Annotated in this window: 94 protein-coding genes, 1 tRNA gene and 1 pseudogene (2 of these 96 only partly in view); 57 read left to right on the top strand and 39 right to left on the bottom strand. The window is 58.1% G+C overall.

The genetic code is table 11. The features are described from left to right. On the bottom strand, positions 1–750 hold the 5' portion of the coding sequence (uvrA, locus tag C1N56_RS17415; protein WP_021507843.1) for an excinuclease ABC subunit UvrA. 2079 nt of this gene lie to the left of the window's left edge; only the first 750 of its 2829 coding nucleotides appear in the window; it begins with the start codon at positions 748–750; its stop codon lies beyond the left edge, outside the window. A gap of 221 nt (positions 751–971) precedes the next feature. Here uvrA and ssb1 point away from each other — a divergent pair, with 221 nt between their 5' ends. After that, on the top strand, positions 972–1514 hold the full coding sequence (gene ssb1 / locus C1N56_RS17410; RefSeq protein ID WP_021507842.1) for a single-stranded DNA-binding protein SSB1: 543 nt from the start codon (positions 972–974) through the stop codon (positions 1512–1514). 106 nt (positions 1515–1620) lie between these two features. Here the strand turns inward: ssb1 and C1N56_RS17405 are convergent, their stop codons facing one another. Continuing rightward, complete coding sequence (locus C1N56_RS17405) at positions 1621–2148, bottom strand: isochorismatase family protein (protein ID WP_394516918.1); 528 nt, start codon at positions 2146–2148, stop codon at positions 1621–1623. A gap of 126 nt (positions 2149–2274) precedes the next feature. Between C1N56_RS17405 and C1N56_RS17400 the strand changes: the two genes are divergently transcribed. Then, complete coding sequence (locus C1N56_RS17400) at positions 2275–3105, top strand: AraC family transcriptional regulator (RefSeq protein WP_058757554.1); 831 nt, start codon at positions 2275–2277, stop codon at positions 3103–3105. Positions 3106–3177: 72 nt separating this feature from the next. Next, positions 3178–4131 (top strand): DMT family transporter, encoded by a 954-nt coding sequence (locus tag C1N56_RS17395; RefSeq protein ID WP_104093916.1) that lies wholly within the window; start codon positions 3178–3180, stop codon positions 4129–4131. Between the two features lie 909 nt (positions 4132–5040). Here the strand turns inward: C1N56_RS17395 and C1N56_RS17390 are convergent. Next, positions 5041–5436 (bottom strand): transposase, encoded by a 396-nt coding sequence (locus C1N56_RS17390; protein ID WP_031279757.1) that lies wholly within the window; start codon positions 5434–5436, stop codon positions 5041–5043. A gap of 527 nt (positions 5437–5963) precedes the next feature. On the opposite strand from C1N56_RS17390, the gene C1N56_RS17385 reads away from it, so the two are divergent. Together C1N56_RS17385 and C1N56_RS17380 are read left to right on the top strand one after the other, a co-directional pair. Then, positions 5964–7220 carry an oligosaccharide flippase family protein gene (locus C1N56_RS17385; protein WP_021507835.1) on the top strand — a complete coding sequence of 419 codons (1257 nt, stop codon included), beginning with the start codon at positions 5964–5966 and terminating at the stop codon, positions 7218–7220. An 8-nt stretch (positions 7221–7228) separates the two neighbouring features. Then, entirely contained in the window at positions 7229–8179 is a 951-nt protein-coding gene (locus C1N56_RS17380; RefSeq protein ID WP_031279756.1) for an ATP-grasp fold amidoligase family protein, read from the top strand. A gap of 54 nt (positions 8180–8233) precedes the next feature. Here the strand turns inward: C1N56_RS17380 and C1N56_RS17375 are convergent, their stop codons facing one another. Together C1N56_RS17375 and soxS are read right to left on the bottom strand one after the other, a co-directional pair. Then, on the bottom strand, positions 8234–8515 hold the full coding sequence (locus C1N56_RS17375; RefSeq protein ID WP_058770027.1) for a YjcB family protein: 282 nt from the start codon (positions 8513–8515) through the stop codon (positions 8234–8236). Between the two features lie 244 nt (positions 8516–8759). Further along, the gene (gene soxS / locus C1N56_RS17370) at positions 8760–9188 is read right to left on the bottom strand and encodes a superoxide response transcriptional regulator SoxS (protein WP_394516917.1); all 429 of its coding nucleotides are present in this window, start codon (positions 9186–9188) and stop codon (positions 8760–8762) included. Positions 9189–9287: 99 nt separating this feature from the next. Between soxS and soxR the strand changes: the two genes are divergently transcribed. The 4 genes from soxR to C1N56_RS17350 all read left to right on the top strand — a co-directional run bounded on the left by soxR (position 9288) and on the right by C1N56_RS17350 (position 13968). Next, positions 9288–9764 carry a redox-sensitive transcriptional activator SoxR gene (gene soxR, locus C1N56_RS17365; protein WP_021507832.1) on the top strand — a complete coding sequence of 159 codons (477 nt, stop codon included), beginning with the start codon at positions 9288–9290 and terminating at the stop codon, positions 9762–9764. 43 nt (positions 9765–9807) lie between these two features. Continuing rightward, on the top strand, positions 9808–10476 hold the full coding sequence (locus C1N56_RS17360) for a glutathione S-transferase family protein (RefSeq protein ID WP_021507831.1): 669 nt from the start codon (positions 9808–9810) through the stop codon (positions 10474–10476). A gap of 356 nt (positions 10477–10832) precedes the next feature. Continuing rightward, positions 10833–12182 (top strand): NCS2 family permease, encoded by a 1350-nt coding sequence (locus C1N56_RS17355; protein ID WP_394516916.1) that lies wholly within the window; start codon positions 10833–10835, stop codon positions 12180–12182. 136 nt (positions 12183–12318) lie between these two features. Then, positions 12319–13968: a Na+/H+ antiporter gene (locus tag C1N56_RS17350; protein ID WP_021507828.1), complete on the top strand. Its 1650-nt coding sequence runs from the start codon at positions 12319–12321 to the stop codon at positions 13966–13968. Between the two features lie 60 nt (positions 13969–14028). Here the strand turns inward: C1N56_RS17350 and C1N56_RS17345 are convergent, their stop codons facing one another. After that, a complete protein-coding gene (locus C1N56_RS17345) occupies positions 14029–14931 on the bottom strand; it encodes a LysR family transcriptional regulator (RefSeq protein WP_021507827.1) in 903 nt (300 codons plus the stop codon). A 102-nt stretch (positions 14932–15033) separates the two neighbouring features. Between C1N56_RS17345 and C1N56_RS17340 the strand changes: the two genes are divergently transcribed. The 4 genes from C1N56_RS17340 (at position 15034) to C1N56_RS17325 (ending at position 17461) form a co-directional block, all read left to right on the top strand. Further along, positions 15034–15459, top strand: a complete 426-nt coding sequence (locus C1N56_RS17340) for a CidA/LrgA family protein (protein ID WP_021507826.1) — start codon at positions 15034–15036, stop codon at positions 15457–15459. Continuing rightward, the gene (locus C1N56_RS17335) at positions 15452–16147 is read left to right on the top strand and encodes an LrgB family protein (RefSeq protein WP_021507825.1); all 696 of its coding nucleotides are present in this window, start codon (positions 15452–15454) and stop codon (positions 16145–16147) included. The genes C1N56_RS17340 and C1N56_RS17335 overlap by 8 nt, the downstream gene beginning before the upstream one ends. An 83-nt stretch (positions 16148–16230) precedes the next feature. Next, the gene (locus tag C1N56_RS17330; RefSeq protein WP_166712224.1) at positions 16231–16776 is read left to right on the top strand and encodes a YfaZ family outer membrane protein; all 546 of its coding nucleotides are present in this window, start codon (positions 16231–16233) and stop codon (positions 16774–16776) included. A 139-nt stretch (positions 16777–16915) separates the two neighbouring features. Further along, complete coding sequence (locus C1N56_RS17325; RefSeq protein ID WP_031279754.1) at positions 16916–17461, top strand: YfaZ family outer membrane protein; 546 nt, start codon at positions 16916–16918, stop codon at positions 17459–17461. A gap of 157 nt (positions 17462–17618) precedes the next feature. On the opposite strand, the gene C1N56_RS17320 is transcribed toward C1N56_RS17325, so the two are convergent. From C1N56_RS17320 to acs, 3 genes are all read right to left on the bottom strand, one after another. Continuing rightward, positions 17619–19271: a cation acetate symporter gene (locus C1N56_RS17320; RefSeq protein ID WP_021507822.1), complete on the bottom strand. Its 1653-nt coding sequence runs from the start codon at positions 19269–19271 to the stop codon at positions 17619–17621. Next, positions 19268–19597 (bottom strand): DUF485 domain-containing protein, encoded by a 330-nt coding sequence (locus C1N56_RS17315; RefSeq protein WP_021313201.1) that lies wholly within the window; start codon positions 19595–19597, stop codon positions 19268–19270. The genes C1N56_RS17320 and C1N56_RS17315 overlap by 4 nt, the downstream gene beginning before the upstream one ends. A 173-nt stretch (positions 19598–19770) precedes the next feature. Continuing rightward, positions 19771–21726, bottom strand: coding sequence for an acetate--CoA ligase (gene acs, locus C1N56_RS17310; RefSeq protein WP_058774926.1), 1956 nt, complete (start codon positions 21724–21726; stop codon positions 19771–19773). Positions 21727–22306: 580 nt separating this feature from the next. Here acs and gltP point away from each other — a divergent pair. The 3 genes from gltP (at position 22307) to murP (ending at position 26108) form a co-directional block, all read left to right on the top strand. Beyond that, positions 22307–23608 carry a glutamate/aspartate:proton symporter GltP gene (gltP, locus tag C1N56_RS17305; protein ID WP_021507820.1) on the top strand — a complete coding sequence of 434 codons (1302 nt, stop codon included), beginning with the start codon at positions 22307–22309 and terminating at the stop codon, positions 23606–23608. A 149-nt stretch (positions 23609–23757) separates the two neighbouring features. Continuing rightward, positions 23758–24669: an N-acetylmuramic acid 6-phosphate etherase gene (murQ, locus tag C1N56_RS17300; RefSeq protein ID WP_058780882.1), complete on the top strand. Its 912-nt coding sequence runs from the start codon at positions 23758–23760 to the stop codon at positions 24667–24669. Further along, complete coding sequence (gene murP / locus C1N56_RS17295; RefSeq protein ID WP_059012566.1) at positions 24669–26108, top strand: PTS N-acetylmuramic acid transporter subunit IIBC; 1440 nt, start codon at positions 24669–24671, stop codon at positions 26106–26108. The genes murQ and murP overlap by 1 nt, the downstream gene beginning before the upstream one ends. Positions 26109–26202: 94 nt before the next feature. Here murP and C1N56_RS17290 read toward each other — a convergent pair whose 3' ends face one another. Further along, on the bottom strand, positions 26203–26442 hold the full coding sequence (locus tag C1N56_RS17290) for a hypothetical protein (protein ID WP_394516915.1): 240 nt from the start codon (positions 26440–26442) through the stop codon (positions 26203–26205). 131 nt (positions 26443–26573) lie between these two features. On the opposite strand from C1N56_RS17290, the gene C1N56_RS17285 reads away from it, so the two are divergent. Beyond that, entirely contained in the window at positions 26574–32633 is a 6060-nt protein-coding gene (locus tag C1N56_RS17285; RefSeq protein WP_394516914.1) for an autotransporter outer membrane beta-barrel domain-containing protein, read from the top strand. A gap of 569 nt (positions 32634–33202) precedes the next feature. Continuing rightward, positions 33203–34747, top strand: coding sequence for a methyl-accepting chemotaxis protein (locus C1N56_RS17280; RefSeq protein ID WP_278708914.1), 1545 nt, complete (start codon positions 33203–33205; stop codon positions 34745–34747). Positions 34748–34750: 3 nt separating this feature from the next. Here the strand turns inward: C1N56_RS17280 and C1N56_RS17275 are convergent, their stop codons facing one another. Continuing rightward, positions 34751–35707 carry an AraC family transcriptional regulator gene (locus tag C1N56_RS17275; RefSeq protein ID WP_021507815.1) on the bottom strand — a complete coding sequence of 319 codons (957 nt, stop codon included), beginning with the start codon at positions 35705–35707 and terminating at the stop codon, positions 34751–34753. Between the two features lie 102 nt (positions 35708–35809). On the opposite strand from C1N56_RS17275, the gene C1N56_RS17270 reads away from it, so the two are divergent. From C1N56_RS17270 to C1N56_RS17255, 4 genes are all read left to right on the top strand, one after another. Then, positions 35810–36997 (top strand): MFS transporter, encoded by a 1188-nt coding sequence (locus tag C1N56_RS17270; protein WP_058757539.1) that lies wholly within the window; start codon positions 35810–35812, stop codon positions 36995–36997. A gap of 290 nt (positions 36998–37287) precedes the next feature. After that, the gene (locus tag C1N56_RS17265; RefSeq protein ID WP_394516913.1) at positions 37288–37497 is read left to right on the top strand and encodes a YdgH/BhsA/McbA family protein; all 210 of its coding nucleotides are present in this window, start codon (positions 37288–37290) and stop codon (positions 37495–37497) included. Between the two features lie 211 nt (positions 37498–37708). After that, positions 37709–38764 carry a 7-bladed beta-propeller protein YncE gene (locus tag C1N56_RS17260; protein ID WP_241798049.1) on the top strand — a complete coding sequence of 352 codons (1056 nt, stop codon included), beginning with the start codon at positions 37709–37711 and terminating at the stop codon, positions 38762–38764. 121 nt (positions 38765–38885) lie between these two features. Beyond that, positions 38886–40526 (top strand): dihydroxyacetone kinase subunit DhaK, encoded by a 1641-nt coding sequence (locus C1N56_RS17255; RefSeq protein WP_394516912.1) that lies wholly within the window; start codon positions 38886–38888, stop codon positions 40524–40526. Between the two features lie 119 nt (positions 40527–40645). On the opposite strand, the gene sbmA is transcribed toward C1N56_RS17255, so the two are convergent. Then, a complete protein-coding gene (sbmA, locus tag C1N56_RS17250) occupies positions 40646–41881 on the bottom strand; it encodes a peptide antibiotic transporter SbmA (RefSeq protein WP_104187864.1) in 1236 nt (411 codons plus the stop codon). Positions 41882–42175: 294 nt separating this feature from the next. Between sbmA and C1N56_RS17245 the strand changes: the two genes are divergently transcribed. The 4 genes from C1N56_RS17245 to C1N56_RS17230 all read left to right on the top strand — a co-directional run bounded on the left by C1N56_RS17245 (position 42176) and on the right by C1N56_RS17230 (position 49732). Further along, positions 42176–42913 carry a gluconate 2-dehydrogenase subunit 3 family protein gene (locus C1N56_RS17245; RefSeq protein WP_058770036.1) on the top strand — a complete coding sequence of 246 codons (738 nt, stop codon included), beginning with the start codon at positions 42176–42178 and terminating at the stop codon, positions 42911–42913. 2 nt (positions 42914–42915) lie between these two features. Beyond that, complete coding sequence (locus tag C1N56_RS17240; RefSeq protein ID WP_127833577.1) at positions 42916–44700, top strand: GMC family oxidoreductase; 1785 nt, start codon at positions 42916–42918, stop codon at positions 44698–44700. An 11-nt stretch (positions 44701–44711) separates the two neighbouring features. Beyond that, on the top strand, positions 44712–46031 hold the full coding sequence (locus C1N56_RS17235; protein ID WP_394516911.1) for a c-type cytochrome: 1320 nt from the start codon (positions 44712–44714) through the stop codon (positions 46029–46031). A 197-nt stretch (positions 46032–46228) separates the two neighbouring features. After that, positions 46229–49732 carry an Ig-like domain-containing protein gene (locus C1N56_RS17230; protein ID WP_394516910.1) on the top strand — a complete coding sequence of 1168 codons (3504 nt, stop codon included), beginning with the start codon at positions 46229–46231 and terminating at the stop codon, positions 49730–49732. 139 nt (positions 49733–49871) lie between these two features. Here C1N56_RS17230 and C1N56_RS17225 read toward each other — a convergent pair whose 3' ends face one another. The 4 genes from C1N56_RS17225 to C1N56_RS17210 form a co-directional block, all read right to left on the bottom strand. Continuing rightward, a complete protein-coding gene (locus C1N56_RS17225) occupies positions 49872–51281 on the bottom strand; it encodes an MFS transporter (RefSeq protein WP_394516909.1) in 1410 nt (469 codons plus the stop codon). Between the two features lie 186 nt (positions 51282–51467). Continuing rightward, a complete protein-coding gene (abgT, locus tag C1N56_RS17220; protein WP_058759275.1) occupies positions 51468–52988 on the bottom strand; it encodes a p-aminobenzoyl-glutamate transporter in 1521 nt (506 codons plus the stop codon). Positions 52989–53170: 182 nt separating this feature from the next. After that, entirely contained in the window at positions 53171–54616 is a 1446-nt protein-coding gene (locus C1N56_RS17215) for a M20 family metallopeptidase (protein ID WP_394516908.1), read from the bottom strand. Next, positions 54613–55926 (bottom strand): amidohydrolase, encoded by a 1314-nt coding sequence (locus tag C1N56_RS17210; RefSeq protein WP_394516907.1) that lies wholly within the window; start codon positions 55924–55926, stop codon positions 54613–54615. The genes C1N56_RS17215 and C1N56_RS17210 overlap by 4 nt, the downstream gene beginning before the upstream one ends. A 113-nt stretch (positions 55927–56039) precedes the next feature. On the opposite strand from C1N56_RS17210, the gene C1N56_RS17205 reads away from it, so the two are divergent. Beyond that, positions 56040–56939, top strand: a complete 900-nt coding sequence (locus C1N56_RS17205; RefSeq protein WP_021507800.1) for a LysR family transcriptional regulator — start codon at positions 56040–56042, stop codon at positions 56937–56939. 71 nt (positions 56940–57010) lie between these two features. Beyond that, on the top strand, positions 57011–57448 hold the full coding sequence (gene yjdN / locus C1N56_RS17200; protein ID WP_215800433.1) for a VOC family metalloprotein YjdN: 438 nt from the start codon (positions 57011–57013) through the stop codon (positions 57446–57448). A 45-nt stretch (positions 57449–57493) separates the two neighbouring features. Here the strand turns inward: yjdN and C1N56_RS17195 are convergent, their stop codons facing one another. The 3 genes from C1N56_RS17195 to C1N56_RS17185 all read right to left on the bottom strand — a co-directional run bounded on the left by C1N56_RS17195 (position 57494) and on the right by C1N56_RS17185 (position 60705). After that, positions 57494–58360, bottom strand: a complete 867-nt coding sequence (locus tag C1N56_RS17195) for a nucleoside-specific channel-forming protein Tsx (RefSeq protein WP_021507798.1) — start codon at positions 58358–58360, stop codon at positions 57494–57496. 330 nt (positions 58361–58690) lie between these two features. Beyond that, positions 58691–60049, bottom strand: coding sequence for a sensor histidine kinase (locus C1N56_RS17190; protein WP_058759279.1), 1359 nt, complete (start codon positions 60047–60049; stop codon positions 58691–58693). After that, positions 60046–60705, bottom strand: a complete 660-nt coding sequence (locus C1N56_RS17185; protein WP_021507795.1) for a response regulator — start codon at positions 60703–60705, stop codon at positions 60046–60048. The genes C1N56_RS17190 and C1N56_RS17185 overlap by 4 nt, the downstream gene beginning before the upstream one ends. Positions 60706–60894: 189 nt before the next feature. Between C1N56_RS17185 and C1N56_RS17180 the strand changes: the two genes are divergently transcribed. The 3 genes from C1N56_RS17180 to C1N56_RS17170 all read left to right on the top strand — a co-directional run bounded on the left by C1N56_RS17180 (position 60895) and on the right by C1N56_RS17170 (position 63604). Beyond that, positions 60895–61263, top strand: a complete 369-nt coding sequence (locus tag C1N56_RS17180; protein WP_021507794.1) for a helix-turn-helix domain-containing protein — start codon at positions 60895–60897, stop codon at positions 61261–61263. Between the two features lie 108 nt (positions 61264–61371). Further along, positions 61372–62262: a LysR family transcriptional regulator gene (locus C1N56_RS17175; protein WP_394516906.1), complete on the top strand. Its 891-nt coding sequence runs from the start codon at positions 61372–61374 to the stop codon at positions 62260–62262. Positions 62263–62374: 112 nt separating this feature from the next. Continuing rightward, the gene (locus C1N56_RS17170; protein WP_338670550.1) at positions 62375–63604 is read left to right on the top strand and encodes an MFS transporter; all 1230 of its coding nucleotides are present in this window, start codon (positions 62375–62377) and stop codon (positions 63602–63604) included. Between the two features lie 60 nt (positions 63605–63664). On the opposite strand, the gene C1N56_RS17165 is transcribed toward C1N56_RS17170, so the two are convergent. Both C1N56_RS17165 and C1N56_RS17160 read right to left on the bottom strand, forming a co-directional pair. Continuing rightward, entirely contained in the window at positions 63665–66052 is a 2388-nt protein-coding gene (locus tag C1N56_RS17165) for a glucose/quinate/shikimate family membrane-bound PQQ-dependent dehydrogenase (RefSeq protein WP_058770114.1), read from the bottom strand. A gap of 282 nt (positions 66053–66334) precedes the next feature. After that, the gene (locus C1N56_RS17160; RefSeq protein ID WP_394516905.1) at positions 66335–66934 is read right to left on the bottom strand and encodes a hypothetical protein; all 600 of its coding nucleotides are present in this window, start codon (positions 66932–66934) and stop codon (positions 66335–66337) included. Between the two features lie 418 nt (positions 66935–67352). Here C1N56_RS17160 and C1N56_RS17155 point away from each other — a divergent pair, with 418 nt between their 5' ends. The 6 genes from C1N56_RS17155 (at position 67353) to C1N56_RS17130 (ending at position 74620) form a co-directional block, all read left to right on the top strand. Next, positions 67353–68591: an MFS transporter gene (locus C1N56_RS17155; RefSeq protein ID WP_031279748.1), complete on the top strand. Its 1239-nt coding sequence runs from the start codon at positions 67353–67355 to the stop codon at positions 68589–68591. A 310-nt stretch (positions 68592–68901) separates the two neighbouring features. Further along, the gene (locus tag C1N56_RS17150; RefSeq protein WP_021507788.1) at positions 68902–70323 is read left to right on the top strand and encodes a sodium:solute symporter family protein; all 1422 of its coding nucleotides are present in this window, start codon (positions 68902–68904) and stop codon (positions 70321–70323) included. Position 70324: 1 nt separating this feature from the next. Further along, positions 70325–71521 (top strand): sialidase family protein, encoded by a 1197-nt coding sequence (locus C1N56_RS17145; RefSeq protein WP_394516904.1) that lies wholly within the window; start codon positions 70325–70327, stop codon positions 71519–71521. Next, positions 71518–72195, top strand: coding sequence for an SDR family NAD(P)-dependent oxidoreductase (locus tag C1N56_RS17140; RefSeq protein ID WP_394516903.1), 678 nt, complete (start codon positions 71518–71520; stop codon positions 72193–72195). Before C1N56_RS17145 ends, C1N56_RS17140 begins: the two co-directional genes overlap by 4 nt. A 208-nt stretch (positions 72196–72403) precedes the next feature. Next, positions 72404–73372 (top strand): glycosyltransferase family 8 protein, encoded by a 969-nt coding sequence (locus C1N56_RS17135; protein ID WP_058780864.1) that lies wholly within the window; start codon positions 72404–72406, stop codon positions 73370–73372. After that, the gene (locus tag C1N56_RS17130) at positions 73373–74620 is read left to right on the top strand and encodes an O-antigen ligase family protein (protein WP_394516902.1); all 1248 of its coding nucleotides are present in this window, start codon (positions 73373–73375) and stop codon (positions 74618–74620) included. It begins immediately after the preceding gene. Between the two features lie 29 nt (positions 74621–74649). Here the strand turns inward: C1N56_RS17130 and C1N56_RS17125 are convergent, their stop codons facing one another. Beyond that, entirely contained in the window at positions 74650–75579 is a 930-nt protein-coding gene (locus C1N56_RS17125) for a glycosyltransferase family 2 protein (RefSeq protein WP_394516901.1), read from the bottom strand. A gap of 205 nt (positions 75580–75784) precedes the next feature. On the opposite strand from C1N56_RS17125, the gene C1N56_RS17120 reads away from it, so the two are divergent. Continuing rightward, entirely contained in the window at positions 75785–76879 is a 1095-nt protein-coding gene (locus C1N56_RS17120) for a YncE family protein (RefSeq protein WP_127833587.1), read from the top strand. Between the two features lie 75 nt (positions 76880–76954). On the opposite strand, the gene C1N56_RS17115 is transcribed toward C1N56_RS17120, so the two are convergent. From C1N56_RS17115 to C1N56_RS17105, 3 genes are all read right to left on the bottom strand, one after another. Further along, positions 76955–77245 (bottom strand): DUF1330 domain-containing protein, encoded by a 291-nt coding sequence (locus C1N56_RS17115; protein WP_021507781.1) that lies wholly within the window; start codon positions 77243–77245, stop codon positions 76955–76957. Then, positions 77245–78126 carry a glutathione-dependent disulfide-bond oxidoreductase gene (yghU, locus tag C1N56_RS17110; RefSeq protein ID WP_021507780.1) on the bottom strand — a complete coding sequence of 294 codons (882 nt, stop codon included), beginning with the start codon at positions 78124–78126 and terminating at the stop codon, positions 77245–77247. The genes C1N56_RS17115 and yghU overlap by 1 nt, the downstream gene beginning before the upstream one ends. A gap of 101 nt (positions 78127–78227) precedes the next feature. After that, a complete protein-coding gene (locus C1N56_RS17105; protein ID WP_021507779.1) occupies positions 78228–79247 on the bottom strand; it encodes a LacI family DNA-binding transcriptional regulator in 1020 nt (339 codons plus the stop codon). A gap of 100 nt (positions 79248–79347) precedes the next feature. Between C1N56_RS17105 and C1N56_RS17100 the strand changes: the two genes are divergently transcribed. After that, positions 79348–80358 (top strand): Gfo/Idh/MocA family oxidoreductase, encoded by a 1011-nt coding sequence (locus tag C1N56_RS17100; protein WP_166712255.1) that lies wholly within the window; start codon positions 79348–79350, stop codon positions 80356–80358. Positions 80359–80436: 78 nt separating this feature from the next. On the opposite strand, the gene C1N56_RS17095 is transcribed toward C1N56_RS17100, so the two are convergent. Next, on the bottom strand, positions 80437–81321 hold the full coding sequence (locus C1N56_RS17095) for a sugar phosphate isomerase/epimerase family protein (protein ID WP_021507777.1): 885 nt from the start codon (positions 81319–81321) through the stop codon (positions 80437–80439). Between the two features lie 319 nt (positions 81322–81640). Between C1N56_RS17095 and C1N56_RS17090 the strand changes: the two genes are divergently transcribed. Then, positions 81641–82660, top strand: coding sequence for a LacI family DNA-binding transcriptional regulator (locus C1N56_RS17090; protein WP_394516900.1), 1020 nt, complete (start codon positions 81641–81643; stop codon positions 82658–82660). A gap of 29 nt (positions 82661–82689) precedes the next feature. Here C1N56_RS17090 and C1N56_RS17085 read toward each other — a convergent pair whose 3' ends face one another. After that, positions 82690–82860, bottom strand: a complete 171-nt coding sequence (locus C1N56_RS17085) for a hypothetical protein (protein WP_193751842.1) — start codon at positions 82858–82860, stop codon at positions 82690–82692. Between C1N56_RS17085 and C1N56_RS17080 the strand changes: the two genes are divergently transcribed. Continuing rightward, the gene (locus C1N56_RS17080) at positions 82859–83782 is read left to right on the top strand and encodes a TIM barrel protein (RefSeq protein WP_021507774.1); all 924 of its coding nucleotides are present in this window, start codon (positions 82859–82861) and stop codon (positions 83780–83782) included. The two genes, C1N56_RS17085 and C1N56_RS17080, sit on opposite strands and share 2 nt — an antisense overlap. Before the next feature lie 10 nt (positions 83783–83792). After that, positions 83793–84962 (top strand): Gfo/Idh/MocA family protein, encoded by a 1170-nt coding sequence (locus tag C1N56_RS17075; RefSeq protein WP_058774901.1) that lies wholly within the window; start codon positions 83793–83795, stop codon positions 84960–84962. A 94-nt stretch (positions 84963–85056) separates the two neighbouring features. Here C1N56_RS17075 and C1N56_RS17070 read toward each other — a convergent pair. Continuing rightward, positions 85057–85311 (bottom strand): annotated as a pseudogene (locus C1N56_RS17070) (LysR family transcriptional regulator); the annotation flags it as partial. 471 nt (positions 85312–85782) lie between these two features. On the opposite strand from C1N56_RS17070, the gene C1N56_RS17065 reads away from it, so the two are divergent. Beyond that, positions 85783–86082, top strand: a complete 300-nt coding sequence (locus C1N56_RS17065) for a type II toxin-antitoxin system RelE/ParE family toxin (RefSeq protein ID WP_010615566.1) — start codon at positions 85783–85785, stop codon at positions 86080–86082. Beyond that, on the top strand, positions 86069–86368 hold the full coding sequence (locus C1N56_RS17060) for a helix-turn-helix domain-containing protein (RefSeq protein WP_058774900.1): 300 nt from the start codon (positions 86069–86071) through the stop codon (positions 86366–86368). Before C1N56_RS17065 ends, C1N56_RS17060 begins: the two co-directional genes overlap by 14 nt. An 84-nt stretch (positions 86369–86452) precedes the next feature. Here the strand turns inward: C1N56_RS17060 and C1N56_RS17055 are convergent. The 5 genes from C1N56_RS17055 to aspA all read right to left on the bottom strand — a co-directional run bounded on the left by C1N56_RS17055 (position 86453) and on the right by aspA (position 91918). Beyond that, positions 86453–86528, bottom strand: a tRNA-Phe gene (locus C1N56_RS17055). Between the two features lie 108 nt (positions 86529–86636). Then, positions 86637–87215 (bottom strand): division control transcriptional repressor DicD, encoded by a 579-nt coding sequence (locus C1N56_RS17050; RefSeq protein ID WP_021507771.1) that lies wholly within the window; start codon positions 87213–87215, stop codon positions 86637–86639. Positions 87216–87281: 66 nt separating this feature from the next. After that, positions 87282–88979, bottom strand: coding sequence for a protein-disulfide reductase DsbD (locus tag C1N56_RS17045; protein WP_394516899.1), 1698 nt, complete (start codon positions 88977–88979; stop codon positions 87282–87284). Between the two features lie 86 nt (positions 88980–89065). Continuing rightward, the gene (locus C1N56_RS17040) at positions 89066–90367 is read right to left on the bottom strand and encodes an anaerobic C4-dicarboxylate transporter (protein WP_394516898.1); all 1302 of its coding nucleotides are present in this window, start codon (positions 90365–90367) and stop codon (positions 89066–89068) included. Positions 90368–90481: 114 nt separating this feature from the next. After that, positions 90482–91918: an aspartate ammonia-lyase gene (aspA, locus tag C1N56_RS17035; RefSeq protein WP_021507768.1), complete on the bottom strand. Its 1437-nt coding sequence runs from the start codon at positions 91916–91918 to the stop codon at positions 90482–90484. 375 nt (positions 91919–92293) lie between these two features. Here aspA and C1N56_RS17030 point away from each other — a divergent pair, with 375 nt between their 5' ends. From C1N56_RS17030 to C1N56_RS17015, 4 genes are all read left to right on the top strand, one after another. Then, positions 92294–92746 (top strand): FxsA family protein, encoded by a 453-nt coding sequence (locus tag C1N56_RS17030; RefSeq protein WP_021507767.1) that lies wholly within the window; start codon positions 92294–92296, stop codon positions 92744–92746. A gap of 194 nt (positions 92747–92940) precedes the next feature. Then, the gene (locus C1N56_RS17025) at positions 92941–93234 is read left to right on the top strand and encodes a co-chaperone GroES (RefSeq protein ID WP_021507766.1); all 294 of its coding nucleotides are present in this window, start codon (positions 92941–92943) and stop codon (positions 93232–93234) included. 46 nt (positions 93235–93280) lie between these two features. Then, positions 93281–94936 carry a chaperonin GroEL gene (gene groL / locus C1N56_RS17020; protein WP_021507765.1) on the top strand — a complete coding sequence of 552 codons (1656 nt, stop codon included), beginning with the start codon at positions 93281–93283 and terminating at the stop codon, positions 94934–94936. Between the two features lie 195 nt (positions 94937–95131). Beyond that, entirely contained in the window at positions 95132–95479 is a 348-nt protein-coding gene (locus C1N56_RS17015; RefSeq protein WP_021507764.1) for a DUF4156 domain-containing protein, read from the top strand. A gap of 147 nt (positions 95480–95626) precedes the next feature. Here the strand turns inward: C1N56_RS17015 and epmB are convergent, their stop codons facing one another. Continuing rightward, positions 95627–96655, bottom strand: coding sequence for an EF-P beta-lysylation protein EpmB (gene epmB / locus C1N56_RS17010; RefSeq protein WP_058759602.1), 1029 nt, complete (start codon positions 96653–96655; stop codon positions 95627–95629). A gap of 40 nt (positions 96656–96695) precedes the next feature. On the opposite strand from epmB, the gene efp reads away from it, so the two are divergent. From efp to epmA, 3 genes are all read left to right on the top strand, one after another. Next, entirely contained in the window at positions 96696–97262 is a 567-nt protein-coding gene (gene efp / locus C1N56_RS17005; protein ID WP_021507762.1) for an elongation factor P, read from the top strand. Between the two features lie 151 nt (positions 97263–97413). Beyond that, positions 97414–97548, top strand: a complete 135-nt coding sequence (locus tag C1N56_RS17000) for an entericidin A/B family lipoprotein (RefSeq protein ID WP_031279745.1) — start codon at positions 97414–97416, stop codon at positions 97546–97548. A 164-nt stretch (positions 97549–97712) separates the two neighbouring features. Continuing rightward, the gene (epmA, locus tag C1N56_RS16995; RefSeq protein WP_021507760.1) at positions 97713–98690 is read left to right on the top strand and encodes an elongation factor P--(R)-beta-lysine ligase; all 978 of its coding nucleotides are present in this window, start codon (positions 97713–97715) and stop codon (positions 98688–98690) included. Positions 98691–98754: 64 nt separating this feature from the next. Here the strand turns inward: epmA and degS are convergent, their stop codons facing one another. The 3 genes from degS to zapG form a co-directional block, all read right to left on the bottom strand. Further along, complete coding sequence (gene degS / locus C1N56_RS16990; RefSeq protein WP_021507759.1) at positions 98755–99828, bottom strand: outer membrane-stress sensor serine endopeptidase DegS; 1074 nt, start codon at positions 99826–99828, stop codon at positions 98755–98757. An 86-nt stretch (positions 99829–99914) separates the two neighbouring features. Next, positions 99915–101285 carry a serine endoprotease DegQ gene (degQ, locus tag C1N56_RS16985; protein ID WP_031279744.1) on the bottom strand — a complete coding sequence of 457 codons (1371 nt, stop codon included), beginning with the start codon at positions 101283–101285 and terminating at the stop codon, positions 99915–99917. Positions 101286–101393: 108 nt separating this feature from the next. Beyond that, the gene (gene zapG / locus C1N56_RS16980) at positions 101394–101798 is read right to left on the bottom strand and encodes a Z-ring associated protein ZapG (RefSeq protein WP_021507757.1); all 405 of its coding nucleotides are present in this window, start codon (positions 101796–101798) and stop codon (positions 101394–101396) included. Positions 101799–101982: 184 nt separating this feature from the next. Here zapG and zapE point away from each other — a divergent pair, with 184 nt between their 5' ends. From zapE to sspB, 5 genes are all read left to right on the top strand, one after another. Beyond that, a complete protein-coding gene (gene zapE / locus C1N56_RS16975) occupies positions 101983–103110 on the top strand; it encodes a cell division protein ZapE (protein ID WP_136547032.1) in 1128 nt (375 codons plus the stop codon). 238 nt (positions 103111–103348) lie between these two features. After that, entirely contained in the window at positions 103349–103777 is a 429-nt protein-coding gene (gene rplM, locus C1N56_RS16970; protein ID WP_021507755.1) for a 50S ribosomal protein L13, read from the top strand. Positions 103778–103792: 15 nt separating this feature from the next. Continuing rightward, positions 103793–104185: a 30S ribosomal protein S9 gene (gene rpsI, locus C1N56_RS16965; protein ID WP_021507754.1), complete on the top strand. Its 393-nt coding sequence runs from the start codon at positions 103793–103795 to the stop codon at positions 104183–104185. Between the two features lie 329 nt (positions 104186–104514). Beyond that, entirely contained in the window at positions 104515–105156 is a 642-nt protein-coding gene (gene sspA / locus C1N56_RS16960; RefSeq protein ID WP_021507753.1) for a stringent starvation protein SspA, read from the top strand. A gap of 3 nt (positions 105157–105159) precedes the next feature. Then, the gene (gene sspB, locus C1N56_RS16955) at positions 105160–105645 is read left to right on the top strand and encodes a ClpXP protease specificity-enhancing factor (protein ID WP_021507752.1); all 486 of its coding nucleotides are present in this window, start codon (positions 105160–105162) and stop codon (positions 105643–105645) included. 111 nt (positions 105646–105756) lie between these two features. On the opposite strand, the gene C1N56_RS16950 is transcribed toward sspB, so the two are convergent. Together C1N56_RS16950 and C1N56_RS16945 are read right to left on the bottom strand one after the other, a co-directional pair. Next, positions 105757–107511, bottom strand: coding sequence for a sulfite reductase subunit alpha (locus C1N56_RS16950; protein WP_058770697.1), 1755 nt, complete (start codon positions 107509–107511; stop codon positions 105757–105759). Between the two features lie 53 nt (positions 107512–107564). Then, entirely contained in the window at positions 107565–113096 is a 5532-nt protein-coding gene (locus tag C1N56_RS16945) for a glutamate synthase-related protein (RefSeq protein ID WP_159377355.1), read from the bottom strand. Positions 113097–113980: 884 nt separating this feature from the next. On the opposite strand from C1N56_RS16945, the gene arcB reads away from it, so the two are divergent. Further along, on the top strand, positions 113981–115343 hold the 5' portion of the coding sequence (gene arcB / locus C1N56_RS16940) for an aerobic respiration two-component sensor histidine kinase ArcB (protein WP_394516897.1). It continues 971 nt past the right edge of the window; 1363 of the gene's 2334 nt are visible here — the first part of the coding sequence; its start codon is at positions 113981–113983; the stop codon falls past the right edge of the window.

Genomic DNA, 115343 nt, shown 5'->3' with positions numbered 1-115343 from the left:
ATTGGCCGAGAACAGCATCTCTTCGGTATCGGGATCGTCCATATCCGCGACGATCGCCGTGCCGCCACTCAGTTCCAGCGTCGTTTCAAAGGATTCGGCCAGACGCGTCGCCAGATCGTCACGCACGCGGAAACGATCGATCACCACCTCAATGGTGTGTTTCTTCTGCAGCTCCAGCTTGGGTGGATCCGACAGATCGCACACTTCGCCATCAATACGTGCGCGGATGTAGCCCTGCGCCGCCAGATTTTCCAGCGTTTTGGTGTGCTCGCCTTTGCGATCTTTTACCACCGGCGCCAGCAGCATCAGGCGCCGACCCTCTTCCTGCGCCAGGACCTGATCGACCATCTGGCTGACGGTTTGTGCCGCCAGCGTGACGTTATGATCCGGACAGCGCGGCTCACCCACGCGGGCAAACAGCAGACGCAGATAGTCATGAATTTCAGTGATGGTGCCGACGGTCGAGCGCGGGTTGTGCGACGTCGATTTCTGCTCAATGGAAATGGCAGGCGACAGCCCCTCGATGTGGTCTACGTCCGGTTTCTCCATTAAGGAAAGAAACTGGCGCGCATAGGCAGAAAGCGATTCAACATAGCGGCGCTGGCCTTCGGCATACAGCGTATCAAACGCCAGCGAAGACTTACCGGAACCCGACAGACCGGTCACTACAATGAGCTTGTCGCGTGGGATGATCAGGTTGATATTCTTCAAATTATGGGTGCGAGCACCGCGGACTTCAATCTTATCCATTCACCTTTCCCGGATTAGGCAACGCTCGCCATGCCTTGCCAGCACGACCAGCAGAAACGCATCATTATGGCACAAAAAATAAACTGAATAAATATCCAGTGTTTTTGCTATCCTGTCACGGTCGAAAAACTGGAATCCCGCTCGAAAGTGGGAAGCGTCATTGTGACGTGATACAATTTTTCGCTTAGACTTTTAGCATCAACTCATCGGGAGACAGCAACATGGCCAGTCGTGGCGTAAACAAAGTGATTCTTGTCGGGAATCTGGGTCAGGATCCGGAAGTGCGCTACATGCCGAATGGTGGCGCGGTAGCCAACATTACGCTGGCCACGTCAGAGAGCTGGCGCGACAAGCAAACCGGTGAAAACAAAGAGATCACCGAATGGCACCGCGTCGTGCTGTTCGGCAAGCTGGCCGAAGTAGCCGGCGAATATCTGCGTAAAGGTTCGCAGGTCTACATTGAAGGCCAGCTGCGCACCCGTAAATGGCAGGACCAGAGCGGTCAGGACAAATACACCACCGAAGTGGTGGTGAACGTGGGCGGCACCATGCAGATGCTGGGTGGTCGTCAGCAGGGCGGCAACGGCGGTGGCGCACCCATGGGTGGCCAGGGCGGCGGCAACAATAACGGCTGGGGCCAGCCGCAGCAGCCACAGGGTGGGGGCAACCAGTTCAGCGGCGGCGCGCAGCAGCGTCCACAGCAGCAGAGCGCACCGGCGAACAACGAACCACCAATGGATTTCGACGACGATATCCCGTTCTGATTGGCGTACCGATCAACGCGTTATCCAGCCCTCGCTTCTGCGAGGGCTCCATTTCAAAAGCTCTTGTCCAACAAAACTTTTCTCTCCGCACGTTCATACAACGACGTTAATGCGCGCGCCACTCCCGCAGTAATTCTTCCGTGGTTTTAACCCGCACCGGATTGCCCGGCATGATCAAATCCGCCCACACTTCGTTGTGCTGATTAATGAGCTGCTGCGCTGACACATAAGTGCGATCGGCGGTGGTGTGGGCGTCGGCCGCCACGGTGATGTGATAGCCAAGGCCGGCCCCGACTTTGATGGTGGTATCGACACAATAATCGGTGGCGCAGCCGCAAATGACAAAGCTTTCAATCTGATGCTGTTCAAGCTGCGCCGCGAGCCCGGTTTGCCAGAAGCTGTCGCAGGCGGTTTTGGTGATGTAAAGCGCGCCGGCGGGTTGTTCCAGTTCGGCGACTATGTGCCAGTCTGCGGAGTCAACGGCTAAATCCGGCCCGCTATGCTGAATAAAAATGACCTGATCGGCGGCGGCCATCAGCTGATTAATGCGCGCGCAGCGTCCGGCGCGGTCGTAACGCGGCGTTGCCAGCACGCCATTTTGCATATCCACTACCATTACCACCCGTTGTGCCATTGTCGCCTCCTTCATAGGTCAGGCCCCAGTGTCGCGCTGAACGGGTAGGCGCGTAAAGCGATTGGGCTTTGCTTTTTTTGTGCGCGCCGCGCATGCTTACTGCCTGATAGCGTATGGAGGTGTGTGGTGACGGTGGTTCCTGAAGTCTTTCCCTGTGAGCAGGATCGTGCGCAGTTTCAGCACTTTGCTGAGCTGCCGGGCATTGAGCTTTATCAGGCGCACATCTCCCGCTACGCTTTTGAGCCCCATACCCACGAAGCCTTCGGGATTGGCACCATTGAATCCGGCGCGCAGCGCTTTCGCTACCGCGGCACCAATTATGTCGCGCCGGTGCATTCGCTGGTGATGATGAATCCCGATGAACTGCACACCGGTGAATCGGCCTGCGCCGAAGGCTGGCGTTATCGCATGATCTATATCGATCCGGCGGAGATGGATCGACTGACCGGCGATCGCAACTGGTGGTTCAGCGATGCGCTGCGCACCGATGCGCGTCTGGCACAACCTTTCTCCCATGCGCTGGCACAGATGTGGCAGGCGCAAAGTGCGCTGGAGCGGCAGGGCGCGCTGCTGGATCTGCTGGAATGGCTGCGTCCGCTGGCGCAGCAGGGCGTCGCTCGGCCGCGCGAAGGCGCCCACCGCTTTGATGTGGTAAAAGCCTGGCTGCGCGATAATCTGGCAGAGCCGGTGCGGCTGGAGGAGCTGGCGGCGCTGGTATCGCTGTCGCCGTGGCATTTTCTGCGCAGTTTCAAACAACACTTTCACGTCACTCCCCATCAAATGCTGATGGCCTTCCGCCTGTTCGAAGCCAAACAGCGGCTGGCGCAGGGCGAGAGCGCCGCCAGCGTGGCGGCGGCGGTTGGCCTCACCGACCAGGCGCATCTGACGCGGGCGTTTGCCCATCGCTACGGCATCACGCCGGGACGCTATCAAAAGCAGGTGTTCAGCGGACGTTAACCGCAATCTGCTACAAGCCTTTCACCTTTTCCTGCGCCACACTGTGGCGGATTAAAGATAAAGGAAAGGTGTATGTTTGCAGGAATAGTGTTTGCCCTCGCGGCGGGGCTGATGTGGGGCATGATTTTTGTCGGGCCGCTGCTGATACCCGATTATCCGGGCACGTTGCAATCGGCGGGTCGCTATGTTGCCTTTGGTCTGGTGGTGCTGCCGCTGGCGTGGCTCAGCCGGCGCCGGCTAAAACAGCTGACGCGCCCGGACTGGACGGAGGCGGTGAAGCTGTCGCTGGTGGGTAATCTGCTCTATTACGCCTGCCTTGCCAGCGCGATTCAGCGCACCGGCGCACCGGTCTCCACCATGATCATCGGTACGCTGCCGGTGGTGATCACCGTCACCGCTAACCTCTGTTACGGCCATCTCGAAGGGCGCCTGCCATGGCGCCGGCTGATGCCCGCGCTGGTCATCATTGCTGCCGGTCTGGGCTGCGTTAACGCGGCGGAACTGCACGGGCAGGGGCCGGCATTTGATCTCTGGGGCTACCTGAGTGGCCTGCTGCTGGCGGTGCTGGCAGTGGTGTGCTGGACCTGGTATCCGCTGCGCAATGCGCGCTGGCTGCGCGAACATCCTCAGCATAAACCGTCGAGCTGGGCCACCGCGCAGGGGCTGGTGACATTGCCGCTGGCGCTGGTGTTTTATGGGCTGGTGAGCCTGCAGATTCACTGGCAGCAGCCCGATTTCGCTTTGCCGTTCGGCCCGCAGCCGGCGCGTTTTATCTGGCTGATGCTGGCGATTGGTTTGTTCTGCTCATGGCTGGCGGCGCTGTGCTGGAATGCCGCCAGTCAGCGTTTGCCAACGGTGGTGATGGGGCCGCTCATCGTATTCGAAACGCTCTCTGGCCTGCTGTGGACCTTTATTTACCGCCAGAGCTGGCCACCGCTGCTCACCAGCATCGGTATCGGCTGTCTGATCGTTGGCGTGATCTATGCCATGCGCATTAAACCGCAGCGGCTGACCGCACTTCCTTAACCCTGCCTTGCTGCTGAGTGATCCACTCAGCAGCGCTTTCCTCTGATATTTTAGGAATTTGACCAGCCGATAATCCCGCCTCAGTGACCTGATACTGGCCGCCACGCGCACGCTATATAACCGAGCAGCGCTACGGCTGCCCGGTTTTCATTCTCTTCCGCTATAAAACTCCCTGCCGTCAGCACGGTAAAAGGTCGACTTTCGCTGCCTTAAAGCGTTCCGGTGGGATAAAAAAAGCGCATATCGGGCAACAATTCGCCGGTTTAGCGCGTAAAAAACTCTTCGCCAGTCGGATTTTTACCCGACTGTGGCACTGAAATTCCAGCGTGAGAAGCCACCTTAGCCTTAAGCGTTACCGGCATTGTTAAGAATGATTCCCAACAGCTGCCAGAAAAAAAGATTAAAGATGACGATGGATTTAAGCGCAGTATTTACCGTGGATAACCGTTTTTCGGCATTATAGTTTAAACATCATAACGTTTTTGAACCGGAGTATTCCTGGTGTGGTTTAAGAGTTAGCCGACTAGCGCTGATCGCCAAAGCGATCATAAACGCAGCGGCCAGATCCAGTTTAAAACTGAGCCAATGTGTGAGCGGTTACACCGTGTTGTTCATTAACGCTTAACAGAATTGTCTGTGATCAGGTCTGATTATTAGTAATCGTGAAGTAATAGACTAAGCACCAATCTCACCAAAATGAGATTGGGCTAAGTCTAAATGGCTTGAAACGCGAGGCTTTTGCTGGTGTGAATCAATTTTACCGCAAAAAAGGAAGTGATTCCGTGATGGCATTCATCAGGAAAAAGTGGTTCGAATTGTTATGTAGCGAATGCCGAATTTAATGATCTTCATCTCTTCTGGTAAGAACAAATCTCAGCATTAAGTCATATAACATCGGCCTCAATGGTATTAGCGATTATCGGAACCGGAAGGGTAATGATAAACGCTACGGCTAATATCCAGTAAACGACAGCTGCGACGGGTACCGATGTCGAAAGTGGTTTGCAGGAAGTTGACCGCCTGACGCTTTTCATTCGTAGTGAAGAAGTTTTTCAGCACGCTTTGCAGCATCTCCTTGTCGGAGCTCAGGGTCTGCAGCTCGCGCGTAAGGTTCTGCAGTTTATCCTCCAACTCCTTGATTTTTCGACCCTCCTCTGAAGAAAGCCCGGAGAACTTCTTCTTCCAGCTATAGAAGGTGGCCTCGGAAATGCCCAGCTCCTCACAAATCTCCCTGACTTTCACTCCCGTTTCAGAAGCTTTAATGGCATTTGTGATTTGCTCTTCGCTATATCGTGACTTTCTCATAAATGCTCTTACCTTTCTTATCAATTAGTGGATGAGAATTACTGTATTAATATCTGGTACTGCAAAAACGGTATTAATGCAGTATTAAAGTGCGCGATTAGAATTGCGAGGGTTAAATTAAGTTATTTAGAATAAATATCATCATGGGATAAATCTTATTTTATTCTGAATGCCATTGAACGCCTTCCTGGTGCTGGGTTTTTGATATAGATTCATTCCATCCCAAATGCAGAAAAATACGACAATCATTGGAAATTCGGCATAGCCTGCTTGCAAAAAACTCAGGATATGCCTGTGAACTTTTGTCCTGAATTCGGGTTGAAATCGTTTACATCCATCGGGCTTCGCACCAGGTTTAATCGGAATTTTCCTGAATTTAATCGCTAAACTCTGACGCGAGTCTCATTTTTCGGACCAGCCTGGTTTGAAGTTATTAAATTGTGTCAGGCCCACTGAGCGCTTGTTAATTCATTTCAAGGACGTTGTACCGAAAAGCAGTTGCTGTACGTAATACTAAGGACCAGTCAATGAAATTGAGCGTAATGTCTAATGCCGCCTGGATGATGTCTGAGAAGATCGTCTCGGTATTCGGCGTCATATTTGTGACCTCCTACGTGGCAAAATCCTTTGGCCCAACGGTGTTTGGCCAAATGGCGTTTTCGACCTCGCTGTTCTCCATGGTGCAAACCGTGGCGATTTTTGGTACCGAAACCATCCTGTTCAAGCGCATCAGCAAAAGTGCGCCGAAAGGCCTGCGGCTGATGACCGTGGCGCGGACCATGCGCCTGGTGCTGCTGTTGCTGACATCAATCCCGGTGTTGATTTGGGTCTGGTACAACATGCAGGAAAACTTCCTTGCGTTTGCACTGGCCTCGTTTATCTCGTCGGTGTTTGTCACCCAGGACACCTTCAGCGTTTATAACAATGCGCGGCTGGCGTCGCGGCTCAATACCATTGCTAACTCGGCCGGCTTGCTGCTGGGCTTTGCCATGAGCTTCACCATCGCCTGGCTGCACCTCAATCCACTGTGGCTCACCGCTTCGATTGTGGCCGTCACGCTGGTGCCGTACGCCATCAAGCGCGTCAATTTCTATCGCGAACATCAGGATCTGGCACCGCCGCAGGACAAGCGCACCACCTACCTGCGCTACCTGATGTATGCCGGCCTGCCGCTGGCCATCTCCAGCATCTTTATCTCGGTGCAGGTGAAAGCCGCACAGATGTTCCTCGCGGGCATCGCCTCAGCGCGCGACCTTGGCCTGTTCGCCGCCGCGAATACCATTTCGGCTTCCTGGATTTTTATCCCGGTTGCCATCATCACTTCCTGCTTCTCGGAGATTTTCCGCGAGCGTGGAGCAGCCGCGATCAAGCTCACCGCGCGGCTGAACGGCTATGTCATGGGAGTTTCATTGCTGTTATTAGCGGTGATCGCCTTGTACGGCGAAAAAATCATCATCGCTTTATATGGTCACGAGTACACACAGTCCGGAAGTCTCATTACGTTACTGTCGTTAGCAACCTGCTTTTCGGCAATGGGGACCGTCGCTTATCGCTACATGGTGAAAGAGGGCGGGTTTAACTATCTGTTGAAGAAGATCATTTGTCTGATGGTCATCAGCCTGCCGCTGTCGTGGTGGCTGATCCAGGGCTACGGCATCATGGGTGCCGCCTGGAGCGTCTTCATCACGGAGTTACTGTCCCTGACCGTAATGAATTACTTCTTCAAAAACGGCGTCATCCAAAAAATTCAGGTTTCCTCACTCAACTACAAAACCTACAAATGAGGTCAGATATGATCAGGTTGAAAGACGAACTCAGAAGAAGCGTACAGTATTTCATCAAAAAGATGCCCTGGGCTTACCAGGATCGCATCTACTACTTTCACAAATTCCGTAAGCTGCCGAACCTGCGTCAGCCGAAGGTGTTCAATGAGAAAGTGCTGTATCGCAAATTCGTCTACGGCGACTACCAGTGCTATGGCCGCCTGTCGGACAAGTTTTCGGTGCGTGAGTACATTGCCGAAAAGGTAGGCAGTGAGTATCTGATTCCACTGGTTTATGAGACCAGCGATCCGCACTCACTGCATACGCTGCCGAGCTGGAAGAACACGGTTATCAAGCCGAATCACGGCTCCAACATGGTCGAGATCCTGCTGGAAGAACCGGATGCGCTGAAAAAACAGCAGATTATCAGCGACTGCCAGCGCTGGCTGAAGACCGATTTCGCCAACGAGGCGCGCGAGATTCACTATCGCTATATTAAGCCGCGCATTCTGGTAGAGAAGTACATCGGCGATGGCAAAACCGCGCCGATCGATTACAAGTTTCACATGTTCAACAAGCGCGACGGCAATTTTGAATATGTGCTGCAGGTGATCTACAACCGCTGTAATCCGCTGCTGTCGATGAACTTTTACGTCAACAATCTTAACGAGGCGTATCACAAAATCCGTGATACCGGGCTGGATGTGTCACCGTTGCTGCCACAGCTGCAGCACGCGCTGGCACTGAGTAAAACGCTGGCCAGCGACTTCGATTATGTGCGCGTGGACTGGTATATCGATGGCGAACAGATCTACTTCGGTGAGCTGACGTTCACGCCAGGCGCCGGGCTGGTCACCGGGTTGGATCGGGGGCTTAATCAGATGATGGGTGATATGTGGATTCAGGATCGTCGCGATACGCAGAGATCGGACGTCACGGTGCCGGAAGTACCACTTCCAGCCGTATTGAAGAAAATTTGAAATCACACAGCAAAATAAAAAACCCCGCTTAGCGGGGTTTTTTATGCGCCGCGTTTACGGCATTGGCCAGTCGGCTGGTGTCTGGCTCATCACCTGAATAAACGCTTCTTTGGTGATGGACATAAAGTTATGCACGTTTTCCATGCTCAGCGTAATGCCGAGCAGACCGGTAACGAACCAGCATGACATCGCTACGCCCACGCCGCCGCACATCAGCGCCATCACGTGGTGGCTGTTCTGACGCAATTTAATTTTCATGGTGCTGGCGAAGAACATCATTAGCGCGCTGAGTAGTTCCCAACGCATGACGATCAGACTGGTAGTTAACGTAGCCATCGGCGAAAAACCTCTTGAGATCAGTAATATCCCTGACATTCATCGGACATCACTGGCGGCAGAAAAGGGAGGTCAGGGAAGCCCTTCTGTCGTCTTAATACAGCTTGAATCTGTGACTTGAGTCACATTATATCACTGGATTTGAAAATTTGAACAAAATTTAGACCTGGTATGGCAGGCAAAGAAAGGGCTGGAGGAAGGTGAAGAGGAGGGGAAAGGCGCGCCCGCGTGGGGCGCACTGACTTCAGCGTACCGGACAGCACTCACCGATGGTGCGCTGGGCAAAGCTGTTCATGCCTTCGCTGCAGTCAAAGTTGACCAGACGCGGACGCTGCACCATCGCCTGGCGACGCATGCTGTGACGATAAGCGGTAGGGGTTTGCGAGAACTGACGGCGGAACACACGTGAAAACGTCTGCTGCGAGTCGTAGCCGTACTGCATCGCAATGTCGAATACCGGACGCTGCGTCTGACGCAAGGCTTCGGCGGCCAGCGTGAGACGGCGTTCACGAATATAACCACCCAGCGTTTGTTTCGTAACCGTACGGAACATACGCTGCAGGTGCCATTTCGAGTAACCCGATTTTGCCGCCACTTCATCAATCGACAATGTTTTATCCAGATTCTGATCGATCCAGTTAGTCAGTGAATGGATGATTTCCTGTTGCATCATAGCCTGTTCCTTCTGCAAGGTTATCGCCTGGTTTGAAATTCGCTGTTTTGCTGGGGTGCGAGTATAATTCCTCAAGTTAACTTGAGGTAAAGGCCCTAAATGAAAAAAGAACGCAATTACCCGAAACCGGTGCTGACGCCGGGCGAAGTGGCGAAACGCAGCGGCGTGGCGGTATCGGCACTGCACTTTTATGAAAGCAAAGGCTTGATCAGCAGCACGCGCAATGGCGGTAATCAGCGCCGCTACAGCCGTGATGTGCTGCGCCGCGTGGCGATCATCAAAATTGCGCAGCGCATCGGGATTCCGCTGGCGACGGTCAGCGACAGCCTGATGCACGTGCCGGCGAATAAGCGCATGTCGACGCAGGAGTGGGACGCGCTGACGCAGCACTGGCGCGAAGAGCTGGATAAACGCATCGAAACCCTGACGCGTCTGCGCAACGATCTTGACGGCTGCATTGGTTGCGGCTGCCTGTCGATGCGCGACTGTCCACTGCGCAATCCGGGTGACCGCCTGGGGCAGCAGGGCTCCGGAGCGGTCCTGCTCGATCCGCAACAGGACGAGCCGCAGCGTTAATCCGCTATACTAGGTGCCAACCCTTAGCAGCAAGGAATCGCGCATGATTACCGTTCACCATCTGGAAAACTCCCGTTCTCATCGGGTGCTGTGGCTGCTGGAAGAGCTGGCGGTGCCGTATCAAATCAAACGCTATCAGCGGGAAAATACCCTGCTGGCGCCGGACGAATTAAAGAAAGTGCATCCGCTGGGTAAATCGCCGGTGATTACCGATGGCAATCGGGTGATCGCCGAATCGGGCGCCATCCTCGAATATCTGCAGCTGAAATACGACAGCGAGCATCTGCTAGCGCTGCATGAGGAAGAGGAGCAAATTCAGGCGCGCTACTGGCTGCACTATGCTGAAGGTTCGCTGATGCCGCTGCTGGTGATGAAGCTGGTGTTTGCGCAACTGGGCAAAAAGCCGGTGCCATGGCTGCTGCGCCCGGCCGGCGTGGCGCTGAGTAAAGGCATTCAGAAAGCGTGGCTGAACAAGCAGCTGGCGCTCCACGGGCGCGTGATTGAGCAGCATCTGAGCCAGCAGCGCTTTTTTGCCGGTTCACGCTTCAGCATTGCCGATGTGCAGATGAGTTTTCCGCTGCTGGCGTTGCAGATGCGCGGCGCGCTGGGTGAGATGCCCGCCACGGCGCGCTGGCTGGAGAATATGCAGCAGCGCGCCGCGTGGCAGCGCGCGCTGGAGCAGGGCGGTCCGATTCAGTTCAATAACGGCTGAGGCGCAGCGGTAACGCGACGATACAGGATGCCGCGACGCGCTGTCGCGGCACCGCAGCAAACCACCTGAAATGCCAGCCTTTTTCCTCCATGATATCCTGCTCCCGCTAGCGTAACGCCAGCCATAATGGCGCCAGAGCTGCGCATTATCCTGCCTGCCAGGTGATTAGCAGTTGAAAACGCCACCCCAAACGCCAGATAATCGTTTGCCTTTTTTCCGCGTCACCCCTTTTTGACCTGGAATACGCGGCCACGTAATCGTTTGCCTGCTTTTCTCTCTGAGACATCTTCACCAGGATGATGCGCAAACGCGAGCCGCGCGGTGACCTATATCTTAAAAAACACAGAGGAATAACTATGTCTGGCGAATCACGCCCGGCCAGGGGAAAACTGGACGCCTGGTTCCACATTTCAGCACGCGGCAGCAGCGTGCGGCAGGAAGTGCTGGCTGGCCTCACCACCTTTTTAGCGATGGTCTATTCAGTCATCGTGGTGCCTGGCATGCTCGGTAAAGCGGGCTTCTCACCGACGGCGGTGTTTGTCGCCACCTGTCTGGTGGCCAGCTTTGGCTCCCTCATCATGGGACTGTGGGCCAACCTGCCGATGGCGATTGGTTGTGCCATCTCCCTGACCGCCTTTACCGCGTTCAGCCTGGTACTGGGCCAGCACATTAGCGTGCCGGTGGCGCTGGGCGCGGTCTTCCTGATGGGGCTGCTGTTCACGCTGATTTCCGTGACCGGCATTCGCGCGTGGATTCTGCGTAACCTGCCGATGGGCGTGGCGCACGGCACGGGCGTCGGTATCGGCCTGTTTCTGCTGCTGATTGCCGCCGATGGCATCGGTCTGGTGGTAAAAAACCCGGCGCCGGGCCTGCCGGTGGCGCTTGGTCACTTCACCTCTTTCCCGGTGATCATGGCGCTGATCGGGCTGGCGGCGATTTTTGGTCTGGAAAAACGGCGGGTACCGGGCGGCATTCTGCTGACCATCATTGCGATTTCGCTGCTTGGGCTGATTTTCGACCCGGCGGTAAAGTGGCAGGGGCTGTTTGCCATGCCGAGCCTGCGTGATGCCAGCGGCCAGTCGGCGATGTTTAGCCTGGATATCATGGGCGCGCTGCAACCGGTGGCATTGCCGAGCGTGCTGGCGCTGGTGATGACCGCGGTGTTTGACGCCACCGGCACCATTCGAGCGGTGGCCGGGCAGGCGAACCTGCTGGATAAAGAGGGCCAGATTATCAATGGCGGGCGCGCACTGACCACTGACTCTATCAGCAGCCTGTTTGCCGGACTGGTGGGTGCCTCGCCCGCCGCAGTGTATATCGAGTCCGCTGCGGGTACTGCCGCCGGCGGTAAAACCGGCCTGACGGCGATTGTCGTGGGTCTGTTGTTCCTGCTGATTCTGTTTATGTCGCCGCTGGCTTATCTGGTTCCGGCCTATGCCACCGCACCCGCGCTGATGTATGTCGGCCTGCTGATGCTGAGCAACGTGGCCAAAATCGACTTCAATGATTTCGTCGATGCGATGTCTGGCCTGCTCACGGCGGTATTCATCGTACTGACCTGCAACATCGTCACCGGCATCATGCTCGGCTTTGCCGCGCTGGTAATTGGCCGCCTGTTTGCCGGCGAGTGGCGCAAGCTCAACGCTGGCACGGTGGTGATTGCTGTGGCGCTGGTGGCGTTCTACGCGGGCGGTTGGGCTATCTGACCGCAATCCGGGCGTCAGTCCGGATTATTCTCTTTATCGCACACGCCGCACATCGGGTAGCCCCGCCGGGCGGCGTTTTGTTTTACACTTTCCGACGCAACATCGCTTCGATTAATATGATTCGCCTAAGGAAAGCATGGAAATCTTCTTTACTATTCTCATCATGACGCTGGTGGTTTCGCTGTCCGGCGTTGCGGCACGTATCCTGCCGTTTCAGATCCCGCTCCCGCTGGTACAGATCGCGGCCGGCGCGCTGCTGGCCTGGCCAACCTTTGGTCTGCACGTCGATTTTGACCCCGAACTGTTCCTCGTGCTGTTTATTCCGCCGCTGCTGTTTGCTGATGGCTGGAAAACGCCGATCAACGAGTTTCTGCATCACGGCCGTGAAATTATCGGCCTGGCGCTGGTGCTGGTGCTGATTACCGTGGTCGGTATCGGTTACCTGATTTACTGGCTGGTGCCGGGCATTCCGCTAATTCCGGCGTTCGCGCTGGCGGCGGTGCTGTCACCGACCGATGCGGTGGCGCTCTCCGGCATCGTCGGCGAAGGGCGCATCCCGAAAAAGATCATGTCGATTGTCCAGGGCGAGGCGCTGATGAATGACGCGTCGGGCCTGGTGTCACTCAAGTTTGCCGTCGCGGTGGCGATGGGCACCATGGTGTTCACCTGGGGCGGCGCCAGCGTCGAATTCCTTAAAGTGGCGATTGGCGGCCTGGTGGCCGGTGTCGCAGTTTGCTGGCTGTACGGTCGTTCGCTGCGCCTGCTCAGCCGCTGGAGCGGTGACGACCCGGCAACGCAAACCGTACTGCTGCTGCTGCTGCCGTTCGCCTCTTACCTGATTGCTGAACACCTCGGCGTCTCCGGCATTCTGGCGGCGGTGGCGGCCGGTATGACCATCACCCGTTCCGGCATCATCCGTCAGGCACCGCTGGCAATGCGCCTGCGCGCCAACAGCGTATGGCAGATGCTGGAGTTTGTGTTCAACGGCATGGTGTTCCTGATGCTGGGCCTGCAGCTGCCGGACATTCTCTCCACCTCGATTGCTCAGGCGAACGCCGATCCTAACGTCGAGCTGTGGATGCTGTTCGCTGACGTCGGGCTGGTCTATGCGGCGCTGATGATCGTGCGCTTCGGCTGGCTGTGGATCATGAAGCGCACCAGTCTGCGCCTGCTGAAGAAAAAGCCGCTGGAGTTTTCCAGCTACTCGCTGCGTGAACTGCTGATCGCCTCTTTTGCCGGCGTGCGCGGTGCTATCACGCTGGCCGGTGTGCTGTCGATTCCGCTGTTCCTCAGCAATGGCGAACCTTTTCCGGCGCGCTACGAACTGGTGTTTATCGCCACCGGCGTGATTCTGTTCTCGCTGTTTGTCGGCGTGATTCTGCTGCCGATTCTGCTGCGCGGCATGGAGAGCCACGACAAAGTGGGGCACCGTCGCGAAATCCAGAGCGCGCGTGCCGCGATGGCCGGCGTGGCGATTGAGAGCCTGCATAAAATGGAGCAGCGGCTGGAAAACGACGCTGAAGAGAACATCGATCCTGAGCTGCTGAAAGAGGTCAGCCTGCGGGTGATTGGTAATCTGCGTCGTCGCGTCGATGGCAAAGATGATATGGAACAGGCGCTGTTTGCGGAAAATCTGGAGCGCCGTTTCCGTCTGACCGCGCTGCGCGCCGAGCGTGCCGAGGTTTATCATCTGCGCGCCACCCAGCAGATCTCCAACGAGACCATGCAGCGCCTGCTGCGCGATCTCGACCTGCTGGAAGCGCTGCTGATAGAGAAAGAGGAATAGCCGCCGCGTTTTGCTGCTCTCCGATCCCGCGGCCGCCTGACAGACAGGGCGGCCGCTTTGCTACAGCGATAGCCGTGGCGCGTTATCCGGCCAGTGTTCGCGGCAGCAGGCAATCCACGCCTGCGCGCTGCGCGACAGATAACTGCCTTCGCGCCAGATTAGCCCCAGACGCCACTGCAGCTCCGACTCCAGCGGCAGCCACAGCAAGGCCTGTTTATCCAGCCGCTGGCAGATCGGCTCCGGCAGGATCGCCAGCCCCATATCCGCCTGCACCATCGCGGCAAGAAAATCCCACTGCGCGCTACGCAGCGCGATATCCGGCATCACTCCCTGGCGCTGAAACGCTTTCATCAGCTGGCGGTTAAGCGAAAACTCTTCGTTGAGGATCAGCAGGGGATGCTGAGCCAGCTCTGCCAGCGTCAGGCTGGTGCGGTTGAGCCAGCGCGCGCTGCGCGGCAGCAGCACGCACAGCGGATGGCGCATCAGTTCAAGCGTGTTCAGCGGCAGCTCCGCATCAATCGGCAGAGCGGTCAGCGCAATATCCAGCCCGCCGCTCAGTACCGCCTGCTGCACCGTCAGGCCACCAAATTCGGAGATTTTCAGCTGTACGCCGGGATAGCGGCGGCGGAACGCGGAGATCGATCCGGCAATCTGCATGCCGACCATCGGCGGAATGCCCAGCCGCAGCTCACCGGTTTTCAGCTGGTTGATGTCACTGATTTGCGCCTCCAGCTGATGAAACTCCTGCAAAATCGCCAGGCCGCGCTGATATACCGCCTGGCCGCTGTCGGTGAGATGCAGCTTGCGTCCCTCGCGCAGCAGCAGCGTACAGCCCAGCTCTTCTTCCAGCTGGCGCAGCATTTTGCTGATGGTGGGTTGCGTCACGAACAGCTTCTCCGCCGCGCGGGTAAAGCTCTGCTGACGCACCACTTCGGTGAAGTAACGCAGGGCACGCACGTCCATAAACATTCCTTTTTGGCATAGTTTGAATAATTTTAATTCATTTCTTTCACACTCTGGCGCGGATTTATACTGCAACCCTGAATTTTTGAGGGGAAGAGAGAAATGGCGTCCGCGCTTCGTCCGCGCACCACGGATATCCTGCAACGCGTCACGGTGCCGCTGCAGCTGGTGCTGTATATCGCCCTGTTCGTTGCCAGTGGTCAGCTGGTGAGCTGGCTGCATCTGCCGTTACCGGCCAACGTCGTGGGTATGGTGTTGCTGTTACTGTTGATCGTCAGCGGTATCGTGCCGCTGCGCTGGGTTAAAGCCGGAGCCAACTGGCTGCTGGCCGAAATGCTGCTGTTTTTTATTCCGGCGGTGGTGGCGGTGGTGAATTACAGCGACCTGCTGCGCAGTGAAGGCTGGCGCATCTGTGTGGTGATCGCCGTCAGTACGCTGATGGTGCTGGCGGCCACCTCACTGGTGGTCGATCGCTTATACCGTTTCGAACTGGCGCGCGCGGCGCGTAAGCAGGGCGATCGTGACTGACTTTATCATTAGCCTGTTATGTCTGGCGCTGACGCTGCTGGTTTACTACCTCAACAAACGCCTGTACCGGCGCAGGCCTACACTGCTGCTGATGCCGTTGGTGTTAACGCCGCTGGTGCTGGTGGCGCTGTTGCTGCTGACGCACGTCAGCTGGCAGGATTACATCGCCGAAAGCCACTGGCTGCTGTGGCTGCTGGGTCCGGCGACGCTGGCCTTTGCGGTGCCGGTTTACGAAAACCTGCACATTATCCGCCGCCACTGGCTGTCACTGAGCGTGGGCGTGATCACCGCCACGCTGGTGGCCGTGTGCAGTTCGGTATGGCTGGCGCGGCTGCTGACGCTACCGGAGAGCATCCAGCGCAGTCTGGCGGTGCGCTCCATCACCACGCCTTTTGCGCTGGCAGCGGCCCAGCCGATTGGCGGCCAGCCCGATTTGGTCGCGCTGTTCGTGGTGATTACCGGCGTATTTGGCATGGCGGTGGGCGACGTGCTGTTTTTACGCATCGCGATTAAGCAGGGCGTGGCGAAAGGCGCCGGCTTTGGCGCGGCCTCGCACGGTGCCGGCACGGCACGCGCTTATCAGCTCGGCCAGCAGGAGGGCGTGGTCTCCAGCCTGGTAATGATGCTCTCCGGCGTGCTCACGGTGCTGCTGGCCCCGCTGCTGGGTCAGCTGCTGTGGCATGCTTAAGTGGACAAATTTGAGCCTGGGCTCATATAAGAGTTTCCTCGCTTTGCTTACCGTTTGCGCGCGCAAACAACAAGGAAGCGAGAATGAAAAATACCACATTAGCATTAGGCCTGCTGCTGGCCGCCACCGGGAGCAGTGCCGCTGAGATCGGCGGGCAGGGCGGCAGCCATTTCTGGACAGCCCGGATTAACAGCGACCGCACCGCACCAGGCGTGCAGGCAGCACTGGAGTATGTGCATGGTCATCAGCAAACCCATCTGCTCGACGCCAGCCTCGGCTACGGCTTTTCCCTCGGCGCGCTGCAGGTAGCACCGCGTATCGGTGCATTCTGGGCCGATGTGAAAACCACCTCAACATCAAGTCGTGGCATGAATGGCGGGATTCGTCTGATGGCACCTCTGCCGCGGGCAGGGGCCACCTGGCTCTATCTGGATTACAGCCTGTCGCCTGATTTTGCCAACCACAATCTGCATGCGCTGCATCAGCTGGAAGCGGGCGTCTATTACCAGCCGGCGAAGTGGTTATCACTCAGCAGCGGCTATCGCTACCTCTCCGTCAACGGTGATTATGGCCATGCCGATCAAAGCCTGATGGATGGCCTGTTTATCGGCGCTGCCGTGCGTTTCTGATCCCTCCACGGCCGTTCGCGGCCGTTTTCTGCCCGCTGAAACCCATTTTTACGTAAAGCTTTCCAAATAAAGTTGTGTCATGCCGCAACGCTGTTTACCCTTTGCGCCGAATTATGTGTCCTTCATGGAGTGGATTGTTATGTTTAAGCAACTTGTTACGGGAAGCGTTTTAGGTCTGGCACTGCTGAGCGGCGGCGCGCAGGCGATTGAGGGCAGTGTTGACGTGGGTGAGCACAGCACCAACCTGAACCTTGGCCTCGGCACCGCTTCACCGGGTCTGTTTCTGAAAGGCAACTGGCTGCGCAGCGATCACGACGGCAGCACTTACGGCCTTGGTATGGGTTACAACCTGGATGTGGGTGATTTCCGCGTGGCACCGACGGCGAAAGCGCTGTTCACCCATCCGGAAGATGGCCGTGATGGCTTCACCGTGGCGCTGGGTGCCGGTGCGCAGTATAACTTCAACAGCATGTGGGGCCTGTACGGCGAATATTACTATGCGCCGGAAGCGTTTTCCGATCGTCTGGACAGCTATAAAGAAGCCTCAGGCGGCCTGAGCTTTACGCCGATTTCGCTGCTGAACCTGCGCGTTGGCTATCAGTACATTGAGCTGAACAACAAAGGCGACCGTAAAGATAACGTGCTGGTCGACGGCCCGTACGTCGGTGCGTCGCTGCGTTTCTGATGACTGTACCAGGTGCGCATGAATGCGCACCCTACGAAATTCCGTAGGGTCGCCATTTATGGCGACCTGGTCAATCACCGCACTACGTTCATGGCGACCTGGTCAATTACCGCACCGTGTTGATGGCGACCTGGTCAATCACCGCACCCTCTCAATCTTAATGTGCTTTCCCTTGCGAAATCCCGACGCCCGTTTGTGAACGGATGAACTGTCCGCGGAATTTCGCCCGCTCCAGCGCCCCCTGCTGGGAATGATCGGTAATGGAAAACAGCCAGGTGCCGACAAACGCGACCAGCATCGAGAACAGCGCCGGATACTCATACGGATAGACTGGCGTTGCGTGTCCCAGTACCTGCACCCAAATGGTCGGGCCGAGAATCATCAGCACCACCGCCGTCAGCAGGCCCAGCCAGCCTCCCACCATGGCGCCGCGCGTGGTCAGCTTTGACCAGTACATCGACAGCAAAATAATCGGGAAGTTACAGCTGGCGGCAATCGAGAACGCCAGGCCGACCATGAAGGCAATGTTCTGTTTCTCGAACAGAATGCCCAGCGCAATCGCCACCACGCCCAGCACCAGCACGGTAATCTTTGACACCCGCAGCTCTTCTCGCTCGGTGGCCTGACCTTTGCGGATCACGCTGGCATACAGGTCATGCGACACCGCCGAAGCACCGGCCAGCGTCAGGCCGGCCACCACCGCCAGAATGGTGGCGAAGGCTACCGCCGAGATAAAGCCGAGGAACAGGCTACCGCCGACCGCATTGGAGAGATGCACTGCCGCCATGTTAGTGCCGCCAATCAGCGCGCCGCTGGCGTCTTTGAAGGCCGGATTAGCGCCGACCAGCAGAATCGCGCCGAAGCCGATAATAAAGGTCAGGAAGTAGAAGTAGCCCATAAAGCCGGTGGCCCAGAACACGCTTTTGCGTGCTTCTCTTGCATCGGCGACGGTGAAGAAACGCATCAGAATATGCGGCAGGCCGGCGGTGCCAAACATCAGGCCCAGACCGAGCGACAGCGCCGAGATCGGGTCTTTCACCAGACCGCCTGGCTGCATGATTGCGCTTCCTTTCGGATGCACCGCCATCGCCTCGGTAAACAGCGTATTAAAGCTGAAACCGGTGGCTTTCATCACCATGATGGCCATAAAGCTGGCGCCAAACAGCAACAGCACCGCTTTGATAATCTGCACCCAGGTGGTGGCGAGCATGCCGCCAAACAGCACGTACAGCACCATCAGAATGCCGACCAGCACCACCGCGATGTGGTAGTCGAGACCGAACAGCAGCTGGATCAGCTTACCGGCACCCACCATCTGCGCAATCAGATACAGCGCCACCACCACCAGCGAACCGCAGGCGGAGAGGGTGCGGATGGGCTTTTGCTGCAGGCGATAGGACGCCACATCGGCAAAGGTATAGCGGCCCAGGTTACGCAGGCGTTCGGCTATCAGGAACAGAATCATGGGCCAGCCGACGAGGAAGCCGAGCGAGTAGATCAGCCCGTCGTAGCCGGAGGTGTAGACCAGCGCGGAGATACCGAGAAACGAGGCGGCCGACATAAAGTCACCGGCCATCGCCAGGCCATTCTGGAAACCGGTGATGTTGCCGCCGGCAGTGTAGTAATCGCTGCGCGAGCGGGTGCGTTTGGACGCCCAGTAAGTAATGCCGAGCGTGGCCGCCACGAAGACCACGAACATGATGATCGCTTCGTAGTTGGTGGCCTGTTTTTGCACCGCGCCGGTAATGGCATCGGCGGCAAATACGCTGGCTGGTACGATAGCCAGCGAGGCGGAGAGCAGGCGCTTCATGATTTCACCTCGCTGACAATCTGTTTGGTCAGACGATCAAACTCGCCGTTGGCGCGCCAGACATAAACGCCGGTCAGCAGAAACGACACCACAATCAGGCCGACGCCGATGGGGATGCCGCGCGTCACATTGGTGCCGGCGTGCAAGGGCGTGCCGAGCCAGCCGGGCGCGAAGGCAATCAGCAGAATAAAGCCGACGTACAGTACCAGCATGATGAGGCTGAGCAGCAGCGCAAACGACTGACGTTTGTGCACCAGCTCCTGAAAACGCGGATTGCTTTCGATTTGTTGCCAGACGGCTTCCTGTTGGTTCAGGGCTTCGTTCATCACATTTTCTCCAGAGGCAAGGCAGACAGAAAACTCACGGCAACGTGATTTAACTGGCTGAATATTCTAGTTATAAAGGTTGTGCGATGGTGAAAAGCATACGGCGTAAGGATGGAAGAGCGGAGAGTTGCCTGCCGGGGACAGGCTGATACTCTCCGCTGGGTCAATGCCGGTTATGGCATGGTGATCGATTGTTTCTCCTCGAGCAATTTCTCCACCACGCCCGGATCGGCCAGCGTTGAAGTATCGCCAAAGTTGCTGGTATCGCCGGCGGCGATCTTGCGCAGAATACGGCGCATGATTTTGCCGGATCGGGTTTTTGGCAGCGAATCGGTCCAGTGCAACACGTCTGGCGTGGCAATCGGGCCGATCTCTTTACGCACCCAGTTGCGCACCTCACTGTACAGCTCTGGCGACGGCTCTTCGCCGTGATTCAGCGTGATATAAGCATAGATCGCCTGGCCTTTAATGCTGTGCGGTATCCCCACCACCGCGGCTTCGGCAATTTTCGGATGCGAGACCAGCGCGGACTCGATCTCCGCCGTGCCAAGCCGGTGGCCGGAGACGTTCAGCACGTCATCGACGCGGCCGGTGATCCAGTAATAGCCATCGTCGTCACGGCGCGCGCCGTCGCCACTGAAGTAGCGATTTTTAAACGTCGAGAAGTAGGTTTGCTCAAAGCGATCGTGATCGCCAAACAGCGTGCGTGCCTGGCCGGGCCATGAGTCGACGATCACCAGGTTACCCTCGGTGGCACCGTCCAGCGTATTACCTTCGTTATCCACCAGCGCCGGCTGGACGCCAAAGAAGGGTTTGGTGGCCGAACCGGCCTTCAGCTCGGTGGCACCGGGCAGCGGCGTAATCATGAAGCCGCCGGTTTCGGTCTGCCACCAGGTATCGACGATCGGGCAACGGCTGTCGCCAATCTTTTTGTAATACCACTCCCAGGCTTCCGGGTTGATGGGCTCGCCGACCGATCCCATGATGCGCAGGCTGCTGCGCTGGGTGCCGGCAATCGCTTTATCACCCTCGGCCATCAGCGCGCGGATAGCGGTTGGTGCGGTGTACAGCAGCGTGACCTTATGTTTATCCACCACTTCCGCCATGCGGCTGGGCTGGGGCCAGTTGGGTACGCCTTCGAACATCAGCGTGGTGGCCCCGCAGGCCAGCGGACCGTAGATCAGATAGCTGTGCCCGGTAATCCAGCCCACGTCGGCGGTGCACCAGTACACATCATCGTCATGATAATCAAAAACATATTTGAAGGTGGTGGCAGCATACACCAGGTAACCACCGGTGGTGTGCAGCACGCCTTTCGGCTTGCCGGTGGAGCCGGAGGTATAAAGGATAAACAGCGGATGTTCGGCCTCGACCGCTACCGGCTGATGCTGATCGCTGGCTTTCGCCATCAGTTCATGCCACCACAGATCGCGGCCTTCGCGCCAGCCGGTCTCTTTGCCGGTGCGCTGGAACACCACCACGTTTTTCACGCTGGTGACGTTTGGATTGTTCAGCGCATCATCCACGTTTTTCTTCAGCGGAATGCTGCGTCCGGCACGCACGCCTTCGTCAGCGGTAATCACCAGTTTTGCACTGGAATCCACTACGCGTCCGGCCACCGCTTCAGGTGAGAAGCCGCCAAAAATGACCGAGTGCACGGCGCCGATGCGCGCGCAGGCCAGCATGGCGACCGCGGCTTCCGGCACCATCGGCATGTAGATCGCCACCACATCGCCTTTCTTCACACCAAGGCCGGTCAGCACGTTGGCAAAGCGGCAGACGTCGGCGTGCAGTTCACGGAAGGTCAGGGTTTTGCTTTCGCTGGCGTCATCGCCTTCCCAGATAATCGCCGGGTGATCGCCGCGCGTAGCCAGGTGGCGATCGAGACAGTTGGCGGCAAGGTTCAGCGCGCCATCTTCATACCAGCGAATCGAAATATTGCCGGGGGCAAACGAGGTATTTTTCACTTTGCTGTAGGGCGTCATCCAGTCGAGGATTTTGCCCTGTTCGCCCCAAAAGGCCTCAGGATCGTCAACCGACTGTTGATACAGCGCCGCATACTGGTCGGCATTTATCAGGGCATTCGCTGCAATGGCAGCGGGTACGGGATGCTTGTGTATTTGGCTCATGGCTGACCTCCTTGAAGATGTTAATCATATGTCAATCAAAGGTTAATTGAAGAGTGAGGCCGGGCTTTGTTTCTGTTTTGCAGTCTGGATCACGACCTTGTGTAAGGCTGAAAAGTGACCCAATTCAATCTGTTTACCGGCGCAGGAAATGAGGCAAAACCACTGGCTGGATCAATAAAATTATGAACCAGCCGGTTAAATAAGCAGCAAACAGACCGGCACGTTTTTTCAGCAATCCTGAATAGCTATGCGGAAAATTATCGAATTAACACTTTTCATAACAGCGAGTTATGACAGGCGCATGTCAGCAGCATTTTATGCTGCCTGGCTGTGCAGGATTTAAGCTATCGCCCCAGGGGTTGCATTTACCGTAGTGAAAATGGTACTTATCTCGGCCCTGTTCAGCAGGTATCAACTCAGGCTGCATCATCGCGCGGGCGCATAATGCCGGCGCAGCGGTAACCGATGCAGTCCATTATAACCCTCTATTTTATCGGGCTTTTGCTCACTTCCCTGTGTGTAATGTCTTCTGCACCTTCGCAGCAGAGCAAAGGGGTTTTAACTGAGGAAATAACGCGTTATGAAAGGTTTTAAACTCACCCTCGCGTGGCAGATTCTGATTGCCCTGATTCTCGGCGTTATCGTCGGAACCGTGCTGCATAATCAGCCAGACGATCGTGAATGGTTAATCACTAACATTCTTACTCCTGCCGGCGACATCTTTATTCATCTGATCAAGATGATTGTGGTGCCGATTGTTATTTCCTCACTGATTGTCGGCATCGCCGGCGTGGGTGATGCGAAAAAGCTCGGGCGGATTGGTGTGAAAACCATCATCTATTTTGAAGTGATTACCACCATTGCCATTGTGGTCGGCATCACGCTGGCCAACGTATTCCAACCCGGCAGCGGCATTGATATGTCAACGCTGGCAACGGTGGACATCTCTAAATACGAAGCCACAACGGAAGCGGTGCAGGGAGCGCCACATGGCCTGGTGACCACCATTCTGTCGCTGATCCCGCAGAATATTTTTGCCTCGCTGGTCAAAGGCGACATGCTGCCGATTATCTTCTTCTCGGTACTGTTTGGCATGGGACTGTCGGCGCTGCCGTCGGAGCATCGCGATCCGCTGGTGACCGTATTCCGTTCCATTTCCGAAACCATGTTTAAAGTGACGCACATGATCATGCGCTATGCGCCGGTCGGGGTGTTTGCGCTGATTGCCGTCACCATTGCTAACTTCGGTTTTGCCTCGCTTTACCCGCTGGCCAAGCTGGTGCTGCTGGTGTACGTGGCGATTCTGTTCTTTGCATTCGTAGTGCTGGGTGCGGTGGCGCGCTTCTGCAAGCTGCGTATTACGACCCTGATGCGCATTCTGAAAGATGAGCTGATTCTGGCGTATTCCACCTCCAGCTCAGAGACTGTGCTGCCGCGCATCATGCAGAAGATGGAAGCCTACGGCGCGCCGAAGGCGATCACCAGCTTCGTGGTGCCAACCGGCTATTCGTTCAATCTGGATGGTTCAACGCTGTATCAGAGCATTGCGGCGATCTTTATCGCCCAGCTGTACGGCATTGACCTGTCGCTGACCGATGAAATCATTCTGGTGCTGACCCTGATGGTGACGTCGAAAGGCATCGCGGGTGTGCCGGGCGTCTCGTTTGTGGTGCTGCTGGCTACGCTGGGCAGCGTCGGTATTCCGCTGGAAGGTCTGGCGTTTATCGCCGGTGTCGACCGTATCATGGACATGGCGCGCACCGCGCTCAACGTCATCGGTAACGCGCTGGCGGTGCTGGTTATTGCCCGCTGGGAAAACCAGTTTGATACCAAACAGGCCGCCGCCTACGAGCTGCAGCTGCGCACGCAAAATGCCAGCTAAGCGACACGCTCTCTGACTGAACCCGCCTTCTGGCGGGTTTTTTTATGTCCGCTGCCGCAAAAGGCAAAAAAATTGACCTGAGCAGGAGGAATTAAAAATTCTATATGATATATAGTTTCAAGAATAAATTATTCCTGAAGGGAGCGAACATGAACATTGATCTGAGCCAGATGATCACCGAGGGCCGCAACCCGGCGAGCCAGAACATTGACGAGCTGAACACGGAAGCGATGCTGCGCGTCATTAACGATGAAGACAAAAAAGTGGCGCTGGCGGTGGAAGCTATCGTGCCGCAGATTGCTGAGGTGGTGGATGCCATCACGGCGGCATTCAGCCAGGGCGGACGTCTGATTTACTGCGGTGCCGGGACCTCCGGCCGTCTCGGTATTCTCGATGCCAGCGAATGCCCGCCCACGTTCGGCACGCCGCGCAGTCAGGTGGTCGGGCTGATCGCCGGCGGCCACACCGCCATTTTACAGGCGGTGGAAAACGCCGAGGACAATCGCGAGCAGGGAGCGCAGGATTTAAAAGATATCGACTTTTCGGCGCGCGATGTGCTGGTCGGCATTGCTGCCAGCGGCCGCACACCTTATGTGCTCGGTGCGCTGGCCTGGGCGAAGCAGCAGGGCGCCTTCACCGCCGCGCTGACCTGTAATCCCAACAGCGCCATGTCGCAGGCGGCGGACGTCGCCCTGACGCCGGTGGTAGGCCCGGAAGTGGTCACCGGCTCGTCACGCATGAAAGCCGGCACCGCGCAGAAGCTGGTGCTCAATATGCTGACCACCGGCGCCATGATCCGCAGCGGCAAAGTGTACGGCAACCTGATGGTCGATGTAGAAGCCACCAATCAGAAACTGGTGCAGCGGCAAATCAACATCGTTAAGCAGGCCACCGAATGTGACGATGCCCGCGCACAGCAGGCGCTGGCAGCGTGCGGCGGCCACTGTAAAACCGCCATTGTGATGATACTGGCGGACCTGAACGCCGATGACGCGCAGGCGCTGCTGGCGCAGAACCACGGCTTTATCCGCCAGGCATTACACCACGCAGGAGCGCAATGATGGCGGCGATCACTGAAAGCTTATTACGCGATATCCTGCAGGCGGTCGGCGGCGCAGGCAACGTGGTGCACTGCGGTAACTGCATGACGCGTCTGCGTCTGACGCTGGCCGATGCCGCGCGGGTCGACAGCGCCCGGCTGAAAACGCTGCCCGGCGTGCTGGGCGTGATTGACAGCGATGCCCAGTTGCAGATTGTGCTCGGTCCTGGCAAAGCGCAAACCGCAGCGGAAAAAATGCAGGTGATGCTGAACAGCGCCACGCCAGAGGCGCCGGGCGATCTGCACAGCATTGCCAGCGCGCAGAAGCAGCAGATGAAAGCGAAGCAAACCAGCGCGCTGCACCGTTTTCTCTCCTGCTTTGCCACCATTTTTACCCCGCTGATCCCGGGCTTTATCGGTGCCGGATTGCTGCTGGGATTTGCCACGCTGATTGAGCAGGTGTGCCATCTCAATCAGCCCGGGGAACACGCCCGCTGGCTGCTGGATACCGTGGCTTATATGAAGGTGTTCGGCAAAGGGTTGTTCACCTTCCTCAGCATCTTAATCGGCTATAACGCGCAGAAAGCGTTTGGCGGCACCGGCGTGAACGGTGCGATTATCGCCTCGCTGTTTGTGCTGGGTTATGTCCCGAACGCGACCGTCGGCTATTACAGCGGCATGCAGGATTTCTTCGGCCTGACTATCGATCCGCGCGGCAATATTATTGGCGTGCTGCTGGCGGCGATATTTGGTGCCTGGCTGGAGAAACAGCTGCGCAAAATTATCCCGGATAATCTCGATATGATCCTTACCTCGCTGCTGACGCTGTTAATTACCGGCGCGGTGACGTTCCTGGTGATCATGCCGATTGGCGGCGAGCTGTTTAAAGGCATGTCGTGGCTGTTTATCCACCTGAACAATAACCCGTTCGGCTGTGCCATTCTGGCCGGTTTATTCCTGATTGCGGTGATGTTCGGCATTCACCAGGGTTTTATTCCGGTCTATTTTGCGCTGATGGAAACCCAGGGTTTCAATTCGCTGTTCCCGATACTCGCCATGGCCGGAGCCGGTCAGGTCGGTGCTTCGCTGGCGCTGTGGTGCAAAGCCGACAAGCATTCGCTGCTGCGCAGCCAGATTAAAGGTGCCATCGTGCCAGGTCTGCTGGGCGTCGGTGAGCCGCTTATCTATGGCGTGACGCTGCCGCGTCTTAAACCGTTTATTACCGCCTGCTTCGGCGGTGCGCTGGGCGGCTTCTTTATCGGGCTGGTGGCGTGGCTCGGACTGCCGGTGGGCATGAACACGGTGTTTGGCCCGTCAGGACTGGTGACGCTGCCGCTGATGACCTCTTCGCAGGGCATCTTTGCCGGTATGGCGGTCTATCTGGTGGGGCTGATCGTGGCGTGGATCGGCGGCTTCGTCTTTACCTGGTGGGGAGGCACCAAAAATGTCGATTTGAGTTAGAAAAGTCCGCGCCAGCAGACCGTCAAGAGGTCTGATGTCATTAAATGGATGATTTTGCTGCAATTGTGGCCTGGCTCACAATTGCAGCATTTCGTTAACGCTGCTTATTATTGAGCGTGAGAATTATCACCCATCCAGACTTTACTGGAGTGGCTGAAGATAAATCACGTGATATTAATGCGTTATCACTATAAGCCTTATGTAAACCAGGGTTATAGCCTTTCATTTTCTGCGAAATTCTTATTTCATTCCGATAAATATCCCCGGGCTCGCTTTTGATCTGTGCAGCCATAAAGTCTATATAAGCAACAGCTTTCTCCTCATTTTCACGCATCAGCGGCACCCTCTGTGCCCATAATTAACCACTTGATTCGTTTTGTGAAAATAGAGTTCGCCCATCTGCCCCTTTGTTCTTTTTTCGCTGTGCTTTCACAGCGTCGCTGATTGCTTGTTACTGGAGGTTGTATGAGATTCACCAGGAATCCCATTGCGTTAGGGATCGTCGCTGCGCAGGCGGTGTTTTATTTCCCCGGCGTGGGGGAAGCGGCAACACTGGGCGCGTATAATCCGCGCGATAACGACCAGCAGAGCGGCGCGCTGATCGTTAACGGCGGCAGCGCAACCTTAACCGGTAATCAGGCGTTTGAGCCGGGCATTGACGGGGCGGTCAACACCACGCTCGGCCAGGTGACCATCGCGGCGGGCGCACAATACCTTAATCAGGCACGTCTCGATCCCGGTCCGCAAAACCTCGCCATCACCGTGCCGGATCCCACTACCGGCGGCAATACCACCTTTCAGGTGTTTGATTCCGCCAGCCTGGTGGCGCAGGCACCGGTTACCGCCAGCACGGTGGTGCCGGATCTGCAAAACGTGAATGACAATCAGTATATCGACGCGCGCATCGCCGACGTCAGCGGCAGCGGCAGTTCGCTGGATGTCAGCATTGGTCAGGCTAACGCCAATAGCAGCGCCAGCACCAACGCCTGGACCATGGCGGCCAAAAACACCACGCTGTTTCAGGTCAGTAACGGCGGCACCCTAAACTGGAACAACAACAACCGCATCACCTTTAACGGTTCTGCAGCCAACGTCTCCGGCGGCCAGGTGACCGATAGCCTGGCGGTACAAAATCTCGCGACCTATAACGGCAGCTTTAGCGTGCAGACGCTGGACGGCAAAACCACCGCCTTCAACGTCACCAATGCCAGCCAGCTGCAAAGCTACAATAACTGGCTGGTGAGCCAGCTGCAGGCCGGCAATCTCGCGCCGGCCAGCTACCTCAGCGCGTTCAATCAGGCGGTCACTATCACCAACGGCGATATTGTCTATAACGTCAGCGCCACTGCGCCGGATGAAGTGACGCAGCCGATAGGTAGCCGCGTGGTGATCAATGCCGAAGGCGCCGGTTCGCAGGTCACTATCGCCGCCGGTAAAACGCTGGAAGTGGTAGGGGCCAGCGATGGCGCGGTACGCGTGGCCAATGGGGCCAATGCTACCATCGACGGGAAACTGGCGAGCCGCGGCACCGCGCTGGCGCTGGATGGCGCGACGGCTACCAACAGCAGCAGCGGCGTCATCAACGGCGGTTTCCTCAACCGTATTGATGGCACCGGCGTCGGCGCGGCCAGCAACAACGCCACGGCGGTAACGGTGCAAAACGGCGGTGATTTCACCAACAATGGCGTGCTTAACCTCGGTACCACCGGCAGCAATCTGACCAACGGCGTGGCGGGCATCCGTCTTGATGCCAATGCGCAGGCCAGCAACAGCGGCAATATCAACGTGGGCGTCAACGGTTCCAGCGCGCGCGGCACCACCTCCGGCGTGCTGCTCACCACCGACAGCAGCCGATTTACCAACATCAGCGGCGGCACGATTTATCTCGGGCGAGGCGCGCAGAACAGCCTGAGCGACAACGTGGCGGAGACAGCCCTGAACCAGAGCGGGCTGACCAGCGGCATTGCGCTGCTGGCCAACGGTAGCGCCACCAACGACGGGGCGATTGTGATTGGCTCGCGCGTACAGAACGCCGCCGGGATGTCGGTCAGCGGTGCCAGCAATGCCACGCTGATCAACAGCGGCACCATCGACGTCAACGGCAGCGCTGCGCGCGTGCCGCGCGAGAATGTCGGCATGCTGGTCACTAACAGCAACGGTACGCTGGAGAATCGCGGCACCATCAACCTCAACGGCGTTAACGGCACCGGCCTGAAAGTGCTGGCCACCAGTGGTAACAGCGCCGCCGCCAGCTCCACCGGGACCATCAACGTAGCAGGCGGAGCCGATCCGGCCAGCGGCACGCGCAACTTTGGCGTGTGGGTGGAAGGCCAGGGCAGCGGCACTGCCGCAGCGAACGTGGACGGGCCGATTAACCTCACCGGCAACGGCGCGATTGGCGTGCACGCGCGCGGCAACGCCACGGTTAACGTCACGCAGAATGCCATTCCCCGCTTCAGCACCGGCAGCAATCAAATTGGTTTTTTTGCCTATGGCCCGAATGCGCTGATCAACGTAGACGATAACAACGCGTTTGACGTCACCACCACTAACTCGACGCTCTTCCGCATCGAACAGGGCGCGACGTTTGACGGGACTAATACCACGCTGACCGCCTCCGGCGCGGGTGCGGTGGCGGTGAACGGCACCGGCGGTGGCGGAACATTGGTGAAGACCAACAACGCCACGATTAACGCTAGCGGCACCGGTGCCACCGGCGTCAATATCGAGGGCGGTGCGCAGGGCAATATTGACGCGGCGACCACCATTACCCTCAGTGGCAGCAACGCCACGGGCGCGATTGCCGACGGGCAGAAACATACGCTGACCGGCGCCAACAGCCGTGCGCCGGTCGCCAGCACGCGGCTGACCTCCGCCGCAGAACTCAACTCGGCGCAGAACGGCATCACCGGCTATCTGGCACGCAACCGCGCGCAGCTCAGCAACAGCGGCAACATTAACTTCAGCGGGGCCAATACCACCGGCCTGCGCGTGGAGAGCGGGGCGACCGGCAGCAACAGCGGCAACATCAGCATCAGCGACGGCGGCACCGGTATCGCGGTGAACAGCGCGGGCAGCACCTTCGCTACCACCGCCAGCAACAGCGGCAACATCGACGTCAATGGCGGCAGCAGCTCCCGCCGTACGCGCGGCGTCAGCGCCAGCGGTAGCCAGGCGGTGGCGAACCTCAACGGCGGCACGCTCACGCTCAACGGCAGTGGCGCCATCGGCGCCGAAGCGCTGGACGGTGCGCTGGTGAATATCGCCGCCGGATCGACGCCGATCTTTAACAATAGCGACCAGATCGCCTATCACGCTGCAGGTAACGGATCGCGCATTCGCGCCGCCACCAGCGCGCTGGATGTCAGCACGCGTGGTTCCACCGGCTACCGCCTTGACGACGGCGCGGCGCTGAGCTTCAGCACGCCGAACAGCCTGATCGCCAGCGCCGCCAGCAGCACCGGCGTGATTGTCTCGGGTAGCGGCAGCAGCCTTAACAGCGCCAACCTCAATCTGACCGCCAGCGGCGAGGAGAGCACCGCCGTGCGCGTCGAGGGCGGTGCCGCGGCGACGCTCGACGGCAGCAGCAACATCACACTCAGCGGCAACAACGCGGTGGGCGTGCTGGTGAATACGCTGCGCAGCGATCTCAGTAATGCGCTGGACGGCAGCGCTGCCGCCACCCGCGTCACCAGCAACGCCCGCATCAGCGGCGCTGGCAACGGTGCCGTTGGCTTTGACCTGACCAACGGCGCGGAACTCGAGAACAATGGCGCAGTGACGCTGACCGGCAGCAACAGCATCGGCATGCGCTCGCGCGCCGGCAGCACGCTGACCAACAATGGCGTGGTTAACGTCAGCAACGGCACCGGGTTAGATGTCGGCGGCAGCGGCACCACGCTGGCGCAGGGCGGCAGCATCAATGTCGATAACGGCGTGGCCGGCGTGCGCATCAGCGACGGCGCACAGCTGGCATTGACCGGTAGCGATACGCTGATCACCACGCGCGGCACGGCGCATGGCATTTTGCTCGACAGCGGCGCGGCGGCGCTCAGCGCGCGCGACGCCACCATCAACGTACTGGGCAGCGGCAACGGCATCGAAAACCGCGCGGAGCTGGGCAACGTTAGCCTGAGCAACCTGACACTCAACGTTGGCGATGGCAACGGCATCCGCACTGCCGTCGCGTTCGATCCTGCCTCCACCGTGACCACCAATGTATCCGGCAGCGGTAACGGCCTGACTATCGCCAACGCCGATGGATCGACCACCGGCGGCGATCTGACGCTGGGTTCGGGTTACGTTTTCAATGTCACCGGCGCCGGCGGCACCGGGATTCGCGCCAACACCACGGGAAATATCGTCACCGCCGCCAGCGTCAATATCACTAATGCGGCAGGCGGTTCGGCACTGGTCTCCAGCACTGCCGGCACCATCGTCAACAGCGGCACGCTGCGCTCCAGCAGCCTGACGGCACCGGTGGTCGATCTGCGCGGCGGCAAAACGGTATTCGAAAACCTCGGTACTATCGTGACGGCCACGGCGCAAAGCGTGGCGGTGGCGGGCAGTAACGCCGACGATGTGATTTTGCTGACCCAGGGTGACGTGCTGGGCGACATCAATCCTGGCGGCGGCAGCGATACGTTCCGCTGGACCGGCGGCACGCTCAACGGCAGCCTGACCATGGGCGCAGACAACAACAATATCGCCGAGGTCAGCGGCGTCGATCTCAGCACTACTTACCATCTCACCAGCGGCAACGGCACCGGTAACAGCCTGACCTTCGACCAGATTACGGCGCGCGGCGGCAGCTTCAGCGCGGATGACCTGAGTAAAGGCGTTAACCTCGGCAGCGGCTGGAGCATCATTAACTTCGCGGATAGCCGCTGGACGCTGACCGACAACCTGCAGCTGGCGCACAGCACCATCAACATTGATGGGCGCTCAACGCTGTACGCCGGTGACAACGTGCATCCCACACTGGCGGGCGGCACAGCGGATTCGCTGCAGGTGAATAACAGCGGTACGCTGGACCTCACCAATGGCGGCGGTTCGCCAGGTAATACGCTGGACATCAACGGCTCGCTGGCGTCGATGGGCGGTCAGGCGAATCTGGTGACGCGCCTCAATGACGGCGGCGCGCTGAGCAACCAGTTCACCGACCACATCAACGTCAGCGGTAACGCCAGCGGCACCACGCTGCTCAACGTCAGGCTGGATGCGGCAAGCAGTGCGGCGCTCACCGATCGCAACCGCAACGGCGGCATTGAGGGCAATGAAGGCATTTCGCTGGCGCAGGTGGGCGGCAACGCCGGCCAGAACAGCTTTGCGCTCAGGGATGGCTATCTCGGTGCCGGACCGTGGCAGTACCGGCTGTACAGCTTCGCGCCGGGCAGCAGCGATCCGGCGCAGCGCCTGCTGAGTGGCAGCGGCAACAATTACTGGGATTACCGGCTGGCAAACTACTACGTGTGCGAGGACAGCGACAGCTGCCAGCCAGCGCTGGTGACCAGCGGATTTGGCACGCCACAGCGATACGATGCGCGTCCGGCGGTGGTGCCGCAGGTGCCCTCGTACATTTCGGCACCGGTTGGCCTCGCCTATTACACCGCCGCGATTATTGATGACCTGCACAAGCGTCTTGGCGAACTGCGTCACGAGCAGACGCGCCCGGCGGGTCAAGGCGGTGAGATGTTCCTGCGCTATATCGGCTCGAACCTGAAATACAAAAGCGACCGCAGCTTTAGCGATTACGGCTACGGGTTTGACCTCGACTACAGCGCGGTGCAGCTTGGCGGCAATCTGCTGCGTCTCGACGGTGAGCAGGACAGCCTGCGCGGCGGCGTGGCCTACACGCGCGGCAATACGCGCATCCGTCCGCAGGCGGCAGACGGTTACAGCAGCACCAGCTTCGATAGCGACAGCCTGGCGCTGTACGGCACCTGGCAGCGCCAGAGCGGCTTTTACCTTGACGGCGTGCTGTCGTTTGACTGGCATCGTGGTGAAACCGACATTGCGCGCCAACAGCGCGAGGCAAAGCTGAAGGGCCACGGCTGGACCGCCTCGCTGGAGAGCGGTTATCCGTTTGAACTCGGCGAGGGCTACAAGCTGGAGCCGCAGGCGCAGCTGATGTACCTGAAACTGAACATGAACGATTTCACGGATGAGGACAATAACCAGGTGCGCTATGGCGATTATCACCAGACGATTGGCCGTCTCGGCGTGCGTCTCGACCGCAGCTGGACTGATGACAGCAACCGCCAGTACACGCCTTATCTGCGCGCGAATTATTACAAAGGCTGGGGCGGCACGGCGCAGACATCGGTGTCGGCTGCCGATAACCCGGCGCTCGGCGCCAGCTTCAGCAGCGGTAATTTTGGCCAGATGTGGGAAGTGGGTGCCGGCGGCACGGTGACGCTGCAGCAGGATGTGTCGCTGTACGCCGAAGCGGATTACCGCAAGGAGATCGACGGCAACGGCGCCAGAGGCTGGCGTTACAACCTCGGCGTGCGCTGGCAGTTCTGACAGTATGTGCAAATGACGCGGTCGCCGTGAACGGCGACCCTACGAGAATGGGCATGTTGCGGGATGTGCAGGGATGCGGTCGCCGTGAACGGCGACCCTACGAGAATGGGCATGTTGCGGGATGTGCAGGGATGCGGTCGCCGTGAACGGCGACCCTACAAAATGGGGCATGCTGCGGGGTGCGCAGGGATGCGTTCGCCGTGAACGGCGACCCTACAAAATGGGGCATGCTGCGGGATGTGCAGGGATGCGGTCGCCGTGAACGGCGACCCTACAAGAATGGGGCATGCTGTGGGATGTGCAGGGATGCGGTGATGGCACGTTTTTCTGTAGGGTGCGCATTCATGCGCACCGCTGCCGACACGCCGTTCAGCCAAAGCTCGATCTCATTTACCCTAAATGATTTTTTATCGATCCCGCCCGCGGCCAGAACTGTGAAGCGCCGCGCACTCCGGCTTTATTAAGAACAAAAATTAAATAGCCGCGCTAAAGCCAGGCCATTGTGCTGCCGAAAAGGTAAAAAAGTATTATCGATTTCTCTTCAGCCTGCGTTTTGCAAGGACTCACACATGCGTAATAACCAGCCCATCACCCAGCGTGAATTCGTCTTCGACGATCGCGCCACGCTGATGTCGACCACCGATCTCAACAGCCACATTACCTACGCCAACGACGCCTTTATTGAGGTCAGCGGATTCAGCCCGGAAGAGGTCAACGGCCAGCCGCACAACATGGTGCGTCATCCGGATATGCCGCCGGAAGCGTTCGCCGATATGTGGAGCACGCTGAAGCAGGGCGAACCCTGGACTGCGCTGGTCAAAAACCGGCGCAAGAATGGCGATCACTACTGGGTGCGCGCCAATGCCATTCCGGTGGTGCGCGAGGGCAAGCTGCAGGGCTATATGTCGGTACGCACCAAACCGTCGGCGGAGGAGGTCCGTCAGTGCGAGGCGCTGTATCGTGATTTTCGTGAAGGGCGTGCCAAAGGGCGTCGTTTTCATAAGGGACTGATTGTTGGCAGCGGCTGGCGGCGACTGGCCTCAGTGCTGAAAACGCTGCCGCTGCGCTGGCGCATCCGCAGTACGCTGATCGCGCTGCTGCCGCTGTCGGTGCTGGGCGTCTGGCTGCTGGGCATGGCACCGCTGGCGATCGGCTGCTTCAGCGGCGGCATGGCCGGGCTGCTACTGCTGGCCAGCCTGTGGCTGGAGCAGCAGATTTCGCGCCCGATGGAGCGCATGTGCCGCCAGGCGCTGAGCGTGGCGACCGGCGCCAGCCACAAAGTCGAGCACATCGATCGGGTGGATGAGATCGGCATGACGCAGCGCGCTATCGGCCAGCTGGGTCTGATGTTCCGCTGGCTGGTGGATGACGTCAGCGGCCAGGCGATCAATGTCCTGAGTGCCAGCGACGCCATCGCGCGCAGCAATGATGAACTGAGCCGTCGCACCGAGCAGGCGGCGGCGAACGTGCAGCAAACGGCGGCGACCATGAACGAAATGACCGCCACGGTCAAAAGCAACACGGAAACCGCCAGCGAAGTGAATACGCTGTCGGCCAGCACCAGCGCAGCGGCGATCAAAGGCGGTGAAGTGATGCAGGAGATGGTCGGCATGATGGCGGAAATTGCCGACAGCTCGAAGCGTATCGCCAACATCACCAGCGTGATCGACGGCATCGCTTTCCAGACCAATATTCTGGCGCTGAACGCGGCGGTGGAAGCGGCACGTGCCGGTGAGCAGGGTAAAGGCTTTGCGGTGGTAGCGGGCGAGGTGCGCAATCTGGCACAGCGCAGCGCCAAAGCCGCCAGCGAGATCAAAAACCTGGTGGAAACCAGCGCCGGCCGTGTGCAGTCGGGCAGCGATCACGCCGATGCGGCCGGCCACACGATGCAGGCGATTGTCGATCAGGTGCAGAATGTCACCGCCCTGATTGCGCAAATCAGCGCGGCGACGGCCGAACAATCCATCGCGCTGAGCGAAGTCAGTAGCGCGGTGGAGGATCTCGACGACATCACCCATCAGAACGCGGCGCGCGTGGCGGAAGGCGCAGAAGCCTCCGGCCGAATGGCGCATCAGGCCAACCGGCTGGTTGAAGCGATCAGCGTGTTTCGCTAAGTTTCACGACGCTTCACGTCCGGCGCGCAGCGCGCCGGGCGGTGTGCCGACAATGCGTTTGAAGGCGCGACTGAAGGCAGCCAGTGAACCGTAACCGAGGTGGAAAGCCACGCTCTCCACCGCTTCGCCATCGTTAACTATGCGCTCCACCGCCAGACGCATGCGCAGTTCGGTGAGGTAGCGCAGCGGCGTCATGCCGGTGGCGTTTTGAAAGCGCGCGGCAAACACCGAGCGTGAGCTGCCGGATTCGCGCGCCAGCCGCTCCACCGTCCAGTTTTCGCCGGGCGCGCGGTGCATGGCCGCCATCGCCAGGCTGAGGCGCGGATCGCGCAGAGCCTGCACCAGCCCGCTGCCCTGGCCACAGCCATTCTCCACCCAGCCCCGCACAATTTGCGCCGCCACCACATCGGCCAGCCGCGACAAAATGCCGGCAAAGCCCGCTTTGCGCTGACGTGTTTCACGCTCCATGGCATCCAGAATCGGCTGGATTTCCGGGTATTGCGCCAGCAGCGTGCTGACCAGCATCACGTCAGGCATGGTATGCACCAGCGGCTGCATGCCGCCCAGCTCAAACGCCATGCAGGCGCTGAATAAAATCACATCGCTGTCGTCCGGGCAGGCATCCGCGTCCGGCGCATCGTTAATCGCGCACACGCTGTCACAGATGGGTTTGCTGTTAAACGTGGCGATCGGCACGCACACCGCATCTTCGCCGGAGATTAGCGCGTGCGGCTTACCGTGCGGAATCAGCAGTGCATCGCCCGCCTGCAGCGGATAGACGGTGCCGGAAGCGGAGCGAATCAGCAGCGAGCCGCGGCCAACAAAATGCAGCTGTGCCTTGCCCGGCGCGTCATCATATTGCAGGCCAAACGGCGCATGCAGCGCGATGCGCTGATATTTGACGCCGTACAGGCGCATGCCCATCAGCAGTTCGCTGGTCAAATCTTCATAGCGGCTCATACAATCCAGACGAATTATCAAAAAACAAAGTTTCTGTATCATAGATCGTCTTGCGTCGTCTCTCTATGCTTACAGCCTGATATTTTGTGATGGGGATCGCAGATGAGTCTGGATACTGAAGTAGTGGAAACAAGCATTGCGGTAGAGAAACCCGCATGGGGCGCGGTGTTCGCCATGGCGTTTGGCGTCTTCGGCCTGATCACCGCAGAATTTCTGCCGGTGAGCTTGCTGACACCGATTGCCGACTCGCTGCGCGTCAGCGAAGGGCAGGCGGGCCAGACGGTCACGGTTACCGCGCTGGTGGCGCTGCTGACCAGCCTGGTAATTGGTAACGTCACGCGCCGCCTCGACCGCCGCCTGGTGATGCTGGCGTTCACGTTACTGCTCATCGCCTCGGCGCTGCTGGTGGCGTTTGCCGAAAATCTGCCGATGATTTTACTGGCGCGCGTGCTGCTCGGCATGGCGATTGGCGGCTTCTGGACGCTGTCGACCGCCATTACCATGCGGCTGGTGCCCGCCGATCAGGTGCCGCGCGCGCTGTCGATTGTGTTCAGCGGTATTTCGCTGGCCACCATCATTGCCGCGCCGCTGGGCAGCTATCTTGGCGGGCTGATTGGCTGGCGTAACATCTTCCTGCTGACCGGTGTTTTGGGCGTGCTGGCGCTGTTCTGGCAGTTCTTCACCCTGCCGTCGATGCCGCCGGAGAACAAAGCGCGCAGTGGCGGCGTGCTGGACCTGCTGCGTCAGAGCGTGATGCGCTGGGGCATGCTGGCGGTGATCATGATGTTTACCGGCCATTTTGCCTTCTTTACCTATCTGCGCCCGTTCCTGGAAACCAGCGCGCAGCTGAATGTGAATCAGCTGTCGCTGGTGCTGCTGGCGTTCGGCGTGGCGAACTTCTTCGGCACCTCGCTGGCCGCGTGGCTGGTGACGCGCAGCGTGTCGCTGACGCTCACCGGCATGGCGCTGGTGATGAGCGTGACGGCGGTGCTGCTGGTGAGCTTTGGCCACGTCTCCTGGCTGGTGGCGAGCGGCGTCGCGCTGTGGGGGCTGGCGTTTGGTTCAATGCCGACTGGCTGGTCAACCTGGCTGTCGCGCGCGGTGCCGGACGACGCCGAATCGGGCGGCGGGCTGCTGGTGGCCACTATTCAGCTGGCGATCACCGCCGGTGCGGCGGCCGGTGGCTGGATGTTCGATCTGCAGGGCGCGGGCGGCGTATTCCTTGCCAGCGGCGTGCTGATGCTGCTGGCCGCCATCACCATCTTTACCCGCGTGCGGCATCACGGTTAAATCCGTTACCGCCATCAGGCGCGCCGCGACACGCTTCAGGGTGTGTCGCGGCGCCGCTTTTGCCGCGTATGCCTGGTCTCACCAATCACAGCAATAAATCCTGCCTTTTATTCAAATCGTGGTTTTTTAACCCTTTGCGCACAGGTTGCGCTAAACGTGCTTTTTATAGTCAAAATATTCGAATGACTTAGGCAAATCTCTGCGCTTTTTTTTGATCGGTTGCCGGCCTACTATATATCTCATCAAGGCGATGTCGCCTTATTCAATCAAACATCATTAAGGAAATGACCATGAAAACCATCAAAACTTTTGCTGCTGTTATTGCTCTCTCTGTTCTGCCATTTGCCAGCTTCGCGCAAAGCGTGACCGCTACCGCCTCTACGCTTGACGGTGCTGAAGCGCAAATCGCTGCTAAAGCGCAGGAAATTGGTGCTTCCTACAAAGTGACTGAAGCCAACTTCAACAACGGCGTTCACATGACCGCAGAACTGACCCAATAACTTTGCCATACCCTCTGTGCTGACAGGGTGCCTTCGGGCGCCCTGGCGGCGTTGCTAACGCCATAAAATCCTGTCCCTTTTCCGCATAAATGATTATTATTCGCAAAAACTAACATCCTTATCGGCTCGCCTCGGGCTGAATTTCTTATTGGTTGCAATGTCGGGCTTTCATTTCACTGCCGCACGGCGGTGGTTTTGCTATGGAGAAGTTATGAAAGCGAATAAAACAATGCAGTGGGCGCTGCGTCCGCTACTGGTGGCCACGGCGTTGCTGTCCTGCAGCGCGCTGCAGGCGGCGGAAACGCAGCCGCTCAATCAGCCGATCGCCAAAGGCGCCTACGAACTGGCCTTCAGCAACAGCGACAACGCGCTGTTCCTCGCCACGGCGCAAAACGCCGGCAATCCGCAGGGCGGTACCGTGTACCGTCTCGATCCGCAGAATCTGGCGGTGAAGCAAACCATCAGCACTGAACTGAAGACCTTTGGTGCCGCCATCAATCAGCACACCAACGTGCTGTACTTTGGCAACACGGTCAACGGTGCGCTGACGGCAGTGGATGCCAGCAGCGGTAAGGTGATCAACACACTGGTGCTGGATAGCCGCAAGCGCGGTGACACGGTTCGTCCGCTGCAGCCGCGTGAACTGGTCGCGGATGCGCTAACCAATCGCGTGTACATCACCGGTCTCGGCGCGCAAAGCGTGGTGTGGGTGGTGGATGGCAAAACACTCCAGCTCATCAGCACTATCCCGAATACCGGCAAAATGGGCACCGGGCTGGCACTGGATGCCGCCGCGCAGAAACTGTATGTCACCAATGCCGATGGCGAGCTGGTCACCATCAATACCCGCCTGAACGCGATTGAAAAGCGCCAGAAAATTGACGGTGATAAAGAGCACTTTTTCCTGAATATTGCGCTGGATAGCAAAGGCCACCGCGCTTTCCTCAGCGATGCGAAGCAGCCGCAGGTGCTGGTGCTGGATACCCGCACGCAGCAGGTGATTCAGCGTATTGAGGTACCGGAATCGCTGGCGGTGCTGTTCAATGCTGACCGTGACGAGTTGTATGTCACGCACCGTAAAGCCGGTGAGATCAGCATCATCGATGCCAGCAGCTATAAAGTGAAACGCACGGTGAAAGCGCCGGGCCTGCCGAACAGCCTGGCGCTCTCCGCCGATGGCAACACGCTGTTCGTCAGCATCAAGCAGCCGGGCTCACGCAAGGAACCGCCAAAAAACCCGGACAGCGTGTTACGCATCGCGCTGTAGGGCGTAATTATCCGAAACTCAGGGGCGACGTGTGTCGCCCTTTGCATTTCCGGCCTTGATCCCCCCTTTCCCGCCCGGCTTACGCTACCTTTAGGACGACAACACCTAAGGGGAGAGTGCAATGAGCCAGTTTTTTATGCATGAAAAAAACGATCTGGTGAACGAAGCGATCGAAGGCGTGTTACTCAGCACACCGTGGCACAACCTGACCCGTCTCGATCTGGGCGATGAGATTCGCGTGGTGGTGCGTTCGGACTGGGATAAAAGCAAAGTCGCACTGATTTCCGGCGGTGGCTCCGGCCACGAACCGGCGCACGCGGGCTTTGTCGGCAAAGGGATGCTGACCGCTGCGGTGTGCGGCGATATCTTCGCCTCGCCGAGCGTTGATGCGGTGCTGAACGCCATCGTTAACGTCACCGGTGAGGCGGGCTGTCTGCTGATTGTGAAGAACTACACCGGTGACCGCCTCAACTTTGGCCTCGCAGCGGAAAAGGCGAAAAATCTTGGTTACAAGGTGGAGCTGGTGATGGTGCAGGACGATATCGCGCTGCCGGAAAATCCGCAGCCGCGCGGCATTGCCGGCACCGTGCTGGTGCACAAAATCGCCGGCTACGCTGCGGAGTACGGCCAATCGCTCGACGAGGTTAAAGCGCTGGCGCAGCGCACCATCGACGCCACGTCCTCCATCGGCCTGGCGTTTGCCACCTGTCACATTCCGGGTGAAAAGCGCGACGATCGCGTGGCAGCCGGTCATAGCGAGCTGGGGATGGGCATTCACGGTGAGCCGGGCGTGATCACGCTGGATACGCAAAACAGCCGCAAAATTACCAGCATCATGACCGATCAGCTGGCGCAGGCGCTGCCCGACGGCAAACAGGCGCTGTTGATGATCAACAATCTCGGCGGCTTTTCCCAGCTGGAGCTGGCGCTGCTCACGCGCGAGGTACTGCAGTCGCCGCTGGCGGCGCGCATCACCCATTTAATTGGCCCGGCAACGCTGGTCAGCGCGCTGGATATGAAAGGGTTTTCGCTGACGCTGCTGGCGCTGGAAGAGGCGTTTTTCGAGGCGCTGCATGCGCCGGTGCAGGTGCTGGGCTGGACGCCGATGTACGACTTTGCGCCCATCAGCCTGCAGCGCGCTGAACGCATCGGCAGCGTGCTGGATTTCGATCCTTCTGATAACGCTGAAGTGGCGCAGGTGGTTGAGCGCGTGACGCAGACGCTGATCGATCTGGAGAGCGAGCTGAATGCGCTGGACGCCAAAGTCGGCGATGGCGATACCGGCTCGACCTTTGCCGCCGGCGCGAAGAAAATCCAGCGCGGCCTGCGTGAACAGCAGTTGCCGCTGGATGAGCTGCCTACGCTGCTGGCGCTGGTGGGCGAACAGCTGGCGACGGTGATGGGCGGATCGAGCGGAGTGCTGATGTCGATTCTGTTTACTTCGGCCGGACAGCAGCTGGAAGAGGGCAGCACGCTGCCGCAGGCGCTGATGCATGGACTGGAGCGGATGAAGCACTACGGCGGCGCGCAGCCGGGACATCGCACGCTGGTGGATGCGCTGCAGCCGGCACTGGAAGCGTTAGCAGCCGGAGAGTCGCTGGCTGCGGCGGCCGCCGCTGCGCAACGGGGCGCCGACGCGACGGCGCAGATGCAGAGTGCGAAGGCGGGCCGTTCGGCTTATCTGAATCAGCAGAGTCTGGATGGCGTGAAAGATCCGGGCGCGTACGCCATCGAGAAGGTGTTTGCGGTGCTGGCGGGCTGAAGATGGGGCGGATGGGTGCGGGGTTCGCCCTCACCCTAACCCTCTCCCGCGGGCGGGAGAGGGGACTGTTCTGAGTGATGTCGGAGTACAGTGCGGTTCTGCCTCCGAGCCTTTTCCGCTTACTCCGAGGCTTCGCGCAGCATCTCTTCGTGCGGAATATCCTGCAGAATCTGCTCAAAGCTGCGCAGACGTTTGTAGATCGACATCAGCGTAATCAGCGTGGACCACGACGTAATCAGATACTGGAACGACGAGCGCACCTGATCGAACACGTTGGTGATCTGGTTAAGCAGCCCCAGCGTAATGGTGCCCGCGACAATGGAAGGGAACAGCACGAACAGCCCGAACACATTGTCCACCTGCAGGTAGAGAATGCGCGTGATGTTGAAATAGAGGTAGTGGAAATAGAGGCGGAAATAGTTGTGACGCACGCGGCTGAACAGCTCCTGCACCGTGGGCGGTGCGGCGCGCTGCGGATCGTCCTCGCCGTACACCAGCTCTTTACGGTACGCGGCTTCCACCCGCTGATTGCGGAACTCCAGCCCCGGCAGTTTAATTCCCACCAGCGCCAGCAGCGCGGTACCAAACAGCGACCACAGCAGCGCGGCGATCACCAGCGCATAAGGGATATTGCCGAGAATCGGCACTTCCTTCACGTGGTGCGACAGCGTCACCAGCACCGGCAGAAACGCCACCAGCGTCATGATGGCCTGAATAAAGCTGATGCCCCAATCCTGCAGCGTGCTGGCGAAGCGCATGGTGTCTTCCTGCACACGCTGTGCGGCCCCTTCCACCAGGCGCAGGCGCTGCCAGTTATGCATGTAGTAGTTGTTCATCGCGGTACGCCAGCGGAACACCCAGTGGCTGACGAAAAACGAGTTCATCACGCCGATCACCACCGCGATCAGCGCAATGCCGAGAAATGCCAGCACCTGCACATAGAACTGATGGATGGCCACCGAGCCGGCTTTGGTCAGCGCCTGCTGAATCATGTCGTAGAACGGACCATACCAGGCGTTAACGCCGACGCCGACCTGCACGCCAAACCAGGTGACAAAGATAATCAGTAACGATCCCCATACTGACCAGCGCTGCCACGGATGGTTGTCGATGATGCGCCACACCAGCGCAAAGGCGCCACCCATGATCCAGTAGTAGGCATAAAACCACAGCTGGCTGGCGTGGATAAAGCGGCTGGCGTTGGTCGGCAGCGGCTGCTGCATCGCCGCCTGCAAAGCGGGAAAGCGCGCCGGAAAATCATTGAAAAAGCCAAACCAGGCAAAAATGGCAATCAGGCTCCAAATCGCGGCCGAGCTGAAAAACAGCGCCGGCCGCGGAAAATAGGACTTAAACATAGGCACTCCGCTGTTGTGTGTACTCTTTATACCGCTTCCGGCATTTATCTGTCTGTTGTCGGTTGTATCCGACGATGACAGCATTGCCGCTTTTATGTAAAGCGGCAGAGTTAGTTGTTAAGTTTTTTGTGCTCATTTGTTTCGGGAAACTAAATTATTAACGGCGATGGTGTTACACTACGCCAACTGTTACCGGTAACAGTCTTGCTGTATCCCTTAAAACGCCAATAAAAACCATTACAACGCAACTACTTAACTTTCATGCCGCATTATATGCGGTAATGAGGCAATGTCATGTCAGAAGAAAAAAAGGGTCACACTCGCCGGGATTTCCTGCTGAGAACCATCACCCTGGCGCCGGCAATGGCGGTAGGCAGTACGGCGATGGGGGCACTGGTCGCGCCAATGGCCGCCGGTGCGGCAGCGTCGTCGGCCGCTGCGCCGCAGCAGGCGCGCGAGTATCAACCGGTGTGGTTTACCGCCGAAGAGTTTGCCTTCCTCAAAGCCGCCGTGGCGCGCCTGATCCCCAACGATGAACGTGGTCCTGGCGCGCTGGAAGCCGGCGTACCGGAGTTTATCGATCGCCAGATGAATACGCCGTATGCCACCGGCAGCAACTGGTATATGCAGGGACCGTTCAATCCGGATCTGCCAAAAGAGCTCGGCTATCAACTGCCGCTGGTGCCGCAGCAGATCTACCGTCTCGGCCTGGCCGATGCCGATGGGTGGAGCAAACAGCAGCACGGCAAGGTGTTTGCTGAGCTGACGCCCACGCAGCAGGACGCGCTGCTGAGCGCCTTCGAAAACGGCAGCGCGCAATTCCCGCAGGTGCCGGCCAAAACCTTCTTCGCCTTTCTGTTGCAAAACACCCGCGAGGGCTACTTCAGCGATCCGATCCACGGCGGCAATCAGGGCATGGTGGGCTGGAAGCTGATCGGCTTCCCTGGCGCACGCGCCGACTTTATGGATTGGGTAGAGCGCGGCGAACGTTATCCGTTCCCGTCAGTTGATATTCGCGGCGAGAGGGCGTAACCGTGGTAAATGCGTTAAAAAAAGTGGATGTGGCGATCGTCGGTTTCGGCTGGGCCGGGGCGATCATGGCGAAAGAGCTGACCGAGGCCGGTCTGCATGTGGTGGCGCTGGAGCGCGGGCCGCATCGCGATACCTATCCGGATGGATCCTATCCACAGTCCATTGATGAACTGACTTATAACATCCGCAAAAAGCTGTTCCAGGATCTGTCAAAAAGCACTGTGACTATCCGTCACGATGCCTCACAAACCGCCGTACCGTATCGTCAGCTGGCGGCATTCCTGCCGGGCACCGGCACCGGCGGCGCCGGCCTGCACTGGTCGGGCGTGCACTTCCGCGTCGACCCGGTCGAGCTGAACCTGCGCAGTCACTACGAGCAGCGTTACGGCAAAAACTTTATCCCGGAAGGCATGACCATTCAGGATTTCGGCGTCAGCTATGACGAGCTGGAACCGTTCTTCGATCAGGCGGAAAAAGTGTTCGGCACCTCCGGCAGCGCCTGGTCAATCAAGGGCAAAGTGGTGGGCAAAGAGAAAGGCGGCAACCCGTATGCGCCGGATCGCTCCAGCGACTTCCCGCTGCCGGCGCAGAAGCGCACCTGGTCGGCCCAGCTGTTTGCCCAGGCGGCGGAATCGGTGGGCTATCACCCTTACGATATGCCGTCGGCCAACACCTCCGGTCCCTACACCAATACTTACGGCGCGCAGATGGGGCCGTGCAACTTCTGCGGCTACTGCAGCGGCTACGCCTGCTACATGTACTCCAAAGCGTCGCCGAACGTTAACATTCTGCCCGCGCTGCGCCAGGAGCCGAAGTTTGAGCTGCGCAACAACGCGTATGTGCTGCGCGTCAATCTGACCGACGATAAAAAACGCGCGACCGGAGTGACCTATCTGGACGGTCAGGGACGTGAAGTGGAGCAGCCGGCGGATCTGGTGATCCTCTCCGCCTTCCAGTTCCACAACGTGCACCTGATGCTGCTGTCCGGCATCGGCAAGCCGTACAACCCTATCAGCAACGAGGGCGTGGTCGGCCGTAACTTTGCCTACCAGAACATCTCCACGCTGAAGGCGCTGTTTGATAAAAACACCACCACCAATCCGTTCATCGGTGCCGGTGGCGCGGGCGTGGCGGTGGATGATTACAACGCTGATAACTTTGACCATGGTCCGTACGGCTTTGTCGGCGGTTCACCGTTCTGGGTCAACCAGGCGGGCACCAAGCCGATCTCCGGCCTGCCGACGCCAACAGGCACGCCGAACTGGGGCAGCCAGTGGAAAGCGGCGGTGGCGGATACCTATAACCATCACGTGTCGATGGATGCGCACGGCGCGCACCAGTCGTATCGCGCTAACTACCTCGATCTCGATCCCAACTACAAAGATGCTTACGGCCAGCCGCTGCTGCGTATGACCTTTGACTGGCAGGACAACGACATCAAAATGGCGCAGTTCATGATCGGCAAGATGCGCAAAATCACCGAAGCGATGAATCCGAAGATGATCATTGGCGGCGCAAAAGGGCCGGGTGCCCATTTCGATACCACCGTGTACCAGACCACGCACATGAGCGGCGGCGCCATCATGGGCGAAGATCCTAAAACCAGCGCGGTGAACCGCTATCTGCAAAGCTGGGATGTGCCGAACGTATTTGTCGCCGGCGCTTCTGCCTTCCCGCAGGGACTGGGCTACAACCCCACCGGCATGGTGGCGGCGCTGAGCTACTGGTCCGCCAAAGCGATTCGTGAACAGTATCTGAAGAACCCCGGCCCGCTGGTACAGGCATAAGGAACATGGCGATGATCAAAAGTTTAACAGCCCTGTTGCTGGGCACCCTGTCGTTCGCCGCGCTGGCGGAGGACACCGCCGCCGATGCGCTGGTGCAGCGCGGTGAGTATCTGGCGCGCGCCGGTGACTGCGTCGCCTGCCACAGCACCGCAGGCGGTAAACCGTTTGCCGGCGGCCTGCCGATGGTGACGCCGATTGGCACCATCTACTCCACCAATATCACGCCGGATAAGGCAACCGGCATTGGTGACTACAGCTATGACGACTTCCAGAAAGCGGTGCGTCATGGCGTGGCGAAAAACGGCGACACGCTCTATCCGGCGATGCCGTATCCATCTTATGCGGTGGTCAGCGATGACGACATGAAGGCGCTGTATGCCTACTTCATGCACGGCGTGGCGCCGGTGGCGCAGGCTAACAAAGAGAGCGACATTCCGTGGCCGCTGTCGATGCGCTGGCCGCTGGCGATCTGGCGCGGCCTATTCGCGCCAGATGTGAAGGCGTTCCAGCCGGCCGCGCAGGAAGATCCGGCGCTGGCACGCGGTCGCTATCTGGTGGAAGGGCTGGGCCACTGCGGTGCCTGCCACACACCGCGCAGCTTCACCATGCAGGAGAAAGCGCTGAATAACGGCCAGGGCAATGATTATCTTGCCGGCAGCAGCGCGCCGATTGACGGCTGGACCGCCAGCAACCTGCGCGGTGACAACCGCGATGGCCTGGGGCGCTGGAGCGAAGCGGATCTGCAGCAGTTCCTGCGCTATGGCCGTAACGATCACACGGCGGCGTTTGGTGGCATGACCGAGGTAGTGCAGCACAGCCTGCAGTATCTCAGCGATGCGGATATCAGCGCGATTGCCCGTTACCTGAAATCGCTCGGCGCGAAAGATCCGTCTCAGGCGGTGTTCCGTGAGGATGACGCAGTGGCCCGGGCGCTGTGGAAAGGTGACGACAGCCAGCCGGGTGCCGGCGTGTATGTCGACAGCTGTGCGGCGTGTCATAAAACCGACGGCAGCGGCTATCAACGCTTCTATCCGGCACTGCGCGGGAATCCGGTGGTGATGGCAGAGGATCCGACGTCGCTGATTCACATCGTACTGGTTGGCGGCACGCTGCCGGGCGTGCAAGGCGCACCGACCGCGATCACCATGCCGGCGTTTGGCTGGCGTCTGAACGACAGTCAGGTGGCGGATGTGGTGAACTTTATCCGCACCAGCTGGGGCAACGGCGTGCAGACCAAAGTCACGGCGAAACAGGTGGCGAAACTGCGCCAGGATGACAGCGTGCAGCCAAAACAGGGCAGCGCGGATATCCGGGTGCTGGAAAAGCAGTAAGCCTGTCTTAAGCATTTCCTTCAGGTCATGACGCGGTTCATGGCCTGAAGAGTGCGAAAAATCCCACTTAAATTCATTACCTTAGATTTTCCTTTCAGACGTTTCTTGTAAGAGATTCCTTCCCCTACGTTTAAAAATCCCTGCCGCTTATTAAGCGTTACTTTAACGATATTAACTCTGGCGAAAAGGATGACCATATGTCTGTAGGCTATTACGACCCGACCAAACCGGGGCAGGAGAACTACGTCAATTCACCTTATCAGTACTGGAAAGGGGTGATTGAGGATAAGAGCGTCAGCTATATCGAATTTGCCATTAACGGCCAGCTATTTACTACGCAGGTAAACGCGGACGGCAGCTGGGAGTATCAGTTGCCGCTGCGGCTGGAAGAGGGGAGCCATAATCTCACCGTGCGCTTTTTCGACCGGGCCGGCAACGCCGGGATTCCGTTCCAGACGCGGCTGGAAGTCGATCTCAGCCCGCCCGATATGCCGGCGATTATGCGCGTACTGGATGATTTTGGACCGGTGCAGGGCCCGGTTGGCAACAAAGGCTTTACCGATGATAAAACGCCAGCCATTTCCGGTTATGCCGAGCCGGACAGCATTGTCCGCCTGTACAGCAACGGCGTGCTGACTGGCAGCGTGCAGGCAGCAAAAAACGGCCAGTGGACCATCACGCCGGCACTGAGCGACGGTGAACAGCGCCTGTCCGTCACCGCCACCGACAAATTTGGTCAGGTGAGTGTCGATTCCCCGGTCTATACGCTGTTCGTCAATACGCCGCGCATCGATAAGCCGCAGCTGCTGGAAGTATTTGATAATGAAGGGGTGAATACCGGTGTGATCAAAGCCGGTAGCGCAAGCGACGATCGCAGCCCACGCCTGAGCGGCAACGCGCCGCTGGATGCCGAAAACGTCATCATCTACGTCAACGGGGTACGCGTCGGCGTGGCACCGGTGATTGACGGGCAATGGCGCTGGGAGAGTAACGTTGATCTGATGGGCTACGGTGAAAACACCATTACTACCCGCGCGCAAAATAACCGTGGTGAGTTGAGCGATGCGAGCGAGCCGTTTACCTATACGGTGGTGCCTACCGCGCCGGTGAAGATCGAGTATGCGCTGGATAATTTTGGCCCGGCACAGGGCAAACTGGAAAACGGCGCGCTGACCGATGATTTCACGCCCACGCTCAAAGGCACGGCAGAAGCCAACAGTATCGTCTACGTGTATGCCACGCGCGAAAACGGCAGCTGGTGGCTGAAAGGCAGCACCCAGGCGGATGCCTTTGGCCACTGGCAGGTGGAAATTGCCCGACTGGATGGCGGTGCCGGCCCGTATCACTTCCAGGCCAGTAACAGCCCGACGCGCGATCCCGCTGCGCCGCTGTTCGACCTGTATGTGTCAGATAACGGCACCCGCCTGAAGCCCACCATTGACGCGGCACACGATAATGTCGGGCCCGAGCAGGGCAAATTAATCAACGGCGCCACCACCGATGACATGGCACCGACGCTGCAGGGCAAAGCCGAAGCCAACAGCATGGTGTATATCCATGCGCGGCATATTGATGGCCACTGGGTGGTGTTAGGCAGCGTTAAGGCCGATGCCTGGGGCAACTGGATAACGGAAGTGCGCGCGCTGCGCGGGGGATACGGCACTTATGAGTTTCAGGCTGCCAAAACCCCCGATCGCGACACCAGCGCCGAGGTGTTCAGTCTCAACATGGTGCCGGAAAAACCCGGTATCGTTTCTGCCTGGGATAATTTTGGCGCGCAGACCGGCGTGCTGCATCAGGGCGATGTCACTGATGATCTGACGCCAACGCTGAAAGGCCATGCTGCAGCAAACAGCGTGGTTTATATCTATGCCCGCCACGTGAACGGGGTATGGGTGACGCTCGGCAGCGCCGTTGCGGATGCTCATGGTCACTGGCAAAGCGAAGTGCGCGCGTTACGCGGCGGCTTTGGCAAATATGAGTTCCAGGTGTCAGACAGCCCGGTGCGTGACGCCGCCGCCGATGTTTTCGACCTGACGATAATCTCCGGCAAGACGGAGATTATTTCTGCGTGGGATGACAGCGGACCAAAGCAGGGCCAGCTGAAAAGCGGTGATATCACCGATGATATGACGCCAACCCTGAAAGGCACGTCTGCACCCAATAAGGTGGTGTACATCTTCGGCTGCCATATTGAGGGCCACTGGGTATTAATGGACTCGGTCACAGCGGATGCTACGGGTAACTGGAGCTACCAGTCTTACGATCGCTCGCCATGGAAAGGACTGACGCAATTTCAGGTCAGTGATAGCGCCATTCGTGATGTGAATGCGCCAACCTTTCTGCTGGAGATCAATGTCGATCCGCCGAAGGTCGATCACAAGGGGCTAGTGTGGAATTTCAACGACGGTACCCAGCAGGGCTGGATCGCCAGCGGTCTGTATCACAAAAATGACAACATCGGGGTTAAGCGCTGGAGCGGAGGCAATTCCTCTTATGAGTTGGGTTCCATGACCAACGGTTCAAACACCAACGGGTTCAAAGGAGAAGTGGTTTATCGCTATATTCAGGTCGAAGCGGGTAAAACCTACCAGTTCGATTTTGATGGCTACCGTATTCCTGGCGGTAGCCTGAAACCAAAAATCGGTCTGGACGTTAATGGACAGAAAGTAATTCCTAATATGGGGCTGGATGCTGCCTGGAATCATTTCAGCGGACTGTATACCGCCAGCAAAACAGAGGTGGTTCGCGTGGCGGTAACCAATGAGGTTAATAACGGTAACGGCAACGATTTCGCTATCGATAACATCGGGGTTAAAGAAATCAGCCGGGTTCGTGGACAACCTGATCTGGTGAAAGACGCTAACGGTCATCCGCGCTATATCGATTTTAAAACCGGGGTCAGTTATACCATCGACGACAGTCTGAAGATGACGCTGATTAAAGGACCGAATATCGGCGGCGAGCAAAAAACGCTGAAGCATGGCGAAATCATTGTTGGCCGTGGCGGCCAGATGAAGCTGGATTTCGACGGCGTGGCGGAGAAAGTGGTGCTGAAATCGGATTATGTGCACAGCAAAGGCAATTACATCGATTTCTATGACACGCAAGGTAAATTGCTGCACAGCTATGAGCTGAAGGCGCATCCTGGCACCCTGCGAAGCGACATTGTCGAGTACCACGCCCCGGCCGGTAAGCTGATCGGTTCAGCCGTGGTGCGCGTCAATCCGGCAGAAGTGGATTCGGTGAACAATCCGGGCGGCGTGCGCATCAGTGACGTTGAATGGGGCATGCATGATGATCATGTCGGTATCACCGCCTTTGATGTTCCTGCCGTCATCACCCTGGGCGATGAATTCGCCGTTTCCCTGAGCGATGTGCTGGCGCAGGGCAAGCAGGGCAGCACCATCGATATGACGGGTCACGGCAAAAACGTCCTGAGCGTAACGGTTGACGATATCCTGCAGGTTGGAAGTCAGGATCTGTTCGTGAAAGACGGCAAAACCCAGTTGCTGATCAAAGGCGATGCGCAGGACGTGGTGAAACTGGATGACATCCTCGGCGACGGCGGTGACGTGGGCGATTGGGTGAAACAGCAGGGCAGCACCACGGTGGCTGGCGTGAAGTATCAGGTTTACAGCCACAGCGGCGTCGATGCCGACGTGCTGATCCAGGAAGGGGTGAAAACCGAACTGGTGTAAATCTGGCGGGGGCGGAAACGCCCCCAAAGGTTTGCACCAGGACGTAGCGGCGCGATTTATCGCGCGATGAATCGTGCCGCTCCAAAGGGTGCGCATTACCGGGCTGAACCGGCCGCCGCCCACCTTGTGCCCGTCCGGTTTAAATGTTTTCCAGATCCAGTCCCCGCGTCTTCGGCCCGTAAATCCCGACCGACAGCATCACCATCAGCATGCTCAGCACGATAAACACGATCACGCCCTGACTGCCGGCATACTGCAGAATCAGGCCAATCAGAATACTGCTGAAAGCGGTCGACAGCCGGCTGAACGAATAGCAGAAGCCAACGGCGCGCGCACGAATGTGCGTCGGGAAGATCTCGGTCTGATAGGCGTGATAGCTGAAGGTCAGCCAGGCGTTGCTGTAGGTGATCAGGAAACCGCACACCACCATCAGCAGCGGGTTGCTGGTCAGCGCGAACAGCGTGCCGAACACCACCGTCATCAGCGATGAAAAAACGATCTGCCATTTGTTTTCCAGCCGGTCGGCGTAGCGGCTGCAGATCAGCGAGCCGAGCGGATAGGCCAGCGTGATGAAAAAGGCGTACAGCAGGCTGTGGGTGACGGTGGCCCCCTTGCCGGACAGCAGCGCCGGCAGCCAGTTACCGAAGCCGAAGAAGCCAATCGCCTGGAAGAAGTTCATCACCACCAGCATCAGCGTACGCTGGCGATAAGCCGGTGCCCAGATTTCGCTAAAGCGCCCTTTTTTCGGCAGCTGTGCCGCCGCATCACGCTGAGAGAAATCGTCCCCCGGCTCAATGCCGCAGCGTTTTTCCATCTCGCTCAGCACCCGGTGCGCGTCCTGATGCCGCCCCTGCTGCGCCAGCCAGCGCGCCGACTCCGGCAGGTTTTTCCGGATAAACCAGATCACCAGCGAGCACAGCGCACCGGCGATCACGACCCAGCGCCAGCCTTCGAGGCCGAGCAGGGTTTGCGGTACCAGCCACCATGACATCAGCGCCACCGTCGGCACCGACAGGAACTGAACGAAAAAAGAGAAGGCAAACGCGCGGCTGCGCAGATGGGCCGGCACCCACTCCGACAGATAGGTATCGATGGTCACCAGCTCGACGCCCAGACCGATGCCGACCAGAAAGCGGCACAGAATAATCATCTCCGCGCTGTGCTGGAACGCCATCAGCAGTGAGAACGCACCGTACCACGCCAGCGCGCACATAAAGGTCAGGCGACGGCCGAAGCGGTCGGCATAGGGCGTCAGCAGGCTGGCACCGACAAACAGGCCGAGAAAGGTCGCCGAGGCGAACGCCGCCTGATCGGCGATACCAAACACGCCCGCGGTGCCGGTGTGGAACACGCCAGCGGCGACCAGCCCGGCGCTGATGTAGCCGGTTTCAAACAGATCGTACAGCTCGAAGAAGCCGCCGAGCGCCAGCAACGTAATAAAGCGCCACAGCCCGGCGGAAGAGGGCAGAGCGTCGATGCGCCCGGCCAGCGTCTGGCGTTCGGTAGCGATGCGATCGGTCGCCACCCCTGTCGAATAGGTGGTTGTCATTATGATTGTTACCTCGGTGTTTGCAGGATCCGCCCGGTGGTGGTTTGTCAGAAATCATTAACCGTTAGCAAGCGAAGAAATAGCAGAATAATCAATTCGTCCGGGGTTGCCGAGAGGTGCAGCGGTGACATTTTGGCAACGTGCGTTGCAGTTCACAGAAAGCGGTACGCCGTCCATGGCGCCAGGTCAGGGCAGATGCGGATAAACGCCCGGACCGATGGGCAGGCCCAGCAGATACCACACCAGCAGCAGCGCGATCCACGTCACAAAGAACACCAGCGGATACGGGAAGATCAGCACGTAGTAGGTGCCGAGCTGCGCGTCTTTTTGATAGCGCTGCAGGAAACCGAGGAACAGCGGCAGAAACGGCGACATCGGCGCCAGCGGCAGCACGGCGGAATCGGCGATGCGGAAAATCATCTGGGCAAACGCCGGGTGAAAGCCGAGCAGCATAAACATCGGCACAAACACCGGCGCGAGGATCGACCAGATCGCCGAGCCGCTGGCGATAAACATGCACAGAAACGCCGAGAGGAACATCAGGCCGAGAAAGGCCGGCGCACCGCTGATGCCGGCGCTCTCCAGCATATCGGTCAGGCCGATGGCCATAAACTTGCCCATGTTGCTCCAGTTGAAGAACGCCACGAACTGCGACAGCGGAAATACCATGACGATAAAGCCGGCCATGCTCTTCATCGGATCCACCAGCAGTCGGGGGATGTCGTCAGCGCGGCGAATTTGCTGCGTTACCGCGCCATAGGCAATCGCCACCACAAAGAAGAACAGGATGATGATCGGCACGATGCCCTGAATAAACGGCGAAGGGATGATGCCGCCGGTTTTCGGGTTGCGCAGCGGCGCATGCTCCGGCACCACCAGCAGCGCCATCACGCCGATGAACACCAGTGCGGCGAGACCGGCCGCCTTCAGGCCGCGATTCTCCTGCGCCGTCAGCGGTGGCAGGCGATCGTGATGGCCGCTGTTCCAGACGGGCAGGCGCGGTTCGACAAATTTATCGGTCAGCAGCGCGCCGGCCACGGTCAGTACGATGACCGAGCTGGCCATGAAGAACCAGTTATCGATCACGCTGACGTGGACCGTGTCGCTGACCGCTTTGGCGGCCTCGGTACTGATGCCGGAGAGCAGTACGTCGGTGGTGACGATCAGCAGATTCGCGGTAAAACCCGACGCGACGCCGGCAATCGCCGCCAGCAGACCCGCCACCGGATGACGCCCGACGGCAAGGAAGATCAGCGCGCCGAGTGGCGGCATCACCACCAGTGCGGCGTCGGAAGAGATATGGCTGAAGAACGCGATAAACAGCACCATATAGCTGGCGTAGCGACGGCTGACGCGCGACGCCATTTTCACCATCAGCGACTGCAGCAGCCCGACTTTTTCCGCCAGGCCGGCCCCGATCACCAGCGCCAGAATGGAGCCCAGTGGGGTGAAGCCGCTAAAGTTTTTGATGATGTTGGGCAGGATCCACTGAATGCCCGCCACGCTCAGCAGGTTATTGACCCGCACCAGTTCGCCATTGGCCGGATTTTTAACGGCCACATCGAGGCTGCTGAGAAGCGCGGTGGCGATCATCAGCACCACGATCAGGTAGACAAACAGTAAGAACGGGTTGGGCACTTTGTTGCCGACCCGCTCAATCCAGCTGAACAGCTTGCCGGGGCTGCGATTTTCGGTCATCACTTCCATCGGTAGATCCTCATGAGTCGTCTTGTCAGTTATGTTTGCGTACTGCTTATATTTTTTTAATGGTGATGCGTTGGCACCAGGTCGCCATAAATGGCGACCTTACACGGTAAGGAGCGGTGACCACCGGCCACGCCCTCGTAGGGTGCGCATTTATGCGCACCTGGCGTAATGCGTTGCTGAACTCAGGATGCTAATGTCGATGGCTGCACGCCGGCCGGAATCGGGCACACGTACGGCTGTTCGCGGCGCACGCGGTCAAACTCTTCACGACAACGCGCCAGCGCGGCATCATCGTGCAAAAGCGTCAGCGCGGTGGCGGCCAGCACTTTGGCGGCGAGGCACATCCCTTTGTGGGAAATCGGCGTGCGGCCCTGTGCCACCAGCTGCCAGGTGTGCAGCGGCGTGCCGAAGGCAAAGCAGGGGGCAAAACACTGCGCCGTCGGCGTTACCCAGCTAACATCACCAACGTCAGTTGAGCCGTACAGCAACTCGCGCGTGACCGCATACGGCGCTACCTCATCCATCAGCACTTTATCCCCCAGCGCCTCAGCCCAGGCGATGCCCGCTTCGCCGCCGGTGCGCGCCGCATTCAGTCGCGCGTTACGCAGATCGTCTTTGCTCAGCGTGGCGCGGATCTCTGCCGCAAATGCCTGTTCCTGCGCGCTGTAGTGCGGCAGACCAAAATGGTGCAAATTACGTTCCATCACCGCTTCCAGCGCGCGGTTGGGCACATAGTTGGAGCAGGCTTTATCAAAACGTACCGTCATCTGCGTGTCGGTCATCAGCGCCGCGCCTTGGGCGATGTTGATCACGCGCTGGTAGATATCCTGGGCCTGGTCGAGCTGCGGCGCGCGAATCAGGTACAGCACTTCGGCATCGGCCTGCACCACGTTGGGCGATACGCCGCCGGTTTGGGTGACCGCATAGTGCAGGCGCGCCTCCTGCACGATGTGCTCGCGCAGAAAATTCGCGCCGGTGTTCATCAGCGTCACCGCGTCCAGCGCGCTGCGCCCGAGATGCGGCGAGTTAGCGGCATGCGCAGCCACACCTTTGAAGTGAAACGCCGCCTGAATATTGGCGAGGGTGCTGAGGTTGAACATGCCGCTGAAGCCTTCCGGGTGCCAGGTCACGGCAGCATCGACATCATCAAACAGCCCCTTGCGCACCATAAAGGTTTTACCCGAGCCGCCCTCCTCGCCAGGGCAGCCGTAAAAGCGCAGCGTGCCGCGTCCGCCCTGTTCTGCCCACCAGGCTTTGATGGCGAAAGCGGCGGCCAGGCCGGCGGTACCGAGCAGGTTGTGGCCGCAGCCGTGACCGTTGCCGTTTTCCACCAGCGGCTCAGGCGTGGCGCAGCCCGCCTGCTGGCTCAGACCGGCCAAAGCATCAAACTCGCCGAGGATGGCGATCACCGGCTGGCCGTGGCCGATTGAGGCGATAAACGCGGTGTCGAGACCGCCGACGCCGCGCTCGACCTCAAACCCCTCCTGCGCCAGCGCATCGGCCAGCAGCGCAGACGATTGCGTCTCTTCGAAACGGGTTTCCGGCACGTCCCAGATGGCATCGCTGAGGGCACTGAAACGCGCCTGGTGCTGGTCGATGTAACGATCGATGAAGTCGTGTGCGCTCATCGGGCACCGCCGAATTGCGTCTGATTAAGCGCCAGCGTAGCCAGCATCTGCACGGCAGTAGCCATCACCGCTTCATCAAAGTCGAACCGCGCATTGTGATGGCCCGCCGCCAGCTCGCAGCCGAAGATGACGTAAGACGCCTGGCCGCCGCGCTGCTGCACGCGCTCCATCATGTAGGTAGCATCTTCGGAACCGGCCGCCTGCTGTTTGCTGTCTATCACCGAACTGAACAGGCCGGTCGCCTCGGCCTGCTGATGGATAAAACTGACCCACGCCGGGCTCGGCGCGCAGCTGCGTGCACCGCCCATCAGCGTGACCTCGTGCTCAACGCCGTACATCGCCGCGGCACCGGCAATCACGCGCAGCGCCTGTTGATAGATATCGTCGTTGACCTGATTACTCGCGCCGCGCGTTTCCACTTTCATCAGCGCAACATCCGGCACTACGTTGCGTCCGCTGCCGGCCTGTAAGACACCAACGTTAACGCGCGCCACGCCGCCGCTGTGCTGCGGCAGAGTGTGCAGCGCCAGCGTGGCCTGCGCCGCCGCCAGCAGTGCGTTGCGTCCTTCTTCCGGTTTGCCACCGGCATGCGCGCCGACCCCGGTGAAACGCACGTCCAGCTTGGTCGTGGCGAGAAAGCTGTCGCTGCCGCAGACGATCTCGCCGGGCGGCACGCCGGTGCCAAGGTGAATGGCGGTGAACAGATCGACATCATCAAGTACGCCCGCGGCCACCATGGCTTTGGCACCGCGTACGCCTTCTTCCGCCGGCTGAAAAATGAGTTTTATGCGACCGCTCAGCTGGTGCTTCATCGCCATCAGCACGCCCGCCAGCGCCAGACCTATGGTGGTGTGACCGTCGTGGCCGCAGGCGTGCATCATGCCGGGATTGCACGAGGCGAAGCCTTCGCGCGTCGGCAGATGATCGGCGGCGGCGCTTTCCGTCTGGTCGAGCGCGTCCATATCAACACGAAAGCCCATCACCGGACCGGGACGTCCGGTGTCCAGCGTTGCCACCACGCCGCAGAAACCGCCGGAGAAGTGGGGCAGCCACTGTGGCAGCGCGCCCTGCTGCAGCGCACGCGCTTCCTGCTGCGCCAGCACTTCAGCAGACGGCAGACCCATGCGCGCATCGGCATCAATCACCTCACGGCCCAGCTGCAGCTGATAACCAAGACGATGCAGCTCTTCCGCCACCAGCGTGGCGGTGCGGAACTCCAGCCAGCCGGATTCAGCATACTGGTGCAGGTCGCGGCGCCATGTCTGCATCTGCGGTATCCGCGCGTTGACGAGGTCGGAAAGGGTGTTCATCGGCTGTTCCTTAGTGTTGGTTTTTTATGCATTCAACCGAATCTACACAATGGTATTAGGGCGCATAAGATGCGAATATCTTGTGACCGATAGACAATGGTTATCACCTGATCATGGCGGCCAATCTTAAACTTCATCAGCTGCGCGCCTTTGTTGACGTGGCGCGCCAGGGCAGTATTCGCGCCGCCAGCCGGCTGTCGGGCCTGTCGCAGCCGGCATTAACCAAAGCGATTCAGGAACTGGAGCTGGCGCTGGGCGCGCGCCTGTTCGAGCGTCGTCAGCAGGGTGTGATGCTGACCGATGTCGGTGAAACCTTTTTTCGTCATGCCTGTCTGGTGCTGGAGGAACTGCGTGTGGCGCAGGAAGATATCCAGCAGCGGCTCGGTCTGGCCGGTGGCAAAGTGAATATTGGGGTGGGCGGCAGCATAGCGCGTACTGTGATGCCGCAGGTGATAACCCAGTTTCATCGTGAATATCCACTGGTGAAAGTGCGTATCGTGGAGGGCCAACTGGTGTCGATGGTGCATGAACTGCGTCAGGGCGCGCTGGATTTCACCATCAATACCTACGACCGGCATCACTTCGATCAGGAGCTGATTTTCGAGCGGCTGATGCAGCGCGAGTATCAGGTGGTGATGCGTAAAGGGCATCCGATGGCGCATGCGCGCTCGCTGGCCGAGTTGCAACACTGCGACTGGACCATGCCGACGCCGCAGGGCAGTTATTACCGACTGCTGCATGATCTGTTCGGTGAGCGCGGCATGGCACCCAAAATCGCGGTGACCTGCGAGACCTTTATGGCCTGCACCAGCCTGGTGGCAAAGAGTGATTTTGTCAGCATCATTGCGCGCGACGTGATTGAAGACCCTACGCACGGCGGGCAGCTGATCGCGCTGGATCTCGACGATCCGCTGCCGAAAGCCACCTTCTATCTGATTCAGCGTAAAGACACTGCGCTGACGCCGATGAGCGCTTACATGGCGCAGCTGTTCCGCCGCTACTGCCAGCCGTGACGGGTGAAAAACTGCATCGTCTACACTTTAGGTGTACGACACGCGTTAACGCACTCTCAACGGAGGTTACGATGCAGGTGAGTCCTTATTTATTTCTCTACGGCCGCTGTGAAGAAGCGATTGCCTTCTATCTGGAGGCCACCGGCGGCGAAATTCTGCAAAAAATGACGTTTGGCGATATGCCGGAGCAGGGCGAGCAGGTGGGCGATGAGTCGGCGCCGCCGCTGCCGCCGGAAAAGATTATGCATGCGCATCTGCGCATTGGTCAGGGCGAGCTGATGCTAAGTGATGGCAATACCGCCCAGCCACCGGCGTCCGAACATGCCGGTTATGCGGTGAGCCTGGCCACGCCAGATGAAGCGGAGGGTAAAGCCTGGTTTGATAAGCTCTCTGCGGGCGGCAAAGTGACCACTGAATGGCAGAAAACCTTCTGGTCGAACGGCTTCGGGATGTTTATCGATAAGTTTGGCATCCCATGGCGCATCAACGTGGTGAAGCCACAGGCGTAACCGACTGGCGTGGCCGCGATGGTGAGCGGCCACGCCGGAAGCGGTTTAGAAGTTGTAACCCACCACCAGGTAGTAACCCCAGCCGGTTGATTTCACTTCAAACGGACCGTTGCCGAAGTTCAGCTCCTGGCCATCAGCCCACTGGCCGCCGTTGTGGAAGTAACGCGCCACGGTAGAGACATGCCAGTGATCGTAGTTCAGCGACAGAATGTGGCTGGAGGCAATTGAGTTGCTGGTGCGCGAGCGGTCAGACTTGTCACGCAGATCGGAACCCCAGTCAAAGTTGGTGAAGCCGATATAGCTCAGCTTGCCGCCCCACAGGTCAGTGATCGGCACAAAGTATTTCACCTTGAAGCGATAACCATCCCAGCTGTTTTCGTTCGCCGCACCGTAGTTTTCCCACTGGTATTTCGCGTACACGTTCAGTGACAGGCCGATATCGCTATGGGTATCAATGTCAGTACCCAGACCCATATACCAGGTGTTCTGACGGCTGTCGCTGTTGCGACCCATGTCGTAGATGTAGTTGTTAGCGAAGTACCACTCTTTGAACGGTCCGAACGCCAGGCTGGTGCCGGTCAGCTTATCGATGGAGAAGCGTGGCTCAATTTCCATGAACATCGGCGAACCGTGGTCAAAAATACCGTTGGCATTGCTGTTACCCACGCCAAAGAAGTTGGTCAGGTCAAGGTAGCCGTAGAAATCAAACCAGTCCTTTTTAGTAAAGGCTTCGTATTCGAGATACACATCATTGTTGAACTGGGGTCCGAAGCGGGTGTGATAACTGCCTACCACGTTCACGCTCTGATGCCACCAGTCAGAAAGGTACTGCGGATCGCTTTCCGCCGCCTGTGCGGCGCCGGTCCAGCTACTGGCCAGTAAGGCCCCTGCTATCAACGTTTTAAATTTCATTATTTTTTAACCACTTGCTCGTGATCGCCGCGCAAATGCTGCGATCGGGTGAAATCGATCCCAGGGGATGGGCAGTGTGCTGTTGTCGCCGGTCTGACGCGCCGGATTTTCAGGCCCGCGTAATGTGCCTGTAACAGAGCGATAGAAAATAGATTTTGATCACGTTTGTCAAAAAGTGTTGCATTTGGATTCAGTAAATATGTGAAGTTGATCACATAAAAGCCGTGTAACGAACGGAACCCCGCAACCGTTTACGTTGTCGGGATACGCAGAGAACTGGCAGGAGAAGAAAATAGCCGGCGCGGATTATCGCGCCGGAGAGGAAAGACGTCAGGGAAGGGTTACGCGTACCTGCAGGCCACACACTTCACCCTGCGGGTTCAGGCAATTCGACAGAGCCACCTGCATCTGATGCTTCTGCGCCACGCTGCGCACGATCGATAATCCTAAGCCGCTGCCCTGCGCCTGGACATCCGGCGAGCGGGTAAAGCGATCGAAGGCGCGCTCGATAAACGACTCCGGCATGCCGGGGCCGTTATCGACAATATCCACTACCGTATGATGACCGACGCGATGCAGCAGCACATCCACCAGGCTGCCTTCCGGCGTGTGCAGCATGGCGTTGCCGATCAGGTTATCGAACAGGCTGCGCAGATCAGAGCGGCTGGCGTGCAGACGATAGTGCGCGGTGCCGTTGAAGCCGATATCAATGCCGCGCTTGTCCGCCACCACCATCAGCTGCTCAATGCTTTCCTTCAGCAGGTCATCAAGCTCAATGGTCTCGACGCTGGCGACCACGGACTGATCCTCCTGGCGTGAGATATTCAGCAACTGCGTCACCAGATGGCGCGTGCGCGTGACGCCCGCTTCCAGCTGATCAAACTGGCGGCTGGCTTCGCCCGGCAGGATGTGCTGACGCAGGTTCTCCAGCTGTAACGTGACGGCGGTGACCGGCGTGCGCAGTTCATGCGCGGCATCCTCAAGGAACTGGCGCTGTGACGACCAGGCCGCGCGTAGTTTATCCAGTAGCGAGTTATAAGCATCGACCAGCGGCAGCACTTCGTCCGGCAGACCGTCCGGCGACACGCTGTGCGGATGCAGGGTTTCCTGCGCCGCAATCTGGCGCGACGCCACGCGCAGATCGCGCGTAATGGCACGCACCACCAGCCAGATCACCAGCAGCGACAGCGGCATCATCAGGATCAGCGGAATGATGGCGGAGAGTACGCGTTTAACCATCAGGCTCTTCATGTAGCCGACGTTGTGCAGCACCTGAATATTGCCGATCTCGCTGCCCAGCTCGCCGGGACGGGTGTAAACGCGCCACTGGCAGTCATCGCCGCAGTCGCCAACTTTTAAATCTGACCAGCCTTTTTTGCTCTGCAGGGGCGCGTGCAACGCCGGCCAGGAACTGGCGCGCAGGTGATTATTGGTGTCCCAGAGCTGAACGATATAGGTACTTTTCAGTTTCTCCTGCTGCATCACCATTGGCATCAGTGCCGGCATGCGCTGGCTGCTTGACCAGGCATCGGCAATTTTGGCGAGCTGGTCGTCCTTCATGGTGCCCATCATGTCGCCATAGCAGTGGTAGAAATACCAGGTGACACCGCCGATCATCGCCAGATGCAGCAGCACCAGCGTGGCCAGCAGTTTGTTGCGCAGCGACCGCATAAACGTAAAGGATCTCATATTGCCGGCACCCGCCAGCCCAGACCGCGCACGTTGCGAATCACTTCGTTATCGAGTTTGCGCCGCATGCCGTGAATCAGCACGTCCACGGCGTTGCTGGTGACCTCTTCGCCCCAGCCGTAGATGCGGTTTTCTAACTGCTCACGCGACAGGATCGCGCCCGGGCGTTCCAGCAGCGCATAGAGCAGGGCGTATTCACGTGCGGTTAGCTGCTCGCGCTGGCCTTTGTACAGCACTTCACGCGTCATCATATCGAGCTGCACGTCGCCGTTGCCCAGCAGGGAGTCCGCCGCACCGTGGCGGCGTCGGGTGATGGCTCGCATACGCGCCAGAACCTCTTGCAGATCAAAGGGTTTGAGTAAGTAGTCATCGGCGCCACTGTCCAGGCCCTGGATGCGCTGCTGCACGGTATCACGCGCGGTCAGCACCAGCACCGGCGTCATGTCACCGCGCGTGCGCGCACGGCGCAGCACATTGATGCCATCTTCACGCGGTAAACCGAGATCGAGCAGGACGCAGGTGTACCCGCCTTCCTGCCAGGCGTTGCTGGCAAATACGCCGTCACGCACCCAGTCCACCGACCAGCCGGCGGCCTCCAGTGCCTGCTGCAGGTTGGCGCCGATCATTTCATCATCTTCTACCAGCAGCACACGCATGATGCCCTCCTGAATAACTTGTCGCAGTGTAGCGCCCGATAATTAGCGCAGAATTAACCTGGCGCGCTGTTTCGTCGGGAAAGCCGTTTTTTTGCTTGCTAATTCTGCGCTAATTTTCTGCTAATTAAGGGATAAATTTAACGCGCTACAGTGACGTCACTGGACATTTTACCGACGCCGGAGGAAGTCATGAATCAGCGCGAATTTATCCGTAGTTTGCTGGAGTGGATTGAAAAAAATTTAGGGCACGATCTGCATCTGGATGAAGTAGCACGCCGCTCGGGATATTCCCGCTGGCATCTGCAACGTCTGTTCCGTCAGCACACCGGTTTTTCACTGGCAGAATACATTCGCCAGCGCCGGCTGACTGAGTCAGCGCTCACGCTGATCAACAGTGATGAGGCGATTTTGCAGGTAGCGATGAGCTACGGCTTTGATACCCAACAGGCTTACACCCGCACCTTTAAAAATTATTTCCGCGTCACGCCAGGCCAGCTGCGGCGTCAGCGTCGCGTCGAGCCGGACCGCCTGCTGTTTCCGTTAGCGGTGGCGGTGTGACATCCCTCGCCCGATTTCCCGTGGCCGCTGCGTAACGGGAAATCGGGTGCGCATTCGCGTGTTTACTTTTAAGCTGCGGTTCTCACTCTTTCGAATCAGCCAGAGAACATGGACAACAGCGATAATCTCACCGCCATGATGCTGTTTGCACGCGTCGTTGAGCGGCAAAGCTTCAGCGAAGCGGCCCGTACGCTGGGGATATCAAAATCGCACGTCAGCCGCGAAATCGCCCGGCTGGAGGTGCGGCTGGGTATCAAACTGCTGCAGCGCACCACGCGCAAAGTGGCGCTGACCGAGCTGGGCCAGGCTTACTATCCGTTCTGCACCCGCATGCTGGAAGAGATGCATCGCGCCGACGCGTTTGTGCAGCAGGTGCATCAGCAGCCTGCCGGCAACGTGCGGCTGCAGGCGCCGATCACCTTCGGCTGTCAGTGCGTGGTGCCGACGCTGAACACCTTTATCCGCCGTCATATTCACATCAACGTCGATCTCGAACTGACCACCAGCGACGATCCGCAGCCCAGTGCGGACGTGGCGATTGTGATCCGCGCACGTGCGCCGGAAGTCGCAAACTACCGCGAACTGAGCAGTATTGACTGGGGACTGTATGCGTCGCCAGCGTATCTGGCTGCGCATCCTGCCATCGATCATCCCGAACGTCTGATGCGCCACGATCTGCTGCTGTTTCACGGCCCGGCACACACGGCGGCATTGCCGTTTCGCCGTGATAAGCAGCGCCTGGCGCTGGATGTGCACAGCCGCTTTCGCGCGAATAACAGCATGGCGCTGCTCAATGCGGCCCTGGCCGGAACCGGCGTGGCGTATCTGCCCGCCTATATGACGCAGGAGGCGCTGGCGCGCGGCGAGATTCAGCAGGTGCTGCCGGAATGGCAGATGGATCGCCTGCACAGTTACCTGCTGCTGAAAGAGCAGCCGCAGCCCTCGTCACCGATCACCTTGCTCTGCGACGCGCTGATCACTGCGCTGGGTGCGCCATGATTGTTGTTTTCTGGCAACAATAACGCGCTGGCTGGCAAATATCCGCTTCTCCCTGTTTTCTCTGTGCTACCGCTGATAGCCTGCTAAAAAAGCCAAAAACAGGGATATCACTATGTCGCACTCTTCTTTCGCGTTAGCGCCTGAGCAGCAACACTGGCGGCGCAATTTGTGGGTTTGCGTGCTGGGCTCGTTCAGTACTATCGTCGCCATGACCCTGCTGCTGCCCTTTCTGCCCCTCTACGTGCAGCAGCTGGGCGTGCAGGAACCGGCAGCGATTGCGCGCTGGTCAGGCGCCGCCTACGGTGCCACTTTTCTTAGCGCGGCGCTGACGGCACCGCTGTGGGGCAAACTGGCGGATCGCTATGGCCGCAAGCTGATGCTGATCCGCGCCAGCCTCGGAATGGCCGTCGCCATGTCGCTGATTGGTATGGCCACCGCGCCGTGGCAGCTGGTGGCGCTGCGCCTGCTGGCCGGCCTGCTCGGAGGCTATGCGTCGGGTTCCACCATTCTGGTGGCGGCGCAAACGCCGAAAGCGCAGACCGGCTGGGCGCTGGGCGTGCTGTCCTCCGGCATCATGGCCGGTAACGTGGTCGGCCCGCTGCTGGGCGGCGTGCTGCCGCCGCTGATCGGTATCCGCCACACTTTCTGGCTCACCGGTGCGGTGATTTTTCTCGCGTTTCTCGCCACCACTTTTCTGCTGAAAGAAGCGCCACGTGCGGCGAAGAAAGCCGCAGCCGGGGAGGGTGATGAGCCGGAGGCGTCGATCAACCGGCCAGTGGTGCGGCTGATGTGGCTGTCGGGCATGCTGCTGATTTTTGCCAATATGTCGATTGAGCCGATTATCACGCTGTATATCGCGCAGTTTGTTCACGGCGATCACGCGGTGACGGTAACGGCCGGGCTGGTGATGGCGGCCGCCGCGCTGGGCAGCATTCTCTCCGCGCCGCGCCTTGGCCGGCTGGCCGATCGCATCGGACATGCGCGCGTGCTGATTTATGGCCTGCTGGTCTGCGCGCTGCTGCTGATTCCGCAGGCGTTTATTAGCGCGGCGTGGCAGCTGGTGCTGCTGCGTTTCCTGATGGGGATGGCGCTGGGCGGCCTGATGCCCTGCGTGACGGCGTTGATTCGTCATAATGTGCCGCAGCGGCAGGTCGGGAAAATGCTGGGCTATGCGACCTCAGCCCAGTATGTCGGCCAGGTGAGCGGCCCGCTGTTCGGTGGCTTTATCGGCGGCGCGTTTGGTATGCGACCGGTGTTTCTCGCCACCTGCGTGATTATGGCGTTGTGCGCGCTATTGAATGCGCGGGTGCTGCGTAAACCTCAACCGCAGGATGGAGCGTAATGCCGATCGGCATATAAAAAAAAGCGGGCATTGCCCGCTTTTTTACTTCAGTGCGAAAAATTACTTCGCATCTGGCAGCGCATAGGCAATCACGTAATCGCCCAGCTTGGTACCAAACGAACCGTGACCACCGGCCGCGATGACAACGTACTGCTTGCCATTCACTTCATAGGTCATCGGCGTAGCCTGGCCACCCGCTGGCAGACGCGCCTGCCACAGCATCTCACCGGTGTTGGTATCGAACGCACGCAGGTAGTTATCTGCGGTCGCGCCGATGAAGAACACGTTACCGGCGGTGGTGATTGGGCCACCCAGCATTGGCATACCCATTTTGAACGGCAGCGGAACCGGTGCGCTATCGCGAACGGTACCGATACGTTTCTTCCACACGGTTTCGTTGGTCTTCAGGTCGATCGCTGAAACGTAACCCCAGGCCGGCTGTTTACACGGCAGACCAAACGGCGACAGGAACGGGTTCAGCTCGACGCCAAACGGCACACCGTACTGCGGCTGAATGCCGGTTTCAGTACCGGAACCGCCTTCTGCGCCCTGCGGTGGTTCAATCGGGTTGCCCGGACCGCGCGGAATCAGCTTAGACACAAACGGCAGCGCCATTGGGTTAGCGATGGCGATCTGACGATGGGGATCAACCGCGATGCCGCCCCACTCGAACATACCAAGGTTGCCCGGGAACACCAGCGTACCCTGCTCAGACGGCGGCGTGAACGGACCTTCGTAGCGCAGACGCTTGAAGATCACGCGGCACACCAACTGGTCATACATCGTCGCGCCCCACATGTCCTTGTCCGTCAGGTTCTGCTTCGGACGGAAGGTCAGTTCGGAGTACGGCTGGGTCGGTGCCACGTGGTCACCTTTCGCCGCGCCCTGCGGTACCGGCGTCTCCGGTGCAGGCACGACCGGCTTACCGGTACGGCGATCCAGCACAAAGATGTTACCGGTTTTCGCCGGGGCATAAATCACCGGTACGGTGTTGCCATCTTTGTCCGTGATATCGGCCAGCGTCGGCTGTGACGGCAGGTCCATATCCCACAGATCGTGGTGCACGGTCTGATACGACCACACCAGCTTACCGGTGGTGGCGTTCAGCGCCAGAACGCTGCTCGCGTAGCGCTCCTGCTCTGGTGTGCGGTTACCGCCCCAGATATCCGGGGTGGAAACGCCCATTGGCAGGTAAACGGTATCCAGTTTTGGATCGTATACCGCCGGCGCCCACGAGTTCGGCGAGTTCATGGTGAAGGTGTGTTCATCAGCCGGAATCGCGTTAGGATCTTTCGCGCCCGGGTCGAACACCCACAGCAGTTTACCAGTGTTGACGTCGAAGCCACGGATGGCACCAGACGGCTCACGGGTAGAGTAGTTATCGGTGACCGCACCAGCAATGACGATGGTGGTGTCAGTGATAACCGGCGGTGACGTAGGCTCATACTGGCCTGGCGTCTGTACCGGCTGCTTGTGCTGCAGATCCAGCTCACCGTTGTTGCCAAAGGATGGGCAACGGGCACCGGTATCGGCATCCAGCGCGAACAGACGACCGTCGTTCACTGGCAGGTAGATGCGGCGTGAGCACAGCGCAGGCTGGCTGTTGGCGGCATCGGCAGCGGCAGGCACTTCATGGTATGAAACACCGCGGCAGGTCACGTGCTGGAAGGTAGGATTCGGCTTCAGGCCTGGATCGAATTTCCACTTCTGCTTACCGGTCGTCGCATCCAGCGCAAACAAAATCTGGTGTGGCGAGCAAAGGTACAGCGTGTCGCGGATTTTAATCGGCGTCACTTCGTCAGTGATTTCACCCGGATCGTTGGCGGTTTTGAGATCGCCGGTCTGGAACTGCCAGGCAACCTGCAACTCTTTCACGTTGCTGGTGTTGATCTGCTTCAGCGGCGAGAAGCGGGTGCCCTGCTGGTCACGCGCATAGGCTGGCCAGTCAGCATCGTTGATGTTACTCAGCGGCTGGGCCTGCGGGACGTTAGCGGCTTCCGGCAGGTTGCCATTCAGCTCCTGCGGATCGTGGAATACTGCCCACGCCAGCACCAGTACGCTGGCTACCAGCGCAACGGCCATCGCACCCAGCGCACCTTTACCCGCATGATTCAGGCCGCGATACACAAACGGCAGAATCAGCCAGATACCGAAGATCACCAGCACGTCGGTACGTGGGGCCAGCGCCCAGAAGTCGAAGCCGACTTCCCATACACCCCACACCAGCGTTGCCAGCAGCAACAGGGCATACAGCAGCAGTGCGGAACCGCTACGGCGCCACAGCAGGACAGCGGTGATCAGCATAATCACACCGCCAATAACGTAGTACCAGGAACCTCCAATGGCGGCTAACCAAACGCCGCCAATCAGCATAAATGCGCCCGTCAGCAGTGCAAACAGCACCGTCAGGAAGCGAATTACGCCAAAAGATGAGGAAGCTTTCCCCATAATATTGACCTCTTTCTTTGCCATAAAATCAAAGGAAACAACCGATTAGGCTGTATCCCGACATAGAGTACGAAGTGACTTAAGGTGTTCTGTCAGTGCTTTTCCGTTAAGCAAGATGATCCCTTTGCGTTAAATTTTATCTTAAAAACGTTAACAGGTTTGATTTTTTTAGCGCTTTGCTCTTTTTATCAGGCAGTGACACGACATTTTATGAGGATATTGCGCCATCCTGTCCGGCGTAATCGGGTGATAACGCCGACGCGCAGAATTTTGTGTAAACGTTTACCCCGGGAAGAGCGGATGACAGCTCCGCTGCGCTTGCCAGCCGCTTAGCTGTAAATGCAGGTAATCTTCGGCCGGTAATTGAAGCTGAGGCGTACGTAATATTACCTCTGCTTGTGTTTCCCGCAGCGAAGCGAGCAGAAAAGGAAAGCTGAACTTGAGATAATTTTCGCGGAAGAAGTCATCGCTCAGAACAATACCGCTGAAGGGAAAATCGGTAATATTTTTCCACTCGGTTCCCGGCGGCGCGAGATCGTAAAGCCAGAAGGAAAAACGAGACGCCACAGCGCGTAAGGCGGATCCTGCCTGACGTAAAGTGGCATAGTTGATCGCCAGTCTTACATTCTCATGTTGCAGGCTGGAATAATTATCAACGTCATGCAAAAAGGACATCACACTATTTCCCGCCAGTGGAATAATTATTAATCCCGCAGCATCCGCTGACTGATAATGTTGGGTAATTATCTCGCCTTCATGAAGTAATGCATCACGCTCCGGCACGCAATGCATTAAGGACGCTGAATAACATGCGCCGACAGGTGTGCCGTCGAAGCGACAGACACGCTCAGTGACATAAGGATGGTATGAATTGTTTTCCATTTATCTCTATGAATAAATTAATGAACGATAGCGTCTTAATTATTATAAGGACGGGAAGACTGCTGTGATTATCACAGGGGGCAATATAGATCGATTCGCCGGCAAAGATCACCTTTTTTAGCTGTTTCTGATAAAGAGATAAAAAGGATTGGCCAGGCATTAATTAACGCTTTACTGAATTATCTGGAATGATTCGGCTATTTTCAAAGTAAAACAATCAGTCTGCTAATATTCAGAACGCCATGTTTAACTGTCAATCCGGATAAGCACCTGTTTTTACAGCGCACATCCAGCCATTGCCTGCCCCGGTCAGTTATCGCACTCTATGACGTGAAAAACATAAGGAAAGCCGATGGTGGCTTTTCACCAGGCAGGTGCCATGACGCCGGCCGGTTCTGCTTCAGGATGGGATAAAACTATGGGTTCACCGGTCACCGCAGCGGAAGATTCGCTGCTGCGACACAGGTCGTTCGTCGCCTTCTGGCTGGCGCGTACCTGTTCATCGTTTGGTTTTCAGATGTTCTCCGTGGCCGTCAGCTGGCAAATCTATGCGCTTACCCACAGTGCTATGGCGCTGGGCATGATCGGTCTGATGCAATTTTTACCTTCAGTATTGCTGGCGCTGCCGGCGGGTCACCTTGCGGATCAGTATGACCGTCGCCGCATCGTGCTGCTGGGGCAGCTGATTGAGTGGCTGGCGCTGCTCGGGCTGGTGGCGCTGACGCTGCTGCACTGGGCGGGCCGGATTGAAATCTGGGGACTGGTATTCCTGATTTCGCTGGCCAAAGCGCTGGAGTGGCCGGCAATCACCTCAATGCTGCCAGCGTTGGTACCGCCGCCCATCCTTGCGCGCGCCATGGCGGCCAGCTCGGTGGGCGGTCAGGCGGCGGTGATTGTCGGTCCGACGCTGGGCGGCTTACTGTACGTGGCCGGGCCGGAGGTGGTGTACGGTGTTTCGGCGCTGTTCTATCTGTTGTCGATTGTGCTGGTCAGCCGTTTGCGCTACGAACGACCGCCGCAGGCACGTATTCCGGCCAGCCTCAGCACCATGTTTGCCGGTGTGCGCTTTATCCGCGAGCGCAAAGATGTGCTGGGGGTGATTTCACTCGACCTGTTCGCGGTGCTGCTGGGCGGCGCTACGGCGCTGCTGCCGATCTTCGCCCAGGATATTTTGCATACCGGTCCGTGGGGGCTGGGCATGCTGCGCGGTGCCCCGTCGGTCGGGGCGCTGCTGGTTGGGGTGTGGCTCAGCCGTCACAAGCTGGAAAAGCACGTGGGCATGATCATGTTTGGCTCGGTAGCCGGTTTTGGTCTGGCTACGCTGGTATTTGCGCTGTCGACGCAGCTGTGGCTCTCGCTGCTGGCGCTGGCGGCACTCGGCGGCTTCGATATGGTGAGCATGGTGATTCGCGGCGCGCTGGTGCAACTGGACACGCCGGATGAGATGCGCGGGCGCGTCAACGCGGTCAACGCCATCTTCATTAATACCTCTAACCAGCTGGGGGAGTTCGAATCCGGCCTGTTGGCCGCATGGTTCGGTGCGGTGCCCGCAGCGGCGATTGGCGGTGTCGGCACCCTGGTGGTCGTGGCGCTGTGGATGGCGCTGTTCCCTCATCTGCGCAAACGGCAGAAACTGGAAAACGACAGTCTCGCCTGACGTTCGCGGTTGCCCGGCGCGATGGCCGTGGCCAGGTACGCAGTCTGCCTCGCTATCTCACACAGTCAGGTTTGATTATTATTAATCACATTTGACTGTTTGTGAGCATGATCAAACTAATTAAGCGTCAGTTAATCTATAAATTGCCCTGCCTGTGCGTAAATTTATTCATTATTGAGTGAAGTAAATCATTTTGCACGGTGCGGGGTAGCCAGCGCAGCGACGCAACAACAATAATCATGGCCGCCTCATTAACGGTGCGTGTGAAGCCCGGCACGCACCACGACCCTACGTTATCAATGAGGCGAACATGAAACAGTTCTCTGCAGAAGGGATGGTGATTATTGTCGGGATTGTCATTGCCTACATCCTGTTCACTACCTGGCTGACCTGGCGGTTGCGCAGTAAAAACAGCGGCGACTTTATGGCGGGTTCAAACGTGATGCCAGCGTTTGTGGTCGGCGTGATGCTGATGTCTGAATACATTGGTGCCAAGTCAACCATCGGTACGGCGCAGGCGGCTTTTGAGGATGGCTTTGCCGCGTCCTGGTCGGTGATCGGTGCCGCTATCGGCTTTCCGCTGTTTGGTATTTTGCTGGTCAAACGCATCTACAACACCGGCAAAATTACCATTTCCGGCGCGATTGCCGAGCGCTATGGCAACTCCACCAAAAATATTATTTCTATCATCATGATCTACGCGCTGCTGCTGGTGAACGTCGGTAACTATGTCAGCGGTGCGGCGGCGATCTCTACGGTACTGAACCTTGATCTCACCACGGCGGCGGTGATCACCGCGCTGGTCAGCACCTTCTATTTTATGTTCGGCGGCATGAAAGGCATCGCCTGGGTGACGCTGCTGCACAGCGGCCTGAAATATATCGGTATTCTGGTCATTCTCGGCGTGGCGCTGCACATGACTGGCGGCGTCAGCCCGATGATCAAAGAGATGCCGCACTTTTACTGGACCTGGGACGGTAACGTCGGGCCCAGCACCATTTTTGCCTGGATGATTGGCACCATCGGGTCGATCTTCTGCACCCAGTTTGTGATTCAGGCCATTGCCTCGACCAAAAGTGCGGCGTCTGCGAAGCGCGCCACCTGGGTCGCGTTCTTCTTCTGTATGCCGATTGCCATCGCCATTGCGCTGATTGGCGTGGCGGCAAAGTATCTGCATCCGGAGATTAACAGCCTGTACGCGCTGCCGGTGTTCCTGCAGGACATGAGCCCGTGGCTGGCAGGGATTGTCACCACCTCGCTGGTGGCCTCGATTTTTGTCAGCGTCAGCACCGTGGCGCTGGCCATCGCCTCACTGGTGGTGAAGGACTTTTATGTGCCGTACCGCAATCCGACGCCGGAACGCGAATTTCGCATGACGCGCTGGCTGTCACTGCTGATCGGTTTCGTGCCGCTGATCTTCGTGCTGTTCGTACCGGAAGTGCTGAAGCTGTCGTTCTTTACCCGCGCCATTCGCCTGTCAATTTCGGTGGTGGCGATCATCGCTTTCTACCTGCCGTTTTATAAAAGTACGCGCGGCGCGAACGCCGGCCTGATTGGTGCCTGCGTCATGACCTCGCTGTGGTATCTGCTGGGCGATCCGTTCGGCATCAACAATATGTACGTCGCGCTGGTCACACCGGCGGTGATCATGCTGATTGACCGCCTGATCCCGTCACGCCAGCCGCAGCGCAAAAATGCACCTGATTCATCAATGCAAAACAGTGGAGCCTGACATGACCGACTCAACCATTACCGTCGAACGTAACGGTAAGCTTCATCCGCACGCGCAGGACGCGCAGCAGCTCACGGCGATGCTGCCTTCGGTCTGTCCGCAGAACCACGCCGCTAATCTGCTGCCGTTACCGAACGGCGACCTGCTGTGCGTGTGGTTTGGCGGCACGCAGGAAGGCATCGCGGATATTTCGGTGTGGTGCTCGCGACTGGCGCAGGGCAGCGCGCAGTGGAGCGATCCTTTGCAGTTATCCGACGATCCGGCGCGGTCGGAACAGAATCCGGTGCTGTTTCTCGATCCCGAGGGCGTGCTGTGGCTGCTGTGGACCGCGCAGAAGTCCGGTAATCAGGACACGGCGATTGTGCGCTATCGCCAGTCACACGATTTGGGTCACAGCTGGAGTGCCATCGATACGCTGCTCGATCAGCCGGGCACGTTTATCCGCCAGCCGCTGGTGGTGCTGCCGAACGGCAACTGGCTGCTGCCGGTGTTCTATTGTCGCACCCAGCCGGGAGTGAAATGGGTGGGCAACGATGACATCAGTGCGGTAAAAATCTCCAGTGACAAAGGCCAGAGCTGGCGCGATGTGGCGGTGCCGGACAGCCTCGGCTGCGTGCACATGAACATTACGCTGCTGCAGGATGGCAGCCTGCTGGCGCTGTATCGCAGCCGCTGGGCTGATTATATCTACCAGAGCCGTTCGGACGACGGCGGTGAAAGCTGGAGCACGCCGCAGGCAACCGATCTGCCAAATAATAACTCATCGATTCAGGTGACTACGCTGCACAACGGCCATCTGGCGCTGGTGTTTAACGCCATGAGCGCACGTGATGCCAGCGAGCGTCGCCTGTCACTGTACGACGAAATCGAAGACGAAGATGAAGATGACGCGGCGGTGGCCGTGGCGGCGCAGCCGGTGGTTCAGGGCGCACGCACCGCCTTCTGGGGGGCTCCGCGCGCTCCGATGACGCTGGCTATTTCTGCCGATGGCGGAGTGAGCTGGCCTTGGCAGCGTAATCTGGATGAGGGGGATGGCTACTGCATGACCAACAATTCACAGCAGAAACTGAACCGCGAGTTCTCCTATCCCAGCATTAAGCAGAGCGCGGACGGTGCACTGCACATTGCCTACACCTATTTTCGCCAGGCCATCAAGTACGTGCGCGTTGAGGAGAGCTGGGTGAGGGACAAAGCATGAGCCGCCATGCATTGGTGACCGGTGTCAGTTCCGGCATTGGTGCGGCGATTGCCGATGAGCTGCTGACGCAGGGCTGGCAGGTCACCGGTTTTTGCCGTACGCCGGTGGAGAAAGATCATCCGGCGTTTACCTCCGTCAGCGTCGACCTGTTTGACGCCGGTCAGTTGAAACAGGCTTTGGCCGGGCTGGCGAAGGTGGATGCGCTGGTGCACGCGGCTGGCATGATGCTAGCCGCGCCGCTGGGTGAGCTGGAGGAAGAGCAGGGGGCGCGGCTGTGGTATCTGCACGTGCAGGTGGCGCAAATCATGGCCAACACCTTGCTGCCGCAGATGGGCCACGGCGATCGTATCCTGCTGCTCGGCAGCCGCACGTCACGCGGCGCGGCGAATCGCAGCCAGTATGTCAGCACCAAGGCGGCGATGGTGGGCATGGCGCGCAGCTGGGCCGCCGAACTGGCTCCGCAGGGCATTACGGTCAATGTGATTGCTCCCGGCGCCACCGCCACGCCGATGCTGCTGCAGCCGGACCGCGCCAGCTCGCCGCCGCAACTGCCGCCTATCGGACGCTATATCCATCCCGAAGAGGTGGCCGCGCTGGCTGGTTTTGTGCTGTCGCCGGCTGCCGCTGCCATTACCGGACAGGAGCTGGTAATTTGCGGCGGCGCGTCGCTGTAGTTTTATTCTCCAGCGTGCTTCTCCCATCGTAAAAACAGGATGGGAGAGGCTGATTATGTCTCGTCTGCGAAAACTCCTGGCTTATCGTGCTACGCTTTCTTTGGGTTTACCAAAATGGTAATCTTTTCACCGTTTTGGTAAACCCAATTTTATTGTCTACATATTAAGTGGTTACGGAGTGTAGCGCTCCGCAGCAGAGAAGCGCGCAATGAATCATGATGTTCTTCAGGAAATAAACGCCGAACCACTTTTTCCGGTACAGAGCGATCAACATATTGTTTTTGGCGTTGACGGAAAGTTTAAAGCGCATGCGCTAATCACGATTCTGTCCATCATGAAACACGCCGGAGACCGCGTGTATCATTTCCATCTGATCTCTTCAGAACTGACACCGGCCGATAACCCCCGGCTCGCCAGGCTGTTTCAGGGATCGCGCCACGGCGTGACGCTGCATCATCTGCCGGACCAGCTGTTTGCCACGCTGCCGGTCACCGAACTTTTTACCCGTGCGACCTACTATCGCTTTCTGGCACCGCTGATTTTGCCGCAGGCGGAAAAACTGCTCTATCTTGATGCCGATATGGTGTGCATTAATCCGCTCAATGAACTGTGGCAGATCCCGACCGGCCCCGAGGCGGTTGCGCTGGTGGTCGGTGAAATTGCCTCGCTGCAGCCGGTGCTGGCGAAGAATGCCGGCTTGCGCGGCGAGCGCTATTTTAACGCCGGCATGATGCTGATTGATGTGGCGCAATGGCGCGCTGGCAATATCAGCGAACGCGCGTTTACTTTACTGTCCGAACACGGGCGAAACTTCCAGTATCTCGACCAGGATGCGTTGAATATTTTACTGGAAGATAAAGTGACCTTTGTTTCTCCTCGCTTCAATACCCTGACCATGCTGGCCCATGACGATCGTGGCTATACGCTCGACGTGCCGGCGGAAACCTGCCTGATTCATTATGCCGGTGCGGATAAGCCCTGGCAGGTATGGAATCAACAGTTTGTGGTTCACCACTATCGCGATATTTATCAGGATTCACCGCTGTCCACCATGGCGTTTGACCAGCCAGCCAATGCGCAGCAGGCAAAAAGAATGTATAAGTCGCTTTTTCGTCAAAAAAGATGGTGGCAGGCCATGCTGTGGCGCCTGAAACATATCAAGATGAGGTATTGTTAAGTGCAAGCTCACGCTTTTCGCCAGCTGATGACGGGAAAAAATATTTACCAGCTCTGTTTTGTGCTGCTGAGTATCGCGCTGGCGTCGTCACTGGTGGTTGAAGCCTTACCGCGCAAAATATTCTATTTTTCCAGTTATCTGGTGGCTCTGTATTTAGTAATTCTGGCGGTGAAAAAACAGTGGCTAACAGATAAAACGGCCATAACGGTAGCGCTTCCGCTGCTGTTCATTGGGCTGGTCAGGCTCATCTGGGCAAAGATGTTTTCCCACGCTGAATTCAGTGACGTGGTGAATAACTACTTCCAGGGCGGTAAGCTGTTTATTATCGCGGCTTTTCTCAGCTATTTTATCATCGCCTGGCGCCACTATCTTAGCCGTCCACTCCTGATAACCTGCAGCGCCATCTTATTTGTCGGGCTGCTGGTGACGTTAGGTTTCGCTATCAGTGAACACGCAAAAACGCTGACCCGCATCAGATTGCTGACCGACTCCGCCGGTACCGTCTCTTATCTGATTACCGCGCTGGCGCTCTGTACTTTGTATACCGGCCACCGGGTCATCTCCCATCGCGGCGGACAAATGGTCTTATTCAGCGCGGTTTTTGTCGTGAATATGATGCTGATGATTCTGACCGAGTCACGCGCCGGCGTATTAACCCTGCCACTGATTTATCTGGCCTGGTTTTATTTTACCCATCGCTGGGCGGGTAAAATTTCGCTGGTGGTGTTAGCGCTGTTTATTATCGTGGGCGCTTTATTTATGCCGGGCAGCGTCTGGCAGCGCTTAGACAGCATCCACAATGAAGTCGATACTTATCAAACCAACAACAACACCTCGATTGGTGCCCGTTTCTCTATCTGGAAAGGCGGCTGGCACAGCGTTTCGTGGTCGCTACTGGGGCAAAGTCCGGATCAGCGCACGGCAAAAGCACGGGAATACATCACGCAGCATGAGCGCCACAATCCCGAAGCGTATAAAAACGTCATGTATCACCTGCACGATGATTTCCTTGAAACGCTTTCGCTGCAGGGGATCGCTGGCGCACTTTCCCTGCTGATTTTTTACCTGGTGCTGCTGATAGTAGCCGCACGCCGCGGCGTCGCCGGATTAACGCTGCTGCCGCTGTCAATTATCATCTTTGGGCTGACCGACACGGTGTTAATTCAGAGTGGTTCGGTGCTAATCCTGGTGATGGCGATTATCATCAGCTATGCCATGATTCATCCCCCTGAGAAAGCATCGTCCTGATAAACCGGCGCCGGCATAGCGCCCGGTTATTACAGCGGTTTGTTTAACTTCAGAGCCAGATATTTCTTTTTAAAGCTGGTTCTGATTTTACTATCGAAAAGAAAAGACAGTGGCCTGATTTTAGTGATCGCCTCAATAACCTGCTTCCTGTCGTCAGGATTATCCAGGGCTTGCCGATGTTTATGTGCAATATTAATCCAGTGGCAGGATAGCAGATTGCGATAGCGCTCCTGCAACACCTCATCCATATGCTGCGTTGCGCTCACTAGAAGTGAAATTTTGTGTTTATCCAGCTGGCTGGATAAGCTGCTGCCGCGTTTAAAATAGAGATAAGGGCTCTGGCGGCTATAAGCGATTGCATCACTGCTGACCAGGATTTCCGGGAAAAGCCAGGCGTCCTCGTAGCAGGTATAATCCGGGAAGGGATGTGCCAGCAGCATGGTGCGCTTAATAAACTGACCGATAAAGTGCGCCTGCAAATCGCGATGAATCAGGAATTTTTCAATGGCCTGATGCCGTGACAGTGTTTCCGCCTGCAGGCCCTGCCATGTGATGTGCTGAGGCCGGGATTCATATACCTCATTAAGCGCCGTGAACAGTGCGTCCGGACGATGGCTTTTCAGGTAGCGGACAATATCGGCGAGGGCGTCGGCCAGCAACTGATCGTCGCCATCCAGCATCGTAATATATTCACCGCTGCACTGCTGAACGCCAAAATTACGCACCCGGCCAATGTTGCGGTAATCAATATTAAATACTTTCGCCTGCGGATGCCGCCGGGAAAAATCATCGAGTAACGCTGCTGTGTTGTCGACGGATGCGTCATTGATAAGAATAAATTCAATATACTGCTCAACACCATGACAGGCCTTTTCTAAACTCGCCAGCGTGTCAGGCAGAAATTTTTCACTGTTATGGGCCGTTAGCAACACACTGATTAAATAGTCAGGAACCATCATTTTTTAAGTCAACATCTGAGGCAGGAATGCCGTCAAGCATACTACAAGTGGCAATTTGAGGGGAGGGCATTGACGCAGCGCAGCCCTGCGCCTGCTGTCGCCGATCAGGCACATTTACGACTGATACAATAATGCGTATGATTCTCATTCCTTTTTATACTTCCTGCTCGCGCAGGTAACCCATCGGTCCTTACCGGAGACAGCAATGACTTCATCATTACGCCCGCGCGCCACCGCGCTGGTTCTGGCGCTGCTGGCAGCCATGAGCCTGAGCGCCTGTCAGGCGCCGGCTAAAAAATCAGTAGCGCCTGCCGCCGCGGCTAAGCCAGCGGCAGCGGAGAAGGTACAGCAGCGTGAACTGGGCGACGGCCTGTATGAAATGGCCTATGTGCCGGGCGATCCGGCTGCGCTGTATGTGGCCAGCGCGCAGGCGTTTAAAACCGTCAACGGTGGCGTGCTGTATCGCCTGGATGCCCGCACGCTGGCGACGCTGGGCGAAACCCATACCGATCTGAAAAACTTTGGCATGACGGCTTCACCGGACGGCAGCGTACTGTACATTACCAACACGCTGGACGGTGGCGTGACGAAAGTGGACGCCAGAAGCGGTAAAGTGCTGCAGCGTCTGCTGTTTGGCCTGAAAAACGACAAAGGCAATCCGGTTGGCGCGCGTGAAATCCTGCTGCATGACGGCCTGCTGTACATCGGTGCGATTGAGAATCCGGCGATGATTTGGGTGGTCGATGCGAATACGCTGCGGCTGAAAACCACCATCAAAAACGCCGGTAAGTGGGTGACTGGGTTGCTCTATTCGGCGTCAACCGACCGTATTTACGCGGCGAACGGCAGTGGCGAAGTGCTGGTGATTAATCCGCGCAGTCACAAAATTGAGCAGCGCTGGACGCCAGGCGATGGCAAAGAGTATCTGCTGTTAAATCTGGCGGAAGATGCCGCCAATGGCCGCCTGTACGTCACTGACAATTCTAAGGGCAAAACCACGCTGGTGTTCGATGAGCGCAGCGGTAAGGTGATCAAACGCCTGGATGTCGGCGATTCGCTTGGCATCAAATTCAATGCGAAGCGCAACGAGATTTACATCAGCCAGCGACTCGGCGGCAAAGTGCTGCAGCTGGACGCGACGACCTACGCAGTGAAAAATAGCTGGACGCTGCCGACCCACCCTAACAGCCTGCTGGTGTCGCCAGATGGTCAGACGCTGTACGTGACGGTGAAGCAGGGACTCAATAAAGATCGCTCGCCGCAAGGGCCGGATAGCGTGGTGCGGATTACGCTGGATTAACCGCGCTGGGTTTAATCGCGGCGCGAGGGATCGCGCCGCAGATAACCCTTGCTTAGCAACGGGTTACGTCATCCATTACGCCACGCCGTTCACCAGCAGTACGCGGTAGTTGGCGCCTTTCAGGCGATGCGCTTTGGCTTCCTGGTAGGCCGGGCTGAAGTACCAGGCTTTGGCGGCCTCGGCATCTTCAAACTGCAGCACCACCACGCCTTCAGCATCGCGCCCTTCCAGTACCTCCAGATCGCCGTAAAACGCCAGTGGCGTGATGTGGTGATCGCCACGCGCCGCGCCGGCTTTCTGCGAATAGGTGGCCAGCTCGTCTTTGTCCAGCGTTTCGTCTTTAATCATAACGACATATGCGGCCATTATTGTTCGCCTCGCGCCTGACGCTTGTCTTCAGTATTGGTATCAAAATCGCTCGCATCGTGCCGTTCCAGCAGCTGATCCTGCGGCTCGGCGCCAAATGCCCGGTTTACTTTACGTCCGCGGATCACCGCCGGACGGTCGGCAATCTCTTTTGCCCAGCGCACCACATTTTTGTACGACTGCACATCGAGGAATTCGCCGCCGCCGTACTGGTTATTCAGCACCAGATTGCCGTACCACGGCCAGGTTGCGATATCGGCAATGGTATATTCGTCGCCGGCGAGGAAACGGTGGTCCGCCAGCTGGCGATCCAGCACATCAAGCTGACGTTTGGCTTCCAGCGTGAAGCGGTTGATGGCGTATTCAATTTTTTCTGGCGCGTAGTGATAGAAGTGGCCGAAACCGCCGCCAAGGTAAGGCGCGGATCCCTGCAACCAGAACAGCCAGTTCAGGGTTTCCGTGCGGCCCGCCACGTCAGAGGGAATAAAGTGGCCGAATTTATCTGCCAGATAGAGCAGGATATTGCCGGATTCAAACACGCGCAGTGGCGGCGTGATCGAGTGGTCGCGCAGCGCCGGAATTTTTGAGTTGGGGTTAACCTCAACGAAGCCGCTGGAGAACTGATCGCCGTCGCCGATGCGGATAAGCCAGGCGTCATACTCCGCTTCCTGCACGCCGAGCGCCAGCAGCTCTTCCAGCAGAATGGTCACTTTCTGGCCGTTTGGCGTCCCCAGCGAATAGAGCTGCAGCGGATGCTTACCGACCGGCAGCGTTTGCTCATGCGTCGGCCCGGCGGTTGGACGGTTAGTCTTCGCCCCGTTACCTTTGGCTTCCGGGTCCCAGGTCCAGACTTTCGCGGGCTGATACTGATTTTCCGACATAATGCGTTCGCCTTGTTGTGAAAAGATTTTTGCTGCTACTGAGTGTAGCAGCACGCTATCACGCCGATTTAACCGCGCTGGCGATAAAAGACAAAGTCGAATCAGGCAAAATTCTCTTGCGTAAACAGCATAAAGTCGACTTTACCGGGCTGATAGGTCTCTGGTTGCTCACCCTCTTCCAGATGTCGCAGTAGCAGCGTTAGCGCCAGTTGTGCGTGACGCAGGGTGTTTTGGTCGAGCGTTAGCGTCAGCACGCGTTTGGCCAGCAGCTCACGGGTGGTTTGGTAAAGTTCGTGCGTCACATACACCACCTTGCCGCACAGCCGGTGGCGCGCCAGCGCTTCGTGAATCTGCGTGTTGCCCATGCCGGTATTGTACAAGCCGACAATCTGCTGCGATGCGGCCAGCGTTTTCTCAAGCAGCCGGCTGATGCGCTCGCGCTCGTCCTGGCCTGCGATGATCTCCCGCAGCCGCAGATGCGGGAAACGCTCCGCCAGCACTGCCTGAAACCCTTCGATGCGCAGACGGTGCGCGGCGTAATCAGCGCGACCGCTAACCAGCACCACATCTCCCGCCACGGGCAGCATGCTGCCGAGCATCAGCGCGGCGGTGCGTCCCGCCTTCAGCTGATCAATACCGACATGGCACAGGCGCGGCGCATCAGGCAGATCGGCCACCAGCGTGATGACCGGTACGCCACGCGCTTTACAGGCCTCAAGCGCCGCGTAAATCAGCGGATTTTCATGGGCGAAAACAATCAGCCCGTCCATCTTTTTGCTGCTGGCTTCGATATGCGCCGCCAGCTTTTCGGGCGCATGCTCCGGAATCAGCGTGCGGTGCAGCCGCAGGCGACGATAGCCGAGCTCATCAGCCAGCCGGGCAAAATCCTGCGCCAGCTGTTGAAAGAAGAAGGAACCGTTACCGCTCAGCAGCACCTCTATCTGCCACGCGTGGCGGTGCTCCTCCGGCAGGATGCGTTTCAAACCCGCTTCGCGCGCCGCCAGTAAAATCTTTTTCGTCATCGCGGGCGACACGCCGCCCCGGTCGTTCAGCACCCGATCTACCGTGGCGACGCCCACACCCACCCGCTTAGCCAGTTCGGCCAGCGTCATTGTTTTCATCTGAGTGAATTCCATCAAAAACCGCGTTCAGACAGCCTGCCAGAAAGCGATATTTTGACAAGACCGACGATGCCGAAGTGTGAGCAACAGGAGCGTTATCATGCGCAGTGCGCAACGTTTTGCCTTGATTGGCTGTGGATTTATTGGCCAGGTGCATGCCGCAAACCTGGCGCGCCATCCCGGCGTTGAGCTGGCGCTGGTGTGCGATATAGACACCGCGCGCGCCGCTGCGCTGGCAGAGCAGTTTGGGGCGCGGGCCGCCAGCGTGCCGCAGGCGCTGAGCAGTGAGGCCATTGATGCGGTGCTGATTGCCAGTGCGACGCCGACCCACGCTCCGCTACTGGAGCAGGCGGTACTGGCGGGCAAAGCGGTGTACTGTGAAAAACCGATCGATTTGTCGCTGTCACGCGCCCGGGAAGTGGTAGCCAGCATTTCCCCGCTGCAGGTGCCGGTGACGGTAGGATTCAATCGGCGTTTTGATCGCAGCCATGCACAACTGAAAGCCCAGCTGCAGCAGGGCGTGATTGGACGCAGCGAGCTCATCCAGATGGTGTGCCGCGCCTCTGAACTGCCGCCGCTGAGCTATCTGCAGGCGTCCGGCGGACAGATGCGCGACCAGGCCATCCACTTTTTCGATCTGCTGCGCTGGCTAACTGAGGATGAAGTGGTCACCGTGGGCGCGCTCGGTGCCGCGCTGGCGATGCCGGCGATCCGCGACATTGACGTCGATACCTCAGTGCTGATTATGCGCCTACAGCAGGGCGCGCTGGCGCAGCTCGATAATGCCCGTCGTACCGCTTACGGTTATGACGAGCGCATCAGCGTGATGGGCAGCCTGGGCATGCTGGCGTCGGAAAGCCAGGCGGTGCGCGGTGCAACGCTGTATCAGGGGCAGCACATCCGCCAGCCGGGGCTGTATGCGGACTGGTTCAGCCGGGTACAGGAGACCTATTACAGCCATCTCGATGCGTTTGTGCGCCATCTTGGCGGCGAGAAAGTGGCTGCTCTGCCGGGGCTGATTGACGGGCTGCGCGCGCAGGCCATCGCGGAAGCGGCGCAGCTGTCGCTGACGCGCGGCGAGTTTGTTGAGGTGGAGTGGGTGACGGTTTGATGGGGAGTGGGCGATGGCGTTTGCCCTCACCCCAACCCTCTCCCGCAGGCGGGAGAGGGGGCTGATAGTGCATGCAACTTACAGATTCAGCAGCTCGCGCTCAATCAGCTCGCGGGTTTCCACAGCCTGATACTTCATCTTCTCCGGATAGCCAAATAGCGCGGCGGAGATAATCGACTCGCCGCCCACTTTATAGTGGCGGTTAGCGAAATCCATCTCGCGCAGCGCTTCGAACAGCGCGTCGAAATTCACCTCACCTTCGCCAACAGCCACGTGCTGGTGGATAGTGGCATCGACACCCGGCGGGTTAACGATATAGCGACAGTGTTTGGTGTGGTTCATGGTATCGGCAATCAGCATGTGCGAAAGATCGTCGCCAGCGTAATGCAGCATACTCTTCACGTCGCCTTTGCCCTTGTCATAGTAGAACGTATGCGGTGCGCTGTAGATGTATTTGACGTTGTCGCTGCGGAACGACTTGACGATATCGGCCGTTTCATTGCTCTCTTCGCAGAAATCCCACGGATGCGCCTGAATTTCCACGCGAATCCCTTCACGCTCGAAAATCGGCAGCAGCTCGTCCATTGAGCGATAGAACATCTCTTCGCAGATTTCGGGTTCGTTCGGGTTACCGGAGAGCTCGGTATTGATCACCTGCACGCCCATCTCCACGGCAATCTCAATCATTCGCTTCCAGTTTTTCACCGCCGCCTGGCGCCGCAGCTCATCCGGTCCCGACCAGCGATAGACGGTAATAAACGAGGAGATTTCCAGTCCGGTAGCGTTGAGCGCATTTTTGTACTCGCGCATGATCTCCCGGCTGGCTTTCGGGTGTTTATAGAACGGATTGATTTGCGGATGCGGCGACTGTTCAATGTATTTATAACCCCACTCCGCGACCTGATGCACCATACGCGTGATGCCGAGATCGCGGATAACATCCACATCAAAAGCGATTTTCATTGTTGTTCTCCTGCGCGTTACGTTACCCACCACCGCAATCGGCGGCTGGTGTCGCGTCAACTATAAAAACAGCCCGGCACCGGCTCTAATGCTTTGCTGATGCATTTCCATCAGTGCCGGCGACACGCTGCGGCGATATTTGCCAAATAATTATTCTATTTGCGTGAGAAATGAAACGGATGATGGTGTTTGTGCGACAGCGATCAAAAGAATGAGAGGATTTTCTCATTAATTGAGAGATAACGACCGGCTTATATGGCGTGAAAGCATAACGTCAGGCATTATTTTTGATAGTTTATTATCATTAAAGGGCTTAACGATGAGCAAAATTACCATGAGCGCGATTGCCGCCGCTGCCGGGGTGGGGATCGCCACCGTGGATCGGGTGCTCAATCGCCGCGCGTCGGTGCGGGCGCAGACCGAACAGAAAGTACTGGCAGCGGCGCATCGGCTGGGTTACCGCAGTAGCCACGCCCCGCTCAGTGCGCAGAGCGACGGCGTGACGCTGCGCATGGGGTTTATCCTGCTGTCGGCTTCGTACTCTTTTTATCAAACGCTAACCGATGCGCTGCGCCAGCAGACGCAGCCATTTCATCCGGCCGGCAGCGAGCCGCTGTTTGTCTGGCACGAGATTGATGAGGTGGCAGCGGTGGTGGATTCGCTCTACCGGCTGGCTGAGCAGGTGGATGCTATCGGCGTGGTGGCGCTGGATCATCCGCTGATCCGCCACGCGATAGCGCACGTTTCGCGTCAGGGCGTGCGCGTCTACGCGCTGTTTTCTGACTTCTCGCCCTGTGGGCATGCTGGCTATTTCGGCCTGGATAATCAGAAAGCCGGGCGTAGCGCGGGCTGGATCGCCAGCCATCTGCTGCATCAGCCGGGTCCGGCGGGCGTGCTGCTGGGGGATCACCGCTTTATCTGTCAGGAGAACTGCGAGAGTGGTTTTCGCTCGTATCTGCGCGAGCAGGACAGTGCGCGGCGCGTGCTGGAACCGCTCAAAACCCACGAATCGATTGCCGGTGGTTATCAGGCGACCCGCCAGCTGCTGGAGCAACATGCCGATCTGGCGCTGATCTACGCGCCGTGTGGCGGTATAGAAGGGGTCGTTCAGGCGCTGCGTGAGCAGCCGCAGCGTAAGGTGGCGCTGATTTGTCACGGCCCGGTCAATGACGGCGACCTGGCGCTGATAGATGGCACCATCACGGTGATGCTGCGCCACCAGATCGCTGACATGGCACGACAGCTGGCGCAAACCGTGCTGCAACGTCACGCTGAGCGCAGCGACCATTTTTCTCAGGTCACCCTGCCGTTTGAGATCGTCATGCGGGAAAATGTCTGAGGCGTTGCGCAGTCACCCTTTGTTATCGTTCACCGGGCGACAGCCACGCCAGCGCGCATGACGACAGCATTTGATAAAAAATTATCAAAAATTTGATAATTAAATTTATGATCGCTATCAAAGAATGAAAGTTCCATGATTGAGGTTGGTGAAATATCTATTTGATACTGACGCCAGCCCTCATCATAAGGAACCATCATGACCCTACACATTGCCAATGCGCCCTGCAGCTGGGGCGTAGACGATCCTGACAATCCTTTCCTGCCGCCATGGCAAACGGTGCTGCGCGAGGCGGCCCAGGCCGGTTACCGCAGCATTGAACTCGGGCCGTGGCGCTATCTGCCGACCGATGCCGCCGAACTGCGCCAGCAGCTGGAAGCGCATCAGTTGTCGCTGGTGGCCGGCACCATTTTTGATGATTTGGTCAGCGAGGCGAATTTCCCGGCGATGGTTGAGCTGACGCACAACATCTGCCGCAACCTGTCACAAGTGCCGTGCGCGGCACGCACGCACGGTGATAACCGGCCCGCGCCCTATCTGGTGATTATCGATTTCGGTAACCCGCAGCGAGCGCAATTTGCTGGTCAGACTGAGAAAGCGCCACGCCTGGCACCCGCGGACTGGCAGCGCATGATGCAGCACATCACTCAGCTCAGTCACATCGCCTGGCACGACTACGGTGTGCGACCGGTGATTCATCCTCATGCCGGTGGCTGCATTGAGTTTGCCGATGAACTGGAGCAGCTGGTACAGGACATCCCGCATGAGGTCGCTGGACTGTGTCTCGATACTGGCCATCTTTTTTATTCCGGCATGGATCCGCAGACCTGGCTGCAACGCTACTGGTCGCGCATCGACTATCTGCATTTCAAAGACATTAATGCGGCCGTCTGGCGCGATGTGATTGCGCGCGGCGTCGACTTTTTCACTGCCTGTGCCGAGGGTGTGATGTGCCCGCTTGGCCAGGGCGCGATTGATTACCCGGCGCTGCGGGCGTTTCTCGCTGAACGTCACTATCAGGGCTGGATCACCATCGAGCAGGAGCGCGATCCGCGCAATGCCGCCACCAGTCTGCAGGACGTCACGGCCAGCCTGCACTACCTGCATTCCATCGGATTCTGAGGAGAACAGCATGATTAACGGGAGCAAAGTACTGGATCGCGCGCTGCGCTGGGGCATGGTGGGCGGCGGTGGCACCAGCCAGATCGGTTACATCCACCGTTCCGCTGCTTTACGCGACGGCAACTTCACCTTAGTGGCGGGTGCGTTTGATATTGATGCGGAGCGCGGACAAGCGTTTGGTCGCGCGCTGGGCGTGGCGGCCGAGCGCTGCTATAGCGATTACGAAACCCTGTTTAAAGCGGAAGCCGCGCGTGCTGATGGCATTGAAGCCGTCTCCATCGCCACGCCGAACAATACGCACTTTGCTATCTGCCGCGCTGCGCTCAGCGCCGGGCTGCACGTGGTGTGTGAAAAACCGCTGTGTTTCACCTCCGCTGAAGCTGAGGAACTGCAGCAACTGTGTAAAGCGCAGCAGAAGATCATCGGCGTGACCTACGGTTATGCCGGTCATCAGCTGATTCAGCAGGCGCGCACCATGATTGCTGACGGTCTGTTGGGTGAGATCCGCATTGTGAACATGCAGTTTGCTCACGGCTTTCATCACGAAGCGGTCGAATTACAGAATGCCAGCACCAAATGGCGCGTCGATCCGCGTTTTGTTGGCCCGAGCTATGTGCTGGGCGATCTGGCCACCCATCCGCTGTTTATCGCTGAAACTCTGTTGCCGCAGTTACAAATAAAACGCCTGCTGTGCAGCCGCCAGAGCTTTGTGGCCTCGCGTGCGCCGCTGGAAGATAACGCCTTTGTGATGATGGAATACGATAACGGTGCGGTCGGTACGCTGTGGGCGTCAGCGGTGAACTGCGGATCGATGCACGGCCAGAAAATTCGCGTGGTGGGGGCCCGAGCCAGTCTGGAGTGGTGGGACGAACAGCCAAACCAGCTGCGCTATGAAGTGCAGGGCGAGCCGGTGCAGATTCTTGAGCGCGGCATGGGCTATCTGCACGCCAGCGCGCTGGCCGATGACCGTATTGGTGGCGGCCATCCCGAAGGATTATTTGAAGCCTGGTCGAATCTCTATCGCCGTTTTGCGCTGGCGATGGACGCCACCGACCGCGGCGATCACGCCTTCCTGCAGGACTTCTGGTATCCGGACGTGCACGCCGGGCTGATGGGGGTACGCTGGGTGGAACAGTGTGTCAAATCGGCGGATGCCGGTGCGGTGTGGGTTGAGTGCTGACTGGCTGACGAAATTTAACCGGAGTGCGAGGCAGCGGGGCGGCATCCGTGCTTTATTGGGAGCCGCTGCGCATGCCTTCTGCAGTCGCTGCGGCGATCTGATCGATGGCGCGCTGTGCCTGTTCGCACTGGTGCAAAATAGTGAAGGCATGATGGTAAAGCATTTTCCCCGCTTCGGTAGGCGTTACGCCGCGTTTGGTGCGGATCAGTAACTGCTGATTCACTTCTCCCTCCAGCGTGGCAAGCTGCTGGCTTAGCGCTGGTTGCGCAATATGCAAACTTTCAGCGGCCTGCGTCAGGCTGCCCGCGTCGACGATTTTGATGAAATATTTAAGGCGACGAAGGTTCACGATTACTCCCTCTGGCGACACGATTCGGTGTATCAAAAACGTCCGGCACGATGAGATGCAGCAGACGCTGAGTTAAGGACAAAAGCCACGACGGCAGGCAGGCACTACGATTAACAGTTTTTTAACATCGACACGCGCAACGCGGCGTGACCGGTGGCGCAATTCGCTGGAAAGGTTTGGGCGCAATCGCAAAAGTGTGCGACGCGTCGCGCAAATGGGGCCGAAGCAGTCAGGGTCGTAATGAAGCTAATCGATATTGCATGGGATTGCAGTTTTTTCAGGTACTCCGCACAAGCTGAGCACGTCCACAGCGATGCTGGCATCCGGCATGATACAGGTCATCTTTTCAATATAACTTCCGGTTTATATCAGAGCGCTATAAACTACAGGTTATACGAGGTGATTTTGAACAGCTGGAAGGTAGAAACCACCGTGCGCTTTGCCACATGGCTGCAGGCGCAGGATGACGCGATGATTGAGGATGTGTTGGCCAGCCTGGCGGTTCTCAGGGAGTTCGGGCCCACGTTAGGGCGGCCTGATGTTGATACCCTCGTCGGGTCGCGTTTTTCCAATATGAAAGAACTCCGTGTTCAGAGTAATGGCCGGGCGATTCGTGCATTTTTTGCCTTCGATCCGGTCAGACGGGCCATTGTGCTCTGCGCGGGAAACAAAACCGGAACGCATCAGCGGCGCTTTTATCAGGCGATGATTAAACTGGCTGACCGCGAGTATCAACAGCATCTGGAGGAGATGAATCATGCCAAAACTTGAAGACCTGATTGCTCAGCGTTCGCCTGAATCACAGGCGCGCATCAGAAATAAGGCGGCGGAAAAAATCATCGAGATTCGTCTGCGCCAGCTGCGGGAAGAACTGGCGCTTTCACAGGTACAGTTGGCTGAAAAGATGGGGGTTTCGCAACCTGCTATTGCAGCGATCGAGGCGCGTGGTGATGAACTGAAACTCTCCAGCCTGAAAAAGTACGTTGAGGCGTTAGGCGGAAAATTGAGCGTAACCGTTGAACTGCCAGCCGGTGACGGGCGGATCTTCCAGCTTTAAAGGTTTCTGCCAGGCCGCAGGGTGAGCGATTCTGCCGACGCAGAAAAGCAAAAACCCAGCCATAAGGCTGGGTTTTCTGAATAGTGGTGCCCGGACGCGGAATCGAACCACGGACACGGGGATTTTCAATCCCCTGCTCTACCGACTGAGCTATCCGGGCAACGGGGCGCATTAAACCCTAATGGCTTACAGCCGTCAACGGGTTTCGTAAAAAAAGCGTAGCAATCGTGACTGATTGCCTGCTTTTCAGGCAGGCTGAACAAAAAGCCTACGCCAGCGCACCGTTTTGCCGGCACAGCGCGATGCTCAGCACATCTTCAGCCAGACGCCGCGCGGTAGCGACATCCTGCACGTTGCGCTTCACCAGCAGCTTACTCAGACAACCTTCGAGGATCAGCTCCATCTGATCGGCCACCATGCTGGGGTTGTCCAGCGCCAGGTCGACGAGGATTTCATGGGTGAACTGCCAGGAACTGCGCTTCTGCTGTTCGGCGAGCTGGTGCACCGGCTGATCCGGCTGGGGATAGAAACTGCAGGCGGCAATAAACAGGCAGCCGGGAAAGCGGCCTTTACTGACGTGCTCTGCCAGCACGTCGTAACGCGCCAGCAGCTTTTGTGCTGCACTGAGGCGCTCATCCAGCTGCACCTGGCGGCGCCAGCTGTCGATCTGCTGGCCGTGAAAGCGCAGCGCGTCATACAGCAGGGCATCGCGATCGGGCCAGTAGCGCTCCAGCTGATCGCTGGCGAGGCCGCTTTCGCCAGCCAGCTGCTGCAGCGAGGTGGTCGCGGCCAGGCCGCTCTGTTCGAGCACATTCAGCGCATGCTCAAGGATCTGTTCGCGTTGCAAAAGACTCTCCTCCGGAATGCGGGCCCGAACGCGTGCGCCCGGGCAGTGTCGTGCAACCAGTTTCGTTTAACGCGGCAGATTGTGCAAATGGGCGCGGAAATCCGCGGCGTTAAGGAACCCGGTGACGCGTGAATCGGCAATCTCTTTGCCCTGCGCATCAAAGAACAGGATGGTCGGCAGGCCGAGCACCTGCAGATGCTGCAGCAGCGCGTTATCCTGCGCGTTGTTGGCTGTCACGTTAGCCTGCAGCAGCTGCACGTTGCTCAGGGCACCGCGCACGCCGTCATCGCTGAAGGTGTATTTTTCAAACTCTTTGCAGGCCACGCACCAGTCGGCATAGAGATCGACCATGGTGATACGGCCCTGCGCCTGCTGTATTGCGCTATCCAGCTGCTGGCTGCTGCTGATGCGCTGAAACGGCAGGTGGGCGACGCTTTGCGTACTGCTGCTGCCAAATGCCCAGTCCTGCAGCGGGCGCGCCACCACCAGTGCGGCCGCCAGCATCAGAATCGGCAGCACACGCGCTGTGCCGCGCGCGCTGAGACTCAGGCTGAACGCCCAGGCAAAAAACGCCACGCCGAGCAGACTCCACAGCCGCAGTCCCCAGATATCGCCCAGCACGCGCTCCAGCAGAAACACCGGCAGCGCCAGAATCACAAAGCCAAAACCCTCTTTCACACTCTGCATCCACGGACCGCTTTTCGGCAGCAGCCGGTTGCCGAACATCGTTACAGCAATCAGCGGCAGTCCCATGCCGAAGGCGTACAGCCACAGCGTGCCGGCACCGGCCCACAGATTACCGCTCTGCGCGATATACAGCAGGATGGCGCTGAGCGGCGCGGTGGTGCAGGGTGAGCAGATCAGGCCTGCCAGTGCGCCCATCATAAACACGCCCGCCAGCGACCCGCCTTGCTGACGGTTGCTCCACAGCGTCAGACGCGTCTGGAGGCTGGCAGGCAGCTGTAGCGTGAACAGGCCAAACATCGACAGCGCCAGCAGCACAAACAGCACGGAGAGGCCGATCAACACGTAAGGATGCTGCAGCGCAGCCTGGAAACGCAGCCCCGCCGCTGCCACCACCATACCGAGCAGGGTGTAAGTCAGCGCCATGCCCTGCACGTAAACCAGTGCGAGGGCGAACAGCCGGCCCAGCGAGTAGCGGCGCTGGCCACCAAGAATGATGCCGGAGATCAGCGGATACATCGGCAGCACGCACGGCGTAAAGGCCACGCCAATGCCAATCAGCAGCGCCCACAGCGGCGAAAACGGCAGCGGCGTGCGGTCAGCGGCCGGTGATGCCGCGATTGCCGGCGCGGCGCTATCGGCAGCCATCGCCGTCAGCGGCACCGAGCGGGTCTCCGGCGGATAGCAGAAGCCGGCCGCGGCGCAGCCCTGATAGGTCACGCTGAGCGTTGCACCGGCATCGGCCTGGCGCAGGGTGATCGGCAGCTTTACGTCCTGCGGATAGATTTCGCTCTTGCCGTAAAACTCATCTTCGTGCGGCTGGCCCGGCGGCAGCGTGACCGGCGCCAGCTGCGCGTGTTGCGCGCTGATGTGGAATTGCTGGCGATAGAGGTAATAGCCGTCCTTCACTTTCCAGCTCAGCGTCAGCTGATGACCCTGCTGGCTGAAATCAAAGCCAAAGGCCTGATCGACCGGCACAAAGCGGTTATTGGTAGTGGGCGAGAACAGGCTGGCCTGCGCCGACAGGCAAAACAGCAGTGCCAGGCACAGGCTTAGCAGGCGGGAAAATCGAGCAGCCATGACGAATTAATCAGCTCCGGTGGCGAATGAGCCGCGATAATAACACGGCTCATTCGCCACGAGGTTTTCAGGATGTAACCACGACGCTACAGGATCAGGCTGCCGAACAGGAAGCCAAACGCCACCGAGAAGGTAATCGCCAGCACGCCGGGAATGATAAACGAGTGGTTGAACACGTATTTCCCAATGCGGGTCGAGCCGGTGTCGTCCATCTCCACCGCGGCCAGCAGCGTCGGGTAGGTAGGCAGCACGAACAGCGCGGACACCGCGGCGAAGGAGGCGACCGCCGCCAGCGGCGATACGCCGAGCATCAGTGCCGCTGGCATCAGCGCTTTGGTGGTGGCCGCCTGCGAGTAGAGCAGCGTGGCAGCAAAGAACAGCACCAGCGCCAGCATCCACGGATAGCTCTGCAGCATGTCGCCGGCCAGCGTCTGGATGTCGCTGAGGTGCGCCTTGACAAAGGTATCGCCCAGCCAGGCGACGCCCATCACGCAGATACAGGCGCTCATGCCGGATTTAAACGTGCTGGCACTGAGGATTTCACCGGTTTCCACTTTGCAGGTCAGGCAAATCAGCGTGGCAACCGTCAGCATAAACACCACAATGGCTTCGTTACGCGGCAGCACCGGATTGCTGATCAGGCCCACGCTGTCGCTGATTGCCGTCGCGTACAACACGACCGCCGCAATACCGATCAGGAACAGCAGCACCGCGCGTCTGGCACCCGGCTTGATGTGATAAACCTGCTCACCACGCAGCGTTACTTCACCTTTCGCCAGGCGCGCCTGATAGACGTCATCTTCATTGAGCTCTTTGCCGAGGAAGTTGGTGATCACGGCGGCACAGAAAATGGCCAGCATGGTGGCAGGCAGCGCGACGCCGAGCAGCGCCAGATAACTGACGCCGCGCGGTTCAAGAATCGAGGCAAAAAATACCACCGCGGCCGAAAGCGGCGAGGCGGTGATGGCGATTTGCGACGCCACTACGGCTATCGACAGCGGGCGCGAAGGGCGTACGCCTTGCTCTTTGGCGACTTCCGCAATCACCGGCAGAGTTGAAAAAGCGGTGTGCCCGGTACCCGCCAGCAGCGTCATCACATAGGTCACCAGCGGCGCGAGGAACGTGACATAGCGCGGATGGCGGCGCAGCAGGCGTTCCGCCAGCCCGACCAGATAATCCATGCCGCCAGCTACCTGCATCGCGGCGATGGCCGCAATCACCGCCATAATGATCTCGATGACATCAAACGGGATCGCACCGGGTTTCATGCCGCAAACCAGCGTCAGCACCAGCACGCCTAAACCGCCGGCAAAGCCAATGCCGATGCCGCCGAGGCGCGCACCCAGCCAGATCGCCAGCAGGACAATGAGCAATTCCACCACTACCATAGTTTCACTCCCTGAAGTGCCGCCACACGCAGCCACTTTAGTTATAGACGTCAAAATAAAAAAGCACGCCGTATTGTATACAGGCGTGCTTCAGACGACTTGATCCGGAACGGATTACTGTTCGTTTTCGTCGGTGTAGCGTTTGGCTTTGTATTCCGGATGCATCAGGTTCTGGATGGAGAAAATATCGTCCAGCTCGGCTTCGGTCAGCAGACCGCGTTCCAGCACCACTTCGCGTACGCTCTTACCGGTTTCAGCACAAATTTTCCCGACGATATCGCCGTTGTGATGGCCGATGTACGGGTTGAGGTAAGTGACGATACCGATGGAGTTGAACACGTAGGCTTCACAGACCGCTTTGTTGGCGGTGATGCCGTTAACGCATTTTTCCAGCAGGTTGTAGCAGGCGTTAGTCAGGATGCTGATCGACTCAAACAGCGCCTGGCCAATCACCGGCTCCATCACGTTGAGCTGCAGCTGACCGGCTTCGGAAGCCATGGTCACCGTGGTGTCGTTACCAATCACTTTAAAGCACACCTGATTGACCACTTCCGGTACCACCGGGTTAACTTTCGCAGGCATGATCGAAGAACCGGCCTGCAGTTCCGGCAGGTTGATTTCGTTCAGGCCGGCGCGTGGACCGGATGACAGCAGGCGCAGGTCGTTACAGATTTTCGACAGTTTCACGGCCAGGCGCTTCAGCGCTGAGTGCACCATGACGTAAGCGCCGCAGTCTGAGGTGGCTTCAATCAGATCTTCGGCGGGCACCACCGGCAGGTTGCTGACTTCCGCCAGGCGCTGTACCGCCAGCTGCTGGTAGCCGTCCGGCGTGTTGAGGCGGGTGCCGATCGCCGTGGCACCGAGGTTAACCTCCAGCAGCAGTTCGGCGGTGCGCAGAATGCTGCGCGTCTCTTCGTTCAGCAGTACGTTGAACGCGTGGAACTCCTGACCGAGCGACATCGGCACTGCGTCCTGCAGCTGGGTGCGGCCCATCTTCAGGATGTTTTCAAACTCCACCGCTTTGCGCTGAAAACCTTCGCTTAGCTGACCAATCGCGTCGAGCAGTTTGAGGATCGAGGCGTAAACCGCAATGCGGAAACCGGTAGGATAAGCGTCGTTAGTGGACTGACACTTATTCACGTGATCGTTCGGGTTGAGGTACTGATATTCACCTTTCTGGTGACCCATCAGTTCCAGACCGATGTTAGCCAGCACTTCGTTGGTGTTCATGTTGACTGAGGTGCCCGCGCCGCCCTGATAGACATCAACCGGGAACTGGTCCATGCACTTACCGTTGTTCAGCACTTCATCACAGGCCTGAATGATGGTGTTGGCGATGTGGCGGGGGATGGTTTGCAGCTCTTTGTTGGCGAGCGCGGCGGCTTTTTTCACCATCACCATGCCGCGAACAAACTCAGGGATGTCGCTGATCTTACTGTTACTGATATAGAAGTTCTCAATCGCACGCAGAGTATGAACACCGTAATAGGCATCTGCCGGAACTTCACGCATGCCTAACAGGTCTTCTTCGATACGAATGTTGTTCGCCATGATTACCTTCTTATTATTGCTGCTGTGTTACTGCCGGGCATCCGGAATGGATGGGCGGCGAATAACGTGCAGGTGAAGCAATTATATTGTCGTGGAATACCAGTGCCGACATTTTATCCATCTTCGGGCTGGCGAGCACGATCATATTCTGTCACTGCAGAAATGCTTGTGCACAGATCACTTTACGGACATTTGCTGGCCCAGCGGTAATAACGATATGTGATGTACTTCGCAATTTTAAGTCAGTGGCATAAATTTAACAGCGGCGGTTGAATTTCCCCGGCCGCGTGCCCATCTCATACGTTATGGTCATGCTGACCCTTCAATTTTGCTGCTCCGCACGCTGCGTGGCGGCACGACTCACAGGAGATATCGGTGCGCTGGTTACCGTTAGTGATTTTTTTTGTTCTGGCCTGGATTGAGATCTCGATTTTCATCCAGGTAGCGCACGCGCTCGGCGTGCTGCTGACCATGCTGCTGGTGATTTTTACCTCGTGCATTGGTGTGTCGCTGGTGAAAAATCAGGGCATGAAGAACTTTATGCTGATGCAGGAGAAGCTGGCGCGTAACGAGAGCCCGGCGGCGGAGATGATCAAAAGCGTGTCGCTGATCATCGCCGGTTTTCTGCTGCTGCTGCCGGGCTTCTTCACCGATTTCCTCGGCCTGCTGCTGTTGCTGCCGCCGGTGCAGAAACACCTGACGCTGAAGCTGATGCCGCACCTGCGCGTATGGCGCGGCCCGGGGCAGGGCCCGGACAGCGGCGTCACCATGGACGGCGAGTTTGAGCGCAAAGATCAGGATCGTATCGGTCACGATAAAGATCGCTGAATGTAAGCGGGGCGGCGTAAACCGCCCTTTTTGCTGTCTTTTTCGTCATCTGTTACGCAAACGAAAATTTTTTATTTTTTTGCCCTTGAAAGCCCCTTTTCTGCCCCTATCTCTCTCTCCACGAGGCCGGAACCCTCAAGCCCGGCGTTCAACCCAAAAATGAATGATTGGACTTCTCAAAGGAGAGCTATCAAATGAAAATTCGTCCGTTGCACGATCGCGTTATCGTCAAGCGTAAAGAAGTTGAAGCCAAATCTGCTGGCGGTATCGTTCTGACCGGCTCTGCAGCAGGCAAATCAACCCGCGGTGAAGTACTGGCTGTTGGCAATGGCCGCATCCTGGAAAACGGCGACGTGAAGCCGCTGGACGTAAAAGTGGGTGATCTGGTGATTTTCAGCGAAGGCTACGGTGCCAAGACTGAGAAAATCGACAACGAAGAAGTTCTGATCATCTCTGAAAGCGACATTCTGGCGATTGTTGAAGCGTAATTTACGCGTAATTCACTGAACGAAACGAATTTAAGGGATATTTGAAATGGCAGCTAAAGACGTAAAATTCGGTAATGACGCACGCGTAAAAATGCTGCGTGGCGTGAACGTACTGGCAGATGCAGTAAAAGTTACCCTGGGCCCGAAAGGCCGTAACGTGGTTCTGGATAAATCTTTTGGTGCACCGACCATCACTAAAGATGGTGTTTCTGTGGCACGTGAAATCGAGCTGGAAGACAAGTTCGAGAACATGGGTGCGCAGATGGTGAAAGAAGTCGCTTCTAAAGCCAACGACGCAGCAGGCGACGGCACCACCACCGCTACCGTTCTGGCACAGGCTATCGTCAACGAAGGCCTGAAAGCCGTCGCGGCGGGCATGAACCCAATGGATCTGAAGCGCGGTATCGATAAAGCCGTTGCCGCAGCCGTTGAAGAGCTGAAAACCCTGTCTGTACCATGCCAGGATTCCCGCGCTATCGCGCAGGTAGGTACCATTTCTGCCAACTCCGATGAAAGCGTCGGTACCCTGATCGCTCAGGCGATGGACAAAGTGGGTAAAGAAGGCGTGATCACCGTTGAAGAAGGCACCGGTCTGCAGGACGAGCTGGACGTGGTTGAAGGTATGCAGTTCGACCGTGGCTACCTGTCTCCGTACTTCATCAACAAGCCAGAAACCGGTGCAGTGGAGCTGGAAAGCCCATTCATCCTGCTGGCTGATAAGAAAATCTCTAACATCCGCGAAATGCTGCCAGTGCTGGAAGCTGTGGCGAAAGCCGGCAAACCACTGCTGATCATCGCAGAAGACGTGGAAGGCGAAGCGCTGGCTACGCTGGTGGTCAACACCATGCGCGGTATCGTGAAAGTGGCTGCGGTGAAAGCACCGGGCTTCGGCGACCGTCGTAAAGCGATGCTGCAGGATATTGCTATCCTGACCGGCGGTACCGTGATCTCTGAAGAGATCGGTATGGAGCTGGAAAAAGCGACGCTGGAAGACCTGGGTCAGGCAAAACGCGTGGTGATCAACAAAGACACCACCACCATCATCGATGGTGTGGGCGATCAGGGCGCAATCTCTGGCCGCGTGACGCAGATCCGTCAGCAGATCGAAGAAGCGACGTCTGACTACGACAAAGAGAAACTGCAGGAGCGCGTTGCAAAACTGGCAGGCGGTGTAGCCGTACTGAAAGTAGGCGCAGCGACTGAAGTTGAGATGAAAGAGAAGAAAGCACGCGTTGAAGATGCCCTGCACGCTACCCGTGCTGCGGTTGAAGAAGGCGTGGTTGCCGGTGGTGGTGTCGCGCTGGTGCGTGTTGCGGCGAAAATCGCAGCATCTGGCCTGAAAGGTCAGAACGAAGACCAGAACGTCGGTATCAAGGTTGCTCTGCGTGCGATGGAAGCGCCACTGCGTCAGATCGTTTCTAACGCCGGTGAAGAGCCATCTGTGGTTGCTAACAACGTGAAAGCGGGCGACGGTAACTACGGTTACAACGCGCAGACCGAAGAGTACGGCAACATGATCGACTTCGGTATCCTGGATCCAACCAAAGTGACCCGTTCTGCGCTGCAGTACGCGTCTTCTGTGGCCGGTCTGATGATCACCACCGAAGCGATGGTCACCGACCTGCCGAAAGGCGACGCACCTGACTTAGGTGCTGGCGCTGGCGGCATGGGTGGCATGGGCGGTATGGGCGGCATGATGTAATTGCCCTGAACGTCTGAGCTGTTGAGAAACCCCCGATCGGAAACGGTCGGGGGTTTTTCTTTTGCCGGCGAACAAGGTATAAGTAAGGGCGCAATACTTCGGCTTTGCGGGTTTAGGGCAATGAATGTTCAGAAAAAATGTGCGCTTTTCTGCTACGCTGCCGCCCGACACTGATGATAATAAATGGGGATTATAATGCGGATTAACCTCTCGCTCGGACTGGCAGTCGGTACCTTACTGCTGGCGGGCTGTAGCACCTCCAACCAACTGAGTGCCGCCGGCGAACGTGTCACCTTTGTTGATCAACAACCAGGCAGCCAATGTCAGCTGCTGGGCAATGTTACCGGCTCGCAGAGCAACTGGCTGACCGGCTCAGGCGGTGAAGGCAGTTCACTGCGCGGTGCGGCCAACGACCTGCGTAACCGCGCAGCAGAGATGGGCGGCAACGTAATTTATGGTGCCACCAGCCCGACGCAGAACCTGCTGTCTGCCTTTGCCCCGCTCGACAGCAAAATGTCGGGTCAGGTGTATAAGTGCCCGTAATGGCAGAGCAGCAATAAAAAAGCCGCGAGAGCGGCTTTTTTGTTTTTGAGTACAGTTCCAGAACGGTCGCCATCAATGGCGACACTACGGTGATGGCACCGACTGTAGGGTGCGCATTCATGCGCACCGGGCAGCTGGCAGGGAACGTCACTCCTGACGCAGCTGCAGATCCAGCGGCGTTTTGCTCGGCTCACCACCAATTTCCCGCGCCAGCTTCGGCACCATATAGCCCGATACCATGGTCAGCAGTTGCCGCACCAGCGCGCGCGCCTGCTCATCCGGCACAAAGAAGTGCGCCGCACCCTGCACCTTATCCAGCACATGTAAATAGTAGGGCAGGATGCCGGCATCAAACAGCGCATTGCTGAGCTGAGCCAGGGTCTGCGCATCGTCATTAACGCCGCGCAGCAGCACGCTCTGGTTCAGCAGGGTGACGCCGGCGCGTTTCAGCCGCTGCATGCGTTCGCGCAGCGCCTCGTCAATCTCCTGCGCGTGGTTGATGTGGCTGACCAGCAGCACCTGCAGACGCGTATCCGCCAGCAGCTGGCATAGCCCTTCGGTAATGCGCGCCGGAATCACTACCGGCAGCCGGCTGTGAATGCGCAGGCGTTTCAGGTGCGGAATGTTTTCCAGCGCGCCAATCAGCCACGCCAGCTCCTGATCTTTCGCCATCAGCGGATCGCCGCCGGAGAAGATGATCTCGTCCAGCTCGGGATGGGCGGCAATGTAATCAATCGCCGCCTGCCAGTTGCGCTTGTTGCCCTGATTATCCTGATAGGGGAAATGCCGGCGGAAGCAGTAGCGGCAGTTCACCGCGCAGCCGCCCTTGACCAGCAGCAGCGCGCGGTTTCTATACTTATGCAGTAAGCCCGGCACCACGCTGCTCTGCTCATCGAGCGGATCGGTGCTGTAACCTGGCGCATCGGTAAACTCCTGACGGCTGGTCAGCACCTGCAGCAGCAGCGGGTCCTGCGCATTGCCGCGCTGCATGCGCTGAATAAAGGCGCGCGGTACGCGCAGGGCGAACAGACGGCGTGCCTCGCTCCCGGCTGCCAGATCCGCGTGGTTTTCGAGGGCTAAAAGTTGCAGTAATTCAGCAGGATCGGTGACAACATCAGCAAGTTGCTGCAACCAATCTTCTCTGACGGGGGGATTTAGGGTTACAATGTGTGCCATTTTTTTGGCTATTACCAGTTAATATCTACAGAGGGCCTTTATGGCGACTTATCTTAGCAACGATTTTCGTGCCGGTCTTAAAATCATGTTCGAAGGCGAACCGTATGCCATCGAATCCAGTGAATTCGTTAAGCCGGGTAAAGGCCAGGCGTTTGCACGTGTTAAAATGCGTCGTCTGCTGACCGGTTCACGCGTTGAGAAAACCTTCAAGTCTACCGACTCCGCCGAAGGCGCAGACGTGCGTGACATGACGCTGCAGTACTCTTACAACGACGGTGACTTCTTCTACTTCATGCACCCGGAAACCTTCGAACAGTACCAGGTTGAAGCCAAGGTACTGGACGACGTGACCAAATGGCTGCAGGACAACGCCGAGTGTATCGTAACCCTGTGGAACGATAAACCGATCGCCGTTCAGCCACCGAACTTCATCGAAGCAGAAATCACCGAAACTGACCCAGGTCTGAAAGGTGATACTGCCGGTACCGGCGGCAAGCCAGCGACGCTGTCTACCGGCGCCGTGATCAAAGTGCCACTGTTCGTACAGATTGGCGAAGTGGTAAAAGTGGACACCCGCTCTGGCGAATACGTTTCCCGCGTAAAATAATCGTCAAATCAGGCGCATCATCGATGCGCCTTTTTTATTTCCGCGCTCTTCCCCGCACCGCGTCTTTTTTCAGCAGCTTAACCGCCATCATGGCGTATCCGGTCTATGCTTTAAAAGCTGTACTTTTACTGCAACCAACAAGGATATGGCTATGTTAAAGAAAAGTATTGTCGCGATTTTCTCGGTACTGGTGCTTTCCTCGCTGCTTTCTGCCTGTAACACCACGCGTGGCGTAGGCGAAGATGTTGAAGCGGGTGGTCAGGCAATTCAGCGCAGCGCGCAGTAACTAAAACCGGTGCGAAACCTGCTTTCGTACCGGCTTTCTCTTCCTCCTGTTGTCCTGCCAGCGCCTGTGATTTCTGAAACTGCCTGCCGCGACGGCGGTGCCGTTGTTTGCCGTCAGCAATACGGGTAGACTTCCTCCCCTTGTCTGTATAAGGAGTCATCACCATGAGCGAAACGGCAAGCTGGCAGCCGAGCGCACCCATTGCCAATTTGTTGAAACGCGCCGCCATCCTGGCGGAAATCCGGCGTTTCTTTGCCGATCGCGGCGTACTGGAAGTGGATACGCCTGCCATGAGCCAGGCGACGATCACCGACATCCACCTGGTGCCATTCCAGACGCGCTTTGTCGGACCTGGCGCGGCAGACGGGCGCGATCTGTGGCTGATGACCAGTCCGGAATATCACATGAAGCGCCTGCTGGCGGCGGGCAGCGGCCCGATTTATCAGATGGGGCGCTGCTTCCGTAATGAAGAGGCCGGGCGCCACCATAATCCGGAATTCACCATGCTGGAGTGGTATCGGCCGCACTACGACATGTATCGGCTGATGAACGAAGTCGACGACCTGCTGCAGCAGGTGCTGGAGTGCGACAGCGCCGAATCGCTATCGTATCAGCAGGCGTTTATCCGTCATCTGGAGATCGATCCGCTGTCGGCGGACAAGGCGCAGCTGCGCGAAGCGGCGGAAAAGCTGGGTGAGGGCGAGCTGGCGAATCGCGAAGACGATCGCGACACGCTGCTGCAGCTGCTGTTTATGCTGGGCGTGGAACCGAAAATTGGTCTCGATAAGCCGTGCTTCGTCTATCACTTCCCGGCTAGTCAGGCGGCGCTGGCGGAGATCAGTACCGAAGATCACCGCGTGGCAGAGCGTTTTGAGGTCTATTACAAAGGCGTGGAGCTGGCCAACGGTTTCCGCGAACTGACCGACAGCCGTGAACAGCGTCAGCGCTTTGAGCAGGATAATCGCCGTCGCGCTGCGCGCGGTTTGCCACAGCATCCGATTGATACTTACCTGCTGGATGCGCTGGCGCACGGCATGCCGGCCTGTTCCGGCGTGGCGCTGGGCGTCGATCGCCTGATTATGCTGGCGCTGAAGGCCGATGCGCTCAGTGAGGTGATCGCTTTCCCGGTCGATCGCAGCTAGTTACGCCGCGTTTCTGCACACCCGGCCGCGGCTCAGCGACAGCGCTGTCCGCGGCCGGGTGCGTTTACGGCGAGGTATTATTGGCCGCTTCCGGAAACTCCTGGATGGTAACCGGCAGCGTCATCTTCTGCTCATTGCGCAGCACCTGCACATCAATCACCGATCCCGGGCGGATTTCTGCCACCTGGTCCATGGTCTCCTGCGCGGACAGCGCCGGCTTACCGTTCACCTGCAGCAGGACATCATTGGCCTGAATGCCGGCGCGATCCGCCGGACCGCCCGGCGTCACTTCACTAACAATAATGCCCTGCACCCGATCGAGGTTGCTGCCCTGACCGTGCAGCGGCGGCAGTTCGCGCCCGGTAATACCGATATAACCGCGGATCACCCGGCCATCGCGAATCAGCTTATCCATAATTTTGGTCGCCAGCGCGGTCGGAATGGCAAAACCAATGCCTTCCGGAGTTTCGCCGTCGTTGCTTTTGTCGAAGGTCAGCGTGTTGATGCCCATCAGCTCGCCCAGCGAGTTAATCAGCGCGCCGCCGGAGTTCCCCTGGTTGATCGAGGCATCGGTTTGCAGGAAGTTCTGCCGACCGGAGGAGCTCAGACCGATGCGGCCGGTGGCGCTGATGATGCCCTGGGTGACCGTCTGGCCGAGGTTGTACGGGTTGCCAATCGCCATCACCACATCACCAATATGCGCGACACGTTTGGCGTTAATCGGGATTACCGGCAGATTAGAGGCGCTGATTTTTAACACCGCCAGATCGGTCATGGCGTCGGAGCCCACCAGCGTCGCTTCAAAAAAGCGTCCGTCCTGCAGCGCAACGATAATCTGGTCAGCGTTATTGATGACATGTTTGTTGGTGAGGATGTAGCCTTTCGCGTTCATGATGACGCCGGAACCGAGCGTGGTAATGCCGCGATTATTGTTGCCGTGCGCGCTGCGGTTATAGACATTGACCACCGCCGGCACAGCACGGCGCACGCCCTGATTGAAACTGAAGGGCGCTTCATCGGCGCTGCTGTCGTGATCAAAGGTGACGTTGCTGCCCATTCGCAGCGCCGGGATCGCGACAAGCAGTAAACCTGCCACGATCAGGCCCATCACCACAGAACGTAAAAGTTTAAGAAACATGGTGTTATTTCAGGCAAGAGTTGATCGCAGGGCAGAATAGCACGAGAAGGGCGGACAAACACCTGCTTGTCCGCCCGTTGCGAGGATTATCGCAGAAGCAGGTAAATACTCTCGTCGCCGCGCACCACGTTCAGCGCCAGTACCGGCGGTTTGCCCTCCAGCACTTTGCGCATCTCGGCGAGGCTCTGCACCCGCGTACGGTTGACGCCGACAATCACATCGTCTTTCTGCAGGCCAACCTGTTCTGCCGGCGTGCCTTTTTCGATGGTATCGACTTTGACCCCTTTATCGCCGGCTTTGGTATTGCCGTCACTGAGCGTGGCGCCCTGCAGCGCTGGCGACATCAGCTGGGCGCTGGCGGTGCTCTGCGCGCTCTGTTCCAGCGTTACGGTCACCGTCAGCGGTTTGCCATCGCGCAGCAGACCGATTTTCACCTGCTGGCCTGGCGGCGTGGTGCCGACTTTCACCCGCAGCTCGGCAAAGCTGGTGATTGGCTTATCGTTAATGGCGGTAATGATGTCGCCCGCTTTGATGCCCGCCTGTTCCGCCGCCGACTTCGGCAGCACTTCAGAGACAAATGCTCCGCGCTGCGCATCGACGTTAAACGCTTTCGCGATATCGGCGGTCATTTCTGTCCCTTTGATCCCGAGCTGTCCGCGCTTCACTTCGCCGAACTGAATGAGCTGCTGCGCCAGGTTCATCGCCATGTTGCTGGGGATGGCAAAGCCAATACCAATATTGCCGCCGCTCGACGCCAGAATGGCGGTGTTAATGCCGATCAGCTCGCCGTTGAGGTTCACCAGCGCGCCGCCAGAGTTACCACGGTTGATGGCGGCATCGGTCTGAATAAAGTTCTCCAGCCCTTCCAGATTCAGCCCGCTGCGGCCCAGCGCCGAGATAATGCCGGACGTCGCCGTCTGGCCGAGGCCGAATGGGTTGCCGATCGCCACGGCGAAATCACCCACTTTCAGCGCGTCAGAATCAGCAATTTTCACCTGCGTGAGGTTTTTTGCGCCTTCTACCTGAATCAGCGCGATGTCGGTTTGCTCGTCATGACCAATCAGCTTTGCGTCATATTCGTTGCCATCACTCAGCTGCACGCTGATTTTATCCGCACCGTTTACCACGTGATTGTTGGTCAGAATGTAGCCTTTAGCTGCGTCGATGATGACGCCGGAACCCAGTCCTTCAAACGGCTGTGGCTGAGACTGCCCGGGCGCCTGGCCAAAGAAGCGCTTCAGCGGCTCGGGAATATCCTGGCCCTGCTGCCCGCTGTCGGTGCCCTCGACATGCACGCTGACCACCGCCGGCAGCACTTTTTCCAGCATCGGTGCCAGGCTTGGCAGTGCTTGTCCCTGAATCTGTGCCGGCAACGTGGCCATGGCACCCGGCGTCGCCGCCAGACTCATCCCAATGCTCAAGGCTAATGCGCTTAACAGTCGTGCTGGTTTTTTCATTGCTATGACGCTCTCGCTGCGAAAAGGGGAATAAAAGAAGTGTGACAGTTATTGGTAATAAGCGTTCGGAAAACAAAAAGGGCACAGCCATGCTGTGCCCCAAAAGGATTAACTGCGGGTGGTGCGTTCGCCGCTGCGCAGCAGGCCCGATGCGCCTTCAGAGTAGTCGCGCGGGATCTGCACCGGCGCCTGGTCGTTATCGGCCTCGGCTTCCGTCAGCTGGTAAGCAAACGGGTTTTTCTCGCCCGGCAGATTTGGCAGCAGGTCATTCGACCCTTTCGCCATGTGCTGATACAGCTGGCGATAGTCGCGCGCCATGTTGTCCAGCAACTCTGCGCTGCGCGCAAAGTGGTTGGTGAGCTCTTCGCGGTAATCCGCCAGCTCCGCTTTGGATTTTTCCAGTTCGTACTGCATGCTGCGCTGCTCACGCAGCTTTTTGTTGCCAAAACGCATCGCTACCGCGCCGACAATAATGCCAATCACTAAACCAATCAGCCCGTATTCCCAGGTCATAATGACTCCCGTGTAATTTCCGTTGCTTCGTAGGGCATTGCTTCTGTTTCAACTTCAATAGTAGCCACTATACCCGTTAATCCATCGGAAGTGGAATCCTCGGGCTGTATCGCTTAGTGTAGAGCGGCCTAATTTTCGACAACCGACACGTGAATCGGACTTTTTCAGGGATTCTGAGAGAACCATGCAAACCTCATCTCCGCTTGCGCGCTATGAGCAGGCGCTGTCGCAGGGCGAGTTTCGTCCGGACGATGTACAACGTGACGCCATCACCCGTTTAGATCGCATTCAGCAAGGCCTGATTGCCCGCCAGCAGCAGCCGCAGCCGGCAGCTAAAGGGCTGTTTGGCCGCTTATCAAAGCTGATGAATAAAGCGCCGGAGAGCCATGAAGCGCCGGTGCGTGGCCTGTATATGTGGGGCGGCGTCGGACGCGGTAAAACCTGGGTAATGGATCTGTTTTTTCAGTCTATTCCTGGCGATCGCAAACTGCGTCTGCATTTTCATCGCTTCATGCTGCGCGTGCATGAAGAGTTAACGCAGCTGCAGGGCCACAGCGACCCGCTGCTGATTGTCGCTGACCGTTTCAAAGCGGAAACCGATATTCTCTGTTTCGACGAGTTTTTCGTCTCCGACATCACCGACGCAATGCTGCTTGGTACCCTGATGGAAGCGCTGTTTGCCCGCGGCATTACGCTGGTGGCGACCTCCAACATTCCGCCGGATGAGCTGTACCGCAACGGCCTGCAGCGGGCGCGTTTTCTGCCGGCTATCGAGCAGATTAAGCGCCACTGCGATGTGATGAATGTCGATGCCGGCATTGATTATCGCCTGCGCACCCTGACATCGGCCCATCTGTGGAATTTCCCGCTTAACGACGCGACGCACGCGGAGATGGAGCGCATGTTCAGCGCGCTGTCCGGTAAACCGCGCGACGACGCGCCGGTGCTGGAGATAAACCATCGCCAGCTGCCGACGCTCGGCGTTCACGAAGGCGTACTGGCCATCAACTTCCTCGCGTTGTGCGGTGAAGGGCGCAGCCAGCACGATTACATTGAGCTGTCGCGCCGCTTCCACAGCGTGCTGCTGTACGATGTGCCGGTGATGATTTACAAAACGGAAGACCAGGCGCGGCGGTTCCTCGCGCTGGTGGATGAGTTCTACGAGCGCCACGTCAAGCTGGTGGTGGCGGCAGAAACCTCGCTGTTTGAAATCTATCAGGGCACGCGGCTGAAATTCGAATATCAGCGCTGTCTGTCGCGCCTGCAGGAGATGCAGAGCGAGGAGTATCTTCGCCTGCCGCACCTGCCCTGAGGGGCAAACAGAAATCACCGCTTCGGGCGCAAAAAGAGTCGATCTTTAGATTCGACTTCTCTATAATCTTGCGACCCCACGTTACAGCACAGGCTTTCTTTTCCCGGAAAACTGTGTGATCCGGTAACTCTACCTGAGGGGGTGGGCTTGCTGGGCGAATTGGTCGTGTGAGCCTCAATCGTTAACTTAGCGTTTGGGATTTCACCAACGTGTAACTTTTATTTGGGTAAGCTTTTCAATGAAAACTTTTACAGCTAAACCAGAAACCGTACAGCGTGACTGGTATGTTGTTGACGCAACTGGCAAAACCCTGGGTCGCCTGGCGACTGAACTGGCGCGCCGTCTGCGTGGTAAGCACAAAGCGGAATACACTCCGCACGTTGATACCGGTGATTACATCATCGTTCTGAACGCTGACAAAGTTGCTGTAACCGGCAACAAGCGTAACGACAAGATTTATTATCACCACACTGGCCACATCGGTGGTATCAAGCAAGCGACCTTTGCAGAGATGATCGAACGCCGTCCTGAGCGTGTGATTGAAATCGCGGTTAAAGGCATGCTGCCAAAAGGCCCACTGGGTCGTGCTATGTACCGTAAACTGAAAGTTTACGCAGGTAACGAGCACAACCACGCGGCGCAGCAACCGCAAGTTCTTGACATTTAATCGGGATTATAGGCAATGGCTGAAACTCAAAACTACGGCACTGGTCGCCGCAAAAGCTCTGCCGCTCGCGTCTTTATCAAGCCGGGTAGCGGTAACATCGTAATTAACCAGCGCTCTCTGGAGCAGTACTTCGGTCGTGAGACTGCACGCATGGTCGTGCGTCAGCCGCTGGAGCTGGTTGATATGGTTGGTAAACTGGACCTGTACATCACCGTTAAAGGTGGTGGTATTTCTGGTCAGGCTGGTGCGATCCGTCACGGTATCACCCGCGCTCTGATGGAATACGACGAGTCTCTGCGTTCTGAACTGCGTAAAGCGGGCTTCGTTACCCGTGACGCGCGTCAGGTTGAACGTAAGAAAGTCGGTCTGCGTAAAGCACGCCGTCGTCCACAGTTCTCCAAGCGTTAATTGCTGGCTGCTTCGGCAGTTACAATTGGCTCAAAAAACCCGCTTCGGCGGGTTTTTTATTGCCTGAATCGCGGCTTTTTCAGCGCAAAAACGCGAGCTTTCCCCGCATTTTGCCCGCAAATGATTATCCCCGCCCCACAAGCTGCTTAAAATCTGGTAAACTGACTGACACTTTGCGCCCGCGAGTCGCGGCGTTGTGCATACTGCTCCTGTCGGGACGACCGGACAATGCCCGTAACGCCCGGCTGTGTGCGAATCTGATGAGCAGGTGAGTCGCCGCGTGGTTGGCTATTCGCAGTATTTTTTTGTGAACAAACTTGGAGGTTTTCATGGCTGTCGCTGCCAACAAACGTTCGGTAATGACGCTGTTTTCTGGTCCGACTGACATTTTCAGCCATCAGGTACGTATCGTGCTGGCTGAGAAGGGCGTCAGCGTGGAGATCGAGCAGGTTGAAACGGATAATCTGCCGCAGGATCTGATTGACCTCAACCCGTATCGCACTGTGCCAACGCTGGTCGACCGTGAACTGACGCTGTATGAATCCCGCATCATCATGGAATACCTCGATGAGCGTTTCCCGCATCCGCCACTGATGCCGGTTTATCCGGTCGCGCGCGGTGAAAGCCGTCTGATGATGCACCGCATTGAGCAGGACTGGTACAGCCTGATGCGTACCATTGAAACCAGCAGCGGTGCCGAAGCCGATGCCGCGCGTAAGCAACTGCGCGAAGAGCTGCTGGCCATTGCGCCGCTGTTCTCACGTACGCCGTTCTTTATGAGCGAAGAGTTCAGCCTGGTTGACTGCTATCTGGCGCCGCTGTTGTGGCGTCTGCCGCAGCTGGGTGTGGATCTGGCTGGCGCAGGTTCGAAAGAGCTGAAAGGCTACATGACGCGCGTATTTGAACGTGACTCCTTCCTCGCTTCTTTGACGGAAGCCGAACGTGAAATGCGCCTGCAAGCCCGGGGCTAATCTATGGAAATGTCGCAACTTACTGCCCGCCGTCCCTATCTGCTGCGGGCCTTTTATGAATGGCTGCTCGACAACCAGCTGACGCCGCATCTGGTGGTGGATATCAATCTGCCTGGCGTACAGGTGCCGCTGGAGTACGCTCGTGACGGACAGATTGTCCTGAACATCGCACCGCGCGCGGTGGGTAACCTTGAGCTTGCCAACGATCAGGTACGCTTCAATGCGCGTTTCGGCGGCGTGCCGCGCCAGGTATCCGTGCCGATGGCTGCGGTGCTGGCGATTTACGCGCGCGAAAACGGCGCCGGCACCATGTTCGAACCGGAGCCTGCTTATGAGCTGTCCGGCGACGAGCAGGAAGGCGGCCAGGAAGAGACGTTAATGTCGGTGATTGATGGTGACCGTCCGGACGATGCGACGGATGACGACTCTTCACCGGATGACGAACCGCCGCCGCGCGGTGGACGTCCTTCACTGCGCGTAGTGAAGTAAATCGCGGAAAATAAAAAACGGGCTGATTAGCCCGTTTTTTTATGCCTGTGTCGCGGCGCGGCTTAGTGCGCAGCAGACCAAAGGGAGCGCAGCGCTCCCTTTGTACCGATCTTAATAAACGTCGCGCAGATAACGCTTATCTTTCTTCAGCTGATCGATATAGGCTGCGGCACGCTCGCTGGAAAGACCACCGAACTGACGCACCACTTCATACAGCGCGGCATCGACATCCTTCGCCATGCGTGAGGCATCGCCACAGACGTAGAAGTAGGCGCCTTCCTGCAGCCAGGCGTACAGCTCAGCGCCTTTCTCCAGCATGCGGTTCTGCACGTAAATCTTCTCTTCCTGATCGCGGGAGAAGGCCAGGTCGAGATGCGTCAGCAGACCGCTCTGCTGCCAGCCCGCCAGCTCATCCGCGTAAATGTAATCATGTTCCTGATGCTGGTCGCCGAAGAACAGCCAGTTTTTACCTTCAGCACCGGTCGCCTGGCGCTCCTGCAGGAAGGCGCGGAACGGCGCGATGCCGGTACCCGGACCGACCATGATCAGCGGGGCGTTATTATTCGCCGGCACGCGGAACGCTTTGTTCGGCGAAATAAAGATCGCCGGCTTCTCTCCGCGACGCACGCGTTCAGCCAGATAGGTTGAGCACACGCCTTTACGCTCGCGGCCACCGCTGTGATAGCGCACGGAAGCGATGGTCAGATGCACCTGGTTAGGGTGCGCCTTCGAGCTGGACGAAATGGAGTAAGCACGGTGCTGCAGCGGACGCAGCATCGCCACCAGCTCCGGCACCGACAGATTACGCTTCAGCTCGAGCTGCAGCAGATCCAGCGTATCTTTGCCCCACAGCCAGTTGGCCAGCGTATCTTTATCGTCGTGCTGCAGGACGTGCAGCAGCTCCTGGTTGGTGGTGTGCTGTCCGACCCACTCAATCAGCTTGCGCGACGGCTCAGAAATCTCGAACTGATAGGTCAGCAGATCGCCGAGGTTACGGTCAAAGCCCGGCACTGGGGTTTCGTAGTCGGCTTTCAGCTCGCTCAGCAGCAGGCTCACCAGCCCGGCATCGTTCACCGGGATCACGCCCAGCGCATCACCGGCTTCGTATTTCAGGCCGCTGTCGCTCAGGTCAAATTCGAAGTGACGGATATCTTTGGCGGACTGCTCGCCGGACAGACGCTTATTGGTCACCAGCGCCGCCGCGTATGGGTTTTGCTTGTTGCTGCCTGGGATTACCGGCGCTTCCGGCGCGCTCTCCAGCACCGTGCCGCTGCTGCCCGCGCTGGCGGCAAACTGTGGCATGGCGCTGCCAATCCACTCGCTGGAAGGCTCTTCGTAATCGATGTCGCAGTCGATGCGATCCACCACGCGTTTCGCCCCCAACTGCTCCAGGCGCATATCAATGAACTTACCGGCCTGGCAGAAACCGTCGTAGCCGGTATCGCCGATTGCCAGCACGGCAAAGTGCATCTGCTCCAGACGCGGCGCGGTGCTGGCTGAGATGGCCTGCCAGAACAGCTGTGCGTTGTCTGGCATTTCGCCTTCGCCGTAGGTGGAGGTGACGATCAGTACATGACGCATGGTGGCGAACACATCCAGATCCACTTCACCCAGCGCCTGCACTACCGGCACCAGGCCTTTAGCGCGCGCCGCTTTGGCTGCGGTCTGCGCCAGCGCTTCGGCGTTACCGGTCTGGGAACCAAACAGAATATGCAGCTGGGTGGTGGCGCTGGCGCCCGCTGCCGGTGCGGTCTGCTTGTCTTCTAATACCAGCAGGCGCGAGTGGAGACCGGCGAGAAACCCCGCCAGCCAGTATTTCTGTTCGCCGTTAAACGGCGCGTCTTCAGGAATGTAAGGAATCTTCATGGATATCAGTACTCAAACCGTTTTATCGTCATCAATCTTCTTTCGCAGCGCAATCAGGAGAGTTTCCCGACCGCGGCGGCAATCTCTGGCAGTGCGGCGCGTGCAAACAGCTCTTCAAAATCAGGCAGATGGCCCAGCACCTCACGGTTGCAGGCGTCCTGATAAATGATCCAGCCATAGGTTGCCAGGCTGTCCATGGAGCGAATGTTGCGCTGCGTCAGCGCGGCTTTGTAATCCGACATACGCTTGGCGGCGATCAGGCTTGCCAGCTCATCATCGCTGTAGTTCTCAATGGCCGCACGGGCATGACGCTGCAGCTTGCTGACCAGCGCGAAATCTTCGGTCATCAGCAGGTTGCGAACCGCTTTCTCGACTGCCGCGTCTTCCACCGCTGTGCCTTTCGGCAGTTTGCCCAGCGCCAGCTGCTGCGCGAAGCTCAGAACGGTGTAGTTATTCAGCAGAACAAACATCTCCTGCGTATCGGTCGCGCCGTAGGCCGGTACCGCACCGTCGGCGATGGTTTTGCCCGCACGCCAGGCTGATTTGAACTTGGCAACCTGATGCGCGGCCAGCGACGTGGACAGCTCTTCCAGCAAATCCTTACGCGTTTTCGCTTTCAGGATCTCGCCGCCGTCCTGATACAGCAGCAGCGAGCGCGGCATCACGTAAACGAAGTGCTGACACTCGGTTTCCCAGTTCTCCAGCAGCCACGCCGCGCGCGGCGACTGGGTAGCTTCGAGGTGCCAGTGCAGCATGGTCAGCACTGCCTGCTTGTGCACCTGCGCCATTTCGTCTTCGTCAGCGATGGAGCCGAACAGCACCGAATCACCGGCGGCGTGCGCGGCCAGGGAACGGTACGGATCGTACTGATAGGCGAAGCCGCCGCTCATGCCGTTACCGAAACCTTTACCAAAAGTGCCGAGGTTAAGAATCGCGCCGTTGGTCATGTATTCACAGCAGAAGTCGCCGACGCCTTCCACCACCGCGGTGGCGCCCGAGTTACGCACGGCGAAACGGTCACCGGCCTGGCCCTGAACAAACAGACGACCGCCGGTCGCGCCGAACAGCGCAAAGTTACCAATCAGCACGTTGCCGTCGCTGTCCTGTGCGCCGCCGCCCGGTGACATCACCACCAGTTCGCCGCCACACTGACCTTTACCGACGCCATCGTTACAGGTGCCGTAATGCTTCATCTGCATGCCGTCGTTGCAGAACGCGCCAAATGACTGACCGGCTGACCCGCGGGTATCAATCTGCACTGTGCGCGGTGCCAGATATTTCCGGCCACGGTCATCCTGCAGTACCGCCGGCAGCGCGGCCAGCTGCTGCGCCGACAGCTCGTGGTTCAGCATGCGCTCAATATCGATCGCCAGCTGACCGCCAACGCTCTTGTTACGGTTGTTCAGCGTTACGCCGTTACCCAGCGTAATCTCAGGGCGGGCAGCATCAACCAGCTGCGCTTTCAGCTCGTCTACCCAGCCATCGTCCAGCTCGAAATCTTTTTCCAGATACACTGGCTGAGCGATCTTCTGCTCCGGCACCACGGTCAGCATGGCGCGCAGATCGAGTTTGCCCACTTCCAGCGGATGATCCATCAGGTGCAGCAGGTCAGAGCGGCCGCGCGCTTCACGCAGCGAACGCAGACCGAGGCGTGCGAGGAACTCACGCACTTCCTGCGCCACGTTGATGAAGTACTGCGCCAGCTGACGCGGATCGCCATCGAAGGCTTCAGCGTTAGTAGTGAGGCCTGCCGGGCATTTGACGTTACAGTTTTTCGCCATCACGCATTTCAGCATCATCAGCGCGGTGGTGCCGAACTCGAAGCTGTCGCCGCCGAGCAGGGCCGATTTGATCACGTCGCTGCCGGTCTGCTGTGCGCCGGAGCAGCGCAGCTGCACTTTGTCACGCAGCCCGTTCGCGCACAGCGCCTGGTGCACTTCGGCGATGCCGATTTCCGCCACGCGCCCGGTGTATTTCAGGCTGGTGACCGACGCCGCACCGGTGCCGCCGGTGTTACCGGCGACGTTGATGACGTCTGCGCCGGCTTTTGCCACGCCGACTGCGATAGTACCGATGCCTTCAGACGACACCAGTTTGACGATAACGCGCACGCGCGCCGCTTTACAGTCGTGGATCAGCTGCGCCAAATCCTCGATAGAATAAGTATCGTGGTGCGGCGGCGGTGATACCAGCTCAACGCCCGGCGTACCGCCACGTGCGGCCGCAATCTCCACCGTCACTTTCGGTGCTGGCAGCTGACCGCCTTCGCCCGGTTTAGCGCCCTGGCCAATTTTGATCTCCAGCTCTTCCAGCATCGGGTCGGCCAGATAAGCCGCCCATACGCCGAAACGACCGGACGCCAGCTGTTTGATGCGCGATGCGCGGATGGTGCCGTGGCGTGAATAGTGTTCGCCACCTTCACCACAGTTACTCATTCCGCCCACCATATTGGTGCCGTGCGCTACCGCTTCGTGCGCCGGCGCGACCAGCGCGCCGTGGCTCATGGCGCCTGAGGCGAAGGTACGGGTGATTTCGTGCGCCGGCTGGATCTCTTCCAGCGGCAGCGAAGGCAGCGCGGTAAAGATTTTTGCCAGATAGTCTGCTGCCTGACCGTAAGCGGTAATGTGCAACACGCCTTCAGTGATGCTGCTGCTTTCGATCTCATCGTTAAAGCGGGTTTTCAGCGCGCGTGACAGCGCGGCCAGACGCTCGCTCTCCGGCTTCAGGCCGGCAATAGCATCAATCAGACGCAGCTCAAACTGGTTGAGGCTGCCGTTCACCGCTTCGCAGCGCAGGCCGCGAATGGCGAAGCCGTTGTTGACCAGCGAGTAGCGGCCCAGCTTGCGGCCAAATTCGGCTTCGCTGTCCACGTGGGTCAGATCGCACGGCAGCGCGAGGATGTCGCGCAGCGCCGCCGGACGACGCTTACGCTCGGCGTGCATCAGGCTGGAGAACTGACGGTAATCCGGCGTGATAGCAAAGCTGTCGATCACCGCATTCGGGATGCGCTCGAAGCTGCTGTCTTTAAACGACTCGGCTTTGATGCTGAACGCGTTGTCCAGCCTGGCCAGCGTCATCAGACGGATAAAGTTGTCCTCTTCGCGCGCTTTGTCGGCGAAACGAATCGGCTGCTCTGTCATATCAATAAAGGTACGTACTGCGATGGTGCCGTACGAGTGGCCCGCGCCTTCGGCACGTTCTTTGAACAGACCCAGCAGTGGCACTTCGGCTTCGCCCTGAATTTTCAGCGCGCTCTGGTGCCAGTCCACCGCCATCTGCGCGATGGCCGGGAAGCCCGCGCCGCCCACCGGAGTTTTGATATTCGGGAAATATTTCTTCAGCACCGGATCTTCGGTATCGAGGAAGTTCGGCTCGAAGAACTCACCGCAGCTGTAGCTCTCAACGGTACACAGGCCCACTTTGCCCATGGTTTTCATCAGCGCTTTTTCTGCCGCTTTGGCATAGCGTTTGAACGCTTTGTTGCCTTCTTCACCTTCGCCAAACTTCTCTTCCGCGCGCATCTGTACGCCCAGCGGATACACGGCAGAGGCGCCGAAGCCGAGCGTGGCGGCGATATGGTGTGAGGAGATGCTCTGGCCGCTCTCGACCACCAGTGACACATCCAGACGCAGACCTTCCTGCACCAGACGCTGGTTGATGGCCGACACCATCAGCAGCATCGGAATGGCAGCATGAGTTGAAGAGATATGGCGATCGGTGATCACCGCGATGCCGCCCTGCTGACGGGCAAAATCCACCACCTGCTGCGCCAGGTTATCGATAGCGTTTTCCAGCGCTTTGGCGTTGGCGGCGCGGCTGACGATGTCTTTACCGATGACCGGCTCATACAGCATCTCGAAGCGCGCATACGGCGCCACTTTCTGCTCGCGCAGACGCAGCATGTCCAGATGCGTCAGGATTGGGCTTGGCACGATGATCTGCTGGCCTTTACTGCGGCCGAGATGCGGTTTAGCGCCGAGCGCCACGCGCAGCGTCATGCCGTCCGCTTCACGGATGGAGTCAAGCGGCGGGTTGGTGACCTGTGCAAAGCGCTGCGAGAAGTAGTGCGCCATGCCGCCTTCATGATCGGACAGGCCATTGATGGCGTTGCCGTAACCCATCGCGGAGATCTTCTCAGCGCCGGTTTGCAGCATCGGATCCATCATGAATTTGAAGCTTTCCTGGTTGTAGTAGTAAGCCACAAAGCGCTGATAGGTTTTCAGGTCGCCGCGATAGCGCAACGGTGAGCCGAGTTTCTCTGCCGGCACTTCCGGCAGCTGCTGCAGTTCAACGCGTGCCGCCTGCACCAGGGAGAGATAATCCTTTTCCGCCGCCAGCTTTTCCAGCGCCTGCACGGTGGTGTAAGAGCGTTTCTCTTTGTGATCGTAATAGAGCATGCCGCCAGCTTCGATACGGCCACGACGCAGCACGCTCTCCGGCGGGAAGGCGATCTGGCCGGCTTCTGACATCGCACCGATGTACTCAGCGGTTTCGACGGAGCGCAGCGGACGCAGGCCAAGACGGTCCAGCCGTGCGCCAATCACTTCGCCGTTACCGAAGATCAGCGCGGCGGGGCCGTCGTTCTTCTCTTCATACAGCGAGAAGTATTCCAGCATGGCGCGCACTTCAGCCGACAGCGAGGTGTCGTTTTCCCACGCCGGCGGCATCATTGAAACCACGGCGTTGATCAGATCGAGGTTATCTTCCATCAGACGGCTGTGGATGCTCTGATCGAGACGTGAACTGTCAGACTGGCCTTTTGGCCGCACGATCTTTTTGCCGCGCGCCAGCATCAGCGCCGCTTCCGCAATGCGGTTTTTACGGTCCGTGTTCAGCTCACCGTTGTGCGCCATCAGGCGGAACGGCTGCGCCATCGTGGTATGCGGATCGGTATTGGTGGAGAAGCGGGTATGGAAAAACAGTCCGCGTACCTGATGATCGGGATCGGTCAGATCTTTGAAGTAGGGAATCACTTCATTGGAGTTCAGGCGGGCTTTGAACACCTGAGTGCGCGACGACAGCGACAGCGGATAAAGGCCGCCGAATTCGCTTTCGGTAAAGGCGCGTGCTTCGATGTCCAGCAGCGCACGGTAAATGTGGCGTTCGAATTCGCTCTGCTCGGTAACGTCCTGCGGTGCGGCAAACACCCACTGCACGATCGGCAGCTGGAACTGCTGTGCGGCCGGGCGCGTGACGCTGTTGTCCAGCGGCATATCACGCTTCAGCAGCACCGGGAAGTTGTAAGCGGCCAGCGTCTCTTCAACCAGACGCTCTGCGTTCGCGCGCAGCGCCGCATCTTTTGGCACAAAGAAGTTGCCCACGCCAAAGCGGCCCGCTTCCAGCGCCTGACCGGTCAGCTTACGGAAGAAGTTCAGGGAGAGGTCAACGTTAACGCCTGCACCATCGCCCACACCCTCTGCAGACATCCCGCCACGGTGCGGTACCGTGCACAGGGCGCTATGCGCCATCTGCAGGATTTCATGGGTCTGCTCGCCGTCCTTGCGGGTAATGAAACCTACACCACAGCTGTCGCTTCCTGCTGATGGATCATACAAACCCCAGGGGTTAGGTTGTTGAGTGGACATTGAGGGTCTCCTTAAACTGCTTTAGACATTACCTGCATTATTTCAGGCACAGAGCGCTGCTGCGTGCTGTATCAATTTGTTTTCGCGCGCTTTTACGCGGACGTCGCAACACCGGACAACGACAATCAAGGCACTGATTCACGTCCTTGATTGGCTGTCCATAAAATCCGGTCTCTAAGGGAGATAACTTGCATCCAGAGGGAGTCTTCTTGCTGCATAGATATGCCGAGACACAGTCCCGACTGGAAAGCATCCAGCGGAATTCCAACTTATCGGGAAAGCGAACTCAGGTCAAATAGCCAGCTTTATTACGGTTAATTAGCCTTTTTGCGATTTAACTGTATGATTATTATGTTTTTATTACGTAAATATATGTCAATCTGACCTTTCTGATTCCCTTATGAAGTGTGAGCCGTCTCACTGTGTGATCGGCCTCATATTTCCAGACCATGCTGTTGAATGTGGGGATGCCAGCACAAAATTCTGTTTGGACCGTTTCGTGCACAGCATGTATCTGTTTTTCTTATGGCGGAACATTTGAATCAAAACGCGGTTGCCATTAGTAAAATTAATTAACCAGGGTGTGATTAAAACAGCACTTAAGCTGAATGGATATGCAATAACGGAAGGCAACCATCAGGAGGGATGGCTGCAGAAAGCGGATGCGCCGGGCACGCGGCACGGGGACCCGCAAAAGCGCGGCCCTCCAGATTATTCAGTTAGCAGAATTAGTCAAGCGCTTTAGGCATAAAGGCGGGAACGTCGGCTAAACGTCGCGCTGCTGCACCATAACAGGGCGTAAAGTCAGTCCGCACGGCGCGTGCGGCGGCGCAGCGCGCAGATAATTACGCTATGATGAGCCAGATTCGTTCAGGGAGCGCGTAATGAAACAGATTCGTCTTTTAGCACAGTACTACGTGGATTTAATGGTCAAGCTCGGGCTGGTGCGGTTTTCACTGCTGCTGGCTTCGGCGCTGGTGGTGCTGGCAATGGTGGTGCAGATGGCGGTCACCATGGTGCTGCGTGGCCACGTTGAAAGTATTGACGTGGTGCGTTCGGTGTTTTTTGGCCTGCTGATTACCCCGTGGGCGGTCTACTTTCTCTCCGTGGTGGTCGATCAGCTGGAGGAGTCGCGCCAGCGGCTGTCGAAGCTGGTGGACAAGCTGGAGGAGATGCGCACGCGCGACCTTGAACTGAATCAGCAGATGAAAGAGACCATCAGCCAGCTGAACCAGGAAATCAGCGACCGTATTAAAGCAGAGCAGGCGCGCGAGCAGGTGATGGATAAGCTGCGCGAAGAGATGACGCGGCGTGAACAGGCGCAGATTGAGCTGGAGCAGCAATCTTCCTTCCTGCGTTCGTTCCTCGATGCCTCGCCCGACCTGGTGTTCTATCGCAACATTGACAAACAGTTCTCCGGCTGTAACCGCGCCATGGAACTGCTCACCGGGCTGAGCGAGAAGCAGCTGATTGGCCTGACGCCGCGCGACATTTACGACGAAGATGCCGCCACCAAAGTGCTGGAGACCGATGAGAAGGTGTTTCGCCACAATGTGTCGCTCACCTATGAACAGTGGTTACAGTATCCGGACGGGCGCAAAGCGTGCTTTGAAATCCGCAAAGTGCCGTATTACGACCGCGTCGGTAAGCGCAGCGGCCTGATGGGCTTCGGACGCGATATTACCGAGCGTAAGCGCTATCAGGACGCGCTGGAGAACGCCAGCCGTGAAAAGACCACCTTTATCTCCACCATCAGCCACGAGCTGCGTACGCCGCTTAACGGCATCGTCGGGTTGAGCCGCATCCTGCTGGATACCGATCTCAATCAGGAACAGCTGAAGTACCTGAAAACCATTCACGTCTCGGCCATCACCCTCGGTAACATCTTTAATGATGTGATTGAAGTCGACAAGATTGAGCGGCGCAAAGTGCAGCTGGATAACCAGCCGCTGGATTTCACCGGCTTCCTCGCCGACCTGGAAAACCTCTCCGGCCTGCTGGCGCAGCCGAAAGGGCTGAAGTTCGTCATGGCACCGGAGTTGCCGCTGCCGCACAAGATCTCCGCCGACGGCACGCGCCTGCGCCAGATTCTGTGGAACCTGATCGGCAATGCCGTGAAGTTTACCCGGCAGGGCGAAATCGTGGTGCGCGTCGCCTATCGCCAGGACGAAACGCTGCACTTTGAGGTGCAGGACTCCGGGATGGGCATTCCGCAGGAAGAGCAGGACAAAATCTTCGCCATGTATT

It is taken from the genome of Pantoea sp. SGAir0175 (genome assembly GCF_043547855.1).
Note: the sequence above shows the minus strand (reverse complement) of the source record. Positions and strands in the feature narration are given on the sequence as shown.

Bases quoted from the DNA above. Each gene is read 5' to 3' on its own strand.
- ssb1 (WP_021507842.1), top strand. From the start codon at position 972: ATGGCCAGTCGTGGCGTAAACAAAGTGATTCTTGTCGGGAATCTGGGT.
- C1N56_RS17405 (WP_394516918.1), bottom strand. From the start codon at position 2,148: ATGGCACAACGGGTGGTAATGGTAGTGGATATGCAAAATGGCGTGCTG.
- C1N56_RS17395 (WP_104093916.1), top strand. From the start codon at position 3,178: ATGTTTGCAGGAATAGTGTTTGCCCTCGCGGCGGGGCTGATGTGGGGC.
- C1N56_RS17390 (WP_031279757.1), bottom strand. From the start codon at position 5,436: ATGAGAAAGTCACGATATAGCGAAGAGCAAATCACAAATGCCATTAAA.
- C1N56_RS17385 (WP_021507835.1), top strand. From the start codon at position 5,964: ATGAAATTGAGCGTAATGTCTAATGCCGCCTGGATGATGTCTGAGAAG.
- C1N56_RS17380 (WP_031279756.1), top strand. From the start codon at position 7,229: ATGATCAGGTTGAAAGACGAACTCAGAAGAAGCGTACAGTATTTCATC.
- C1N56_RS17375 (WP_058770027.1), bottom strand. From the start codon at position 8,515: ATGGCTACGTTAACTACCAGTCTGATCGTCATGCGTTGGGAACTACTC.
- soxS (WP_394516917.1), bottom strand. From the start codon at position 9,188: ATGATGCAACAGGAAATCATCCATTCACTGACTAACTGGATCGATCAG.
- soxR (WP_021507832.1), top strand. From the start codon at position 9,288: ATGAAAAAAGAACGCAATTACCCGAAACCGGTGCTGACGCCGGGCGAA.
- C1N56_RS17360 (WP_021507831.1), top strand. From the start codon at position 9,808: ATGATTACCGTTCACCATCTGGAAAACTCCCGTTCTCATCGGGTGCTG.
- C1N56_RS17355 (WP_394516916.1), top strand. From the start codon at position 10,833: ATGTCTGGCGAATCACGCCCGGCCAGGGGAAAACTGGACGCCTGGTTC.
- C1N56_RS17350 (WP_021507828.1), top strand. From the start codon at position 12,319: ATGGAAATCTTCTTTACTATTCTCATCATGACGCTGGTGGTTTCGCTG.
- C1N56_RS17345 (WP_021507827.1), bottom strand. From the start codon at position 14,931: ATGGACGTGCGTGCCCTGCGTTACTTCACCGAAGTGGTGCGTCAGCAG.
- C1N56_RS17340 (WP_021507826.1), top strand. From the start codon at position 15,034: ATGGCGTCCGCGCTTCGTCCGCGCACCACGGATATCCTGCAACGCGTC.
- C1N56_RS17330 (WP_166712224.1), top strand. From the start codon at position 16,231: ATGAAAAATACCACATTAGCATTAGGCCTGCTGCTGGCCGCCACCGGG.
- C1N56_RS17325 (WP_031279754.1), top strand. From the start codon at position 16,916: ATGTTTAAGCAACTTGTTACGGGAAGCGTTTTAGGTCTGGCACTGCTG.
- C1N56_RS17320 (WP_021507822.1), bottom strand. From the start codon at position 19,271: ATGAAGCGCCTGCTCTCCGCCTCGCTGGCTATCGTACCAGCCAGCGTA.
- C1N56_RS17315 (WP_021313201.1), bottom strand. From the start codon at position 19,597: ATGAACGAAGCCCTGAACCAACAGGAAGCCGTCTGGCAACAAATCGAA.
- acs (WP_058774926.1), bottom strand. From the start codon at position 21,726: ATGAGCCAAATACACAAGCATCCCGTACCCGCTGCCATTGCAGCGAAT.
- gltP (WP_021507820.1), top strand. From the start codon at position 22,307: ATGAAAGGTTTTAAACTCACCCTCGCGTGGCAGATTCTGATTGCCCTG.
- murQ (WP_058780882.1), top strand. From the start codon at position 23,758: ATGAACATTGATCTGAGCCAGATGATCACCGAGGGCCGCAACCCGGCG.
- murP (WP_059012566.1), top strand. From the start codon at position 24,669: ATGGCGGCGATCACTGAAAGCTTATTACGCGATATCCTGCAGGCGGTC.
- C1N56_RS17290 (WP_394516915.1), bottom strand. From the start codon at position 26,442: ATGCGTGAAAATGAGGAGAAAGCTGTTGCTTATATAGACTTTATGGCT.
- C1N56_RS17285 (WP_394516914.1), top strand. From the start codon at position 26,574: ATGAGATTCACCAGGAATCCCATTGCGTTAGGGATCGTCGCTGCGCAG.
- C1N56_RS17280 (WP_278708914.1), top strand. From the start codon at position 33,203: ATGCGTAATAACCAGCCCATCACCCAGCGTGAATTCGTCTTCGACGAT.
- C1N56_RS17275 (WP_021507815.1), bottom strand. From the start codon at position 35,707: ATGAGCCGCTATGAAGATTTGACCAGCGAACTGCTGATGGGCATGCGC.
- C1N56_RS17270 (WP_058757539.1), top strand. From the start codon at position 35,810: ATGAGTCTGGATACTGAAGTAGTGGAAACAAGCATTGCGGTAGAGAAA.
- C1N56_RS17265 (WP_394516913.1), top strand. From the start codon at position 37,288: ATGAAAACCATCAAAACTTTTGCTGCTGTTATTGCTCTCTCTGTTCTG.
- C1N56_RS17260 (WP_241798049.1), top strand. From the start codon at position 37,709: ATGAAAGCGAATAAAACAATGCAGTGGGCGCTGCGTCCGCTACTGGTG.
- C1N56_RS17255 (WP_394516912.1), top strand. From the start codon at position 38,886: ATGAGCCAGTTTTTTATGCATGAAAAAAACGATCTGGTGAACGAAGCG.
- sbmA (WP_104187864.1), bottom strand. From the start codon at position 41,881: ATGTTTAAGTCCTATTTTCCGCGGCCGGCGCTGTTTTTCAGCTCGGCC.
- C1N56_RS17245 (WP_058770036.1), top strand. From the start codon at position 42,176: ATGTCAGAAGAAAAAAAGGGTCACACTCGCCGGGATTTCCTGCTGAGA.
- C1N56_RS17235 (WP_394516911.1), top strand. From the start codon at position 44,712: ATGATCAAAAGTTTAACAGCCCTGTTGCTGGGCACCCTGTCGTTCGCC.
- C1N56_RS17230 (WP_394516910.1), top strand. From the start codon at position 46,229: ATGTCTGTAGGCTATTACGACCCGACCAAACCGGGGCAGGAGAACTAC.
- C1N56_RS17225 (WP_394516909.1), bottom strand. From the start codon at position 51,281: ATGACAACCACCTATTCGACAGGGGTGGCGACCGATCGCATCGCTACC.
- abgT (WP_058759275.1), bottom strand. From the start codon at position 52,988: ATGGAAGTGATGACCGAAAATCGCAGCCCCGGCAAGCTGTTCAGCTGG.
- C1N56_RS17215 (WP_394516908.1), bottom strand. From the start codon at position 54,616: ATGAGCGCACACGACTTCATCGATCGTTACATCGACCAGCACCAGGCG.
- C1N56_RS17210 (WP_394516907.1), bottom strand. From the start codon at position 55,926: ATGAACACCCTTTCCGACCTCGTCAACGCGCGGATACCGCAGATGCAG.
- C1N56_RS17205 (WP_021507800.1), top strand. From the start codon at position 56,040: ATGGCGGCCAATCTTAAACTTCATCAGCTGCGCGCCTTTGTTGACGTG.
- yjdN (WP_215800433.1), top strand. From the start codon at position 57,011: ATGCAGGTGAGTCCTTATTTATTTCTCTACGGCCGCTGTGAAGAAGCG.
- C1N56_RS17195 (WP_021507798.1), bottom strand. From the start codon at position 58,360: ATGAAATTTAAAACGTTGATAGCAGGGGCCTTACTGGCCAGTAGCTGG.
- C1N56_RS17190 (WP_058759279.1), bottom strand. From the start codon at position 60,049: ATGAGATCCTTTACGTTTATGCGGTCGCTGCGCAACAAACTGCTGGCC.
- C1N56_RS17185 (WP_021507795.1), bottom strand. From the start codon at position 60,705: ATGCGTGTGCTGCTGGTAGAAGATGATGAAATGATCGGCGCCAACCTG.
- C1N56_RS17180 (WP_021507794.1), top strand. From the start codon at position 60,895: ATGAATCAGCGCGAATTTATCCGTAGTTTGCTGGAGTGGATTGAAAAA.
- C1N56_RS17175 (WP_394516906.1), top strand. From the start codon at position 61,372: ATGGACAACAGCGATAATCTCACCGCCATGATGCTGTTTGCACGCGTC.
- C1N56_RS17170 (WP_338670550.1), top strand. From the start codon at position 62,375: ATGTCGCACTCTTCTTTCGCGTTAGCGCCTGAGCAGCAACACTGGCGG.
- C1N56_RS17165 (WP_058770114.1), bottom strand. From the start codon at position 66,052: ATGGGGAAAGCTTCCTCATCTTTTGGCGTAATTCGCTTCCTGACGGTG.
- C1N56_RS17160 (WP_394516905.1), bottom strand. From the start codon at position 66,934: ATGGAAAACAATTCATACCATCCTTATGTCACTGAGCGTGTCTGTCGC.
- C1N56_RS17155 (WP_031279748.1), top strand. From the start codon at position 67,353: ATGGGTTCACCGGTCACCGCAGCGGAAGATTCGCTGCTGCGACACAGG.
- C1N56_RS17150 (WP_021507788.1), top strand. From the start codon at position 68,902: ATGAAACAGTTCTCTGCAGAAGGGATGGTGATTATTGTCGGGATTGTC.
- C1N56_RS17145 (WP_394516904.1), top strand. From the start codon at position 70,325: ATGACCGACTCAACCATTACCGTCGAACGTAACGGTAAGCTTCATCCG.
- C1N56_RS17140 (WP_394516903.1), top strand. From the start codon at position 71,518: ATGAGCCGCCATGCATTGGTGACCGGTGTCAGTTCCGGCATTGGTGCG.
- C1N56_RS17135 (WP_058780864.1), top strand. From the start codon at position 72,404: ATGAATCATGATGTTCTTCAGGAAATAAACGCCGAACCACTTTTTCCG.
- C1N56_RS17125 (WP_394516901.1), bottom strand. From the start codon at position 75,579: ATGATGGTTCCTGACTATTTAATCAGTGTGTTGCTAACGGCCCATAAC.
- C1N56_RS17120 (WP_127833587.1), top strand. From the start codon at position 75,785: ATGACTTCATCATTACGCCCGCGCGCCACCGCGCTGGTTCTGGCGCTG.
- C1N56_RS17115 (WP_021507781.1), bottom strand. From the start codon at position 77,245: ATGGCCGCATATGTCGTTATGATTAAAGACGAAACGCTGGACAAAGAC.
- yghU (WP_021507780.1), bottom strand. From the start codon at position 78,126: ATGTCGGAAAATCAGTATCAGCCCGCGAAAGTCTGGACCTGGGACCCG.
- C1N56_RS17105 (WP_021507779.1), bottom strand. From the start codon at position 79,247: ATGAAAACAATGACGCTGGCCGAACTGGCTAAGCGGGTGGGTGTGGGC.
- C1N56_RS17100 (WP_166712255.1), top strand. From the start codon at position 79,348: ATGCGCAGTGCGCAACGTTTTGCCTTGATTGGCTGTGGATTTATTGGC.
- C1N56_RS17095 (WP_021507777.1), bottom strand. From the start codon at position 81,321: ATGAAAATCGCTTTTGATGTGGATGTTATCCGCGATCTCGGCATCACG.
- C1N56_RS17090 (WP_394516900.1), top strand. From the start codon at position 81,641: ATGAGCAAAATTACCATGAGCGCGATTGCCGCCGCTGCCGGGGTGGGG.
- C1N56_RS17080 (WP_021507774.1), top strand. From the start codon at position 82,859: ATGACCCTACACATTGCCAATGCGCCCTGCAGCTGGGGCGTAGACGAT.
- C1N56_RS17085 (WP_193751842.1), bottom strand. From the start codon at position 82,860: ATGATGGTTCCTTATGATGAGGGCTGGCGTCAGTATCAAATAGATATT.
- C1N56_RS17075 (WP_058774901.1), top strand. From the start codon at position 83,793: ATGATTAACGGGAGCAAAGTACTGGATCGCGCGCTGCGCTGGGGCATG.
- C1N56_RS17065 (WP_010615566.1), top strand. From the start codon at position 85,783: ATGATTGAGGATGTGTTGGCCAGCCTGGCGGTTCTCAGGGAGTTCGGG.
- C1N56_RS17060 (WP_058774900.1), top strand. From the start codon at position 86,069: ATGCCAAAACTTGAAGACCTGATTGCTCAGCGTTCGCCTGAATCACAG.
- C1N56_RS17045 (WP_394516899.1), bottom strand. From the start codon at position 88,979: ATGGCTGCTCGATTTTCCCGCCTGCTAAGCCTGTGCCTGGCACTGCTG.
- C1N56_RS17040 (WP_394516898.1), bottom strand. From the start codon at position 90,367: ATGGTAGTGGTGGAATTGCTCATTGTCCTGCTGGCGATCTGGCTGGGT.
- aspA (WP_021507768.1), bottom strand. From the start codon at position 91,918: ATGGCGAACAACATTCGTATCGAAGAAGACCTGTTAGGCATGCGTGAA.
- C1N56_RS17025 (WP_021507766.1), top strand. From the start codon at position 92,941: ATGAAAATTCGTCCGTTGCACGATCGCGTTATCGTCAAGCGTAAAGAA.
- groL (WP_021507765.1), top strand. From the start codon at position 93,281: ATGGCAGCTAAAGACGTAAAATTCGGTAATGACGCACGCGTAAAAATG.
- C1N56_RS17015 (WP_021507764.1), top strand. From the start codon at position 95,132: ATGCGGATTAACCTCTCGCTCGGACTGGCAGTCGGTACCTTACTGCTG.
- epmB (WP_058759602.1), bottom strand. From the start codon at position 96,655: ATGGCACACATTGTAACCCTAAATCCCCCCGTCAGAGAAGATTGGTTG.
- efp (WP_021507762.1), top strand. From the start codon at position 96,696: ATGGCGACTTATCTTAGCAACGATTTTCGTGCCGGTCTTAAAATCATG.
- C1N56_RS17000 (WP_031279745.1), top strand. From the start codon at position 97,414: ATGTTAAAGAAAAGTATTGTCGCGATTTTCTCGGTACTGGTGCTTTCC.
- epmA (WP_021507760.1), top strand. From the start codon at position 97,713: ATGAGCGAAACGGCAAGCTGGCAGCCGAGCGCACCCATTGCCAATTTG.
- degS (WP_021507759.1), bottom strand. From the start codon at position 99,828: ATGTTTCTTAAACTTTTACGTTCTGTGGTGATGGGCCTGATCGTGGCA.
- degQ (WP_031279744.1), bottom strand. From the start codon at position 101,285: ATGAAAAAACCAGCACGACTGTTAAGCGCATTAGCCTTGAGCATTGGG.
- zapG (WP_021507757.1), bottom strand. From the start codon at position 101,798: ATGACCTGGGAATACGGGCTGATTGGTTTAGTGATTGGCATTATTGTC.
- zapE (WP_136547032.1), top strand. From the start codon at position 101,983: ATGCAAACCTCATCTCCGCTTGCGCGCTATGAGCAGGCGCTGTCGCAG.
- rplM (WP_021507755.1), top strand. From the start codon at position 103,349: ATGAAAACTTTTACAGCTAAACCAGAAACCGTACAGCGTGACTGGTAT.
- rpsI (WP_021507754.1), top strand. From the start codon at position 103,793: ATGGCTGAAACTCAAAACTACGGCACTGGTCGCCGCAAAAGCTCTGCC.
- sspA (WP_021507753.1), top strand. From the start codon at position 104,515: ATGGCTGTCGCTGCCAACAAACGTTCGGTAATGACGCTGTTTTCTGGT.
- sspB (WP_021507752.1), top strand. From the start codon at position 105,160: ATGGAAATGTCGCAACTTACTGCCCGCCGTCCCTATCTGCTGCGGGCC.
- C1N56_RS16950 (WP_058770697.1), bottom strand. From the start codon at position 107,511: ATGAAGATTCCTTACATTCCTGAAGACGCGCCGTTTAACGGCGAACAG.
- C1N56_RS16945 (WP_159377355.1), bottom strand. From the start codon at position 113,096: ATGTCCACTCAACAACCTAACCCCTGGGGTTTGTATGATCCATCAGCA.